The 110641-nt window shown below is 69.1% G+C and carries 117 protein-coding genes and 2 tRNA genes (2 of these 119 running past the window's edge); 64 read left to right on the top strand and 55 right to left on the bottom strand.

Annotated elements, in window-relative coordinates:
• From ACWZJV_RS10905 to ACWZJV_RS10895, 3 genes are all read left to right on the top strand, one after another.
• A protein-coding gene (locus ACWZJV_RS10905; RefSeq protein ID WP_457181432.1) for a PGAP1-like alpha/beta domain-containing protein crosses the window boundary here: on the top strand, positions 1-1044 show its 3' portion. The gene continues 750 nt to the left of window position 1, outside the view; only the last 1044 of its 1794 coding nucleotides appear in the window; its start codon lies off the left edge, out of view; the stop codon is at positions 1042-1044.
• Between the two features lie 76 nt (positions 1045-1120).
• Positions 1121-1194: transfer RNA gene (locus ACWZJV_RS10900), tRNA-Asp, on the top strand.
• 639 nt (positions 1195-1833) lie between these two features.
• Positions 1834-2502 (top strand): hypothetical protein, encoded by a 669-nt coding sequence (locus ACWZJV_RS10895; RefSeq protein ID WP_040755889.1) that lies wholly within the window; start codon positions 1834-1836, stop codon positions 2500-2502.
• A 186-nt stretch (positions 2503-2688) separates the two neighbouring features.
• Here ACWZJV_RS10895 and ACWZJV_RS10890 read toward each other — a convergent pair whose 3' ends face one another.
• Positions 2689-3735 (bottom strand): hypothetical protein, encoded by a 1047-nt coding sequence (locus ACWZJV_RS10890; protein ID WP_196872683.1) that lies wholly within the window; start codon positions 3733-3735, stop codon positions 2689-2691.
• Between the two features lie 297 nt (positions 3736-4032).
• Between ACWZJV_RS10890 and ACWZJV_RS10885 the strand changes: the two genes are divergently transcribed.
• Both ACWZJV_RS10885 and ACWZJV_RS10880 read left to right on the top strand, forming a co-directional pair.
• Positions 4033-4365, top strand: coding sequence for a WhiB family transcriptional regulator (locus tag ACWZJV_RS10885; protein WP_307785524.1), 333 nt, complete (start codon positions 4033-4035; stop codon positions 4363-4365).
• A 30-nt stretch (positions 4366-4395) separates the two neighbouring features.
• A complete protein-coding gene (locus tag ACWZJV_RS10880) occupies positions 4396-4752 on the top strand; it encodes a metallopeptidase family protein (RefSeq protein ID WP_457181431.1) in 357 nt (118 codons plus the stop codon).
• A 161-nt stretch (positions 4753-4913) separates the two neighbouring features.
• On the opposite strand, the gene crcB is transcribed toward ACWZJV_RS10880, so the two are convergent.
• The 3 genes from crcB to ACWZJV_RS10865 are packed head-to-tail and all read right to left on the bottom strand — an operon-like array spanning position 4914 to position 6703.
• Entirely contained in the window at positions 4914-5279 is a 366-nt protein-coding gene (gene crcB / locus ACWZJV_RS10875) for a fluoride efflux transporter CrcB (RefSeq protein ID WP_457181430.1), read from the bottom strand.
• Positions 5276-5740, bottom strand: coding sequence for a fluoride efflux transporter FluC (locus ACWZJV_RS10870; RefSeq protein WP_457181428.1), 465 nt, complete (start codon positions 5738-5740; stop codon positions 5276-5278). The genes crcB and ACWZJV_RS10870 overlap by 4 nt, the downstream gene beginning before the upstream one ends.
• A gap of 18 nt (positions 5741-5758) precedes the next feature.
• Entirely contained in the window at positions 5759-6703 is a 945-nt protein-coding gene (locus tag ACWZJV_RS10865; RefSeq protein ID WP_457181427.1) for an ATP-binding protein, read from the bottom strand.
• Between the two features lie 311 nt (positions 6704-7014).
• On the opposite strand from ACWZJV_RS10865, the gene ACWZJV_RS10860 reads away from it, so the two are divergent.
• The 6 genes from ACWZJV_RS10860 to ACWZJV_RS10835 all read left to right on the top strand — a co-directional run bounded on the left by ACWZJV_RS10860 (position 7015) and on the right by ACWZJV_RS10835 (position 12336).
• Positions 7015-8457: an NAD(P)/FAD-dependent oxidoreductase gene (locus tag ACWZJV_RS10860; RefSeq protein WP_008360588.1), complete on the top strand. Its 1443-nt coding sequence runs from the start codon at positions 7015-7017 to the stop codon at positions 8455-8457.
• 145 nt (positions 8458-8602) lie between these two features.
• A complete protein-coding gene (locus ACWZJV_RS10855; RefSeq protein ID WP_457181426.1) occupies positions 8603-9439 on the top strand; it encodes an alpha/beta fold hydrolase in 837 nt (278 codons plus the stop codon).
• A complete protein-coding gene (locus ACWZJV_RS10850) occupies positions 9436-10371 on the top strand; it encodes a metal-dependent hydrolase (RefSeq protein WP_196872687.1) in 936 nt (311 codons plus the stop codon). The genes ACWZJV_RS10855 and ACWZJV_RS10850 overlap by 4 nt, the downstream gene beginning before the upstream one ends.
• Positions 10368-11468 (top strand): PDR/VanB family oxidoreductase, encoded by a 1101-nt coding sequence (locus tag ACWZJV_RS10845; RefSeq protein WP_457181425.1) that lies wholly within the window; start codon positions 10368-10370, stop codon positions 11466-11468. Before ACWZJV_RS10850 ends, ACWZJV_RS10845 begins: the two co-directional genes overlap by 4 nt.
• Before the next feature lie 59 nt (positions 11469-11527).
• Positions 11528-12061 carry a GNAT family N-acetyltransferase gene (locus tag ACWZJV_RS10840; protein WP_457181424.1) on the top strand — a complete coding sequence of 178 codons (534 nt, stop codon included), beginning with the start codon at positions 11528-11530 and terminating at the stop codon, positions 12059-12061.
• Positions 12058-12336: a hypothetical protein gene (locus tag ACWZJV_RS10835; RefSeq protein WP_457181423.1), complete on the top strand. Its 279-nt coding sequence runs from the start codon at positions 12058-12060 to the stop codon at positions 12334-12336. Before ACWZJV_RS10840 ends, ACWZJV_RS10835 begins: the two co-directional genes overlap by 4 nt.
• 18 nt (positions 12337-12354) lie before the next feature.
• Here the strand turns inward: ACWZJV_RS10835 and ACWZJV_RS10830 are convergent, their stop codons facing one another.
• The gene (locus ACWZJV_RS10830; RefSeq protein ID WP_196872691.1) at positions 12355-13125 is read right to left on the bottom strand and encodes an IclR family transcriptional regulator; all 771 of its coding nucleotides are present in this window, start codon (positions 13123-13125) and stop codon (positions 12355-12357) included.
• 69 nt (positions 13126-13194) lie between these two features.
• Between ACWZJV_RS10830 and ACWZJV_RS10825 the strand changes: the two genes are divergently transcribed.
• From ACWZJV_RS10825 to dmpG, 3 genes are read left to right on the top strand one after another with little or no spacing between them, the layout of a single operon-like run.
• Complete coding sequence (locus ACWZJV_RS10825) at positions 13195-14022, top strand: 2-keto-4-pentenoate hydratase (protein ID WP_457181422.1); 828 nt, start codon at positions 13195-13197, stop codon at positions 14020-14022.
• Between the two features lie 4 nt (positions 14023-14026).
• Positions 14027-14986 (top strand): acetaldehyde dehydrogenase (acetylating), encoded by a 960-nt coding sequence (locus ACWZJV_RS10820; RefSeq protein WP_457181421.1) that lies wholly within the window; start codon positions 14027-14029, stop codon positions 14984-14986.
• Positions 14983-16008: a 4-hydroxy-2-oxovalerate aldolase gene (dmpG, locus tag ACWZJV_RS10815; protein ID WP_008360599.1), complete on the top strand. Its 1026-nt coding sequence runs from the start codon at positions 14983-14985 to the stop codon at positions 16006-16008. The genes ACWZJV_RS10820 and dmpG overlap by 4 nt, the downstream gene beginning before the upstream one ends.
• Positions 16009-16072: 64 nt before the next feature.
• On the opposite strand, the gene ACWZJV_RS10810 is transcribed toward dmpG, so the two are convergent.
• Positions 16073-16711: a hypothetical protein gene (locus ACWZJV_RS10810; RefSeq protein WP_457181420.1), complete on the bottom strand. Its 639-nt coding sequence runs from the start codon at positions 16709-16711 to the stop codon at positions 16073-16075.
• Positions 16712-16839: 128 nt separating this feature from the next.
• Between ACWZJV_RS10810 and ACWZJV_RS10805 the strand changes: the two genes are divergently transcribed.
• From ACWZJV_RS10805 to mgrA, 4 genes are read left to right on the top strand one after another with little or no spacing between them, the layout of a single operon-like run.
• Complete coding sequence (locus tag ACWZJV_RS10805) at positions 16840-17082, top strand: helix-turn-helix domain-containing protein (RefSeq protein ID WP_008360601.1); 243 nt, start codon at positions 16840-16842, stop codon at positions 17080-17082.
• Complete coding sequence (locus ACWZJV_RS10800) at positions 17066-18310, top strand: type II toxin-antitoxin system HipA family toxin (protein ID WP_457181419.1); 1245 nt, start codon at positions 17066-17068, stop codon at positions 18308-18310. Before ACWZJV_RS10805 ends, ACWZJV_RS10800 begins: the two co-directional genes overlap by 17 nt.
• A 42-nt stretch (positions 18311-18352) precedes the next feature.
• Positions 18353-18757: a DoxX family protein gene (locus ACWZJV_RS10795; RefSeq protein ID WP_196872695.1), complete on the top strand. Its 405-nt coding sequence runs from the start codon at positions 18353-18355 to the stop codon at positions 18755-18757.
• Positions 18754-19812 (top strand): L-glyceraldehyde 3-phosphate reductase, encoded by a 1059-nt coding sequence (gene mgrA / locus ACWZJV_RS10790; RefSeq protein ID WP_457181418.1) that lies wholly within the window; start codon positions 18754-18756, stop codon positions 19810-19812. Before ACWZJV_RS10795 ends, mgrA begins: the two co-directional genes overlap by 4 nt.
• A 6-nt stretch (positions 19813-19818) precedes the next feature.
• Here mgrA and ACWZJV_RS10785 read toward each other — a convergent pair whose 3' ends face one another.
• Positions 19819-20271 (bottom strand): DUF4440 domain-containing protein, encoded by a 453-nt coding sequence (locus tag ACWZJV_RS10785; RefSeq protein WP_457181416.1) that lies wholly within the window; start codon positions 20269-20271, stop codon positions 19819-19821.
• 80 nt (positions 20272-20351) lie between these two features.
• On the opposite strand from ACWZJV_RS10785, the gene ACWZJV_RS10780 reads away from it, so the two are divergent.
• The 4 genes from ACWZJV_RS10780 to ACWZJV_RS10765 all read left to right on the top strand — a co-directional run bounded on the left by ACWZJV_RS10780 (position 20352) and on the right by ACWZJV_RS10765 (position 27032).
• On the top strand, positions 20352-21827 hold the full coding sequence (locus ACWZJV_RS10780; protein ID WP_457181415.1) for an amidase: 1476 nt from the start codon (positions 20352-20354) through the stop codon (positions 21825-21827).
• Between the two features lie 150 nt (positions 21828-21977).
• Complete coding sequence (locus ACWZJV_RS10775) at positions 21978-23729, top strand: serine hydrolase (RefSeq protein WP_457181414.1); 1752 nt, start codon at positions 21978-21980, stop codon at positions 23727-23729.
• Positions 23730-23754: 25 nt separating this feature from the next.
• On the top strand, positions 23755-25074 hold the full coding sequence (locus ACWZJV_RS10770; protein WP_457181413.1) for a M20 family metallopeptidase: 1320 nt from the start codon (positions 23755-23757) through the stop codon (positions 25072-25074).
• Between the two features lie 107 nt (positions 25075-25181).
• Positions 25182-27032, top strand: a complete 1851-nt coding sequence (locus tag ACWZJV_RS10765) for a bifunctional metallophosphatase/5'-nucleotidase (protein WP_040755907.1) — start codon at positions 25182-25184, stop codon at positions 27030-27032.
• Positions 27033-27099: 67 nt separating this feature from the next.
• Here ACWZJV_RS10765 and ACWZJV_RS10760 read toward each other — a convergent pair whose 3' ends face one another.
• The gene (locus ACWZJV_RS10760) at positions 27100-27795 is read right to left on the bottom strand and encodes a TetR/AcrR family transcriptional regulator (RefSeq protein ID WP_457181412.1); all 696 of its coding nucleotides are present in this window, start codon (positions 27793-27795) and stop codon (positions 27100-27102) included.
• A 147-nt stretch (positions 27796-27942) separates the two neighbouring features.
• Here ACWZJV_RS10760 and ACWZJV_RS10755 point away from each other — a divergent pair, with 147 nt between their 5' ends.
• Positions 27943-28818, top strand: coding sequence for a helix-turn-helix domain-containing protein (locus ACWZJV_RS10755; protein WP_457181411.1), 876 nt, complete (start codon positions 27943-27945; stop codon positions 28816-28818).
• 31 nt (positions 28819-28849) lie between these two features.
• Positions 28850-28922, top strand: a tRNA-Lys gene (locus ACWZJV_RS10750).
• A gap of 58 nt (positions 28923-28980) precedes the next feature.
• Here the strand turns inward: ACWZJV_RS10750 and ACWZJV_RS10745 are convergent.
• The 3 genes from ACWZJV_RS10745 to ACWZJV_RS10735 all read right to left on the bottom strand — a co-directional run bounded on the left by ACWZJV_RS10745 (position 28981) and on the right by ACWZJV_RS10735 (position 31491).
• The gene (locus ACWZJV_RS10745; protein WP_457181410.1) at positions 28981-29448 is read right to left on the bottom strand and encodes a MarR family winged helix-turn-helix transcriptional regulator; all 468 of its coding nucleotides are present in this window, start codon (positions 29446-29448) and stop codon (positions 28981-28983) included.
• Between the two features lie 13 nt (positions 29449-29461).
• Entirely contained in the window at positions 29462-30523 is a 1062-nt protein-coding gene (locus ACWZJV_RS10740) for an alkene reductase (RefSeq protein ID WP_457181409.1), read from the bottom strand.
• Positions 30524-30585: 62 nt separating this feature from the next.
• Positions 30586-31491, bottom strand: a complete 906-nt coding sequence (locus tag ACWZJV_RS10735) for an NADP-dependent oxidoreductase (RefSeq protein WP_457181408.1) — start codon at positions 31489-31491, stop codon at positions 30586-30588.
• 450 nt (positions 31492-31941) lie between these two features.
• Between ACWZJV_RS10735 and ACWZJV_RS10730 the strand changes: the two genes are divergently transcribed.
• Positions 31942-32145 carry a cold-shock protein gene (locus ACWZJV_RS10730; RefSeq protein ID WP_008360626.1) on the top strand — a complete coding sequence of 68 codons (204 nt, stop codon included), beginning with the start codon at positions 31942-31944 and terminating at the stop codon, positions 32143-32145.
• 228 nt (positions 32146-32373) lie between these two features.
• Positions 32374-32520, top strand: coding sequence for a hypothetical protein (locus tag ACWZJV_RS10725; RefSeq protein WP_008360628.1), 147 nt, complete (start codon positions 32374-32376; stop codon positions 32518-32520).
• 14 nt (positions 32521-32534) lie between these two features.
• Here the strand turns inward: ACWZJV_RS10725 and ACWZJV_RS10720 are convergent, their stop codons facing one another.
• On the bottom strand, positions 32535-33668 hold the full coding sequence (locus tag ACWZJV_RS10720; RefSeq protein ID WP_457181407.1) for a hypothetical protein: 1134 nt from the start codon (positions 33666-33668) through the stop codon (positions 32535-32537).
• A gap of 50 nt (positions 33669-33718) precedes the next feature.
• On the opposite strand from ACWZJV_RS10720, the gene ACWZJV_RS10715 reads away from it, so the two are divergent.
• The 5 genes from ACWZJV_RS10715 to pstB all read left to right on the top strand — a co-directional run bounded on the left by ACWZJV_RS10715 (position 33719) and on the right by pstB (position 38788).
• Positions 33719-34585: an NUDIX hydrolase gene (locus ACWZJV_RS10715; protein WP_008360632.1), complete on the top strand. Its 867-nt coding sequence runs from the start codon at positions 33719-33721 to the stop codon at positions 34583-34585.
• A gap of 177 nt (positions 34586-34762) precedes the next feature.
• On the top strand, positions 34763-35860 hold the full coding sequence (locus ACWZJV_RS10710) for a phosphate ABC transporter substrate-binding protein PstS (RefSeq protein WP_457181406.1): 1098 nt from the start codon (positions 34763-34765) through the stop codon (positions 35858-35860).
• 100 nt (positions 35861-35960) lie between these two features.
• A complete protein-coding gene (gene pstC / locus ACWZJV_RS10705; protein ID WP_457181405.1) occupies positions 35961-36929 on the top strand; it encodes a phosphate ABC transporter permease subunit PstC in 969 nt (322 codons plus the stop codon).
• Entirely contained in the window at positions 36926-38005 is a 1080-nt protein-coding gene (pstA, locus tag ACWZJV_RS10700; protein ID WP_457181404.1) for a phosphate ABC transporter permease PstA, read from the top strand. The genes pstC and pstA overlap by 4 nt, the downstream gene beginning before the upstream one ends.
• Before the next feature lie 9 nt (positions 38006-38014).
• A complete protein-coding gene (pstB, locus tag ACWZJV_RS10695) occupies positions 38015-38788 on the top strand; it encodes a phosphate ABC transporter ATP-binding protein PstB (RefSeq protein ID WP_008360641.1) in 774 nt (257 codons plus the stop codon).
• A gap of 93 nt (positions 38789-38881) precedes the next feature.
• On the opposite strand, the gene ACWZJV_RS10690 is transcribed toward pstB, so the two are convergent.
• The 3 genes from ACWZJV_RS10690 to ACWZJV_RS10680 form a co-directional block, all read right to left on the bottom strand.
• On the bottom strand, positions 38882-39883 hold the full coding sequence (locus ACWZJV_RS10690) for an inorganic phosphate transporter (RefSeq protein WP_008360643.1): 1002 nt from the start codon (positions 39881-39883) through the stop codon (positions 38882-38884).
• Positions 39884-39893: 10 nt separating this feature from the next.
• On the bottom strand, positions 39894-40511 hold the full coding sequence (locus ACWZJV_RS10685) for a DUF47 domain-containing protein (protein WP_008360644.1): 618 nt from the start codon (positions 40509-40511) through the stop codon (positions 39894-39896).
• A gap of 82 nt (positions 40512-40593) precedes the next feature.
• Entirely contained in the window at positions 40594-42789 is a 2196-nt protein-coding gene (locus tag ACWZJV_RS10680; protein WP_008360645.1) for an RNA degradosome polyphosphate kinase, read from the bottom strand.
• Positions 42790-42906: 117 nt separating this feature from the next.
• Between ACWZJV_RS10680 and ACWZJV_RS10675 the strand changes: the two genes are divergently transcribed.
• The gene (locus ACWZJV_RS10675) at positions 42907-43965 is read left to right on the top strand and encodes an alpha/beta hydrolase (protein WP_457181403.1); all 1059 of its coding nucleotides are present in this window, start codon (positions 42907-42909) and stop codon (positions 43963-43965) included.
• Positions 43966-43983: 18 nt separating this feature from the next.
• Here the strand turns inward: ACWZJV_RS10675 and ACWZJV_RS10670 are convergent, their stop codons facing one another.
• Complete coding sequence (locus ACWZJV_RS10670; protein WP_457181402.1) at positions 43984-46614, bottom strand: hypothetical protein; 2631 nt, start codon at positions 46612-46614, stop codon at positions 43984-43986.
• A 105-nt stretch (positions 46615-46719) separates the two neighbouring features.
• On the bottom strand, positions 46720-47079 hold the full coding sequence (locus ACWZJV_RS10665) for a DsrE family protein (protein WP_008360650.1): 360 nt from the start codon (positions 47077-47079) through the stop codon (positions 46720-46722).
• A gap of 60 nt (positions 47080-47139) precedes the next feature.
• Between ACWZJV_RS10665 and ACWZJV_RS10660 the strand changes: the two genes are divergently transcribed.
• The 3 genes from ACWZJV_RS10660 to ygfZ are packed head-to-tail and all read left to right on the top strand — an operon-like array spanning position 47140 to position 49049.
• Positions 47140-47643 (top strand): FABP family protein, encoded by a 504-nt coding sequence (locus ACWZJV_RS10660; protein ID WP_008360651.1) that lies wholly within the window; start codon positions 47140-47142, stop codon positions 47641-47643.
• Between the two features lie 5 nt (positions 47644-47648).
• Positions 47649-48080 (top strand): Fur family transcriptional regulator, encoded by a 432-nt coding sequence (locus tag ACWZJV_RS10655; RefSeq protein WP_008360653.1) that lies wholly within the window; start codon positions 47649-47651, stop codon positions 48078-48080.
• A gap of 9 nt (positions 48081-48089) precedes the next feature.
• Positions 48090-49049, top strand: coding sequence for a CAF17-like 4Fe-4S cluster assembly/insertion protein YgfZ (gene ygfZ, locus ACWZJV_RS10650; protein ID WP_457181401.1), 960 nt, complete (start codon positions 48090-48092; stop codon positions 49047-49049).
• Between the two features lie 323 nt (positions 49050-49372).
• Here ygfZ and ACWZJV_RS10645 read toward each other — a convergent pair whose 3' ends face one another.
• Genes ACWZJV_RS10645 through ACWZJV_RS10635 form a run of 3 tightly spaced genes read right to left on the bottom strand, consistent with a single transcriptional unit; the run spans position 49373 to position 51927 of the window.
• A complete protein-coding gene (locus ACWZJV_RS10645; protein WP_457181400.1) occupies positions 49373-50341 on the bottom strand; it encodes an ADP-ribosylglycohydrolase family protein in 969 nt (322 codons plus the stop codon).
• Between the two features lie 11 nt (positions 50342-50352).
• Positions 50353-51171 (bottom strand): mycothiol synthase, encoded by an 819-nt coding sequence (gene mshD, locus ACWZJV_RS10640; RefSeq protein ID WP_457181398.1) that lies wholly within the window; start codon positions 51169-51171, stop codon positions 50353-50355.
• Positions 51172-51180: 9 nt separating this feature from the next.
• Complete coding sequence (locus ACWZJV_RS10635) at positions 51181-51927, bottom strand: response regulator transcription factor (RefSeq protein WP_008360662.1); 747 nt, start codon at positions 51925-51927, stop codon at positions 51181-51183.
• A gap of 125 nt (positions 51928-52052) precedes the next feature.
• Between ACWZJV_RS10635 and ACWZJV_RS10630 the strand changes: the two genes are divergently transcribed.
• Positions 52053-52319, top strand: coding sequence for a MoaD/ThiS family protein (locus tag ACWZJV_RS10630; protein ID WP_008360663.1), 267 nt, complete (start codon positions 52053-52055; stop codon positions 52317-52319).
• 67 nt (positions 52320-52386) lie between these two features.
• Here ACWZJV_RS10630 and ACWZJV_RS10625 read toward each other — a convergent pair whose 3' ends face one another.
• The gene (locus ACWZJV_RS10625; RefSeq protein WP_008360666.1) at positions 52387-52824 is read right to left on the bottom strand and encodes an Hsp20/alpha crystallin family protein; all 438 of its coding nucleotides are present in this window, start codon (positions 52822-52824) and stop codon (positions 52387-52389) included.
• Between the two features lie 94 nt (positions 52825-52918).
• Between ACWZJV_RS10625 and ACWZJV_RS10620 the strand changes: the two genes are divergently transcribed.
• The 6 genes from ACWZJV_RS10620 to ACWZJV_RS10595 all read left to right on the top strand — a co-directional run bounded on the left by ACWZJV_RS10620 (position 52919) and on the right by ACWZJV_RS10595 (position 56534).
• The gene (locus tag ACWZJV_RS10620) at positions 52919-53209 is read left to right on the top strand and encodes a MerR family transcriptional regulator (protein WP_040755911.1); all 291 of its coding nucleotides are present in this window, start codon (positions 52919-52921) and stop codon (positions 53207-53209) included.
• A gap of 29 nt (positions 53210-53238) precedes the next feature.
• Positions 53239-53700 (top strand): thioredoxin family protein, encoded by a 462-nt coding sequence (locus tag ACWZJV_RS10615; RefSeq protein ID WP_457181397.1) that lies wholly within the window; start codon positions 53239-53241, stop codon positions 53698-53700.
• A gap of 242 nt (positions 53701-53942) precedes the next feature.
• A complete protein-coding gene (locus ACWZJV_RS10610; protein ID WP_457181396.1) occupies positions 53943-54404 on the top strand; it encodes a DUF4395 domain-containing protein in 462 nt (153 codons plus the stop codon).
• Positions 54405-54441: 37 nt separating this feature from the next.
• The gene (locus ACWZJV_RS10605) at positions 54442-55290 is read left to right on the top strand and encodes a sulfurtransferase (protein ID WP_457181395.1); all 849 of its coding nucleotides are present in this window, start codon (positions 54442-54444) and stop codon (positions 55288-55290) included.
• Positions 55291-55292: 2 nt separating this feature from the next.
• Positions 55293-55592 carry a DUF1416 domain-containing protein gene (locus ACWZJV_RS10600; RefSeq protein WP_008360673.1) on the top strand — a complete coding sequence of 100 codons (300 nt, stop codon included), beginning with the start codon at positions 55293-55295 and terminating at the stop codon, positions 55590-55592.
• Positions 55593-55709: 117 nt separating this feature from the next.
• Positions 55710-56534, top strand: a complete 825-nt coding sequence (locus ACWZJV_RS10595; RefSeq protein WP_457181394.1) for a 3-keto-5-aminohexanoate cleavage protein — start codon at positions 55710-55712, stop codon at positions 56532-56534.
• A gap of 149 nt (positions 56535-56683) precedes the next feature.
• Here ACWZJV_RS10595 and ACWZJV_RS10590 read toward each other — a convergent pair whose 3' ends face one another.
• Entirely contained in the window at positions 56684-57256 is a 573-nt protein-coding gene (locus tag ACWZJV_RS10590; RefSeq protein WP_457181393.1) for a TetR/AcrR family transcriptional regulator, read from the bottom strand.
• A gap of 111 nt (positions 57257-57367) precedes the next feature.
• Between ACWZJV_RS10590 and ACWZJV_RS10585 the strand changes: the two genes are divergently transcribed.
• The gene (locus ACWZJV_RS10585; RefSeq protein ID WP_457181392.1) at positions 57368-58519 is read left to right on the top strand and encodes an FAD-dependent oxidoreductase; all 1152 of its coding nucleotides are present in this window, start codon (positions 57368-57370) and stop codon (positions 58517-58519) included.
• Between the two features lie 9 nt (positions 58520-58528).
• On the opposite strand, the gene cysC is transcribed toward ACWZJV_RS10585, so the two are convergent.
• From cysC to ACWZJV_RS10560, 5 genes are all read right to left on the bottom strand, one after another.
• Positions 58529-59722, bottom strand: a complete 1194-nt coding sequence (cysC, locus tag ACWZJV_RS10580) for an adenylyl-sulfate kinase (protein ID WP_457181391.1) — start codon at positions 59720-59722, stop codon at positions 58529-58531.
• 111 nt (positions 59723-59833) lie between these two features.
• On the bottom strand, positions 59834-61084 hold the full coding sequence (locus tag ACWZJV_RS10575; RefSeq protein ID WP_008360683.1) for a sulfate adenylyltransferase subunit 1: 1251 nt from the start codon (positions 61082-61084) through the stop codon (positions 59834-59836).
• The gene (gene cysD, locus ACWZJV_RS10570; RefSeq protein WP_008360685.1) at positions 61084-61998 is read right to left on the bottom strand and encodes a sulfate adenylyltransferase subunit CysD; all 915 of its coding nucleotides are present in this window, start codon (positions 61996-61998) and stop codon (positions 61084-61086) included. Before cysD ends, ACWZJV_RS10575 begins: the two co-directional genes overlap by 1 nt.
• Before the next feature lie 155 nt (positions 61999-62153).
• Positions 62154-63005 (bottom strand): HipA N-terminal domain-containing protein, encoded by an 852-nt coding sequence (locus tag ACWZJV_RS10565; protein ID WP_457181390.1) that lies wholly within the window; start codon positions 63003-63005, stop codon positions 62154-62156.
• Positions 63005-63292 carry a type II toxin-antitoxin system Y4mF family antitoxin gene (locus ACWZJV_RS10560; RefSeq protein ID WP_457181389.1) on the bottom strand — a complete coding sequence of 96 codons (288 nt, stop codon included), beginning with the start codon at positions 63290-63292 and terminating at the stop codon, positions 63005-63007. Before ACWZJV_RS10560 ends, ACWZJV_RS10565 begins: the two co-directional genes overlap by 1 nt.
• An 89-nt stretch (positions 63293-63381) precedes the next feature.
• On the opposite strand from ACWZJV_RS10560, the gene ACWZJV_RS10555 reads away from it, so the two are divergent.
• Entirely contained in the window at positions 63382-64548 is a 1167-nt protein-coding gene (locus ACWZJV_RS10555) for a nucleotide sugar dehydrogenase (RefSeq protein WP_457181388.1), read from the top strand.
• Positions 64549-64689: 141 nt separating this feature from the next.
• Complete coding sequence (locus ACWZJV_RS10550; protein WP_457181387.1) at positions 64690-65067, top strand: phosphomannose isomerase type II C-terminal cupin domain; 378 nt, start codon at positions 64690-64692, stop codon at positions 65065-65067.
• A gap of 84 nt (positions 65068-65151) precedes the next feature.
• Here ACWZJV_RS10550 and rfbA read toward each other — a convergent pair whose 3' ends face one another.
• Positions 65152-66024, bottom strand: coding sequence for a glucose-1-phosphate thymidylyltransferase RfbA (rfbA, locus tag ACWZJV_RS10545; RefSeq protein ID WP_008360697.1), 873 nt, complete (start codon positions 66022-66024; stop codon positions 65152-65154).
• 94 nt (positions 66025-66118) lie between these two features.
• Between rfbA and rfbB the strand changes: the two genes are divergently transcribed.
• Together rfbB and ACWZJV_RS10535 are read left to right on the top strand one after the other, a co-directional pair.
• Positions 66119-67117, top strand: coding sequence for a dTDP-glucose 4,6-dehydratase (gene rfbB, locus ACWZJV_RS10540; RefSeq protein WP_457181386.1), 999 nt, complete (start codon positions 66119-66121; stop codon positions 67115-67117).
• Positions 67118-68500 (top strand): sugar nucleotide-binding protein, encoded by a 1383-nt coding sequence (locus tag ACWZJV_RS10535; protein ID WP_457181385.1) that lies wholly within the window; start codon positions 67118-67120, stop codon positions 68498-68500.
• Between the two features lie 121 nt (positions 68501-68621).
• On the opposite strand, the gene ACWZJV_RS10530 is transcribed toward ACWZJV_RS10535, so the two are convergent.
• Positions 68622-69557 carry a sulfite exporter TauE/SafE family protein gene (locus ACWZJV_RS10530; RefSeq protein ID WP_457181384.1) on the bottom strand — a complete coding sequence of 312 codons (936 nt, stop codon included), beginning with the start codon at positions 69555-69557 and terminating at the stop codon, positions 68622-68624.
• A gap of 28 nt (positions 69558-69585) precedes the next feature.
• On the opposite strand from ACWZJV_RS10530, the gene ACWZJV_RS10525 reads away from it, so the two are divergent.
• From ACWZJV_RS10525 to ACWZJV_RS10515, 3 genes are all read left to right on the top strand, one after another.
• Positions 69586-70542 (top strand): asparaginase, encoded by a 957-nt coding sequence (locus ACWZJV_RS10525; protein WP_457181383.1) that lies wholly within the window; start codon positions 69586-69588, stop codon positions 70540-70542.
• Positions 70543-70683: 141 nt separating this feature from the next.
• Positions 70684-71127: a helix-turn-helix domain-containing protein gene (locus ACWZJV_RS10520; RefSeq protein ID WP_008360704.1), complete on the top strand. Its 444-nt coding sequence runs from the start codon at positions 70684-70686 to the stop codon at positions 71125-71127.
• A complete protein-coding gene (locus ACWZJV_RS10515) occupies positions 71105-71656 on the top strand; it encodes a hypothetical protein (RefSeq protein WP_008360705.1) in 552 nt (183 codons plus the stop codon). Before ACWZJV_RS10520 ends, ACWZJV_RS10515 begins: the two co-directional genes overlap by 23 nt.
• Positions 71657-71778: 122 nt before the next feature.
• Here ACWZJV_RS10515 and galE read toward each other — a convergent pair whose 3' ends face one another.
• Positions 71779-72756, bottom strand: a complete 978-nt coding sequence (galE, locus tag ACWZJV_RS10510; RefSeq protein WP_008360706.1) for a UDP-glucose 4-epimerase GalE — start codon at positions 72754-72756, stop codon at positions 71779-71781.
• A gap of 43 nt (positions 72757-72799) precedes the next feature.
• On the opposite strand from galE, the gene ACWZJV_RS10505 reads away from it, so the two are divergent.
• The 6 genes from ACWZJV_RS10505 to ACWZJV_RS10480 are packed head-to-tail and all read left to right on the top strand — an operon-like array spanning position 72800 to position 77915.
• Positions 72800-73468: a dihydrofolate reductase family protein gene (locus ACWZJV_RS10505; protein WP_457181382.1), complete on the top strand. Its 669-nt coding sequence runs from the start codon at positions 72800-72802 to the stop codon at positions 73466-73468.
• Positions 73469-73496: 28 nt separating this feature from the next.
• Entirely contained in the window at positions 73497-74255 is a 759-nt protein-coding gene (locus ACWZJV_RS10500; RefSeq protein WP_196872723.1) for an enoyl-CoA hydratase-related protein, read from the top strand.
• A 47-nt stretch (positions 74256-74302) separates the two neighbouring features.
• Positions 74303-75055 carry a DinB family protein gene (locus ACWZJV_RS10495; RefSeq protein ID WP_457181381.1) on the top strand — a complete coding sequence of 251 codons (753 nt, stop codon included), beginning with the start codon at positions 74303-74305 and terminating at the stop codon, positions 75053-75055.
• A gap of 55 nt (positions 75056-75110) precedes the next feature.
• Positions 75111-76493, top strand: coding sequence for a cytochrome ubiquinol oxidase subunit I (locus tag ACWZJV_RS10490; RefSeq protein WP_457181380.1), 1383 nt, complete (start codon positions 75111-75113; stop codon positions 76491-76493).
• Complete coding sequence (locus ACWZJV_RS10485; RefSeq protein ID WP_457181379.1) at positions 76490-77488, top strand: cytochrome d ubiquinol oxidase subunit II; 999 nt, start codon at positions 76490-76492, stop codon at positions 77486-77488. The genes ACWZJV_RS10490 and ACWZJV_RS10485 overlap by 4 nt, the downstream gene beginning before the upstream one ends.
• A 55-nt stretch (positions 77489-77543) precedes the next feature.
• Positions 77544-77915: a YrdB family protein gene (locus ACWZJV_RS10480; protein WP_457181378.1), complete on the top strand. Its 372-nt coding sequence runs from the start codon at positions 77544-77546 to the stop codon at positions 77913-77915.
• Here ACWZJV_RS10480 and ACWZJV_RS10475 read toward each other — a convergent pair.
• The 5 genes from ACWZJV_RS10475 to ACWZJV_RS10455 form a co-directional block, all read right to left on the bottom strand.
• Entirely contained in the window at positions 77863-78600 is a 738-nt protein-coding gene (locus ACWZJV_RS10475) for a helical backbone metal receptor (RefSeq protein ID WP_457181377.1), read from the bottom strand. The genes ACWZJV_RS10480 and ACWZJV_RS10475 overlap by 53 nt on opposite strands.
• Positions 78601-78691: 91 nt before the next feature.
• On the bottom strand, positions 78692-81808 hold the full coding sequence (icmF, locus tag ACWZJV_RS10470) for a fused isobutyryl-CoA mutase/GTPase IcmF (RefSeq protein ID WP_457181376.1): 3117 nt from the start codon (positions 81806-81808) through the stop codon (positions 78692-78694).
• A 100-nt stretch (positions 81809-81908) separates the two neighbouring features.
• Entirely contained in the window at positions 81909-82154 is a 246-nt protein-coding gene (locus ACWZJV_RS10465) for an STAS domain-containing protein (RefSeq protein ID WP_457181944.1), read from the bottom strand.
• Between the two features lie 30 nt (positions 82155-82184).
• Positions 82185-83585 carry a SulP family inorganic anion transporter gene (locus ACWZJV_RS10460; RefSeq protein ID WP_457181375.1) on the bottom strand — a complete coding sequence of 467 codons (1401 nt, stop codon included), beginning with the start codon at positions 83583-83585 and terminating at the stop codon, positions 82185-82187.
• A 9-nt stretch (positions 83586-83594) separates the two neighbouring features.
• Positions 83595-83834, bottom strand: a complete 240-nt coding sequence (locus ACWZJV_RS10455) for a hypothetical protein (RefSeq protein WP_457181374.1) — start codon at positions 83832-83834, stop codon at positions 83595-83597.
• Positions 83835-83950: 116 nt separating this feature from the next.
• Here ACWZJV_RS10455 and ACWZJV_RS10450 point away from each other — a divergent pair, with 116 nt between their 5' ends.
• The 3 genes from ACWZJV_RS10450 to ACWZJV_RS10440 are packed head-to-tail and all read left to right on the top strand — an operon-like array spanning position 83951 to position 84940.
• Positions 83951-84283, top strand: a complete 333-nt coding sequence (locus tag ACWZJV_RS10450) for an ArsR/SmtB family transcription factor (protein WP_008360734.1) — start codon at positions 83951-83953, stop codon at positions 84281-84283.
• A 16-nt stretch (positions 84284-84299) separates the two neighbouring features.
• On the top strand, positions 84300-84668 hold the full coding sequence (locus tag ACWZJV_RS10445) for a zinc ribbon domain-containing protein YjdM (protein WP_457181373.1): 369 nt from the start codon (positions 84300-84302) through the stop codon (positions 84666-84668).
• A 5-nt stretch (positions 84669-84673) separates the two neighbouring features.
• The gene (locus tag ACWZJV_RS10440; protein WP_457181371.1) at positions 84674-84940 is read left to right on the top strand and encodes a transcriptional regulator; all 267 of its coding nucleotides are present in this window, start codon (positions 84674-84676) and stop codon (positions 84938-84940) included.
• Between the two features lie 29 nt (positions 84941-84969).
• Here the strand turns inward: ACWZJV_RS10440 and ACWZJV_RS10435 are convergent, their stop codons facing one another.
• The 13 genes from ACWZJV_RS10435 to typA form a co-directional block, all read right to left on the bottom strand.
• Positions 84970-85464, bottom strand: coding sequence for a MarR family winged helix-turn-helix transcriptional regulator (locus ACWZJV_RS10435; protein WP_457181370.1), 495 nt, complete (start codon positions 85462-85464; stop codon positions 84970-84972).
• A 25-nt stretch (positions 85465-85489) separates the two neighbouring features.
• Positions 85490-86041, bottom strand: coding sequence for a hypothetical protein (locus ACWZJV_RS10430; protein WP_196872736.1), 552 nt, complete (start codon positions 86039-86041; stop codon positions 85490-85492).
• Positions 86042-86078: 37 nt separating this feature from the next.
• Complete coding sequence (locus tag ACWZJV_RS10425) at positions 86079-86405, bottom strand: DUF4333 domain-containing protein (RefSeq protein WP_196872737.1); 327 nt, start codon at positions 86403-86405, stop codon at positions 86079-86081.
• A 69-nt stretch (positions 86406-86474) separates the two neighbouring features.
• Positions 86475-87374: an ectoine hydroxylase gene (gene thpD / locus ACWZJV_RS10420; RefSeq protein ID WP_196872738.1), complete on the bottom strand. Its 900-nt coding sequence runs from the start codon at positions 87372-87374 to the stop codon at positions 86475-86477.
• On the bottom strand, positions 87371-87787 hold the full coding sequence (locus tag ACWZJV_RS10415; RefSeq protein WP_457181369.1) for an ectoine synthase: 417 nt from the start codon (positions 87785-87787) through the stop codon (positions 87371-87373). The genes thpD and ACWZJV_RS10415 overlap by 4 nt, the downstream gene beginning before the upstream one ends.
• A gap of 28 nt (positions 87788-87815) precedes the next feature.
• Entirely contained in the window at positions 87816-89711 is a 1896-nt protein-coding gene (ectB, locus tag ACWZJV_RS10410; protein WP_457181368.1) for a diaminobutyrate--2-oxoglutarate transaminase, read from the bottom strand.
• Positions 89712-89811: 100 nt separating this feature from the next.
• The gene (locus ACWZJV_RS10405) at positions 89812-90810 is read right to left on the bottom strand and encodes a LacI family DNA-binding transcriptional regulator (RefSeq protein ID WP_231380623.1); all 999 of its coding nucleotides are present in this window, start codon (positions 90808-90810) and stop codon (positions 89812-89814) included.
• A 2-nt stretch (positions 90811-90812) separates the two neighbouring features.
• Positions 90813-92270, bottom strand: a complete 1458-nt coding sequence (locus ACWZJV_RS10400; RefSeq protein ID WP_008360750.1) for a GH1 family beta-glucosidase — start codon at positions 92268-92270, stop codon at positions 90813-90815.
• Positions 92267-93097, bottom strand: coding sequence for a carbohydrate ABC transporter permease (locus ACWZJV_RS10395; RefSeq protein ID WP_040756108.1), 831 nt, complete (start codon positions 93095-93097; stop codon positions 92267-92269). The genes ACWZJV_RS10400 and ACWZJV_RS10395 overlap by 4 nt, the downstream gene beginning before the upstream one ends.
• Positions 93094-94086 carry a carbohydrate ABC transporter permease gene (locus ACWZJV_RS10390; RefSeq protein WP_008360752.1) on the bottom strand — a complete coding sequence of 331 codons (993 nt, stop codon included), beginning with the start codon at positions 94084-94086 and terminating at the stop codon, positions 93094-93096. Before ACWZJV_RS10390 ends, ACWZJV_RS10395 begins: the two co-directional genes overlap by 4 nt.
• A 3-nt stretch (positions 94087-94089) precedes the next feature.
• Entirely contained in the window at positions 94090-95391 is a 1302-nt protein-coding gene (locus ACWZJV_RS10385; protein WP_008360753.1) for an ABC transporter substrate-binding protein, read from the bottom strand.
• 136 nt (positions 95392-95527) lie between these two features.
• Positions 95528-96364, bottom strand: coding sequence for a class II fructose-bisphosphate aldolase (locus ACWZJV_RS10380; RefSeq protein ID WP_457181367.1), 837 nt, complete (start codon positions 96362-96364; stop codon positions 95528-95530).
• A gap of 95 nt (positions 96365-96459) precedes the next feature.
• Positions 96460-98349, bottom strand: a complete 1890-nt coding sequence (gene typA, locus ACWZJV_RS10375; protein ID WP_008360757.1) for a translational GTPase TypA — start codon at positions 98347-98349, stop codon at positions 96460-96462.
• 98 nt (positions 98350-98447) lie between these two features.
• On the opposite strand from typA, the gene ACWZJV_RS10370 reads away from it, so the two are divergent.
• Positions 98448-99740 carry a protealysin inhibitor emfourin gene (locus ACWZJV_RS10370; protein ID WP_457181366.1) on the top strand — a complete coding sequence of 431 codons (1293 nt, stop codon included), beginning with the start codon at positions 98448-98450 and terminating at the stop codon, positions 99738-99740.
• A gap of 10 nt (positions 99741-99750) precedes the next feature.
• Here the strand turns inward: ACWZJV_RS10370 and ACWZJV_RS10365 are convergent, their stop codons facing one another.
• Together ACWZJV_RS10365 and ACWZJV_RS10360 are read right to left on the bottom strand one after the other, a co-directional pair.
• Positions 99751-100443 (bottom strand): aspartate/glutamate racemase family protein, encoded by a 693-nt coding sequence (locus tag ACWZJV_RS10365; protein ID WP_008360761.1) that lies wholly within the window; start codon positions 100441-100443, stop codon positions 99751-99753.
• 120 nt (positions 100444-100563) lie between these two features.
• Positions 100564-101307, bottom strand: coding sequence for an SDR family NAD(P)-dependent oxidoreductase (locus tag ACWZJV_RS10360; protein WP_008360763.1), 744 nt, complete (start codon positions 101305-101307; stop codon positions 100564-100566).
• Between the two features lie 136 nt (positions 101308-101443).
• Between ACWZJV_RS10360 and mshA the strand changes: the two genes are divergently transcribed.
• Both mshA and ACWZJV_RS10350 read left to right on the top strand, forming a co-directional pair.
• Positions 101444-102700 (top strand): D-inositol-3-phosphate glycosyltransferase, encoded by a 1257-nt coding sequence (mshA, locus tag ACWZJV_RS10355; protein WP_008360765.1) that lies wholly within the window; start codon positions 101444-101446, stop codon positions 102698-102700.
• Entirely contained in the window at positions 102697-103245 is a 549-nt protein-coding gene (locus ACWZJV_RS10350; RefSeq protein WP_457181365.1) for a YbjN domain-containing protein, read from the top strand. The genes mshA and ACWZJV_RS10350 overlap by 4 nt, the downstream gene beginning before the upstream one ends.
• On the opposite strand, the gene ACWZJV_RS10345 is transcribed toward ACWZJV_RS10350, so the two are convergent.
• Together ACWZJV_RS10345 and ACWZJV_RS10340 are read right to left on the bottom strand one after the other, a co-directional pair.
• A complete protein-coding gene (locus tag ACWZJV_RS10345) occupies positions 103223-104125 on the bottom strand; it encodes a DMT family transporter (RefSeq protein WP_457181364.1) in 903 nt (300 codons plus the stop codon). The genes ACWZJV_RS10350 and ACWZJV_RS10345 overlap by 23 nt on opposite strands.
• A gap of 199 nt (positions 104126-104324) precedes the next feature.
• Complete coding sequence (locus ACWZJV_RS10340; RefSeq protein WP_457181363.1) at positions 104325-105308, bottom strand: GlxA family transcriptional regulator; 984 nt, start codon at positions 105306-105308, stop codon at positions 104325-104327.
• Positions 105309-105379: 71 nt separating this feature from the next.
• Here ACWZJV_RS10340 and ACWZJV_RS10335 point away from each other — a divergent pair, with 71 nt between their 5' ends.
• Complete coding sequence (locus ACWZJV_RS10335) at positions 105380-106669, top strand: MFS transporter (RefSeq protein ID WP_457181362.1); 1290 nt, start codon at positions 105380-105382, stop codon at positions 106667-106669.
• Between the two features lie 5 nt (positions 106670-106674).
• Here ACWZJV_RS10335 and ACWZJV_RS10330 read toward each other — a convergent pair whose 3' ends face one another.
• From ACWZJV_RS10330 to ACWZJV_RS10320, 3 genes are all read right to left on the bottom strand, one after another.
• A complete protein-coding gene (locus tag ACWZJV_RS10330; protein ID WP_457181361.1) occupies positions 106675-107964 on the bottom strand; it encodes a hypothetical protein in 1290 nt (429 codons plus the stop codon).
• A gap of 128 nt (positions 107965-108092) precedes the next feature.
• Positions 108093-108770 carry a response regulator transcription factor gene (locus ACWZJV_RS10325; RefSeq protein ID WP_008360778.1) on the bottom strand — a complete coding sequence of 226 codons (678 nt, stop codon included), beginning with the start codon at positions 108768-108770 and terminating at the stop codon, positions 108093-108095.
• Entirely contained in the window at positions 108767-109924 is a 1158-nt protein-coding gene (locus tag ACWZJV_RS10320) for a sensor histidine kinase (RefSeq protein ID WP_008360780.1), read from the bottom strand. The genes ACWZJV_RS10325 and ACWZJV_RS10320 overlap by 4 nt, the downstream gene beginning before the upstream one ends.
• Before the next feature lie 120 nt (positions 109925-110044).
• On the opposite strand from ACWZJV_RS10320, the gene phoU reads away from it, so the two are divergent.
• A protein-coding gene (gene phoU, locus ACWZJV_RS10315) for a phosphate signaling complex protein PhoU (RefSeq protein WP_457181360.1) crosses the window boundary here: on the top strand, positions 110045-110641 show its 5' portion. The gene runs 54 nt beyond the window's last position; 597 of the gene's 651 nt are visible here — the first part of the coding sequence; the start codon lies at positions 110045-110047; the stop codon falls past the right edge of the window.

The following is a 110641-nucleotide window of genomic DNA, read 5'->3' as shown; positions in this document are numbered from 1 at the left end:
GCGATCGGCCGCGGCCTGTTCGGCTCACTGGGCAAGGAGATCGCCGTCGTCGAGGGCACCCCCGACGTCGCCCTGAACTCCCTCGAGGTGCGCCTGGCGCTGTGGCTCGCCTACGCCCAGTTCGTCCGCGACCATCTCAAGGGCGCCACCCAGGAGCGCTTCGGCGCCGCCCTCCGCGTCGTCCAGCACGAGGTGCTCGAGCGCCTCATCGAGAACTACCAGACCGATGACGTACGCATCCCGCAGCAGCTCCTCGACCTGCGTGTCTCGCCGGACGCTCCCAGTGACCAGAGCCTGCCCCGTCCCAAGCCGCTGACCCAGCTCTCCAAGGAGGAGGCCGTCCTCGCCCTGGTGGCGCTGGCGACCGCCAACCCTGTGCGGCCCTACGAGATCGACGTCCCCGACGACGTACGTCGCCAGGCGTTCCACGACCTGACGGTCTGGATGGGGCTCGGCGGCGGGCTCGGCGAGAACCTGCACATCGCGATGCAGTCGGCGTCCAAGGCCGTCTACCCGGTCGACCAGTGGAAGCTGTGGGTCGGCATCGGGATCGGTGCGGCCGTGCTGGTCGCCGGACCGATCGGGCTCGCCCTGGCCGCACCCGCCGGGCTGGCTGGCGGAGCGGCGATCGTCGGCGCGCTCTCCGCCTTCGGACCCGGCGGGATGGTCGGCGGGCTCGTCACCGCCGGTGCCATCACCACCACCGGTGCCGGCACCATCGCCGCGACCCTCGTCTCCAGCTCGTCCACCGCCGAGGACGTCGAGGTCACCGTCATCCAGCTCCTCACCGCCGCCATCCTGCGCTCCCGCGAAGGCCTCGAGCAGGACCTCGGGGTGTGGCTCGCGATGTCGGAGATCCAGCGCCAGACCGGGCGCGAGGTCGCCCGGCTCGCGGCCTACAGCGACGAGAAGGCCCCAGGTGTCGAGGCCCTTCGACGCAAGGCCCGCGCGGCCGAACGGGCGATGGCGTACATGGTCAAGAACCGTCTCGTGGAGGGCCTCACCGACGAGGAACCGAAGGGCGAGGAGCCCTTCGAGGAGTAGGACGCGTCCCCGATTGTGAATCCCCCGCACCCATGGGCTATGTTTTTCCCGTTGCCGCAGAGAGCGGAAACAACAAGGCCCTGTAGCGCAGTTGGTTAGCGCGCCGCCCTGTCACGGCGGAGGTCGCGAGTTCAAGTCTCGTCAGGGTCGCTCGAAACGAAGACGACGTGTGGCTGCAAAGCAGCCCACGTCGTTTCTCGATTTACATGGCGGCCTCCGGCCGCGGCGGGGATATCCCCGCACCCCTTAGTTGCTCGGGGCGATGTATCGCATGGTGGGGGCTTTGGCTGTTCCCCTCGGTTGCTCGGGGTTGGTCGTTCGCTTGAGTCGCTCGTTGGATCGGTCGGGTGGTCGGTTGCCGTTGGCTCGATCGGCTGTGGGTGTTTTGTTCCTCTGGGTGTGGCTGGAGGGTCTTGTTTCGGTTGCTGTGACTTGTGGGTCGGGTGTTGTTCCGGGACGGTGGGACACGCCGGGCTGTGGCGAGCGCGACGGGCCTCGAGCGTGGGAGGGTGGTCGTCCTGCTTCGGTAGGAGTCTCGGGCCAGAGATCCCCCGATCTCACCCCCCGGCTCGGGCCGTTCGACCCTGTGGGATATAAGCCGATTTAGCGGTAACGTGCGGGCTGCTGTCCTCTCGTGAGAGGATTCTGCCGCTTGTGTCGACGTCGCAGCTCGGCATGGCACGGGGGAACGACTAAGACGTTCGGTATTCAGGAGGCAACACCACCATGTCGTCGTACTACCCGCATCGGCCGCCCCATGCGGCGAGTGCGGACGAGCTTGCGTCACGGATGCAGACGAACGGTGCCTACCGCACCCCCGCCGCGCCGCAGCAGCAGCCCTCCGCCCTCGGGTGGGACCAGCGTCCGCAGCAGTCTCAGGCCCAGCCCCAGTACCAGGAGCCGGCGATCCAGCAGCCGGCCGTGATGGCGCAGACCACCGGTACCCACTGGCCGCAGTTCGTCAACAACAACCGCCTCGTCGGTGCCCTCGTCGCCGGCTTCGGCGCCACCCAGCTGGCCACGATGTTCGGCTACTGGATCTACGGCCTCGGCATCATGGAGGGCCCGCTGGACTTCGCGTTCTTCAACGGCGTCATCCTGACCCCGAACGCGACCGCCAACGAGGCCGGCTTCGCCGTCTCGCAGTGGTTCGCCGGTATGGGCTTCCACTACTTCAACGGCATGGTCTTCGCGCTCGCCTACGCGCTGGTGATCTTCCCGTGGCTCGGCAAGACCCACACCACCTCGAGCAACCTCGCGCGTTCGCTCGGCATGGGCATGTTCCTCGCCACCGCGTCCTGCGGCTGGTGGATCCCCGCCCTGCACCCGGAGGACGTCATCGGCATCGACCCGGGCTTCTTCTCGATCAACCTCGGATGGGGCACCGTCCTGGGTGTCTACCTGTGGCACGTCGTCTGGGCCGTCGCCCTCGGCCTGTTCTTCAACCCGCAGGACTGATCCAACGACCAACAAGAGAGCCCCAGCCGAAAGGCTGGGGCTCTCGCCATGTGCGACCGCTACATCCAACCAGCGCTGGAGCGCCCCTCGTCTGGACGCAGCGCAGTGAGGAGCGAAGCGACGAACGGAGCGGAGGAAGACGAGGGTCAAGCGGAAGCGCTGCGCGAATTGCGAAGCAATCGCAGACTATTCAGGCCAGGCGTCGAAGACTTGGCCACCGTTGGTGGTGAGGTGGTTGTGCAACTGCTCCCCGGCGGCGGCGTCACGGAGCGTACGCAGCACGAGGCGGCGCCGGTCGGAGGGGTTGGCCGTCGGCGGTCCGGGGGTGAGCGCCATGGTCTCGGTGACCCGCTCGGCGAGCAGGCGCAGGTGGCTGCGCTCACCGCCGGCGTAGATGACGTGGGTGTGCTCGAGCGGGGAGGCCCAGAGGATGTTGCCTTCGACGACGATCAGGCGTGACTCGGTGGCCATCACCTTCATCTCGACGTCGGTCATGTTCTGGATCATGTCGGCCCCGGCGAGGATCGACTCGCCCTCGTGCAGGAAGGCGGGGAGCGCGTGGGCGAGGTTGGCCTCGACCAGCGCGGCCTCCTCGCGGGCACGCTGCTGGGCTCCCTGCTGGCCGCCGTAGGCGCTGCCGACGGCGCGTTGGGCGCCGGTGTTCGGTGCCTGGCCGTAGGCACCGGTGTTGGTGCCGTACGGGCCCTGGTTGGGGTAGTAGGAGCCGGTGTTCGGGTAGGCAGAGCCCGGGGGCGGGTAGGACCCCGGAGCCGGAGCCACGCCGTAGCTGTTGGGGGCGGGCTGGCCGTAGGCGTTGGGGGTGCCGTACTCGCCACCCCAGCTGGCGTCGACGTTCAGCTGCGCGCCGGCGGCCCGGGCGGCGTAGTCGAGGGTCGGGAAGAAGTCGTGGAAGGCGTCCTTGTCCCGGATCTTCATCGTCGTGGAGTAGGACGAGCCGGGCACGAGAGCCTCGATGATGAAGTCGCCCAGGCTGGGCGGCGGCGGGACACCGATGAAGGTGACCACGGCCAGGTTGACCGAGAAGACGCGCTCGTGGAACTCGAACATCACCCGGCGGTCGGTCAGGAACGCGTGACCCGAGGCATTTCCCTCGTGAGGGAACTTGACCGCGACCCGCACCCACTGGACCTCGCCCGGCTGGAGAAGGGACTTCACCAGCAGCCAGTCGCGGGTCTCCGAGGCGATGGCTCGGCTGTTGGGATCATGCGCCATCCGTCGGTGGAAGTCCTCCACGGGTCGGTGGCCCACGGTGATGGACGCCGAGGCCCTTCTCATTGAGCGCATGGTCGCAAACCCTAGCCCTTCCTCCCTCTAGTGTGGACAGTTTGTACCAGCAGGGTCGCGATGTTGTGGAATCCCCTGATGTAGATGACACCTCAACTCTGCGTGACCGACCCAAGCACCTACCTATTGACAGAAAACTGACAGGCCATCCGACCACCCTCTTTGGTGGGCATCCCTGACGACGGGGATCAGCGAGGGGATGGGACTGAGATGACTGTTTCGCCTGTGGCAACGGCAAGAGAGACGACCGGTGTGCACTGGAGCGAGCTGCCGTGTGCGATCGAGGACGGCGACCTGTGGTTCGCCGCGACCAGCGCCGACGCCGACCGGGCCAAGGAGCTGTGTCGTACGTGTCCGCTGCAGCGTTCCTGCCTGCAGGGTGCGATCGCCCGGCAGGAGCCGCACGGGGTGTGGGGCGGCGAGGTCTTCTACGAGGGGATCGTGGTCGCCCGCAAGCGCACCCGTGGCCGTCCGCGCAACGGAGAGCTCCACCAGCGGGACCTGGAGCGCCAGGCTCGTGCAAACCTTCGGAAAAATACTCCGGAAGCAGTTGCGTAGCCGTATCTGTCACCCGGCAGAATAGCTTCTGTGGGGATTGAGATAAGCCCAGAGCGCTTCGACGCACTCGTGGACCAGGCGCTCGACGCCATCCCGGACGAGCTGGCCGCCCAGGTGCACAACCTCGTCGTGCTCGTCGAGGAGTGGCCGCCCGAGAGCGAGCCGCAGGACACCCTCGGGCTCTACGACGGCGTGGCACTGACCGATCGCAACGACCTCTACGGTCTCACCCTGCCCGACCGCATCTTCATCTTCCGTCAGCCGCTCCAGCAGATGTGCGTCGATGAGGCCGACCTGGCCGCCGAGATCCGCATCACCGTGATCCACGAGATCGCCCACCACTTCGGCATCGACGACGAGAAGCTCCACGAGCTGGGCTGGGCCTGACCATTTGCGATTGCTTCGCAATTCGCGCAGCGCTTGCGCTTGACCCTCGTCTTCCTCCGCTCCGTTCGTCGCTGCGCTCCTCACTGCGCTGCGTCCAGACGAGGGGCGCTCCAGCGCTGGGTTTGTCGGCGAGTGCCGCGCGATTCGCGCAGCGCTGGAGCTCAGTGATGCATCAGGAGGTAGCCGAGGCTGACCGCAACGGTCCCGACCGCGAGGGAGCCGAGGACGTTCAGGGCGGCTGATCGCCACTGCCCGTTCTCGGCCAGGCGGACGGTCTCGTAGGAGAAGGTCGAGAACGTGGTCAGCGCCCCGCAGAACCCGGTGCCGGCCAGGGTGAGCACCCACGCCGGGAGTACGCCGCCCGCGGCTGCCCCGGCCAGCAGGCCGAGCACGAAGGAGCCGACGGCGTTGACCGCCATCGTCCCCCACGGGAAGTCCGACCCGGTCCACCGGCGGACGTAGAGGTCGGTCAGGTAGCGGGCCGGTGCCCCGATCGCGCCCCCGAGCAGGACGAGCAACGCGCTCATCGGCCGTCCCTGCGCGCAGGGTCGGGGTCGAGGTCGGGGTCGACGCCTCCGGCCACGACCTCGCGACCGCTGTCGAGCACGACGACCCGGCCGAGCGTCAGCCCGAGCCAGGCGGCGCCGATCCCGGCGACCACCGAGACGAGCAGGTAGAGCATCGCGAGCGCGGGCGCGTGCCCGCCCAGGACGTACGTCTCCAGCTCGTAGGTCGAGAACGTGGTGTAGCCGCCGAGGACGCCGACGCCGAGGAACGGGCGCAGGTAGCGGGTGTGAGACCACGGGCCCAGGACGAACGCCATCAGCACGCCCAGCAGCAGACAGCCGGACACGTTCGCGAGGAGGGTCGCCCACGGCCAGCCGTGGTCACCGTGGGGGAGGGCGGTCGCGAGCCCCCAGCGGGCCAGCGAGCCGAGCGCTCCGCCGGCGGCGATGGGGGCGAGCAGGTCGCCATGCTCACGCAGCACGCGGACAGCGTACGGGTTCTAGAACCGGGGACCGGCCATCTGAGCCGCGCTCCACCGGGTGGGGCGGCCGCCGGCGGCCTGGGTGAGGTATTCGCCGAGGAACCAGCGCTGGAAGGCGACCTGCTCGGGGGAGCGGGCCAGGACGAGCAGCCGCTCCTGGCGGCAGAACTCGTCGATGAGGTCGAGCATGTCGAGGAAGCGGCGCATCGTCTCGGCGGCGGACCGCGGCATGCGTACGTGCAGGTCGGCCGTCTCCCGGTGGCTGCCCGAGTCCTGACCGATCACCCCGGAGAGCTGGCCGTGGCCGAGGCCGTCGAGGAGCTGGCGCTCCAGCGAGCCGAACAGGGCCGAGAGGCTGGCGGCGAGCGGGTAGTCGTTGGCGTGGGTGAGCGAGAGGAGGCGTACCTCTCGGCGCAGCTCGCGGAAGTGGTGCTGGAAGCCCCGGTAGAGGGCGAGAGGTACGCCGAGGATGCTGACCTGGACGGTCTCGGAGCCGAGGCGCTCCGGCTTCGGCGGTGCGCCGGCGGGGCCGGTGATCACGCCTTCGACCCCGTCGCCCTCGCTGATCTCGGTCGCCGGGGTGAACCAGACGGTCTTGCCGGCCGCATCGATGTCGGCGCCCCAGGCGTCGGAGACGCTGGCCACGATCGAGAGGCCGCGGCCGACCGTCAGCAGCACCTCGTCCTCGTCGTCGAGCGCGAGCGGGACCGGGAGCAGCGGTGGCTCGGTGGAGGCGTCGCGGATCTCCACCCGGGGGTGGTCGACCGTGCCGCGCATCCGGATCGTGACCGGCGCGGTGCCGTGGAAGAGCGCGTTGGACACCAGCTCGGAGACACCGAACTCGGCGCAGTCGACGAGGTCGGTGCGCTCGATCTCCTCACAGGCCGCCCGGACCCAGGCGCGGGCGTCCTGAACGGCACGGGAACCGGGGCGGAGCAGGAGAGCTGGCCGGCTCAACGGCATGTTCTCCTCCTCCGATCTCGCGGGTCGGCATACCACGATGGCGTTGTGTGCGGTTCGTTGCAAGAATTTTCCGCACTTGAAGGTGTCTGATCCGGGCCATGGACGACTAGGGCACAAGGTCCCGGTCATCCTCACAGATTAAAGTCGGCGGGTTTCGAGTCGGTAACGGACACGCGGCGGGAATGCATGCTCATCGGCCGTCTGGCAACTGTGACGAAGTAGTCGTGCCCGGGAATGAACAGATCCGCCGCGATGGTTCAGAATATGGGTGGAACGTTCAAAAGGTCTCGTTTGAGGTAGGGGATTAGGCAATGTCAGCGGACCAGGCAAAGCACCGGGTCGTCATCATCGGTTCAGGCTTCGGGGGACTCTTCTCCGCGAAGGCGTTCAAGGGCCGCGACGACGTCGAGGTGACCTTGATCGCGAAGACGACCCATCACCTGTTCCAGCCGCTGCTCTACCAGGTGGCGACCGGGATCCTGTCGCAGGGCGAGATCGCTCCGCCGACCCGCGACATCCTGCACCGGCAGAAGAACGCCCGTGTGCTGCTGGGTGAGGTCAGCGAGATCGACACCGAGGGCAAGACGGTCAAGGCGAGCATCCTCAACCAGGAGATCGACGTTCCCTACGACTCGCTGATCGTCGCCGCCGGCGCCGGCCAGTCCTACTTCGGCAACGACCACTTCGCCGAGTTCGCGCCCGGCATGAAGTCGATCGACGACGCGCTCGAGCTGCGTGGCCGGATCTTCGGTGCCTTCGAGATCGCCGAGCTGACCGCCTCGCGCGGCGAGCCGATCGGCGACCTGCTCACCTTCGTCGTCGTGGGCGCCGGTCCGACCGGTGTGGAGATGGCCGGCCAGATCGCCGAGCTGTCCCGCCGGGTGCTGAAGAAGGACTTCACCCACATCCAGTCCGAGAAGGCCCGGGTGGTCCTGGTCGACGCCGCGCCGCAGGTGCTCCCGCCGTTCGGCGAGAAGCTGGGTGCCAAGGCCGAGAAGGCCCTGGAGAAGGCCGGTGTCGAGGTCGTCCTCGGCGCGATGGTCACCCACGTCGACGAGTTCGGCATCGAGATGAAGTTCAAGGACGGCCGCACCGAGCGGATCGGGTCGATCGCGAAGATCTGGGCCGCCGGGGTGCAGGCCTCCCCGCTGGGCAAGACGCTCTCCGAGCAGACCGGTGCCGAGCTCGACCGTGCCGGTCGGATCGCGGTCAACCCCGACCTGACCCTGCCGGGCCACCCCGAGATCTTCGTGGTCGGCGACATGATCAGCCTCGACCACCTTCCCGGTGTCGCGCAGGTCGCGATCCAGGGTGGCAAGCACTCCGCCAAGACCATCAAGGCTCGCCTGAAGAACAAGCCGGAGCCCGGCAACTTCAAGTACTTCGACAAGGGCTCGATGGCCACCATCTCCCGCTTCAACGCGGTCCTGATGATGGGCAGCTTCAAGCTCTCCGGCGTGCTGGCCTGGTTCGGCTGGCTGCTGGTCCACCTGGCCTACATGACCGGGTTCCGCAACCGGCTCACCGCGACCCTGCACTGGATGATGTCGTTCATCGGCAAGGACCGCTCCGAGCGCACCACCACCATGCAGCAGATCTTCGCCCGCGAGGCGCTCGAACGCGTCCCGGGCGGCATGGCCGCGCTCATCGACGACCCGGCCGAGGTCGCTCTGCAGGTCGAGCGTCGCCGCAAGGAGCTCGAGGACCACGCTGCCGAGGAGTCGCGTCTCGCCGACTCCCACAGCGCCTCGTAGGTCCACCTGCCTCCTGGCCGGCCCGCCGCAGACGATGTCTGCGGCGGGCCGGTGTCATTTCCGCGATCCAGGATCCCTGCTTGCTATTGTTTGCGGGCACGGTGTCTCATTAATCTGTTGATGACACCCAACGGAGGAGGACGACGTGGCCGAGACGACCAAACGGCTGGTGGAGACCACCGACGGGCTGACGCTCGCGGTCTACGAGCGCGGGCCGGCCGATGCCGAGACCGTGGTGCTCGTCCACGGCTACCCCGACAACCACTCCGTCTGGGACGGGGTCGCGGAGGTGCTCGCCGAGCGCTTCCACGTCGTCGCCTATGACGTACGCGGGACGGGGGAGTCGGGGGTTCCCGACTCGACCGCCGGCTACCGCCTGGCGCAGCTCTCCGCGGACTTCAAGGCGGTCATCGACGCCGTCTCGCCCGATCGGCCGGTGCACGTCGCCGCGCACGACTGGGGCTCGATCCAGACCTGGGAGTCGGTGACCGACCCGGCCCTGAGCAGCCGGATCGCGACGTACGTCTCGATCTCGGGGCCCGACCTCGGGATGGCGACGACGTGGCTGCGCGAGCGGACCCATCTGGGGAGCTCGGTGCGGCAGCTGGCCCACTCCTGGTACGTCTTCGTCTTCCAGCTGCCGCTGCTGCCCGAAGCGATGGTGCGCTCGGGGCTGCTCGCCCGGTTCGTCGGTGGCGGGTCGCGACCGACCAAGGACCAGGTCAACGGGGTCGAGCTCTACCGGGCCAACTTCGTGCGCAAGCTGCTTCGCCCGGAGCCGCGGCCGACCGGCGTGCCGGTGCTGGTGATCGCCCCGCGCGGCGACGACTACGTGACGGTGCCGCTGCAGACCGAGGCGCCTCGGGCGTACGTGTCGTCCCTGGTCACACAGGTCATCGAGGGCGGACACTGGGTGGTGGCGACAGAACCCGAGCTGGTCGCGGGCGAGATCGTGGCCTTCATCGAGAAGGAGGACCGATGAGCAAGCAGACGAAGGAAGCCAAGCGCGGGCACGAGCCTGCCAAGGTGGCCCTCCATCCGCGGAACGTGAAGTTCGACTGGAGCCGGCTGCCCCTGGTCTGGATCCCGGGCGAGGCCTTCGCCTCCCACTACATCAGCGTGCTGCACCTGCTCCTGCCCGAGGGCGAGCGGTGGTTCGTGAAGGTGTTCTCCGAGATCCTGCCGCTGATCGAGGACGACCAGCTGCGCGAGGACGTGATCGGCTTCATCGGCCAGGAGGGCGTGCACGCCGCCGCCCACCAGGAGGTGCAGGACTACTTCAACGACAACGGCCTCGACGTACGTCCGTTCGCGGCCGAGATCGAGGCGCTGTTCCGCAAGATCCTGGGCGACCGCGACCTGACCGGCCGGGCCAAGGAGGAGTGGTTGATCGAGCGCGCCGCGATCATCGCGGGCCTCGAGCACCTCACCGCCGTGCTCGGCAACTGGGTGCTCAACTCGCCCGCCCTCGACGAGGCCGGTGCCGACGAGACCATGCTCGACCTGCTGCGCTGGCACGGCGCCGAGGAGGTCGAGCACCGCAACGTGGCGTACGACGTCTTCCAGCATGTCGACGGGCGCTACCTGCGTCGCGTCCGCTCCTACCTGCTCGGCGGCACCGCGCTGCTCCTGCTGTGGTGGCGCGGCGCGGGCTACCTGATGAGGAACGACCCGACCGAGCCCGATCCGGCCGAGCGGCCGAAGGCGAGTCTGCTCAAGCTGATCGACGCCGAGCGTCGCGGGCTGGCGCCCGGGATCGTCCGTATCGGGTGGGCGACCTGGAAGTTCTTCCTGCCCGCCTACGACCCGTCCAAGGAGGGCTCGACCGCTCAGGCGGTGAGCTACCTGGCCAAGTCGCCGGCAGCCCTGCGCGCCGACGCCATCGCGGAGCAGCACAGCGCGGAGGGCAAGTGACCAACCCTGCTCACTACAGCGTCCCGGACATCCCCGACTCGAAGCTCTACCGGGGCTTCGAGGCGATCGTCGGCGGCTACTGGACCAAGGCCGCCTACCGCTCCTGGCGGCGCCGTCGGCCGCTCGGGCGGATCGACCGGGACCTGCGCGTACGCATCAGCCGGATCGACGAGGAGGGCCTCGACGTCAAGGCGATCTGGTTCGAGCGTGAGGACCCTTCGACAGGCTCAGGACAACGCGGCGGTGATCTGCCGGCCTGGGACCCGGGCGCCCACGTCGACGTGGTGCTGCCCAGCGGCCGGCTGCGGCAGTACTCGCTCAACTCCGACCCGGACGACCTCTCCGCCTACCGGATCAGCGTGCGCCGGATCGAGCCGACCGCGGGCGGTGGCGGTGGGTCGGTCGAGGCCCACTTCCTCTCCGTCGGCGACCGGCTCGTCCTGAAGGGGCCGCGCAACGCCTTCCCGTTCGTCGACTCGCCCGCTGGCTACCTCTTCGTCGCCGGCGGCATCGGGATCACCCCGATCCTGCCGATGCTGCGCGACGTGGTGCGGCGGGGCGTGCCGTACGAGTTCGTCTACACCGGGCGCTCGCGCGAGACCATGCCGTTCCTGGAGGAGATCCGGGAGATCGTCGGCGACCACGAGATCCAGCTGTGGCCCGACGACGAGATGGGCGTCCCCGACGCGGCCAAGATCATCTCGATGGCGCCCGAGGGCGCGGCGCTCTACTGCTGCGGGCCGATGCCGATGATCGACGCGATCCGCGCCCAGATCCCCGACCCGCTGATCGACACGCTCCACTACGAGCGGTTCTCGCCGCCGCCGGTGCTCGGCGGCCGCCCGTTCCGGGTACGCCTCGGCGACTCCGACGTCGAGGTGGAGGTGGGCGCCGAGGAGTCGGCGTTGACCGCCGTCCGCCGGGTGCGGCCGGCCCAGGCGTACTCGTGTCAGCAGGGCTTCTGCGGCACCTGCCGGGTCCGGGTCCTGGAGGGCGAGGTCGAGCACCGGGATCATGTGCTGACCGACTACGAGCGTGACGGCCACATGATGCTGTGCGTCTCGCGGGCCAAGGGGACCGTCGTGATCGACGGCTGATCTCCGGCTGCTCGATAACGGTTTGCCCGGCGGGCCGTGGCCCTGATGTCCTGTGCCTCATGACTGCCCTCGCCGTTCCGTCCATCGATCTCTACGACTCGTGGGCGGCGTGCGTCGCCGAGTTCGGCGGGGCTCACATCGACGGCGCCGGCATCCCCGACGAGGAGGCCGCCGACGTGAGCCGGGAGGCGTGCGAGCGGCTGGTCGCGAAGGCCGCGCGGGAGCGCGACCTCACGGTCCCGCCGCCCGCCGGGCGGGTGCACGCCTCGTCGTTCTGGATCACCGAGGGCGCCGAGGTGGTCGGGTTCGTCCAGCTGCGGCACGCGCTCAACGAGTTCCTCGAGAACGTCGGTGGCCACATCGGCTACTCGGTCCGCTCCTCGGCCCGCCGCCGGGGGCACGCCGCACGGGCCCTCGGGCTGGTCCTCGACGAGGCTCGCGCGCTCGGCCTGGAGCGGGTCCTGCTCACCTGCGACGACGACAACACGGCCTCCGCGCGGACCATCGAGTCACAGGGCGGGGAGCTCCAGGACGTCATCGACGCGGCTGCGTACGGCTACGGGCTCACCCGGCGTTACTGGATCAAGCTGTGAATGAGGAGGGCGTTGCCACCGAGGTCGAGCTCGAGTGGGCGCTGGCCGGTGACTCCGCTGCGCCCGTCGAACTGGTCGAGGAGGTGCTGAGGGCGCTTCGGACCACGGGGCGTACGCCCGAGGTGGAGGTCGCCGTGCTGCGCGCCGCCGCGTTCCGGCTCGTCTCCGAGGACCGGCTCGACGAGGTCGGCCGGGGCTGGCTGGAGCTTCTCGACGCGGTCCGGGCGCACCCGGACGCCCGGCTGGCGGACCTGCCTCCGGCGCGCACCGACTGACGTCTCGGCCGGAGTCCGTCAGCTCGACAGGGAGCGGCGGCGGCTGGCCAGGCTGGAGAGTCCCTGGGCGGCGGCGCGGACCAGGGTCACATGAGCCTCGGGCCGGAAGCGGCCCACGGGTCCGGTGATGCTGATCGCGGCCAGGGCCTTGTCGCCACCGTCGGTGAGCACCGGGGCGGCGACGCACTGCAGCCCGACGGCCGACTCCTCGCGCTCGAAGGCCACGCCGTTCTCGAGCGCGGCGGTGAGCTGCCGCTCGAGCAGGCCGGGGGCGACGATCGTGTGCGGCGTACGCCGCTCGAGGGGGCTGCTGAGGACCTCCTGCTGCACCTCCGGGTCCGAGAAGGCCAGCAGGATCTTGCCGATCGCGGTGCAGTGGACGGGCATCCGCCCACCCGGCCGGGAGGGGGTCTTGGCCTGGCGGTGGCCGCCGATCTTGGCGACGTAGACGACGTCGTGGCCCTCGCGTACGCCCAGGTGGACGGTCTCGTGGGTGCGCTCGTAGAGGTCCTGGAGGAAGGGCATCGCCAGTTCCAGGAGCGAGCGCTCGACCGAGGCACGCATGCCGAGCTCGAAGAGGCCGCCGGAGAGGCGGTAGCCGAGGTTGGTGCGGTCCAGGAGCCGGTTGGTGACCAGGTCGCCGGCGACGCGATGGACGGTCGCCTTCGGGAGTCCGGTGCGGCGGACGAGCTCGGCCAGGGAGAGCACCTGGTCGTCGACGGTGAAGGCGCGCAGGATGGTCACCGCCTTGCCGAGCACGGTGTCGAGATCGGCAGGCTCGTGTGGCATGGGATCACCGTACCGGTCAGCGGGACGCCGGGCCCTCTGGTTCGGCCCATCTGCTGAGACCGTGGTCGCATGAACGAAGTGACCTCCCCGGCCGATCTTTCCGGTGGCGTCGTCGGCGATGCTGCCGTCGCGGCCGCCGCCGACCGGCTGCTGACCGCGGCCGCCACCGGCACCCCTGTGCCGCCGATGCGGGACCTGCTCGAACCGACCGATCTGGCGGCTGCGTACGCGATCCAGGAGCGGCTCACCGCCGCCCGCGTCGCCGGCGGTGCCACCATCGTGGGCCGCAAGATCGGGCTCACCTCGAAGGCGGTGCAGGAGCAGATCGGCGTGGACACCCCGGACTTCGGCGTGCTCTTCGACGACATGGCGTACGCCGACGGGGACACGCTCCCCGCCGACGCGATCCTGCAGCCGCGGGCCGAGGCCGAGATCGCGTTCGTCCTCGCGGGCGACCTGGCCGACGGCGATCTCTCCTACGACCAGGTCCGGGAGGCCATCGACTACGCCGTCGCGGCCATCGAGATCTGCGGCAGCCGGATCGCGGACTGGAAGATCGCCTTCGGGGACACCGTCGCGGACAACGCCTCCGCCGGCGCCTACGTCCTCGGGAGCGAGCGCCGGCGGCTCGACGAGTTCGAGCCCCGCGAGGTCACCATGTCGATGTCGATCGACGACGAGGAGGTCTCGACCGGCACCGGTGCGGCCTGCCTGGGCGACCCCGTCAACGCGGTCCGGTGGCTGGCCCGCTACGCCCGCGACTTCGGCGAGCCGCTGCGTGCCGGCCAGCTGATCCTCTCCGGCGCGCTCGGCCCGATGCGGCCGATCGCCGCCGGCAACACCGTTCGTTCCACCGTGTCGGGCCTCGGCTCGGTGGCCTTCAGCGTAGGGAAGTGACTCCATGGGCAAGGTGAAAGTGGCGATCATCGGGTCGGGCAACATCGGCACCGACCTGATGATCAAGGTGATGCGTACGTCGCAGCACCTGGAGATGGGCGCGATGGTCGGGATCGACCCGGCCTCCGACGGTCTGGCTCGCGCGGCCAAGTTCGGCTTCGCGACGACGTCGGACGGCGTCGAGGGGCTGATCGGGCTGCCGGAGTTCGACGACATCAAGATCGTCTTCGACGCGACCTCGGCCAAGGCGCACGTCGCCAACGCGGCCGCTCTGGAGCCCTACGGCAAGCGGCTGATCGACCTCACGCCCGCGGCGATCGGGCCGTACGTCATCCCCGCCGTCAACATCGACGAGCACATCGACGCGCCCAACGTGAACATGGTGACCTGCGGTGGCCAGGCGACGATCCCGATCGTGGCCGCGGTCGCGCGAGTCGTGCCGGTGGCCTACGGCGAGATCGTCGCCTCGATCTCGTCGCGCTCCGCCGGTCCCGGCACCCGGGCCAACATCGATGAGTTCACCGAGACCACCTCGGGCGCGATCGTGCAGGTCGGCGGCGCCAAGCGGGGCAAGGCGATCATCATCCTCAACCCCGCCGAGCCGCCGCTGATCATGCGCGACACGGTCTATGCGCTGGTCGAGGGCGGGTCCCGGTCGCTGGAGGAGCTCACCGCGGAGATCACCGAGTCGGTCGAGAAGATGGTCGGCGACGTCGCTGCGTACGTCCCCGGCTACCGCCTCAAGCAGAAGGTGCAGGTCCATCCGATTCCTGAGGACCAGCCGGTGGAGACGCTGCTCGCCTCGCCCGACGAGGCCCGGCCCACGCATCAGGTCTCGGTGTTCCTCGAGGTCGAGGGCGCCGCGCACTACCTCCCGGCGTACGCGGGGAACCTCGACATCATGACCTCGGCCGCGCTGCAGATGGCCGACCGGATCGCTTCGTCCAAGGAGGCCGCGCGATGAGCACGCCCATCTATGTCCAAGAGGTCTCGCTGCGCGACGGCATGCACGCCGTACGCCACCGGATCACGCCCGAGGACGTCAAGCGGATCGTCATCGCCGCCGACGAGGCCGGCGTCGACGCCATCGAGGTCGCCCATGGCGACGGCCTGACCGGTGGGTCGGTCAACTACGGTCCCGGCTCCAACTCCGACTGGGAGTGGATCGAGGCGGCCGCCTCGGTCATCAAGAACGCCCGGCTGACCACCCTGCTGCTTCCCGGCGTCGGCACGATCCACGACCTGAAGCGGGCCTATGAGCTGGGCGTGCGGTCGGTGCGGGTCGCGACCCACTGCACCGAGGCCGACGTCTCGGCGCAGCACATCGCCGCCGCCCGCGAGATGGGGATGGACGTCTCCGGCTTCCTGATGCTCTCGCACATGGCCCCGCCCGAGCAGCTCGCCGAGCAGGCCAAGCTGATGGAGTCCTACGGCGCCCACTGCGTCTACATCACCGACTCCGGCGGCCGGCTGACGATGAACGACGTCCGTGACCGGGCCCGTGCCTACCGCGACGTGCTGAACGACGAGACCGAGATCGGCATCCACGCCCACGAGAACCTGTCGCTGTCGGTGGCCAACTCCGTCGTCGCGGTGGAGAACGGCGTCTACCGGGTGGATGCGTCCTTGGCCGGTCACGGCGCCGGCGCCGGCAACTGCCCGATCGAGGCGTTCATCGCCGTCGCCAACCTGTCCGACTTCAAGCACAACTGCGACCTGTTCAAGCTCCAGGACGCCGCCGACGACATCGTCCGCCCGCTCCAGGACCGCCCCGTCCGCGTCGACCGGGAGACCCTCACCATGGGCTACGCCGGCGTCTACTCGTCCTTCCTCCGCCACGCCGAGAACGCCTCCGCCCGCTACGGCGTCGACACCCGCGACATCCTCATGGAGTGCGGCCGTCGCGGTCTCGTGGGTGGCCAGGAGGACATGATCGTCGACATCTGCCTCACCAAGCTCGCCGAGCGCGAGGCCGCCGGCGCCTGACCTGGCTGTTCAACTCGAAGGTCGCAGTCACATGATGGCTGCGACCTTCGAGCTTGTCTTCGGGTCAGGCGGCGGGCACGGCGAGCGCGGAGGCAAGCGCTTCTGTCAGAGACTTGGCGTAATTGGGCGCATACCTTGCTGCCCAACCACCTGCGCGCTCGATGAATTCGGAGAGCCGAACGTCCGCCGCGTCGAGTGCGGCCTTGAGCTCGCGCTCGCTGGTCTGTATCTGAGCGGTGATGTCATCGCCTTCATCACCATCGTCCTGCACAACCGTCGCAACGCCGTGTTCGAGAGTAACCCCAATGCTTGGATCATGACCGAGCCATACCCCGCTATTGGCGGTGAGAGAGTCGCGCAGTTCGTGGCGCTCATCGATGCTCAAGCAACAACCGGGCACGATGGTCGTTGCGCCGTAGGTAAATCGCGGACCGCCCCATCCTAGGGGCCGCGTTGGGTCCTGGGGCGAAGGATCGAGCGCACGCTCAAGATAGTCCGTGATGGTCTGCGCAGGTTTGAGGTTCTCGTCGAGGTAGAACCAGTGGAGTACCGCGTGGACTGCCGAGCCGATCTCGCGATCGCTGCACTCGCGGCTGAGGGCGACATGCGTGAACTTGTTGCCTCCGAGGACTGGCCAGAGTGAAAAGTCGATCTCGTCGGCTGTTTCGATCACGATGTCGACTCGCAGGCGTTGTGGAGTCACGACAAGGAGGTTATGGCCGCATCGGGGCACGGTCATGCGGTTATCGGGAAATCGCGATACCGTTGCATTATCGGGTTTTCCCGATACGCTCCTCCTATCGGAAAATAGCGATAGGAGGAGCGAGCGAGATGAGTAGTGCGCGACTGCGGGCGCCCGCCGACTTCGGCCTGGCGATTCAGCAGGCAAGGCTGGCCGGCGGCATGACGCAGACGGATCTGGCGGCTGCGGTAGGCGTGCCACAGAGCACGGTCAGCGACGTCGAATCAGGCAAGTCGACGATCTACATGCGCCGTCTCCTCGACATGATGCGCGCAACCGGAGTCGAGCTCACTGCCACGTGGGAGGACGAGCGCGATGCGGCTCGCGGTTGAGCTCTACGGCACGATCGTCGGCGAGCTGATCGGCCCACCTGCGACGTACGACTTCGTCCCGAGCAATGACGGAGTCGAGCGCTTCGGGGCGAACAGCTCCGTGCTCTCGGTGGCCGTTCCCCTCGTCGCCGTGTCGCGCAAGCATCAGGCCTCGCGGCGCCGCAACTGGTTCGCCGAGCTGCTACCCGAGGGGGACCAGTACGACTACATGCTGCGGCAGGCGGGGCTGCGGCGTGGGGACCCCCTGGGGTTCCTCGCTCGCTACGGTCGTGATGTCGCAGGAGCGCTCCAGATCTGGGATCTCGATGACCCGACAGAGCCGAAGACGCCGTCGCTCCGACCTGTCGACGATGCCGGAGTCCGGCAACTGCTCGAGGATCCGGTCGGTGCGCCGCTGGCCAACGAGTCGTTGCTCGGGAAGTCGTCTCTCGCGGGTGTTCAGCCGAAGGTCGTTCTCGTTCGTCAGGACGGCGGGTGGGCGCGGGCACTGGGCGGTCATCCGACGAGCCACATTCTCAAGCCGCAGTTGGAACGACGTCCGAGTGTGATCTTCGACGAGGAGTACGGCACCCGGATCTCGCGAGCGCTCGGGCTGGCCAGTCACGACACCTGGATCGACGACTTCGATGGTCTGCCGACACTGGTCATCGAGCGCTTCGATCGCTCGGCCGCCGGACGGATTCACCAGGAGGATTTCAGTCAGGTGCTGGGAGCCTCGGGAGATCAGAAGTATCAGGAGTACGGCGGTCTGGTGAGCCTGCGTCGTATCGCCGATACGCTCCAGCGGACAACGCGCACGGCTGACATTGTGACCCTTGCGCGGATGGTCGTGCTCGCGGTCGCCGTCGGCAACCTCGACATGCACGCGAAGAACCTTGGCATCCTCCATCCGTTCGATGACGAACCCCGCCTCGCGCCCGCATACGACGTCGTACCTCAAGCCCACATCCCCGACATCGACGGGAAGATGGCTCTCGCCGTCAATGGGACATACCGCCACGCCGGTCTCACCACGGCTGATCTGGTCGCCGAGATCACGAAGTGGGGCGTACGTCGTGCCGACTCGATCGTGGCCGACTGCCTTGCGGACATCGCGGAGGTGGTGAGGAAAGAGGATCCGCTGGAGGGCGCCCACCCGAGGCTCCAGCAAGACATCTCGACCTTCGTACGGAATCTCCGCAACGACGACCCCGTTGGTCGACCCGGGAGTTCTGGGGTCGCTGGGTGACTCCACCGCTCCCGCGTTGGGCGAGCGTGACAGAGTCGTCCTGTGCGAACTAACTCTTCTCTCGACCTCCCGCTCGTCGGGCTGGCCGCGCTGTTCCTGGGGTCGGGGACCCTGCATCTGGTGAGACCCCAGGTCTTCGAGCCGATCGTGCCGCCGGCGCTGCCGGAGCCGCGCAAGGTGGTCGAGGTCTCCGGGGTTGCGGAGATCGCGTGCGGGCTGGGGCTGCTGCATCCGAAGACCCGCCGGATCGCGGGGCTGGCCAGCGCCGCGCTGCTGGTCGGGGTGTTCCCGGCCAACGTGCAGATGAGTGTCGACGCGGGGAAGCGGGCCAACCGGAAGCGGACCGCCAAGTCGGCCGGGTTCTTCGCCGGTACGCTGGCGCGGCTGCCGCTGCAGTGGCCGATGATCAAGGTGGCGCTGCGCGCCGGAAAGGGGACCGGCGCATGACGTACGTTCCTGCGGAGTCCCGCTACGACGCGATGGAGTACCGGCGGACCGGGCACAGCGGCCTGGACCTGCCCGCGGTCAGCCTCGGGCTGTGGCACAACTTCGGTGACGACCTGCCGTTCGAGCGGCAGCGGGCGATCCTGCGTACGGCCTTCGACGCGGGCATCACCCACTTCGACCTCGCCAACAACTACGGTCCGCCCTACGGCTCGGCCGAGGAGAACTTCGGCCGCCACCTGCGCGGCGACTTCGCCGGGCTGCGGGACGAGCTGGTGATCTCGACCAAGGCGGGCTGGGACATGTGGCCGGGGCCGTACGGGAAGATCGGCGGCTCGCGGAAGTACCTGATCTCCAGCCTCGACCAGTCGCTGAAGCGGATGGGGCTGGACTACGTCGACATCTTCTACCACCACCGCCCCGACCCCAGCACGCCGCTGGAGGAGACGATGGGCGCGCTCGACCAGATCGTCCGGTCCGGGAAGGCGCTCTACGTCGGGCTGAGCTCCTACTCCTCCGCGCTGACCCGCGAGGCGGCGGCGATCCTGCGCGACCTCGGCACCCCGCTGCTGATCCACCAGCCGTCCTACTCGATCCTCAATCGCTGGCTCGAGACCGACGGTCTGCTGGACACCCTCGACGAGGTCGGCGCCGGCGCCATCTCGTTCTCGCCGCTGGCGCAGGGACTGCTGACCGACAAGTATCTCGGTGGCAGCGTTCCCGAGGACTCGCGCGCGGCCAAGGCTCGGTTCCTGACCCCGGAGGCGCTCACCTCCGAGACGCTCGCCGGCATCGAGTCGCTCAACTCCCTCGCCACCGGCCGCGGCCAGACCCTGGCCCAGATGGCGCTCGCCTGGGCGCTGCGCGACCCGCGGATGACCTCGGTCGTCATCGGTGCCTCCCGACCCGAGCAGGTCACCGACTGCCTCGGCGCGCTCTCCGGTCCCGAGCTCACCAGCGAGGAGCTGGCCCGGATCGACGAGTACGCCGCCGCCACCGGCATCGACCTGTGGAAGCGCGACCGGGTCGAGGGCGACTACCGGGAGATCTTCAACTGAGGGCGGTCAACCGAGGCGTACGCCGTCGCGCTCGTCGTCCCAGGCGGCGGAGCTGATCCGCCAGCCGTCGCCGGTGCGTACGAACGACATCGTCTTCATGCCTCGGCCGGTGTGGAGCTCGCCTCCGGCGCGCCAGCGTTTGCCGTAGGCGCCCCACCAGTGGGCGATGTCGCCGAAGACGTCGATCCGGCCGGGCTCCGGCCACTCCTCGAAGTCGGCGATCTCGCCGCTGGTCAGCAGCGCGAGGCGCGGGGCGATGAAGGACTCGACGTCGTAGACCTCGGCCGGCAGCCCGCAGGTGCGCACCACGGTCGCGCCGGGAAGCATGATCCGGCGCAGATCGTCCAGGCGTGCGGCCGTGTCCGGTCCGGAGGTGAAGGCGGAGAAGAACGCATCCACCAGCGCCTCGATCGCGATCTCGTCCGACGTCGCTGCGGCCTCGCCGCGGGTGGTGACCATGCCCGGAACATAGCCACGCGCTCCGGATGTGGCACGTCATTTCGAGGCGGGGAGATCGACCCGGGCGCTAGCCTGCGCTCATGCGGGTCGATGAGTATCTGACGTACGACGCCACCGGGCTGGCGCAGCTGGTCGCTGCCAAGGAGGTGACCGCGGCCGAGGTGCTGGCCGCGGCGCGGGAGCGGGCCGAGGCGGTGAACCCGCGGATCAACGCGATCGTCGCCGACATCCCGGAGGCCGACGACCAGGTCGCAGGCGATGGCCCCAGCGGGCCGTTCGCCGGGGTGCCGTTCCTGGTGAAGGACCTGGCCCAGGAGTACCAGGGCCACCCGACGACCTACGGGTCCCGGGCGCTCGTCGACGACGTCGCCGAGGAGCACTCCTACTTCACCCGGAGCGCCCTGGACGCCGGTCTGGTGATCTTCGGCAAGACGAACACCCCGGAGTTCGGGTCGAAGGGGATCACCGAGCCGGAGCTGTTCGGACCCTCGCGCAACCCGTGGAACACCGACCACACGCCGGGCGGATCCTCCGGCGGGTCCGGGGCCGCGGTGGCGGCCGGGATCGTGCCGGCCGCCGGCGCCAACGACGGCGGCGGGTCGATCCGGATCCCGGCGGCCTGCAACGGCCTGGTCGGGCTGAAGACCACCCGCGGGCTGCTGCCGCTGGGCCCGCAGAGCCTCGACGCCTCCAACGGCTTCGTCGTCCAGGGCGTGGTGACGCGTACGGTGCGCGACGCCGCCGGTCTCTACGATGCGCTCCTCGGCGACCGGTCGCTGGCGATGCTCCACGCCCCGCACCCCGACGGGCCGTTCTCCGAGGCCATCGCGGCCGCCCCGCGCCCGCTCCGGATCGGGTTCACCTCGACCTCCTCGATCACCGAGCCCGACCCGGAGGCGATCGCGGCCGTCGAGGACGCGGCCAAGGCCCTCGAGGCGCTCGGTCACCAGGTCGAGGAGGTCGAGGCGCCCTACGACGCCGCCGAGCTCGGCCGGGACTTCCTCACCATCTGGTTCGCCTCGGCCGCTGCCGAGGTCGCCGAGGCCAAGCTCCGCGTCGGCGCCAAGAACGCCGACTTCGAGGCCGACACCCTCGCCGTGGCCGAGCTCGGCCGAGCCGGGGGAGTGGTCGCCGTCGAGCTCTCGCACATCAACCGCCGCAGCCACGTACGCCGGCTGAGCGAGTTCCACGAGACGTACGACCTGCTGCTCACCCCGACGCTGGCGAAGCCGCCGCTGAAGGTCGGACAGCTCACCACGCCCAAGGCGCTGCAGACCGCGGCGCGGGTGCTCCACAAGGTGCACGGCGGCCGGGTGATGCGGGCGACCGGGATGATCGACCAGCTGGTCGACGAGAACCTCGGCTGGGTGCCCTACACCCAGCTCGCCAACATCACCGGGCGTCCCGCGATCTCGGTGCCGACCTACCGGACAGCGGCCGGGCTGCCGCTGGGCATCCAGCTCTCCGGGCAGCTCGGTGACGACGGGCTGCTGCTGCAGGTCGCCGCCCAGCTGGAGGAGTCGAAGCCGTGGGCGGAGCACTGGCCGAAGCTCTGACGGTGTCATGAGGGCGTGCCCATGAAAGAAAATTTCCTTTCCCGCACGAAGCCGGTGCTGGAACGGCACTATCGAGGTATGACTCCGTCTCGGGACATGCTCATGACCTCTCGGCGCGCCCTTCTCGGTGGCACTCTCGGTGGAGTCGCGATGACTCTCCTCGGCGGTGCCGCGGTGGCCGCGACGCCGGAGGACCCGACCAGGGCGGCCCGGACGCTCGCGTCGCCGGCGGGCCAACCGCCGACGATCACTCCCGACGAGCTCACCTTCACCCCGCGCACCGTCCTGCGGCCCGGCCACCCTCGCCAGGTCGGCCTCGATCCGGCACAGATCGCGAGGATCCGCACCGAGCTGACCCGGTTCCTCGAGCCGACCACGGAGAACCCCGCCCACCCCCTGTACGCAGGAGCCACCGCGATCGCGGTCAAGGACGGCGTCGTCGTGGCGCACGAGAGCGTGGGCAAGGCGCTCAGGTACGGGCTCGACGGCACCACCGTCGTGGAGCTCCCGGCCGACCAGCAGGTCGCGGCGACCACGGAGACGATGTGGGACATCGCCTCGATGTCGAAGCTCTTCACCACGACCGCGATCCTCCAGCTGATGGAGCAGGGCCGCCTCGACCTCGAGGCACCGGTGGTCACCTACCTGCCCGAGTTCGCGCCGCACGGCAAGGACGCGATCCTCGTGCGCCACCTGCTCACCCACGTCTCCGGACTGCTCGCCGGCCCGTCACCGTCGCTGTGGGCGGGCTACGACACCTACGAGGAGCGGGTCGCGGCGATCATGGATACGACGCCGACGCACGCGCCCGAGCAGATCTACCGCTACTCCGACATCAACCTGATCACCCTCGGGCTGCTGGTCGAGCGGCTGTCGGGGAAGACGCTGGACACCTACGTACGCGACCACATCACCGAGCCGCTGGGCATGCGGGACACGATGTACAACCCGCCCGCCGACCGCCTCGACCGGGTCGCCGCCACCGAGTATCAGCCGTGGGCGGGGCGGCCGATGATCCGCGGCGAGGTGCACGACGAGAACGCCTGGGCGCTCGGCGGCGTCGCCGGCCACGCGGGCGTCTTCTCGACCGCCGCCGACATGGCGAGGTTCGGGCAGATGTTCCTCAACGGCGGTGTCTACGACGGCACCAGGATCCTGGAGGAGGACACCGTCAGGCTCTCGCTGCGTGACTACACCGGCGCCAGGTTCACCAGCTCGCGCGGCCTCGGCTGGGAGCTCGCCACGACCTGGTACCACGGCCCGATCTGGTCCCCGGTCTCCTTCGGTCACACCGGCTACACCGGCACCAGCATCGTGATGGACCCGATCGGCCACCAGCTCGTGGTGCTCATGACCAACCGCGTCCACCCGAGCCGCGACTGGGGCAGCAACAACCCCTCCCGCCGTGCCGTCTCCGACGCGCTGGGCATGGCCTCGGCGGTCCGGCCCGCGAGCGAGCGTACGTCGTGGTTCTCGGGGCGCGCGAACGCGAAGAAGGCGACGCTCGACGTGCCGCTCGCCGCCACCGAGGACGCGAAGCTCCGCTTCGACTACTTCTTCGACACCGAGCCGCGCTTCGACTTCGGCCGGCTGCAGTACTCCACCGACGGCACCACCTTCAGCGCCCTGCCGTGGACGCTCGAGGGTGGTGGCTGGAGCTGGGAGACCAGCGAGGCGGTCAACGGCTACGGCGGTCGCCGGTGGCTGCGCGGCCGGGCCGCCCTCCCCGCGGGCACCACGACGGTGAGGTGGACCTACGAGACCGACTCCTCCTCGCAGGGCCGCGGGATCTACGTCGACGGCATCGTGGTCAGCCAGGGGTGGCGTACGTTGTTCGACTCCTCGCGGCCCGCCGACGAGGCACGCATCGTCGCCGACGGCTGGGGTCTCAGCGACAGGTGACACGTCACCGATAGCCTCTGGCGGCATGACGCAGCCGCAGCAGCCGAATCCGTTCCTGGTCAACCAGCTTCGCGACGAGGCGGACGCCAGGGCGCTCCTCACGAAGGCCGTCGAGTCGAGCTCACCGGGTGCGCCGCGGGGGATCCTGGACGCGATCCGCGACCGGCTCGTGGACCTCGGGCCGGAGCTGGTCGCGGTCTCCCACGACCTCGCCGAGCACCCCGAGACCGGCTTCGAGGAGCACCGCAGCTCGGCCGGGCTGACGGAGTTCGTCGAGGCTCACGGCATCGAGGTCGCCCGGGGTGCCTACGGCCTCCCGACCGCTCTGTACGCCTCGGCGGGCGGCGCCAAGGACGGTCCGACGATCGCGGTGCTCTCCGAGTACGACGCACTTCCCGGCATCGGCCACGGCTGCGGCCACAACCTGATCGCGACCGTCGGCGTGGGTGCTTTCCTGGCCATCGCGAGCGTGATCGACAAGCTCGGCGGCCGGGCGATCTGGCTCGGCACGCCGGCCGAGGAGGGCGGTGGCGGCAAGGAGCTGATGGCGCAGAAGGGCGCCTTCGACGGCGTCGACGCGGCGATCATGATCCACCCGTTCACCTATGACACCTCCGAGCCGGTCTTCCTCGGCCGCAGGCAGCTGAAGGTGACGTACGTCGGGGTGCCGGCGCACGCCTCGATCCAGCCGTTCATGGGGCGCAACGCCCTGGACGCGGCCAACCTGCTCTACACCGGCGTCGCGCTCAACCGGCAGCAGATGCCGCCGACCGACCGGGTGCACGCGATCATCACCGACGGCGGCCTGCGCCCCAACGTGATCCCGGAGCACGCCTCGATCGAGTTCTACGTACGCTCCGCCTATCCCGAGACGCTCAAGGTCCTCTCCCAGCGGCTCGAGGAGATGGCGATGGGAGCGGCGCTGATGACCGGCTGCGGGGTCGAGTTCAGCTGGGACGAGTCGCCGGTCTACCTGCCGATCCGCAACAACAGCGGCCTCGCACAGGCCTGGAACCGCCGCTACCAGGAGCGCAACCACACCGTCCTCGCGCCCGGTGTAGTCCCGGACCTGCTGGCCGGCTCCACCGACTTCGGCAACGTCTCCTTCCGGATCCCCGGACTGCACGCGATGGTCAAGATCGCCGAGGCCGACGTCTCCCTGCACAGCCGCGAGTTCGCCGCTGCCGCGGTCACGCCGTACGCCGACGAGGTGCTCGTCGATGCCGCCTACGGTCTGGCCGCGGTGGCCGCCGACTACCTCTCCGACGCGAAGCTGCGAGAGACGGTCCGCGAGGAGTTCGAGGAGGCCGGTGGAGCGGTGGACGTTACCGAATTTTTCGGCTGATTAACGGTTGATGACGATTCGGCGGCGGTAATCCTGTTACCTCTTCACAATCGGAACCCGAAGGGGCATTGTTCCCTTCGTCGATCACTGAGATGGGGAGCCCCGCAATGCCTCGTAACACCCGAAAGCTTCGCCCCGCCGTGGCCGTTGCCGCCGTCGCTCTCGCGGCCGCCGCAGTCGCCACTCCGGTCGCGACCTCTGCCTCGGCGCAGACCAGCGCCGAGAGTGCTGGGAAGCACCTGGTCGATGTCCAGCTGCTCTCGTTCAACGACTTCCACGGCAACCTCGAGGCGCCGTCGGGTTCGAGCGGGCGGCTGATCACCGGCCACCACATCGACCCCGCCACCGGCAAGCCGGTCGATGACACCGTCAACGTGGGTGGCGTCGAATACCTCGCCTCCCACCTGGCCGAGGCCCGCAAGGGTCACGCCCGCTCCCTGACCGTGGCCGCGGGCGACCTGATCGGCGCCTCGCCGCTGCTCTCCGCCGCGTTCCACGACGAGCCGTCGATCGAGGCGCTCAACAAGCTCGGGCTGGACGTGACCGCGGTCGGCAACCACGAGTTCGACGAGGGCTACAAGGAGCTGCAGCGCATCGACGCCGGTGGCTGCATCGACGACGGCGACGGCAAGGACAACCAGAACTCCTGCGCCGCCCACGAGTACCAGGGCGCCGACTTCGACATCCTCGCCTCCAACGTGATCGAGGACGCCAGCGGCAAGACGATCCTGCCGGCCTACTCCATCAAGGAGGTCGACGGCGTCAAGATCGGCTTCATCGGCATGACCCTCGAGGCCACCCCCGACATCGTCACCGCCGAGGGCGTCAAGGGCCTCACCTTCAAGGACGAGGTCGAGACCGCCAACGCGCTCGTACCCGTGCTGAAGAAGAAGGGCGTCAAGGCGATCGTGACCCTCATCCACGAGGGTGCCAACCTGCCGAAGGAGAAGTGGACCGACCCGGCCACCGGCACGGTCTACGACGTCAACGCCCGCTACGACTACACCTGCGAGGGTGGCGGCGAGCTCGTCGCCGGCTCGCCGATCGTGCCGATCGCGCAGAACCTCGACCCCGAGATCGACATGCTGGTCACCGGCCACACCCACAACCCCTACGTCTGCGACGTACCCGACCCCGAGGGCAAGTCCCGCCTGGTCACCTCGGCCTCGTCCTTCGGCCGGCTCTACACCGAGACCAACCTGAAGTACAACCTCAAGTCGCGCGACATCGTCCGCTCCTCGGTCAAGGGCTCGAACCTGCTCGTCACCCGTGACGTCGCCAAGGCTCCCGAGCAGACCACGCTGATCAACACCTACAAGGAGCTGGTCAGGCCGATCGCCTCCCGGGTGCTCGGCTCGATCACGACCGACGTCAAGCGCGACCAGAGTCCTGCCGGTGAGTCGGCGCTCGGTGACCTGATCGCCGACGCCCAGCTCGCCGACCAGTCGACGGTGGTCAACGGGCAGGTGCCGGTGATCGCGTTCATGAACCCGGGTGGCATCCGTGCCGACCTGACCGCGGCCAGCTCGCCCTACGGCGAGGCCGTCGGCGACGTCACCTACGACGAGGCGTTCACGGTCCAGCCGTTCAACAACTACCTGGTCTCGCTGACCATGACCGGCCAGGACATCTACGACCTGCTCACCCAGCAGGTCACCGGCGCCAACGCGGCCTCGCACAAGATCCTGCAGGTCTCGAAGGGCTTCTCCTACCAGATCAGCCCCACGGGTCCGGTCGACGGCTCCGTGATGCTGAACGGTCAGCCGATCGACAAGGCCGCGTCCTACCGGGTCGTGACCAACAACTTCCTGCAGGGCGGCGGCGACGCCTTCGCCGCCTTCACGAAGGGCACCGACCCCTACTACGGCGGCCTCGACATCGACGCCTTCGCCGCCTACCTCGAGGCGAACTCGCCCTACACCCCGGCCGCGCTCGACCGCATCACCGGAACCCACTGAGAAAGGCACTTCCTTCGTACGCAGCGGGCCCGTCCAGCTCTGAGCTGGTCGGGCCCGCTGTGCGTAGTCAGCCATGGGGGCTCGCCGGCAGCCCGGCGACGAGAGCCGCCGCGGTCGAGGCCGCCGAGATGATGCGGCTCTCGGGGACCCCGCAGGCGCGAAGGCAGGTCGAGGCGATGGCGTCGGCCGTCTCCTCGTCGATCGTCACGCCGATGCTGCGGAGGCTGGTGGTGACCTCGACCAGGTGGATGAGCATCTCGCCGAGATGACGAGGCTCGGCGGTGTGCGCGGCGCCGGGCTCCGCGACCTGCGCCGCGATCCGCCCGTAGGCGCCGGCGAGCTCTGCGCGGGCGCTGCGGAAGGCGTCGAACGCCTCGCTGCTGGTCACGTCGGGATGGGTGGCCAGCACGCCGATGTTGTCCGGCGCCTCGGCGAGGGTGTGCAGGTCGACGAGCACCAGCGCGTAGAGCGCGGTCTCGGGACGCTCGGCCGCGGCCTGCTCGATCTGCTCGACCCGGTCGACGGTGGGCCGGACGGATCGCTCCAGGAGCTCGGCGAGGATCTCGTCCTTGCCGGTGAAGTGGTAGTAGAGCGAGGCCTGCCTGATCCCGACCTTCTCCGCGATCTCACGGGTGGAGGTGGCGGCGAAGCCCTGGGTCACGAACAGCTGCGCTGCGGCATGGAGGACCTGCTCACGTGGTGGGCTGGCCGTGGTGGCGGGAATGAGGCGTGGTCGGCCGGGTTGGGTTCGTCGGATGCTCATCGAGGCACTGCCTTCCTGTCGACGTCGACCCCGGGATCAGTAGAGCATAATATTTCGATCCCGCCAACCATGATGTGCATCTGGACGCCGACTATGCACATCAGGCAGGATGGGGTCCATCCGATCCGCCGAAGGAGGCTGCCGTCCGTGCCCCGCTCCAGCCGTCGAGCCCGCGAAGCGCTCACCGAGGCGCTCCGTGACACCCGCCGAGCCGCAGGCCTGACCGGAGCCGGCCTCGCGGACGCCCTGGGGGCGGGCTGGTCGCAGCCGAAGGTGTCGAAGATCGAGTCCGGTCGACAGGCGGTCTCCGAGGCCGAGGTCCGGGCCTGGGCGGCCGCGGTGGGTGCCGACAAGGAGATGCTGCTCGCGCTGCGTACCCGCGCGGACCAGGAGCACGCGGCCTTCCGCGACGCTCGTCCGGCGAGCGGAGGCGCGGAGCGGCGCCAGGACGCCTACGCCGCGACCGAGGTGGCCGCGACGGTCCTGACGAGCTTCCAGCCCCACAGCGTCCCCGAGCTGCTGCAGACGCCGGACTATGCGCGCGCCCTGCTGGCCCTGGCCGGTGGCTCCCGCGACGAGGCTGCGGATCGCGAGGACGTCTCCACCGTGATCGCGGCCCGGCTCAGGCGCTCGGCGATCCTCTACGAGGGCGGCCGGTCGATCACGATCCTGGTCGGCGAGGCGGCCCTCCACCATCTGGTCGGATCTCCTGACATCATGCGCGCCCAGATCGATCACATCGCCAAGCTGGCGACCACGACCCGGGCGACCATCGGGATCGTCCCCTTCGAGAGCTTCCCCGTGCTGGTCCAGCACGGCTGGGACCAGCGCGACCGGATCGTCACCCTCGAGACCAGCGCCGGCGACCTCGAGATCGCCGACCCGGTCGAGGTCGCTCGCTACGAGCACTGGACCCAGCTCCTGCTCGAGCATGCGCTGACGGGCGCGGCCGCTGCCGAGCGATGCGCCCGGATCATCAGCGAGCGGGGGAGGGCGTCGGCGCCGCGCGACGACCACGAATAGGAGACGGCGGCTGCTCCGGTAGACTCCCGGCGGGCCGTTAGCTCAGTTGGTAGAGCAGTGGACTTTTAATCCATGGGTCGTCGGTTCGAGACCGACACGGCCTACAGCGGGCTCGAGCCCCGAGCCGCATCTGCGACTCGGGGCTCGGCCGTGTGACGAGGGTCAGCTGGACTCTTCCTGCGGCAACGGATGGCTGTTGATCGAGTCGGTGATCGCGCCGGCGATCTCGACGAACGCCGCCGCCTGCTCCTCGGTCAGGGCGCCAGCCGAGGCTCCCTCCAGGCTCTTCCACAGGGCGGCGATGGGTTCCCGCATCGCCCGGCCCTTGTCGGTGAGATGGACGACCATCACCCGCCGGTCGTGCTCTGCCGGCTCACGGACCAGCAGTCCCGCTTCCTGCATGCGGCGCAGGGACTTGGAGACGGTGGAGTGGTCGAGGCCGACGCTCTCGAGAAGCTCGGACTGGGTCTGGCCCTCGCGGTCCAGCAGCTGCATCAGGAGCAGCTCCTGGCCCGGGTGCAGGTCCATCTTGCGCAGCAGGGCGCCGGCGTAGGCACGGTGGGCCCGGGCGAGCTGGAAGATCGCGTAGCTCATCGGCCCGCCTGCGGCAGTGGTGGGGATCTCGGGCATGGTCTCCGCTTCTTCAGCCTGTGTGGGTGGGGTAGTCGGTGTATCCGACCGCTCCGCCACCGTAGAAGGTCGCCGGGTCGGGAGTGTTCAACTCTGCCCCGACGCGCAGCCGCTCGACCAGGTCGGGGTTGGCGAGCGCCAGTGCACCGACGGAGATCAGGTCGGCCGTGCCGTTGTCGACGTCCTTGGCTCGAGTGGGGATGTCGGCGCCCGGCCGGTTGAGGATCAGGGTGCCGGGCCACTGCGCGCGGAGCGTGTCGAGCAGCTGCTCGTCGCCCATGTGCATCAGGTGCAGGTAGGCCAGACCCATCGGGCGCAGCGCCTCCACCAGCGCCGGATACAGCTCGTGGGTGTCGGACTCGACGATGTCGTTGTACGGGTTTCCCGGCGAGATCCGGATGCCGGTGCGCTCGGGGCCGATCTCCTCGGCCACCGCGGCGACGACCTCCACGGCGAAGCGGATACGGGCCTCGATCGAGCCGCCGTAGCGGTCCGTGCGCTGGTTGGCGTTGCCGGAGAGGAACTGGTGGATCAGGTAGCCGTTGGCGCCGTGGATCTCCACGCCGTCCGCGCCCGCCGCAACCGCCGCGGCAGCCGCGCGCCGGAAGTCGTCGACGGTCTCGGCGACCTCCTGCGTCGAGAGCGCACGGGGCTCCGGCATCTCCTGTGGGCCGGAGGCGGTGAACATCACGCCGGCCGGGCGGATCGCCGAGGGGGCGACGGGCTGGCGGTGGTGGGGAGTGTTGTCGGGGTGGGAGACCCGACCGACGTGCATCAGCTGGATGAACACCCGGCTGCCTGCCGCGTGCACCGCATCGGTGACCGTGCGCCACCCGGCGATCTGCGCCTCGTTGTAGATACCAGGAGTGAGCAGGTAGCCCTGGCCGTCGGCGGAGGGCTGGGTGCCCTCGGTGATGATCAGCGCCTTCGAGGCGCGCTGTGCGTAGTACTCGGCATTCAGCTCCGTCGGCACGCCCTCCGGGGTGGAGCGGTCACGAGTCATGGGGGCCATGACCAGACGGTGTGGCAGAGAGGTGCCGCCGAGGGTGATCGGGGCCCACAGGGATTCCAGCATGACAGTCTCTTTCGGTGAACGCGGTGGCCCGGTCGGCCACCGCAACAGGTGGGTTGGGGCGCTCAGTCGACGGTGAGGACGAGCTTGCCGCGTACGTGTCCCGCGTCGCTGGCCTGCTGGGCGTCGGCCGCCTTGGCCAGCGGGTACGCCGTGACGGTGGTGGTCAGCGTTCCGGCCGCGGCGTCCTGAGCCACGGCGGCCAGGCGCTCGACGGGGTGGTCCCCGCCGCCGGAGGAGAAGGCGACGCCCAGCTCGCCCGCACCGAAGTCGGCGATGGTGACGATGCGCTCGGTGCCGCCGCGCAGGGTGATGGAGTCGGGCAGGGCGCCCTTGCCGGCCAGGTCGAAGACCGCGTCGACGCCGTCGGGAGCCAGGGCGCGCACCCGCTCGACCAGACCCTCGCCGTAGGTGGTCGGGGTCGCGCCCAGCGAGGTGACGTAGTCCTGGTTCGAGGTGCCGGCCGTGGCGATCACGCGGGCTCCGCGGGCGATCGCGAGCTGGACGGCCACGGTGCCGACCGCTCCGGAGGCGCCGTGCATCAGCACGGTCTCCCCGGCGGTCACCCCCAGCTCGTCCAGGACCCGTTCGGCGGTCTCGCTGGCGACCGGCAGCGCGGCCGCGACCTCCCAGGAGAGGTCTGCGGGCTTGGGGGCCACGGCGGTGGCCAGGGCGTACTCGGCGTACGAGCCGGTGTCCGCCCAGCCGAGCACCTCGTCTCCGACCTGTACGTCGCTCACGCCCTCACCGAGGGCGTCGACCACACCTGCGACCTCGGCGCCGGGAATGGCGGGGAACGTCGTCGGGAACACGGCCTCGACCATGCCGGCGCGCTTCTTGCCGTCCAGCGCGTTCAGCCCGGCGGCCTTGACGCGTACTCGGACCTGGCCGGGGCCGGGGTGCGGAATCTCGACGTCCGCCTCGTGCAGGACATCCGGACCGCCGAACTCATCGAAAATGATCGCTTTCATGACACTCCACTTCGGGTCGCGTTGCTCTGGAGAATAAGGTGGCTAGCCACATATTCACCATAACAGCAATCATGTGGCTAGCCAAGTATTTCGGCGGTCGGAAGGGTCGGCGGGACTCCCGTGGCCCGGAAACTGCCTCGGAACCCGTGGTCGTACGTCCCGCTGAGCGGCCGTTTCACGGCTCTGTTGCGCAACCTTCACCGCTTCGCACGTAAAACGATCGGCGAAGGGGGGTTCGCAGCGGCCCACGAGTTGCTAGTGTCACTCCCGCAACAGGAGCAAGTTCCAGAAGGTCTGACGCCTGCGGAGTTTGTGATCCAACGGCGTTTCTGCTCTGTGCTCGCCCGGGCCCCGGTTCGGGAACACAGGTCGGAGCGACGTGTCACCCGCCCCTGATGCGGGGCTACCGAACCTGGTGGCCTCTCGCCCCGACTAAGGAGTAACGAGCAGATGGCTCAGGGCACCGTTAAGTGGTTCAACGCCGAGAAGGGTTTCGGTTTCATCGCGCAGGAGGACGGCGGCGACGACGTCTTCGTGCACTACTCGGCGATCCAGACGCAGGGCTACAAGACCCTCGACGAGAACCAGAAGGTCGAGTTCGACGTCACGCAGGGCCCGAAGGGTCCGCAGGCGGAGAACGTTCGCCCTCTCTGATGAGTAAGACGATCTCGGGTTCGGCGTGAGCCGACACTGATCATCTGCAACGAGGCCCCAGCCGTTCGGCTGGGGCCTCGTGGTCTGATTGGGGCCCTCTCAGGCCCATGTGTCACGCTTGATGTGACAACTTTTGATGGTTCTTGGTGGATCAGCGCGCAGATCCACCGAGACTGGGCGATGATGTGACGACGAGCTTTTCCAAGGTGACGTGAGGAGGCGGCGGGCGTGGCTGATCAGTTCGATGTGACGCTGGAAGATCCTGAGCTGCTCCTCGAGGTGGAGCTCACCACCAACCTCATCGTCGCCGCCAGCGAGTCCGAGGACCACCTCTCCCAGGACGAGATCGACCGCATCCTGGGGATCATCCCCTAGGGCCGCGCGGGCCCTCAGCAGGTCGCGAAGAGCAGCGGCCCGTTCGCCAGGTCGGACAGCACCGCCGTACCGTCCTTGGGCCGCAGCTGCATGGTGACGACCGCGTCGTCGGCCGCGACCTTCCCGAGCTCGAACCGCTCGTCGAACGTGCCGCCCTGGCCCGGTGCCGGTCCGACGGCGAGCTTGGCCCGGGTGTCGGCGTTCGTACGCGCCTGGTCGTCGTCCTCGAACGACATCGCCACACGTACGTCGCCGTTGCGTTCGGCCGCCATGGCGAAGCCCGCGATCGGGTTGAGGTCGCCGGCGGCGTCGATGAGGCCGTCCGCCTGGTCCTGGTCGGCGGCCGAGGCGCCGGCCAGCCCGATCTCGCTGCACGTGAAGTCGCCGTCGTAGATGAACGCGGAGAGCGGGTCGCCGAGCCGGTCGGCGGCATCCGTCATCGGCTCGTGCAGGTCGCCGTCGCCGAGGCTCTCGATCTGGTCGCTCAGGTAGCGACGGCCGTCCGAGGCCAGGATCAGATCGTGTTCGGGCAGGAAGGCGATGTAGGTGACCTGCGGGGTGATCGTCGAGTCGATGCCGGAGTCGGTGAAGGAGGAGAACGGGACCAGGGTGCCGTCCCAGACGCCGCCGTCGGCCGGATCGTCCTCCGGGGCGGCGAACCCCATCGAGGTGAGCTGGTCGACGAGGTGGTCGGCATCCATGTCCGCGAGGTGCCCGACCATCAGCGCCCCCTCGGTCGACTGCGTGTAGAGCTCCCAGTCGAGGGTCGCCGGGGACCATCCGAAGTGCTGCTGCAGCAGGCCCGAGGCGTCGGGCAGCACCGAGGTCGAGGTCAGGTCCTTCGTATAGGCCTCGTCGATCATCTCGTGGACCTCCTCCGGCGTGGAGTCGGCATCGAGGTCGGCGCCGACGCTCTCGCGGATGGCCGCCCAGTCGGTGAACGAGACCCGCGTCGCCTCGGCCGGGGCCAGCCGCAGCGCCTCGTCGAGATCGCCCCCACGGGTCGCCCACGCCCGGGCCAGGAAGATCACGAGCGCGACGACGACAACGCCCACCACGATGGTCAACAGGGGGTGGGCGCGTACGACTCGGGATGACCGACCGGCCCACATCCGGGGACGGTCGAGAAGCTGTGGGGTGCGGAGCATCCCGACGAACCTTAGACGAACCGGTCGCCCATCCGACATACCCTGTGTCCATGCCCGAGATCCCGGCCGCCGGCGTAGTGGTTTTTCGCGAGCACCAAGACCTGCCCGAGGTAGTGCTGGTCCACAGACCCAAGTACGACGACTGGTCCTTCCCCAAGGGCAAGGTCGATCCCGGCGAGACGGTGCCGGTGACCGCGATCCGTGAGGTGCGCGAGGAGACCGGCCTCCAGGTCGCCCTCGGCCGCCCGCTCCGGACGCAGCGCTATCCCGTCGAGGCGGGGCAGAAGGTGGTCCACTACTGGGTGGGTCGCACCGCTGCCGGAGCCGACGACGACGTCGACAGCTACCAGATCAACGACGAGATCGACGAGGTCGAGTGGATGCCGGTGGAGAAGGCCCGCAAGCGGCTCACCTACCCGCACGACCGGGAGACGCTGCAGCAGGCCGAGGACGTACGCCACCCCACCACGCCGCTCGTGATCCTCCGCCACGCCTCGTCCCTCGGTCGTTCGGCCTGGTCCGGTGAGGACTCGGAGCGGCCGCTCGACGACACCGGGCGGGCCCAGGCGGTCACGCTGGCCGGCCTGCTGATGGCCTACGACATCCGCCGGGTGATCACCTCGACGAGCGTCCGCTGCACGCAGTCCGTGGCGCCGTATGCCGGCCTCGCCGGCATCGCGTCCGAACAGATGAGACTGCTCAGTGAGGAGGGCGCCAAGGGAGGTAGCGTGTCGGCCTTGGCCGCGGACATCCTGCGTGACCTGGCCGTTCCGACGGTGATCTGCACGCACCGGCCGGTGCTGCCGTGGGTCTTCGAAGGGCTGGGCGTGCGCGACCCGAAGCTGGCGAAGGGCGAGCTGATGGTCCTGCACGTGCAAGAAGGTGAAGTGCGGGCTGTTGAGGCATTTCAGGCCTAACAGAGGCTTGAGGCCTGCCTGTTCATCTCCTGTGCCCGGAACTGACACTGATTTGCCACCGACTTTGTGTCCCTCGTTAAGCCTGCGTTCACCTTCACCGAGTTTCCCGTCCACCTCGGCTACCTACGGTCATCGCGACAACTCCGAATCGACTGCTTCATCAATCAGGAGACTTGCGTGAACACCACCTCGCTGCGCCGGGCACTCGTCCCGGGCATCACGGCTGCGGCCCTTGCTCTTGCGATCAGCGCCTGTGGCGCCGGCAACGAGCCCACGGGCGGCGGTAGCGAAGAAGGCTCCCTCTCGGGCACCATCAAGGGTGGCGGCGCTACCTCGCAGGAGAAGGGCCAGGCGGCTTGGACCGCCGGCATGCAGGACGCGAACCCGGACCTCAGCGTCGTCTACGAGCCGGTCGGTTCCGGCTCCGGCCGTGAGGGCTTCATCTCCGGCGGTTACCTCTTCGCGGGCACCGACTCCGCTCTCAACGACGAAGAGGGCGAGCTGACCAAGGCCAAGGAGAAGTGCGGCGGCGACCCGATCCAGGTCCCGGCGTACGTCTCCCCGATCGCCGTGGCGTTCAACCTCGAGGGTGTCGACGAGCTGAACCTCGACGGCGCGACCCTCACCGGCATCTTCTCGGGCAAGATCACCAAGTGGAACGACAAGGCGATCGCTGCGCTCAACCCGGACGCCGAGCTTCCCGACAGCGCCATCACCCCGGTTCACCGCTCCGACGACTCCGGTACGCAGGAGAACTTCACCAAGTACCTCGAGGCCGCCGGTGGCTGGACCGAGGAGCCGGACGGTGAGTGGCCCGCCAGCATCAAGGTCGGCGAGGGCGCCGACGGCACCTCCGGTGTCGTGACCGCGCTCTCCGGCGCCGGCTACATCGGCTTCCTGGACGAGTCCGCCGCGCGCGAGAACGACCTGGCCACGGTCAACATCAAGGTCGGCGAGGACTACGTCGCGCCGTCCGCCGACGCCGCTGCCAAGGTTCTGGCCGCGTCGAAGCCTGCCGGTCTGTCCGACAACGACATGGCCTACGACCTCGCCCGCGACACCACCGAGGCCGGCGTCTACCCGGTCGTGCTGGTCTCCTACCTGCTGGCCTGCCCGACCTACGAGAACGCCGAGGACGCGGCCAACGTGAAGGGCTACCTGGAGTACATCCTCTCCGAGGAGGGCCAGGAGGTCTCCGCCGAGGAGGCCGGCTCCGCGCCGCTCGACCGCACGATCGCAGACAAGGCCGTCGACCTCGTCGGCTCGATCAAGTAAGCGCTGACTAGTCTGACGTGATCGCCGTTCGGGCGGTGGCTGCGGCCGCCGCCCGTACGGCTGTCTTGAGAACCGAAACAAGAAAGTCGAGGAATGCCTTGTGACTGTCGCCGCTGACCCCGGCGCCGACCCTGGCGCCGGTGCTGACCCTGGCCAGAAGTCGGAGCTCTCCGGCCGTGGCTCGGTGGGTGATGTCGTCTTCCGAGGCCTCGCCGTTGCCGCTGCCTCCCTGATCCTGGTGGCGCTGGCAGCCGTCTTCATCTTCCTGGGGATCGAGGGCGTCCCGGGCTTCAACGTGGACGCGCAGCACTACAGCGGTCAGGGCTCGTTCATGGGCCTGGTCGTCCCCCTGCTGTTCGCGACCATGTACGCCGCCGTCCTGGCCCTGATCATCGCGGTGCCGTTCTCCGTGGCGATCGCCCTGTTCATCAGCCACTACGCGCCGCGCCGGATCGCGATCCCGGTGGCCTACGTCATCGACCTGCTCGCCGCCGTGCCGTCGGTCGTCTTCGGCCTGTGGGGTGCGGTCGCGCTGGGTCCCTACCTGGTGCCGGCCCACGCCTGGCTGGCCGACAACCTCGCCTGGCTGCCGTTCTTCGACGGCCAGCCCTCCGGCAACGGTCGCACGCTGTTCACCGCCTCGATCGTGCTCGCCGTGATGATCCTTCCGATCATCACCTCGATCTGCCGCGAGGTCTTCGCGCAGACGCCGCGACTGCACGAGGAGGCAGCCCTGGCGCTCGGCGCCACCCGCTGGGAGATGATCCGCTACGCGGTCTTCCCCTACGCCCGCTCGGGGATGGTGTCCGCGGTGATGCTCGGCCTCGGTCGTGCTCTCGGTGAGACCATGGCGATCGCGATGATCGCCTCGCCGAAGGTCGTGATCTCGCTGTTCATCGTCGGCACCCAGAACCCGCAGACCATCGCGGCGTACATCGCGCAGGGCTACAAGGAGAGCACGCCCGACCGGCTGTCCGTGCTGATCGCGACCGGCCTCGTGCTGTTCGCCTTCACGTTCCTGATCAATGCGCTCGCCCGCTGGATCGTCGCCCGAGGGAGGGCCAAGTGAGCAACATCGACCCTTCGACAAGCTCAGGACACCGCCTCTCCAACGAAGAGACGCAGCTGTCCCACGCCACGCTTCCGCGTGGTGCCCAGTGGCTGGTCGGCATCGCTGCGATCGCGCTCGGGGGCCTGGCTCTGGTGCTCGGCGTGAGCATCGTCGGGGCCGCCGTCATCGGTGTGCTGGCCTTCCTCATCGGCTACCCCCTGTGGGCCCTGCTGGTGGAGAACAAGCGCTCGGCGACCGACAAGCTCATCACCGGGCTGGTGTGGACCGCCTTCGGGGTCGCGGTCATCCCGCTGATCTGGCTGGTCTACATGGTCGTCGCCCGCGGCGCCGCCACCATCAACCCGGAGTTCCTCACCTACTCGATGCGCTCGGTCACCGGCGACGAGCAGGGCGGTCTCTACCACGCGCTGACGGGCACCCTGATCGTCACCGGCATCGCCGCGCTGATCTCGATCCCGATCGGCATCATGACCGCGATCTACCTGATCGAGTACGGCAAGGGCAACCGCCTCGCCAAGGCGATCACATTCCTGGTCGACGTCATGACCGGCATCCCGTCGATCGTGGCGGGTCTGTTCGCGTTCGCGCTCTTCACCCTGATCGTCGGGCCGGGCACGCGTTTCGGCTTCGGCGGCGGTGTCGCGCTCTCGCTGCTGATGATCCCGACGGTCGTCCGTTCCACCGAGGAGATGCTCAAGCTGGTCCCCGACGACCTGCGGGAGGCTGCGTACGCGCTCGGGGTGCCGAAGTGGCGCACCATCACCCGGATGGTGCTCCCGACCGCCATCGGCGGCATCGTCACCGGTGTCGTGCTCGCGATCTCGCGCGTGATCGGCGAGACCGCTCCACTGCTGGTCGCCTCGGGCTTCAACCCGAACATGAACACCAGCGCTTTCGACGACAGCCCGATGATGACCGTGCCAGTCTTCATCTACACCCAGCTGTCCGAGGCCACGCACAAGGGCGTCGAGTACGCCTGGGGTGGAGCACTGGTGCTCTTCATCCTCGTCATGGTCCTCAACCTCATCGCCCGTATCGTCGGCACGATCTTCGCCCCCAAGACCGGGCGCTAGGAGAAACACATGTCCATTCAAGTCAAGGACGCCAGCATCTTCTACGGCGACTTCAAGGCCGTCGAGGACGTCTCCATGTCCATCAAGCCGAAGTCGGTGACGGCCTTCATCGGGCCGTCCGGCTGCGGCAAGTCGACCTTCCTGCGCACCCTCAACCGGATGCACGAGGTCATCCCCGGTGCGTACGTCGAGGGCAAGATCCAGATCGCCGGCCAGGACATCTACGGTCCGAACGTCGACCCGGTGGCGGTTCGTCGCAAGGTCGGCATGGTCTTCCAGCGGCCGAACCCGTTCCCGACGATGTCGATCTACGACAACGTGCTCGCCGGCAACAAGCTGAACTCCAAGCGGATCAAGAAGGCCGAGGCCGACTCGATCGTGGAGAAGGCGCTGCGCGGCGCCAACCTGTGGAACGAGGTCAAGGACCGCCTCGGCAAGCCCGGCATGGGCCTCTCCGGTGGTCAGCAGCAGCGGCTCTGCATCGCCCGCGCGATCGCGGTCCAGCCCGAGGTGCTGCTCATGGACGAGCCGTGCTCGGCCCTCGACCCGATCTCGACCGCGGCGATCGAGGACCTCATCCACGAGCTGAAGTCCGACTACACGATCGTGATCGTGACCCACAACATGCAGCAGGCCGCCCGTGTCTCCGACGACACCGGCTTCTTCAACCTGAAGGCCGCCGGCCAGCCGGGTCACCTGGTGGAGTTCAACCCCACCAAGCAGATGTTCACGAACCCGGACAACCCGGACACCGAGGCGTACATCTCGGGTCGGTTCGGCTAAATCTGGTGAAGCCGAGTCGGCGCATCTGACCCCGTGCCTCGCGAAGCGAAGCGAGCGAGAGGGGTCGGATGCGCCGACTCGGCGTGTCGTCGTCTACGGCAGCTGAAACACGAAGTGGCAGATCAGGTAGGTCAGCGCCGCGACACCGCCGGCGGCCGGGAAGGTGAAGATCCAGGCAGCGACGATGGACTTCGCGATACCCCAGCGGACCGCGGAGAACCGCTTGGTCGCGCCGACACCCATGATCGCCGAGGTGATCGTGTGGGTGGTCGAGATCGGGGCCTCCCAGACGTACGCCGTCGTGTAGAGCACCGAGGCGGCGACCGACTCGGCGGCGAAGCCGCGGGAGGGGTCGAGGTGGATGATGCGACGGCCGAGGGTGCGCATGATGCGCCAGCCGCCGGACATCGTGCCGAGCGAGATGGCGGTGGCGGCCGCGGCGATCACCCAGAACGGGAGATCGTCGCCCTCGGAGAGGAAGCCGCCGGTGACCAGGGCGAGGAAGATGACGCCCATCGTCTTCTGGGCGTCCTGGAGACCGTGACCGAGCGCCATCGCGGCGGCCGAGATGGTCTGGGCGATCCGGAAGCCCTTCTGCGCCTTGTGCTGGTTGGCACGGCGGAAGATCCACATGATCGCGAGCATCACGCCGAAGCCGAGGCCGAAGGCGACGAACGGCGAGACGAACATCGGGATGACGACCTTCTCCAGGACCGTCCACCAGTTGACGAACGCGCCGGCGGCGATCGCCGAGCCGGCCAGACCGCCGATGAGCGCGTGCGACGAGGACGAGGGCAGCCCGAAGTACCAGGTGATCATGTTCCAGGCGATCGCGCCGAGCAGGCCGGCCATCACGACTGTCAGACCATGGGCACCCGATGGTGGCGTGATGGTGTCGGAGACGGTGTGGGCGACCTTCTGGCCCAGGAAGGCGCCGACGAAGTTCATCACCGCCGCAAGCAGGAGGGCGATGCGCGGTGTGAGCGCTCGCGTGGACACGGAGGTCGCGATGGCGTTGGCGGCGTCGTGGAAGCCGTTGGTGTAGTCGAAGACCAGGGCGACGACGACCACCGCGATGACAATGGCGAGTTCCATCTGAGCAGGCTCAGGATTCCTTGACGGCGATCTGCTCGACGGTGTTCGCGACCTTCTCGAAACCGTCGATCGCGTCCTCGAGGGACTCCACGATGTCCTTCAGCTTGAGGACCTCGAGTGCCTCGTACTCACCGGAGAAGAGCTTGGCGAGGATGCGGCGGTGGTTCTTGTCGCCCTGGTTCTCGAGACGGTTGATCTCGATCCAGTACTCCGAGAGCTCCTTCATGGAGCGGAGGTTGGGCATCGCCGACGCGGTCAGCTCCGCGCAGCGCTGGAGCACGGTCACCTGGTCGGAGAGCTCCGGGGGCAGGATGTTGACGCCGTAGACGAAGATCTGGTCGACGACCTCGTCCATCGAGTCCATCACGTCGTCGAGACCGGAGCCGAGGGCGTAGATGTCCTCGCGGTCGAACGGCGTGACGAAGGTGGAGTTGACCTTCTTGATCAGCTCGTGGGTGGTCTCGTCGGCGGCATGCTCCGCGTCGCGCATGCGACGCGCGACGTCCTCACGGTCGGCATTGTCGCTGAGCATCTCGGCGAGCAGCGAGACGCCGCCGACGAGGTGGTTGGCGGACTCGGTGAACAGGTCGTAGAACGACGTGTCGACCGGGCGGATTCGGAAACGCACGGGGGGCTCCTGGCTGGATGAGGCAGACCTGCGGGCTCATGTTAGGCGAGTCCGCTTGACACGACGAAAGCCAGGGGCGTGTTCAGCCCGCCGAGGCGCGCCTGCGCTGCCGCTGGCGTGCGATCAACATCGCCTGGAGATGGTCGGGAGCGTGGTTGCGGGTCCACGTTCCGTCCGAGCCGAGGATCCAGGCGTCGGTCGACGGTTCGAATGCCAGGTCGAACAGTGCGCCTACCTCCGCCACGAGCTCCGGGGTGGGGAGACGTACGAGGGCCTCGACCCGGCGGTCGAGGTTGCGGTGCATCATGTCGGCCGAGCCGATCCAGGCGCTCGGGCCGTCCCCGTCGTCGGCGGAGCCGTTCTCGAACCAGAAGATCCGGGAGTGCTCCAGGAACCTGCCCAGGATCGAGCGCACCTCGATGGTCTCGCTGAGCCCCTCCACGCCCGGGCGCAGCGCGCAGATGCCGCGCACCAGCAGCTGGACGGGCACGCCTGCCTGGGAGGCCAGGTAGAGCGCGTCGATGACGGCCTCGTCCACGACGGAGTTGGCCTTGAGGCGGATCCGTGCCGGCCGCCCCGCCAGATGGTGGGCGATCTCGGCGTGGATCTGCTCGATCAGGCCGCTGCGTACGTTTCCGGGCGCGACGAGAAGCTGCTCGTACGTCGCCTCCCGGCTCCAACCGGAGAGGTTGTTGAACAGGTGGGCGACGTCCTCGCCGATGTTCTCGTCGGTGGTGATCAGGCCCATGTCCTCGTAGAGCCGGGAGGTCTTGGGGTTGTAGTTGCCGGTGCCGATGTGGGTGTAGCGGCGGATGGTGCCGTCGGGCTCCTCGCGCACCACCATCGCCAGCTTGCAGTGGGTCTTCAGGCCGACCAGGCCGTAGACCACGTGGCAGCCGGCCTGCTCGAGCTTGCGCGCCCAGCGGATGTTGGCCACCTCGTCGAAGCGCGCCTTGATCTCGACGAGCACCAGGACCTGCTTGCCGGCCTCGGCGGCATCGATCAGGGCGTCGATGATGGGGGAGTCGCCGGAGGTGCGGTAGAGGGTCTGCTTGATCGCGAGCACCCGCGGGTCGGCCGCCGCCTGCTCGATGAAGCGCTGCACGCTGGTCGCGAACGAGTCGTAGGGGTGCTGGAGGAGGATGTCGCCGCGGCGGGCCGCCTTGAAGACGTCGACCGGCGCGGCGCTCTCGACCGGGGCCAGAGCCGGGTGGGTCGTCGGCACGAAGGCCGGATACTTCAGCTGCTCACGGTCGATGTCGGCGATGCCGTGCAGCCCGCGCAGGTCGAGCGGACCGGGCAGCCGGAAGACCTCCTTGTCGGAGATGCCGAGCTCGGAGACCAGCAGGTCGAGGGTCGAGTCGGTCATCGACTCCTGCACCTCGAGGCGTACGGGAGGGCCGAAGCGCCGCCTGAGCAGCTCCTTCTCCAGCGCGGTGAGGAGGTTCTCGGCGTCGTCCTCCTCGACCTCGAGGTCCTCGTTGCGGGTCACCCGGAAGGTGTGCACCTCGAGGATCTCCATGCCCGGGAAGAGCTTGTGGAGCCGCTCCCGCATGATCTCCTCGAGCGGCACGAACCGGTCGTCGCCCAGCGGCACGAAGCGGGTGAAGATCGGCGGCACCTTCACGCGGGCGAAGTGCTTCTTCTTCGTCTTCGGGTCTCGCAGTCGGACCGCGAGGTTGAGCGAGAGGCCGGAGATGTAGGGGAACGGGTGGGCCGGGTCGACCGCCAGCGGCGTCAGCACCGGGTAGACCCGCTCCTTGAACAGCTTCTTGCAGGCCTTGACCTCCTCGGGGGTGAGGTCCTCCCAGTGCAGCAGCTGGATGCCCTCCCCGAGCAGCGCCGGCTTCACCTTGTCGCGGAACACCTCGGCATGCCGCTCGGAGAGCTCCCGGGTCTTCCTCCAGATCAGCTCGAGGACCTCGCGCGGCATCAGCCCCGAGGCTGCCCGCACCGCCACCCCTGCCGCGATCCGCCGCTTCAGCCCGGCGACGCGGACCATGAAGAACTCGTCGAGGTTGGAGGTGAAGATCGCCAGGAAACGTACGCGCTCCAGCAGCGGCAGCGTGTCGTCCTCCGCCAGCTCCAGCACCCGCTCGTTGAACCGCAGCCAGGACAGCTCGCGGTCGAGGAACCGGTCCTCGTACTTCTCGACCTCGGCCAGCGCCTCATGGTCCGGGATGTATTCGGGCTCGACGTCGAACGGCTGGTCGGGAACCGCGGTCAGACTCACGGTGTCCTCGGCCGAGCGGGTGGGGGCCTGCGGGTCGAGACTCATGGGGTCAGTCTTTCATCCGAGGGTGGGTTTGAGACCGGCGATTCCACCGTACGTGCAGACGATCGTCTGGTGAACTACCTGCTACACGATGTCCCTGGTAACCGGTAGTTTGGGTGCATGTCGATTCTTGAGCGTGCGTCGTCCGTGATCGATCCGCTGGTGGCGCCTGTGGTGACCCCGATCAAGGGGCTCGCATTCGCGGCCGCGTTGAACCTGCCGGCCGCGGTGCAGCGGCGGATCGTCGGCAAGCCGGTGACGTACGACGGGCAGACGCTCGCCGTGGACACGCAGATCATGCTCGCGCTGATGAAGGTGTCGGGCGAGCCGGACCCGTCGACGCTGCCGATCCCGAAAGGGCGGGTGGCGCTGCTGCGGCAGTCGCAGCTCGGTGGCGGTCGCCAGGAGATCGGGTCGGTGCGCGAGCTGTGGGTCGCAGGCCTGAAGGCGCGGCTCTACGTCCCCGAGGGTGTTTCGGGCAACGCTCCGCTGCTGGTCTTCCTGCACGGCGGCGGCTTCATCTTCGGTGACCTCGACAGCCACGACGCTCCCTGCCGGCTGCTGGCCAGCGAGTCGGGGGTCAAGATCCTCTCGGTCGACTACCGGCTGGCGCCGGAGTCGCCGTTCCCGGCGGCGTACGACGACTCGGTCGCGGCGTTCCGCTGGGCCGTCGAGCATGCGGCCGAGCTCGGCGCGGACCCGGCCCGGATCGGCGTCGGCGGCGACTCCGCCGGCGGCAACCTGGCGGCCGGCGTCGCGCTCGCGGTCGGCGAGGCGTGCGCGTTCCAGCTGCTCATCTACCCGGTGACGCAGTCGGAGGCAGCCACCCGCAGCCGCGAGGATCTCCGCGAGGGCTTCTACCTGACCGCCGACTTCATCGCGGCCGCCACCGACAACTACCTGCCCCAGGGCATCGACCGCCGCGACCCGCGCCATGCTCCGCTGCACGCCGAGATCCCGACGAGCGGGGTCGCCCCGGCCTACGTCGCGACCGCGGGTTTCGACCCGCTGCGCGACGAGGGCGAGGCGTACGCCGTCAAGCTCGAGGAGGCCGGGGTCAAGGTCGCGCACAAGCGCTTCGCCGACCAGATCCACGGGTTCCTGAACGTGGTCGGCGCCGGACGTACGTCACGTGCTGCTGTGCTCGAGATCGCTCGGGTTCTGAAGGACAACTTGTAACGAACTGAGCGACGGCGCTCAGCCGGCCATGTCGGGGCGCCAGCGGAGCACCTCGCGCTGGAACGCCTCGGGGTCGACCATCGACTTGTCGACCTGGACCGCACCGGCCTCGTCGGTGTTGAACTCGACGACCCACTCGTCGGTGGCCGGCTCACCCTTGATGGTGATGTCGGTGTGGGTGTCGTAGAGGTCGTAGGTGTGGGTCTGCTCGTCCTTGCGTACGTCGAGCACACCCTCCTCGGTGACCGTGACGGTGCTCTCGGTCATGAGCGAGCCGTCCTCGGGCTTGAAGGTGCGGACGGTGAGCTTCTTGGTGCCGGACGGCTCGCCCTCCAGGTCGGCGTCAGACGCGTCGTCGGCGGCCTTGCTGGGCTCGGGCACGGTGTCGGCGCCGGGGATCTTGGCGCCGGGGAACCTGCCGGACTCGGCGAGCTTCACCGCTGCCAGCCAGCCGCTCGAGCGCTGGGGGAGCGAGTCGCTCGGGGTGTCGGGCAGGTCGGCCTGGCCTGCGGCCGCGTCGTTGGACGGCGCCGCCTTCTTGTTGCCCTGCTTCTTGCCGGTCGGGCGCTCGGGCAGGTTCACGGGCGCCGTCGGGGGACCGGCCGTGGGCGTGGCCGATGAGCCGACCGGCGCGGGGGCGGTGGTCGTGTCGGACTGGACCGGCTCGAGAGGCTCGACCACGAGCGGCTCGGCAGGAGCGTCCGGGATGGGCTGGCTCGCCTCGGGCGGGTTCGGGGTCGCGGCGAGGGTGAGCTCGAGGGCCTGCATCGCCCGCTTGTTGGTGCTGCCGCCCTTGACCGCGAGCATGACGGCCTCGCGCAGGTCGGCGAGCTGCTTGGCGAGCTGGGCGCTGCGGCGCTCGGCGATCTGCCGGTCCACGATGGCCTGCTCGACCAGCTGGGTGTTGTGCAGGATCGAAGCCTCGACGGCCTGACGGTCGATCGCCTTCTGACCGGCGACCTCCTCGGCCTCGGCGCGCAGGCGTACGGCCTCGGCTGCCTGCTCCTGGACCTCGGCGAGACGGTTCATCATCTCCGTCATCCGGCGCTCGGCCTCTTCGCGCTCACGGGCCTGTCCGGTGATGACCTCGGTCATCGACTCATGGGCGGTACGCAGCGCGGTCTCCGCCGCGCGACGACCCTCGTTGGCCTCGGTGGCAGCGCGCTCGGCGGCGCGCCGGCCCTCCAGCGCCTGGACGGCGAGATCGGCGTGCTCGGAGGCGCGCTGGTCGGCCGCCATCCGGGCGATGTTGGCGGCCTCGGCCGCCTGCTCGGCCTGCGAGGCGAGCTCGGTGAGCTGCCGGTAGCGCTCCTCGTTCTCGTTGGCCTCGTGCGCGGCGGCAGCAGCGAACTCGGCGTACTGCTTCGCGCTCTTCTCGGCCTCGAGGCGGGCGTCGTTGGCGGCGTCGGCGGCCTTGAAGGCGCGCAGCGCCGCCTCCTCCGCCTCGGTGCGGGCGGCGAGCGCCTCGGCAGCCACGGCGTACTGGTCGGCTGCGGCGGCCTCGGCCGCGGCCCGGGTCATCGCGTGGTCCTCGGCGTTGGCGTCGGCGGCCTTGCGCTCCTCGAAGGCCTCCTTCGCCGCTTCCTCGGCCTTGGCGCGGGCGGTCGCTGCCTCCTCGGCGGCGGCGTAGGCGGCCTCGGCGGCGGCTTCGGCCTCCTTGCGGGCCTGCTCGGCCCTCTCGGCCTGGGTCGCCATCGCGACCGCGGACTCCTCGGCCGTGATGCGAGCGGCTGCCGCCTTCTCGGCCTCGGTCGCACGGTCGTTCGCGGCCTGCTCGGCGGCCTGGCGCGCGGTGAACGCAGCCAGCGCCTCGTCGGCCCGGCCGGCCGCGGCCGCGTCGGCCTCCTCGCGCATCCGCGCGAGCTCCTCGGAGCGGGCGTCGGCCGCGGTGCGGGCGGTGTAGGCGGCCTCGGCCGCTGCCTCTGCCTCGCTGCGGGCCTCGTAGGCGGCGCGTGCCTCGTCGGCGGCCTTGCGGGCAGCCTTCTCGGCTGCCGCCAGCGCGTCGCGAAGCTCGTCCATCTCCTCGAGGCGGTCCTCGGCGGCCGCCTCGGCGACGCTGCGCGCGGCGTAGGCGGCCTTGGCCAGCTCGGCGTGCTCGGCGGCCTTCGTGTGGGCCTCGGCTGCGGCGGCGGCTGCGGCGGCGGCCTCCTCGGCCTTGGCGCGGGCGGCCTCCTCGGCCTCGCTGCGTGCGCGGGTCTGCTCCTCGGCCGTGCGGGCGGCCTCGAGGAGGCGACGCTCGGCGGCTTCCAGCTCCTTGCCCCTCGCGACCGCGGCCTCCTCGGCCTCGGCGCGCTCCTTGGCACGGGTGTCGGCGAGCTTCTCGGCCTCGACCCGGGCGCGGGCGTACTCCTCGGCAGCCTTCTCCGCGACCTCACGCGCCTGGTGGGCGTCGGCGGCCAGCTCGGCGTGGAGCTTGGCGGTCTCGTCGGCCTTGGCGCGGGCGGTCGCGTGCTGGGCGGCGGACTCCTCGGCCACCAGCCGCTCGGCCGCCTGCTCGGCTGCCGCCTGCTCGGCTGCGATGCGAAGTGACTCGGCCGCGGCGGCCGCGCGGGCCAGCTCCGCAGCGCGCGCCGTCAGGTCCTCGTCGTCACCCGGCTGGGCGGCCGAATCCCGGCTCCACCACTTGCCACTGGGGGTCTGCGTGCTCACGAGGGTGAATGCTAACGGCGAAGTAGGCAGCGTGTGGAGTCTCCGAGAGGATTAACACGCGTGCTACCTGGAACTACATGGGTGTAATTCCGGACGGTGTCGAATTCAGTAGACGAGAGCCTGCACGCCGTCGCGGAGGATCTCCTCGGCGAACACGACCGCACCCTTGATGGTGACGCCCTTGATCAGGTCGTCCTCGGTGAGGTCTCGACGGGAGGCGCACTGGCTGCACACGGTGACCTCGCCGGCCTCGATGACCAGTGCGATCAGCTCCTGCAGCGGCGCCGCGTTCTCCAGCGTGAATTCCTCGGCACGCCCGGGCACCGCGAACCACGTCGCCTCACCGGTGAGCCACAGCGACACCTTCGCACCGGCGGTCGCGGCCGCCGAGGCGACCGTGAAGGCCTGGTTCGTACGCTCGGGCGCCTCGGCGCCCACGGTCACCTTCACCACGAGTTCTTGCATGCCGAGCACATTAGCGCTTGCGTTTCGGGTCGTAGGCGACGTACGGCCTAAACTCGGGGTGTGGCTTTCGAACTTCCGGAGAACCTTCACCCCGACGCGGGTCCCTGCGCATGGATGCTCGGCACCTGGCAGGGCAACGGGCACGGTGACTATCCGACGATCGACAAGTTCGAGTTCGGTCAGGAGCTGATCTTCACCCACGACGGCCGGCCGTTCTTCCACTACTTCTCGCGCTCGTGGATCATCGACCCCGAGACCGGCGAGAAGGTGCGCGACGCCGCGCTCGAGACCGGCTTCCTGCGCTTCCGCCCCGAGGGCGAGGTCGAGTGGGTGATGACGCACAGCAGCGGCATCGTCGAGATCTGGTACGGCAAGGCCGAGGGCGGCAAGCTCGACATCGTCACCGACGCGGTCGCCCGCACGGAGACGGCCAAGGAGTACACCGCCGGCAAGCGGCTCTACGGCAACGTCGAGGGCGACCTGCTCTACGCGTACGACATGGCCGCGATGGGTCAGGCGCTGCAGCCGCACCTGTGGGCGCGGCTCAAGCGGGTCCCCAAGTAGTCGCGATGACCGAGGCGGCTGAGGACTGGCGCGAGGCCCTTCGGGCGAAGGGCTATCGACTCACGCCCCAGCGCGAGCTGGTCCTCGGAGCCGTCGAGCGACTGCGGCACGCCACCCCCGAGGAGGTGCTCGCGGTCGTGCGCGAGTCCTCCTCCGCGATCAACCTCTCCACCGTCTACCGCAACCTCGAGGTGCTCGAGGAGCTGGGTCTGGTGCGCCACGCCCACCTGGGCGAGCGCGCCTCGACCTACCACTCCGTCTCCGGGCGTCCGCATTTTCATGCCGTGTGCAGGAAGTGTCAGAAGGTCACGAGCGTTGACCCCTCTGTGGCCGACGGAATCTGCGAGCGGCTGCGCGAGGAGTACGCCTTCGAGGCAGATGTCGCTCATCTGACCGTCTTCGGGGCGTGCGTCGACTGTTCTTCAGAGCCCACGTAGGAGCACAGCATGATGACTGCCAGCCCGCTTCTGTCCCTGCCCGGCGCCGTCGCCGGCGATGGGGCCGACGCACCTGTCGCCGCGCACTACGGATCGTTCAACCTGGAGCAGCGGACGCTGGCCTCCGGTGAGGGCTTCGTCGACCTCTCCCACCGTGATGTGGTGCGGATCGCGGGGCCCGACCGGCTGACCTGGCTGCACTCGCTGACCTCGCAGGCGTTCGAGGGGCTGGCCCCAGGCGCCTGGACCTCGGCCCTGATCCTGTCGCCGCAGGGACATGTGGAGCACTTCTTCTCGGGCGTCGACGACGGCACCGCCTTCCTGGCGTGGACCGAGCCGGGCGCCGGTTCGGCGCTGGTCGACTACCTGGAGCGGATGAAGTTCTGGTCCGACGTGACCGTGACGGCGGAGCCGTCGCAGGCCTCCGTCTGGCGTCCCTCGCAGGGCTACTCGTTCGTCCCCCGCGAGTCCTTGGAGAAGTACGCCGCTGCCGCGGGCCCCGCCTGCGGGTTCTGGGCGTTCGAAGCTCTCCGGATCGAGCGTGGTGAGCCGCGGTTCGGCGTCGACACCGATGCGCGCACGATCCCCAACGAGGTCGGCTGGGTGCCGGGGGCCGCGGACGTGGCCGGCCCCGAGTACGCGGTCCACCTCGACAAGGGCTGCTACCGCGGCCAGGAGACCGTCGCTCGCGTGCACACGCTGGGCCGTCCGCCGCGGCGCCTGGTCCTGCTCCACCTCGACGGCTCCGAGAACCGGCTGCCTGTCGCCGGCTCCGAGCTCGTCTTCGGGGAGAAGACGGTGGGCTTCGTCGGTTCGTCCGCTCGGCACCACGAGCTCGGCCCGATCGCGTTGGGGCTGGTCAAGCGCAACGTACCTGTGGACGCGCAGCTCGTCGTGGACGGGATGCCCGTCGCTCAGGAGGTCCTCGTCGACCCCGAGATCGGCCTCCACATCCGCCCGCTCCGGTGATCGGCCGGGTGGAGCCTGTCGGCGGCGAATGAACGTTCGTTCGCCCGACTCAGTCGCTCCGCCGACACTTGTGAAGGGTTCGGGGAAACCCAGATAGGGCGTAGGCCGATCTGGGATGCTCCCGCCATGTCTGAGACTGAACTCGGCGCCCCCATGAATCCCGGCGCGGCGCCGAGTCGCTCGGGAGACTTGTTCACAGTCTGGGTCGCTCGTTCCGAGCAGCTGCTGGACTACCTGCCCGGGCTGGGTACGGCGCTGCTGATCACCGGAACTCTCAGCGTGATGGCGTTGTTACTGGTCCTCGGCGCGGCCGGGCTGAGCGCTCAGGAGCCAGTGCGCCCGGCGGCCACGGCGTCGAGGGCGAGGGTGGCGAGGAAGTCGCCGGGGATGCCGGGGTAGCCGTGGCTGAGCTTGCGCCACTCGGCCGGGACGGCGGAGGCGCCCCAGCGGGCGCCGAGGAGGCCGCCGGCGATGGCGGCAACCGTGTCGGTGTCGTTGCCGATCCGGATGGCGGTGTTGAGGGCCTCGACATAGTGCTCGGGTCCGGTGGCCGGGGTCTGGGCGATCGAGGACCAGGCAGCTTGCAGCGCGGTGACGACCCAGCCGTTGGGGTTGAAGGTCGCAGGCGGCGCAGTCTCCGCCTCGTCGAGCTTCTCGGTCCAGAAGGACGCCTCGGCGGGGGAGAGGAGGGAGAGGCCGGAGCGTACGTCGAACTCGCCGTGCATCACCGCGTGCTCGATCGCCAGGGACCAGAGGACGCAGCCGGACTGGGCATGCTCGTCCCAGTGCGTGAGCGCGCTCACTGCCGCGGCCGCCTCGGCGACAGCGGGGCGGTCACCGAGATAGGGAAGGGGGACCGGAGCCGTACGCATCAGGGAGCCGTTGCCGCCGGTGTGACCGGTCATCTCGTGCAACTTCTCCGAGACCTGCCGCAGGTCAGCCGCGGTCGGCGCGGGACCGGCCGTGTTGAGCACGCGTGCGGTCTGGTTGCCGATGTCCTTCGGGTCCGACTCGGCCCAGGTCCGGAAGTTGCGGGCGACCGCGGTCAGACCGTCCTCGCTGCGCAGGTCGAGCCCGCTGGCGGCAGCGTCGAGGATGCACCACGCCATCGTGGTGTCGTCGGTCCACTCCCCGGGCGCGAACGGGCCGAGCCCGCCGCCGAGCATCTGCGCCTTCTCGTCCGCCCCGAGCGGGGGCCGGTCGAACTCGTAGTGAGCCCCGAGCGCATCCGCCACCGCGGTCCCGACGATGGCCCCGACGGCCCGGTCACTCTGAGACTCGTTCAGTTCCACGCGACCAGACACTAGCTGCGCGTGTACTGGACGTGCGTGTCCGCCGCGGCCCGGGTGAAGCCGAGCCCTTCGTAGAGACGTACGGCCGGGGTGTTGTCGCCCTCGACGTAGAGATGGATCGCATCCACCCCGGCATCTGCCAGGTGACGCAGCCCGAGGAGGGTGACCAGCTTGCCGAGGCCGCGACCCTGGGCGGCGGGGTCGACGCCGACGACATAGACCTCGCCCTCGGTCTCGCTGTGGCGCTTGGTCCAGTGGAACGCGAGGAGCTTCTCGCCCTCCCACGCGGTGACCAGCCCCGATGCGTCGAACCACGGCTCCGACATCCGCTCCCGCAGCCCGGCCTCGTCGAGCGAGCCCTGCTCGGGATGGTGCGCGAAGGCGGCGGCGTTGACGCGGAGCAGCTCGGCCTCGTCACCGGGCTCGAAGCTGCGTACGACGATCCCCTCGGCGGGCTCGGGAGCGGCCGGCAGCCCGGCAGCGGGGCGCCGCATCACCCACAGCTCACGCGTACGCTCCCAGCCCTGCTTCGCGGCCAGCGCAGCTGCGGCCGGGTTGTCACCGTGCGACCACGCCGTCGTCCCGGCTGGAACCGAAGGCGCGCGGAGCAGCAGCTGACGCCCCAGCCCCACGCCGCGATGCTGGGTGAGCACCACCAGCGACAGCTCGGTGCCGATCAACAGCCCGAAGCCACGTACGTCCCCCCAGATCGTGGCGTCCTCCGGACGGTTGCGCAGCGTGAGCAGGGTCGCCTCGTCGAGCGGTGCCACCCCGTCGTACGCCTCGGTCGCCCTCGCGATGTCCAGGACCTGCTCGACGCTGAGTGCCATGGGAGCAGCCTAGGCGTCGGCCCCCAGGCGAGGAGACGGGGCCAGCCGGGCGCCGTCGGCGGCGGCCTCGTTGTTCTTCGAGGGCAGCACGAAGCGGTAGCCGACGTTGCGGACGGTGCCGATGAGGGTCTCGTTCTCGGGGCCGAGCTTGGCGCGGAGGCGACGTACGTGGACGTCGACGGTGCGGGTGCCACCGAAGTAGTCGTAGCCCCACACCTCCTGCAGCAGCTGCTGGCGGGAGAAGACGCGGCCGGGGTGCTGGGCGAGGAACTTCAGGAGCTCGAACTCCTTGAAGGTCAGGTCGAGCGGGCGGCCGCCGATCTTGGCGGTGTAGGTGGCGTCGTCGACCACGACCTCGCCGGAGCGGATGACGTGGGCCTCGGGGTCGGAGGCCTCACGGGCAGCCGAGTTGCGGCCGATCGCGAGCTTGATCCGGGCCTCGAGCTCGGCCGGGCCACAGGTGTGCAGCACGACGTCGTCCATGCCCCAGTCGTGCGAGACGACCGCGAGGCCACCCTCGGTGGCGATCAGCAGAACGGGGATGTCGGTGCCGGTCGTGCGGATCAGACGACACAGGTCGCGGGCCTGGGCGAGGTCCTGTCGGCCGTCCACCAGCAGCAGGTCGGAGTCCGGCGCCTCGAGGAGCGCGCTACCTTCAGCAGGAAGGATCTTCACTTGGTGGCCGAGGAGCGAGAGCCCCGGAAGGACGTCTGCCGAAGGCTGGAGCGAACTGGTCAGCAAAAGGAGCGAGCTCATTGGGGGTGCCTCTCGGTCAGAGAAAGAGGAGCACCGAAACGCAACATTGAGCCTCGGTGAGGTGATCGTTGGACCATATTAACGAAACCTCGCGGTGACATAGGAAGGTTGTCCACGAGAAAGTGATGAACGTTATAGAGGTCCGCTACTGGGCGGCAGCCAAGTCGGCGGCCGGAACCGCCTCCGACCAGATCGAGGTCGACGGTCCGTTGACCCTGGCCGAGGTCGTACGCCGTGCCGCGGAGCTGCACGCCGGCACCCGCCTGCCCGAGGTGCTGAAGGTCTGCTCCGCACTCATCGGCGACCGTCCCGCAGGAACGGCCGACCCCGGTGGGATCGAGGTCCCACCGGGGTCGACGGTCGAATTCCTCCCTCCGTTCGCGGGCGGCTAGGTCACAGGCTGGGGAGCCCGCTCCCGGCGACTCACCTGCGTAAGGGCCTGCCGGGGCGGGCAGGTCCTCAGCGCTCGATCGCGGCGGGCTCCGGCTTGCCGCTCGTGGCGATCTGGATCTTGCGGGGCTTGGCCTTCTCGGCGACCGGGACGACCAGGCGCAGCACGCCGGCGTCGTACGCAGCCTCGATGTGGTCGAGGTCGAGGTTGTCGCCGAGCACGAGCTGACGGCTGAAGGTGCCGCGCACGCGCTCGTTGGCCAGCATCTGCCAGTCGCCGTTCTTGGCGACCCGCTCGGCCTTCACGGTCAGTACGTTGCGCTCGACGTCGAGGTCGATGGTGTCCGGGCTGACGCCGGGAAGGTCGAACTCGATGACGAACCGGTCGCCCTCGCGCCAGGCGTCCATCGGCATCACGGCCGGGCGGTTGGTGGTGCCGCCGCCACCCAGGAGCTGCTGGGTGATGCGATCGAACTCGCGGAACGGATCGGTGCTTCGGATCAGCATGATTCCCCTCCTCACGGGATCTATATCAGCGGATACACCTTTTATATATTCCAACCGCTAGGGGATTTCAAGTCCACATGTCAGAATCGATCCTGTGAAGGAGCGAACCAGGGCCGTCTACGCCATCTCGGTGGCCGCCGAGATGGCCGACATGCAGATCCAGAACCTCCGCGTGTACGAGCGCCGGGGGCTGGTCGACCCCGCGCGCACCGCGGGCGGCACCCGGCTCTACTCCGTCGCCGACGTCGAGCGCCTCATCCGCATCCGCGACCTTCTCGCCGACGGGCTGAACCTCGCCGGGATCGCCCGCGTGCTGGCGCTGGAGGAGGACGTACGCCGCCTGGAAGTCGCCAACGAGAGGCTTCGGCGCGCCTCGGGGGAATGAGCGGCGCGCGTTACCGGTTCAATAGACACATGAGCACCGGATCCTGGATCGCCGTCATCGCGATAGCTGTCGCGCTCGCCTTCGGCGTGTTCCGGCTGCTCACCGACGGCCGCTTCCGAGGCATGAAGGAGCTCCACGTGGCCCACGAGGATCATGCGCCCGAGCCGCACGCCTGGGATGCGGTCACCGACGCGCTGGGTGAGACCGAGCTCGGTGGCCGGGCGACCCTCGTGCAGTTCTCCAGCGCCTTCTGCGCTCCTTGCCGGGCGACCCGGAGGATCCTGGGTGAGGTCGCCGAGATCGTTCCGGGCGTCGTCCACATCGAGATCGACGCCGAGCACCACCTCGACCTGGTCCGCCGCCTCGACATCATGCGGACTCCCACGACGCTGGTGCTGGACGGCGCCGGCAACGAGGTCGCCCGGGCGACCGGCGCGCCTCGCAAGGAGCAGGTGCTGAGCGCGATCCCGGCCTACGATCTCGAATCCTGACACGCTGGTCCGTATTCCGAGACATTCGTTTCGTGCCCGTCGAGCATCGCGCTACTGTCATCGCATGTTCTCGACCATGCTGACCAAGCGCCGCGCAGTGGATCACTGCCGCGTGCGCTCGGCGCTGTGTCGTTCCTGCCGCTGATTCCCTGAGATTTGTCGACGCAGTCGACCCCGGGGATCGCTCTCGCCTGTCAGGCTCGTCCTGACGACCTCCCCTTCACTCTCGCAGGAGCACACCCATGTCTGAGACTTCGAGCAAGACGGCGGCACAGGCCGGAATCGACCCTCGCGGCCCGCAGTTCACCGCGGCGCTGACCGTTGTCGTGATCCTCCTGGCTCTGCTGCTTCCGCAGCCGTGGGCTCTGGTGGTCACGGCCATCCAGACCGTGCTCTTCGCGATCGGGGCAGGTCTCGGCGTTCAGCGGACCCCTCATGCCTGGCTCTTCAAGAAGTTCGTACGTCCCCGCCTCGGTGCGCCGGACGAGCTCGAGGACCCGGCCCCGCCCCGGTTCGCCCAGGGGGTCGGCCTCGCCTTCCTCGTGGTCGCGCTCGTGGGCTACCTCCTCGGCGCCACCCTCGTGGCGCAGATCGCCCTCGGCCTCGCGCTGGTGGCGGCCGTGCTCAATGCCGTCTTCCGGTTCTGCCTCGGCTGCGAGCTCTACCTGCTGATCAGGCGACTGGGTCCTTCCCCGTCGGCCTGAGCCCTGAACGCAAGAAACACCAACGAAAGGTACCTAGATGACCCGCGAGAACTCCCTCGTCTCCGCCCAGTGGGTGGAGGAGCACCTCGATGACCCGAAGGTGGTGCTGATCGAGGTCGACGAAGACACCACCGCCTACGACAAGGGCCACATCAAGGGTGCCATCAAGCTCGACTGGACCACCGACCTGCAGGACCAGGTCCGTCGCGACTTCGTCAACAAGGACCAGTTCTCCGCTCTGCTCTCCGAGCGTGGCGTCTCCAACGACGACACCGTGGTGCTCTACGGCGGCAACAACAACTGGTTCGCCGCGTACGCCTTCTGGTACTTCAAGCTCTACGGCCACCAGGACGTCAAGCTGCTCGACGGCGGTCGCAAGAAGTGGGAGCTCGACTCCCGCGAGCTGACCGACGAGGCCGTCACCCGCGAGACGACCACCTACACCGCGCAGGAGCAGGACCACTCGATCCGCGCCTTCCGTGACGAGGTCGTCGAGGCCATCGGCACCCAGAACCTGGTCGACGTGCGGTCGCCCGACGAGTTCGCCGGCCGCCTCCTCGCCCCGGCCCACCTCCCGCAGGAGCAGGCCCAGCGCGCCGGTCACATCCCGACCGCGGCCAACGTCCCGTGGTCCAAGGCGGCCAACGACGACGGCACCTTCCGCTCCGACGAGGAGCTCAAGGAGATCTACACCGAGGCCGGCGTCGACTGGAGCAAGGACACCATCGCCTACTGCCGCATCGGCGAGCGCTCCTCGCACACCTGGTTCGTGCTCAAGGAGCTCCTCGGCCAGGAGAACGTGAAGAACTACGACGGTTCGTGGACCGAGTACGGCTCCCTCGTCGGCGTCCCGGTCGTCACCGGCGACGAGCCCGGGGAGGCCTGAGCATGTGCGGAGCAACTGAGGGTGGGCTCTCGCTCGCCGGCGTCGACGTCGCCAAGGAAGCAGTCATCCAGGGTCAGGTGACCCGTGACGGCGAGCCGGTCCACGGTGCGTACGTCCGGCTGCTCGACCGCACCGGCGAGTTCACCGCCGAGGTGCCCACCTCGGCCACCGGCCACTTCCGGTTCTTCGCCGGCGACGGCGAGTGGACCCTGCGTACGCTCGCGCCGAAGGCGGAGCCCGTGGACAAGAAGGTCCACGCCGCGGTCGGCAACGTCGCCGAGGTGACGATCCCGATCGGCTGACGATCCCTGACGTGGGAGCCCCGGTGTCACTGGCTGACACCGGGGCTCCCGCGTCGTTTTGCCATCATGCGGTGGAGATATTGCGGCGAATCGCATGAATGGCGCTAGATTGTCCGGGTGACTGGACTGCTTGTGACCGTGGCGCCGACCGGGGCGGAGACCACGAAGGAAGACTGCCCGCAGCTGCCGACGACGCTGGACGAGCTGGTGGCGACGGCCGTCGAGTGTGAAGAGGCGGGGGCGCGGATGATCCACGTCCACATCCGCGACGACGACCACGCGCCGACGCTCGACCTCGGACGGCTCACCGAGACGGTCGACGCGCTCCACGAGAAGACCGAGCTGATCGTGCAGCTCTCGACCGGCGGCTCGGTCCACGACCCGCTCGACAAGCGCCTGAAGGTGCTCGACGCCGGACCGGACTCCTGCTCGCTGACGATGGGCACCACCAACTTCGGCGACGACGTCTTCTCCAACCCGTGGCCGTTCATCACCGAGCTCTACCAGCTCACCCAGGAGCGCGGCGTGGTGCCGGAGTTCGAGCTCTTCGACCTCGGACACGTCGCCGCGCTGCAGCGGCTGCTGGGGAAGTACGGGCTGCCCGCCGGCGGCAAGGTCCACGTCGACTTCGTCATGGGCGTGCCCGGCGGTATGCCGGGCACCTCGGCGGCGCTGGTCGCGGCCGTCGCCGCCCTGCCGGCCGAGGTGACCTCGTGGTCGGCGACCGGCATCGGCCGCTCGACCCTCCCGGTCATGCTCACCTCGCTGGCCATGGGCGGTCATCTGCGGGTCGGGATGGAGGACGTCCTCACTCTCGCGAAGGGTGTCCCCGTCGACGCCAACCGCCAGCTCGTCGAGCGGGCCGTCGAGGCCGCCGCCGTCGCTCAGCGTGAGCCGATGAGCACCGACGAGGCCTGGGCGCTCCTCGGCCTCAAACGCTGACCACCCGCCGAGTCGGCGCGTCTGTCCCGTTTCAAGTCGCTGAGTCGGCGCATCTGTCCCGGTCTCCGCTGTGAACGGTCGCCGGACCGGGACATTTGCGCCGACTCGGCGGGCTTCTGCGGGACATTTGCGCCGACTCGGCATGGATTTCAGTCAGAAGGAGCCGACTCGGCGGTGAGGTAGCGGTCGATCGTCGGCGCGACCCACTCGACGATCTCGTCGGTGTCCATGTCGACGATGGGCGGAAGCACGAGTACGTAGCGGCCCAGTGCGATGCCCAGGAGCTGGGACGCAGCGAGGGCGGCGCGGCGCGGCACGTGGGACGGGTCGGGGCACACGGGGGCCACGGCACGGGCGACCTGGGCGGCGAAGATGCTCCGCATCTGCTCCGCGGCGGCGGGGTCCGAGGCGGCGCGGCGCAGGAGCGCCATCAGGGTGCCGTCGGAGTCCCACGTGCGTACGAAATGGGCGACCAGTGTCCGGCCGACCTCCTCGACGGGGATCTTGGTGAGGTCGGGCAGCGCCAGGTCGATCGCCGCGGCGGCGGTGAAGAGCTCCTCCTTGCTGCCGAAGTAGCGCATCACCATCGAGGGGTCGATCCGTGCCTCTGAGGCGATCGCGCGGATGGTGGTGCGGTCGTAACCCTGTCGCGCGAAGTGCTCGCGCGCGACGGCGAGGATGCGTTCTCGGCTCTCGGCCCCGGAGCGGCGCGTATCGGTCATGCCAACAATTGTAGGCCAACGCCTGTTGACGTCAATCACCGCGTCGCGCTACGTTGGTCAACATCAGTTGGCCAACACGCGTTGACCATCAATCAGACCAAGGAGAGCATCATGTCCACCATCACCACTGATGTCCTCGTCGCCGGCGCCGGCCCCACCGGGCTGGCGGTGGCGGCCACGCTGGCCGCGGCCGGCATCGACGTCACCGTCATCGACAACCAGGCCTCGGGCGACAACACCTCCCGGGCCGCGGTGGTCCACGCCCGCACGCTGGAGGTCCTCGCCGACCTCGGCGTCTCCGCACGCCTGGTCGAGGAGGGCATCGAGGCGCCGCGCTTCACCATCCGCGACCGCGACAAGGTCCTGGTCCCGATCCGCTTCGACGACCTGCCCAGCGAGTTCCCCTACGCCCTGATGGTCTCCCAGGCCGTCACCGAGCGCGTCCTGCTGGAGCGCCTCACCGAGCTCGGCGGTCACGTACGCCGGCCGCTCACCCTGGTCGACCTCGTCCAGGACGACACCGGCGTCACCGCCACCACCGAGGACGGCACGGAGATCCGTGCCCGCTACCTCTTCGGCGCCGACGGCATGCACTCGACCGTGCGCGACAGGGCCGGGATCGGCTTCCCGGGAGGGAAGTACGCCGAGTCGTTCAGCCTCGCCGACGTCCGCGTCGAGGGCGACCTGCCGCACGACGAGGTCATCCTCTACTTCTCGCCCGAGGGCACCCTGGTCTCCGCGCCCCTGCCCGACGGCTCGTTCCGGTTCGTCGCGCCGGTCCCCGAGGCCCCGGAGGAGCCCGACGTCGACTACGTCCAGGGCCTCCTCGACCGACGCGGCGGCGTCACGAGCCCGGCCACGGTCACCGAGGTGGTGTGGGGCTCCCGGTTCCGGGTCCACCACCGCGTCGCCGACACCTACCGTGCCGGACGGGTGCTGATCGCCGGCGACGCCGCCCACGTGCACAGCCCGGCCGGCGGCCAGGGCATGAACACCGGCCTCCAGGACGCGGTCGTGCTCGGCGAAGCCCTCGTCGCCGCGATCACCAAGGGAGACGAGGCCGCGCTCGACGACTACGCGTCCCGTCGCCGGCCGGTCGCCCAGGAGGTCATCGAGCTCTCCGACCGCCTGACCCGGTTCGGCATCGCGCAGGGGGTCCGGCGGAGCGTACGGAACCTGGTGCTGTCCACGCTCGCGCGGCTGCCGCGCTTCCGCACGATGCTCGCGTGGCGCCTGTCCGGGCTGGTCTACCGCGACCGTTGAGCGAAGGGCTCAGGCGAGGTCGAGGTAGCCGGCCTCACGCAGGCCGGCGATGACGTCCTCCAACGCCTCGTCGATCGAGCGGCCGGTGGTGTCGACCCGTACGTCGGCGTCGGCCGGCTCCTCGTAAGGAGATGAGATCCCGGTGAACTCCGGGATCTCGCCGCGTCGGGCCTTGGCGTAGAGGCCCTTGCGGTCGCGCCGCTCGCACTCCTCCAGCGGCGTGGCCACGTGCACCAGGAAGAAGGCGCCACCGGCGTCGGCGACGAAGCCGCGTACGTCTTGGCGGGTCGAGTCGAAGGGCGCGATGGGGGAGCAGACCGCGAGCCCGCCGTGGCGGGAGATCTCGGCGGCCACCCAGCCGATCCGGCGGATGTTGGTCTCCCGGTCCTCCTTGGAGAAGGTCAGCCCGGCGGAGAGGTTGCGGCGCACGACGTCGCCGTCGAGGGAGGTGACCGTGCGGGCGCCCTGCTCGAGGATCCGGTCCATCAGCGCGCGGGCGAGGGTGGACTTGCCGGAGCCGGACAGGCCGGTGAAGAAGATGACCAGGCCCTGGTCCTCGGGAGCGGGCTGGTCGGCGTCGATGACCGCGGCGATGGCGTCGGGGTAGTCGTCGGACGCCGGAGAAGCGAGCGCGTGCACCCCGTCCCCACCCGCGTACGCAGCCACGACCGCCACGCCGAGGGCATGGTCGGCCTCGGGGTCGTCGTGAGCGGCGAGCGGCACCGCGACGACGGCCGCGTCGGGCAGAGCGTCCGCCGCCAGCAGCGACGCGCGCAGCAGCGCGACGGGGGAGAGCGCGGGGGTGCCGTGCCCGACGAGGGCGAGCAGCAGCACCGGTCCGAGCTCCGCGAGCTCGGCGATCTCGGCGGTGGTCAGTGCGTCGGTGACCGGCACGACCGTCCGCCCGGCGTACGCCTTCCGGGTCTGCTCCGGGGTGAGGTAGAGCCGCCGGAACGGGCCGTAGGCGGGGGAGGAGAGGCCGGTGACCTCGCCGGCGGGCCAGGTGACGCGTGCCAGCGGGAGACCCTCGGGGTCGACGATCTCGACCGAGCCGTCCTCGGCCGCGGCCGACGCGACCGCCGACGGCAGGGCGAGGGTCAGCGGGGACCCGGGGGCGTTCAGCGGACCCGGGAGGGCGCCGGAGACGATCAGCTCGATGTCGTCGAGCTCGCGCGGGGACGGGGAGAACTGCGGCACTGGCACGGGGCAACCTTATGGGGCTCACCACGAGTCGGCGCGTTCGCACCTTGCTTTCTCGCTTCGCTCGAAAGACGGCGATGCGAACGCGCCGACTCGTGTCTCGCTGAACGCTCGCTAGTCGTTGATCATGCCCGCGCCGACGGTGACGCCAGTCGCCTCGTCGATGAGGATGAAGGAGCCGGTGGTGCGGTTCTTCGAGTAGGGGTCGCACAGCAGCGGCTTGGTGGTGCGCAGCTGGACGCGGCCGATCTCGTTGAGGCCGAGCTCCTTGGTCTCCAGGTCACGGTGCAGCGAGTTGACGTCGAGGCGGTACTGGATGTCCTTGACCAGCGCCCGCGCCGAGTTGGAGGTGTGCTTGATGGCCAGCTTCTGCCGCGGACGCAGCGGAGCGGTGGTCATCCAGCAGATCATCGCGTCGATGTCCTGGCTCGGCTCCGGGGCGTTCTTGACCCGCGAGATCATGTCGCCACGGCTCACGTCGACGTCGTCCTCGAGGCGGACCGTCACCGACATCGGTGGGAACGCCTCGGGGATCTCCTGGTCGAACAGGTCGATCCCGGCGATCTTCGACGTCATGCCCGAGGGAAGCACCATGACCTCGTCGCCCGGCTTGAGCACGCCACCGGCGACCTGGCCCGCGTAGCCGCGGTAGTCGTGGTGGTCGTCGGACTTCGGCCGGATGACGTACTGCACCGGGAGGCGTACGTCGACCAGGTCGCGGTCGGAGGCGACGTGGACGTGCTCGAGGTGGTGCATGAGCGTGGGCCCGGAGTACCACGACATGTTCTCGGAGCGCTGCACCACGTTGTCACCCTGGAGCGCCGAGATCGGGATGACCTCGAGGTCCGGGATGTTGAGCTTGGTCGCGAACGCGGTGAACTCGGCGGAGATCTTCTTGTAGACCTCCTCGGAGTAGTCCACGAGGTCCATCTTGTTGATGCACAGGACCAGGTGGGGCACGCGCAGCAGCGAGAGCAGCACCGCGTGGCGGCGCGACTGCTCGGTGAGGCCGTGACGAGCGTCGACCAGCACCAGGCCGAGGTCGGCGGTGGAGGCACCGGTGACCATGTTGCGCGTGTACTGCACGTGGCCCGGGGTGTCGGCGATGATGAACTTGCGGTTGGGCGTCGCGAAGTAGCGGTAGGCCACGTCGATGGTGATGCCCTGCTCGCGCTCGGAGCGGAGCCCGTCGGTCAGCAGCGAGAGGTCCACGTAGCCGTGGCCCTTGTCCTGCGAGGTCTTCTCGACCGATTCCAGCTGGTCGGTGAAGATCGACTTCGAGTCGAACAGCAGCCGCCCGATGAGGGTGGACTTGCCGTCGTCGACCGAGCCGGCGGTGGCGAACCGCAGGAGGTCCATGGCCATCAGAAGTAACCTTCCTTCTTGCGGTCCTCCATGGCGGCCTCGGAGAACCGGTCGTCACCGCGGGTCGCGCCACGCTCGGTGACCCGGGCGGCGGCGACCTCCTCGATGATCTCGGGGATGGTGGAGGCGGTCGACTCGACGCAGCCGGTCAGGGTCATGTCGCCGCAGGTGCGGTAGCGGACGGTGCGCTCGGTGACGACCTCGCCCTCCCGGAGCGGGTTGAGCGGGGTCTCGGTGAGCAGCATGCCGTCGCGCTCGAAGACCCGGCGCTGGTGGGCGAAGTAGACCGACGGGATCTCGATGCCCTCGCGGCCGATGTAGTCCCAGATGTCCAGCTCGGTCCAGTTGGAGATCGGGAAGACCCGCATGTGCTCGCCCTCGTGGAGGCGGCCGTTGTAGAGCGACCAGAGCTCGGGGCGCTGGTTCTTCGGGTCCCATTGGCCGAACTCGTCGCGGTGGGAGTAGACGCGCTCCTTGGCGCGGGCCTTCTCCTCGTCGCGGCGACCGCCACCGAAGGCGGCGGTGAAGCCGTTCTCCTCGATCGCGTTCAGCAGCGTGGGGGTCTGCAGGCGGTTGCGCGAGGTCTTGCCGTCGTCGACGACGATGCCGCGCGCGATGGCGTCATCGATGCTCGCGATCACCAGGCGTACGCCCAGGCGGCTGACCCAGCGGTCACGGGTCTCGGCGACCTCGGGGAAGTCGAGGCCGTTGTCGATCTGAAGGACCGGGAACGGGATCTTGGCAGGGAAGAAAGCCTTCTCCGCAAGTCGCAGCATCACGATGCTGTCCTTGCCGCCCGAGAACATCAGGACAGGCTTCTCGAACTCTGCCGCGGCCTCGCGGAAGATGTGGATCGACTCGGCTTCCAGCTGGTCGAGCTGGCTGAGCCGGTAGTCGGCGTGTGTTGCAGTCATTACGGAACCAGAGGACCTCTCCGTCAGGTTGAGGCGCCCATGCTAGTGGCGGCTTCCACGGCACGGCGAAATGTCCCATCCCCGCGTGGGCTGGAATCCGAGTGTACGCAGCAGCGGGTGTCCATCAGGGGACACCACCCGCACGGTGAGATGCGTCAGCGCCGCGGCGCCACCGCGACCCGGTCCCCGGCCAGCAGGAAGGCGACCCGGTCGATGTCGTCGACCGGCTCCTGGCTCAGCCCGAGACGGAGGAACAGCTCGCGTACGCCGCCGGGATCCGGGTCCTCGTCCGGTCGCAGCCCCAGCGCCTGCCGGAGCGTCTCGGCATGGATGCGCCGGCCGCCGAGGCGGTCCCAGCGCTCCGCGACGAGCGCGGGCTGTGCGCCGAAGCTGACCAGCTCGGTGCGGGTGGCGGGGATCCCGGCGGCCCGGGCCCGGGCCAGGTCCTCGATCAGCCCCGTGGCCTCCTCGGGCGTCGTCGGTCGCAGGATGTGCGTCGACGGATGCTCGTACGTCGGCCAGAACCACTTCCCCGAGGCCCGTCGCAGCGCGAACTTCCCCTGGTGACCACCGAGGGAGAACCGTGGCCGGGCCCGCTGGTCGAGCCACGAGGTGGGCTGGTTGCGCAGCGCCGCGAGCCGGGTCGCGATCTCGGGCAGCGGCGCCTCGACGGGATGCGGCGCCCGGCGCCAGGGCAGGTCGGGGTCCGCCGAGAGGGAGACCGCACCGGCGAGGTCGTCGCCGTAGGAGGCGAGCAGCGTCATCGGCTCGGTGTCCGGCAGCCCTCGCTCGCGCGCCCATCGGCGGCGTACGTCCTCGTGGGCTGGCAGCAGGTTGTCGAGCCAGGCGCGGGCGGCTCCCGGCGACAGGGCCGGGCCGGTGCGGGGGAGGGAGAGCGAGATGGGTGTGGGGCCGGCGGACTCGGCGTAGGTGAAGTCGATCTGCTCGCCGGTCTGGCGGAAGGTGCCGATCCGGCGGCGGCCGGCGAAGGCGTACAGCTCTCGCATCAGGGGTTCACGAGGCAGTGGGCGAGGACGACGTCGAGGTCGACGTCCTCCAGCGGCGGGGCGATCGGGGAGAGCTGCGTGGGGGCGAGGTAGACGTCGAGGACCTCCAGCAGCGCGAGGGCCTTGCCGAGCTCGGCGCGCGGGTGGCCGGACTCGACGTCGACCACGAACCGCCGGCCCACGCCGGCGCGGTGGGCCAGGTCTCCCTGGGTGAGGCCCGCGCGGCGCCGGGCCGCGCGCACGGCCGACCCGAAGGCGGCCGGTGAGGTCAGGTACGGCGACGGCACGGTGAACACTTTAGACGATGTTCCCGTACGGGAACATGGATGGCGAAACAAGCTGGGGCCCGCCTCGAACCGATGCTTACAGTCCGAACATGAAGATCACCGTTGTCGGCGTGGGCTACGTCGGGATGTCGCTCGCCGTTCTGCTCGCGCAGAAGCACGAGGTCGTCGTCCTGGACATCTCCCAGGAGCGGGTCGACCTGGTCAACGCCGCCAGGACGCCGATCGAGGACGCCGAGATCACCAGCTTCCTGGCCACCAAGGAGCTCAGCCTGCGCGCGACCCTCGACAAGGAGGACGCCTACGCGGACGCCGCCTACGTCATCGTCGCCACCCCGACGAACTACGACGAGGCCACGAACTACTTCGACACCTCCAGCGTCGACGGCGTGATCGCCGACGCGGTGACCTACGCGCCCGAGGCGGCGATCGTGGTGAAGTCGACCATCCAGGTCGGCTACATCGCGGCCAAGCGCGAGCAGCACCCCGAGGCGACCCTCTTCTTCAGCCCCGAGTTCCTGCGCGAGGGCAAGGCGCTCCACGACAACCTGCACCCCTCCCGCATCGTCGTCGGCGACGACTCCGCGGCCGCGAAGGGCTTCGCCGAGCTGCTGCTCGAGGGCTCCCTCGAGCCCGACGTACCGGTGCTGATGACCGGCGCCACCGAGGCCGAGGCGATCAAGCTGTTCGCCAACACCTACCTGGCGCTGCGGGTCGCCTACTTCAACGAGCTCGACACCTACGCCGCCACCCACGGCCTCAACACGACCCAGATCATCGAGGGCGTCGGCCTGGACCCGCGGATCGGCTCGCACTACAACAACCCGAGCTTCGGCTACGGCGGCTACTGCCTGCCGAAGGACACCAAGCAGCTGCAGGCCAACTACCGGGACGTCCCGCAGAACCTCATCTCGGCGATCGTCGAGGCCAACACCACCCGCAAGGACTTCGTCGCGACCGACATCCTGCGCCGTGAGCCCCAGGTCGTCGGCGTCTACCGGCTGATCATGAAGTCCGGCTCGGACAACTTCCGCGAGTCCTCGATCCAGGGTGTGATGAAGCGGATCAAGGCCAAGGGCGTCGAGGTGGTCATCTACGAGCCCGAGCTCGACGAGCCGGAGTTCTTCCACTCCGAGATCATCAAGGACCTCGACGAGTTCAAGCAGCGCGCCGACGTGATCATCGCCAACCGGCGCACCGACGTGCTCGCCGACGTCGCCGACAAGGTCTACACGCGCGACATCTACGGGCGCGACTGAGCCGCTGCGGCGGCGGAGAACTGCTCCCGTGGGCGACCTGCGGGTAACGGACCGGTGAACATCGGCTCGCAATGAACCGTGCGCGAATGCGTACAGTTATGGTCGCGTCTTCTGCTCAGTGTCTAGGAATGAGGCAACATCATGGCTGGTGACTCCGAGACCCGCCCCTGGGGTTCGTGGCATGTCATCGACATCGGTCCGGGTTACAAGGTGAAGCGGATCGAGGTGCTGCCCAACAGCCGCCTCTCCTATCAGACCCACACCCACCGCTCCGAGCACTGGGTGGTCATCTATGGCAAGGCGACCTGCATCATCGACGGCGTGACCACCATCGCCGGCCCCGGTGAGTCCGTCGACGTCGGCGTCGGCCAGGCCCACCGGATCTGCAACGAGACCGACGAGCCGCTCTCGATCATCGAGGTCCAGCGCGGCGGCTACACCGGCGAGGACGACATCGTCCGCCTCGAGGACGACTTCGGCCGGGCCGAGGCGGAAAAGAAGGTGGCCGCGGAGGCCTGAGTCAGCTGTAACACGCTGTTACAAGCACTATCCGGTCGTTCAGAACGACCGGATAGTGCTACGAACAGCGTGTTACACGCCTGCTCAGGCCAGCAGACCGAGCAGGTACTTCCCGTAGCCGCTCTTCAGCAGCGGCTGGGCGAGCTCGGAGAGCTCCTCGTCGGAGAGCCAGCCCTGGCGCCAGGCGACCTCTTCGGGAGCGCCGATCTTGGTGCCCTGGCGGTGCTCGATGGCGCGGATGAAGTTGGCGGCCTCGTTGAGGTCCTCGAGGGTGCCGGTGTCGAGCCAGGCGGTGCCGCGGGGCAGCACCTCGACCGAGAGGGTGCCGGCCTCCAGGTAGATCCGGTTGAGGTCGGTGATCTCGAGCTCGCCGCGCGCGGACGGCCGCAGGTTGCGGGCGTGCTCGACGACCGAATTGTCGTAGAAGTAGAGGCCGGGGACGGCGTACGGGCTCTTCGGCTTCTCGGGCTTCTCCTCGAGCGAGACCGCCTTGAAGGACTCGTCGAACTCGACGACGCCGTAGGCCCGCGGGTCGGCGACGCGGTAGCCGAAGACGGCGCCGCCGTGGATGGTCTTGAAGCGGGCCAGCTGGGTGCCGAGGCCGGGGCCGTAGAAGATGTTGTCGCCCAGGACGAGGCCGACGCCGTCCTCGGACTCGTCGAGGAAGCCGACGTCGGCGCCGATCGTGAACGCCTGGGCGAGGCCGTCGGGGGAGGGCTGCTCGGCGTAGCTGATGTTGACGCCGAGGTGGCTGCCGTCACCCAGGAGCCGGTGGAAGCCGGAGGCCTCGTGAGGCGTCGTGATCACCAGGATGTCCCGGATCCCGGCCAGCATCAGCGTGGTCAGCGGGTAGTAGATCATCGGCTTGTCGTAGATCGGCATCAGCTGCTTGCTGATCGCGAGAGTGATCGGGTGCAGACGTGAGCCGGTGCCTCCGGCGAGGATGATGCCCTTCATGGTCACTTGATCCTACGGATGTTCACCCCACGTTCTAGGGAACCCACCGGGGCGAGGCGACCACCGGGTGGTTAATTCTGCCTACGATGAACCGGTGAGACGGATTCTTGTGACAGGCGGTGCCGGGTTCATCGGCTCCAACTTCGTGCACCACCTCGTGGCCAACACCGATGCGTACGTGACGGTGCTCGACAAGCTGACCTATGCCTCCTCGGAGGCGTCGCTCGCCGGGCTCCCGGAGGACCGGGTGAAGCTGGTGGTCGGCGACATCGCCGACGCCGCGGTGGTCGAGCCGCTGGTCGCGGAGTCGGACGCGGTGGTGCACTACGCGGCCGAGTCGCACAACGACAACTCGCTCTCCGACCCGGCGCCGTTCGTCCAGACCAACATCGTCGGCACCTTCGTGCTGCTCGAGGCCGTCCGTCGTCACGAGGTGAGGTTCCACCACGTCTCCACCGACGAGGTCTACGGCGACCTCGACCTCGACGACCCCAAGCGGTTCACCGAGGACACCCCCTACCAGCCGTCCTCGCCCTACTCGGCCACCAAGGCCGGCTCCGACCACCTCGTCCGCGCCTGGGTGCGCTCCTTCGGCGTCCGCGCGACGATCTCCAACTGCTCCAACAACTACGGCCCCTGGCAGCACGTCGAGAAGTTCATCCCGCGTCAGATCACCGAGGTGATCGAGGGCCGCCGGCCGCGCGTCTACGGCGACGGGCTCAACGTCCGCGACTGGATCCACACCGACGACCACTCCTCGGCCGTCTGGACGATCCTGGAGAAGGGCCGGATCGGGCAGACCTACCTGATCGGCGCCGACGGCGAGAAGTCCAACGTCGACGTCGTCCGCGCCATCCTGCGCCACTTCGGCAAGCCCGAGGACGACATCGAGTGGGTCACCGACCGCGCCGGCCACGACCGTCGCTACGCCATCGAGTCCGGCAAGCTGCGCAGCGAGCTCGGCTGGGAGCCGAAGTACCAGGACTTCGACAAGGGCCTGGCCGCGACGATCGCCTGGTACCAGGAGAACGAGGCCTGGTGGTCGCCGCTCAAGCACGAGACCGAAGCCAAGTACGCCGCGAAGGGGCAGTGAATGTCCGACCTCGCCGTTGAGCAGACGCCGATCCCGGGTCTGCTGGTCGTCCATCTGCCCGTGCACGGAGACGCCCGCGGCTGGTTCAAGGAGAACTGGCAGCGCGAGAAGATGATCGCGCTCGGGCTCCCCGACTTCGGGCCGGTGCAGAACAACATGTCCTTCAACGCCTCGCGCGGTGCGACCCGAGGCATCCACACCGAGCCGTGGGACAAGTTCGTCTCGGTCGCGTGCGGGCGGGTGTTCGCGGCGTGGGTCGACATGCGCGAGGGTTCGTCGTTCGGGACGACCTTCTCGGTCGAGATCGGTCCGGAGACCGCGGTCTTCGTGCCGCGTGGGGTCGGCAACTCCTACCAGGCGCTGGAGGACCGCACCGTCTACTCCTACCTGGTCAACGACCACTGGCGTCCGGGGCACGCCTACCCGGCGCTCCATCTGGGGGACGAGACGGCGGCGATCCCGTGGCCGATCCCGCTGGACTCCGCAGAGATCTCCGAGAAGGACAGGGCCAACCCGCGCCTGGCCGAGATCACCCCGATGAAGCCGAAGAAGACGCTCGTCATCGGGGCCAACGGCCAGCTCGGTCGCGCGTTGACCGCCGTCTTCCCGGAGGCCGACGCGGTCGACCTCGACGAGCTGGACATCTCCGACGAGAAGGCGGTCGCGGCCTGGCCGTGGGCCGACTACCAGCTCATCCTCAACGCCGCCGCCTACACCGCGGTCGACGTCGCCGAGACCCCCGACGGCCGGCGCACCGCCTGGGCGGCCAACGCGACCGCGCCGGCGCTGCTCGCCCGGGTCGCGACCGAGCACCGGCTGACCCTGGTCCACTACTCGACCGAGTACGTCTTCGACGGCACCGCCACCGAGCACACCGAGGACGAGCCCGTCTCGCCGCTCGGTGTCTACGCCCAGTCCAAGGCGGCCGGCGACATCGCCGTCGCCGGCACCCCGCGCCACTACATCCTGCGCACCTCCTGGGTCGTCGGCGACGGCAAGAACTTCGTACGCACCATGGCGGCTCTCGCCGAGAAGGGCGTCTCGCCCACCGTGGTCGACGACCAGATCGGCCGGCTCACCTTCACCGACACGCTCGCTGCGGCCACGGCTCACCTGCTGCGGTCCGGGGCTGCGTACGGGGTCTACAACTGCACCAACGCCGGCGAGCCGTGCTCGTGGCGCGACATCGCCGCTGAGGTGTTCTCGCTGTCCGGGCGTGACGCGGCCGACGTGGGTGCGACCTCGACCGAGGCCTACTTCGCCGGCAAGGACGGCGTCGCCCCGCGGCCGCTCAACTCGGTGATGTCCCTCGACAAGCTCACCGCCACCGGCTTCGAGCCCGAGGACCACCTCGACGCCCTGCGCCGCTACCTGAAGGCCTGACCGCCGAGTCGGCGCATCTGCCCCGTCACAACACGCCGACTCGGCGCATCTGTCCCGACGTGTGGGGCAGACGCGCCGACTCGATGACGTGTGGTGAGACAGACGCGCCGACTCGGCGGGGCTACTTCTCGACGCGCTCCGGGAGCCGCCAGGCGGCGGCGTTGTTGTCGAAGGGCGCCAGGCCGCGCGACTGCCGGATGAAGCCCCACAGGAGCGGGCCGAGGAGCAGCATCGCGCCACCGAGGAGCAGCAGGAAGGTGGCGTCGGCGCCGAGCATCTTGGCGCCGGAGAGTGTCAGCATGATGACGATGCCGCGCCGGATGACCGACTGGGAGACCCAGCGCGCCATCCTGGAGCCGAGGAAGGTGCCGGGGGTGCCACCGAGGATGAGCGGGATCAGCACCGCCCACTCCACGCCGTGGTTGATCACCTGGCCGATCGCGGCGGCGAGCACGAGCGGCACCGCCTGGACCAGGTCGGTGCCGACGAGCTTGACCGCCGAGAGTGTCGGGTAGACCAGCAGCAGCGCGATCATGATGACCGAGCCGGAGCCGACCGAGGTGATGCCGACCAGGAGGCCGCCGAGCGCGCCGATGACGACGGTGAGCAGGGGCTTCAGGCGGGGATCTTCCTCGGGAGCCTCGTTGCCGCCGGTGACCAGACGCAGCTGCAGGTACATCCGGAACATGTAGGACGCCGCCGCGAACAGCAGGGCCCCGCCGAGGACGAGCTTGAGGAAGTGGTCGGTGTCGCCGGGCGCCAGCTTGTGGACGAATGTGCCCAGGAACGCGCACGGCACCGAGCCGATGATCAGGTAGGTCGCCAGCCGGATGTTGGGTGAGCCGTGGCGCCAGTGCACCGCGGCGCCGACCGACTTGTTGACCGAGGCGGCGACGAGGTCGTTGGCGACCGCGGTCGTCGGGGGCACCCCGAGGAAGATCAGCGCCGGCGTCATCAGGGCGCCACCGCCCATGCCGGTCAGCCCGACGACGATGCCGATGCCGAAGCTGACCACGAGCACGCTGAACGCGTCTTGGGTGAGGAGGTCGGCAAACACGGGGCAACTCTCACATAGTCTCGCCCCCATGCCAGCACCCGTGCCGTTCGCCGAGATCGTCCGCTCCGACTTCGTCGAGGGACACCACTACGGATCCGCCGTCTCCCTGGTGGCCGACGGCAGCGTGGGGTGGTCGATCGGCGACGTCGACTCCCCGATACTCCCGCGCTCCTCGAACAAACCGGTGCAAGCCCTCGCGATGGTGATCCTCGGCCTCGACCTGCCGCCCGACCTGCTCGCCCTCGCCTGCGCCTCCCACTCGGGGGAGGCGTTCCACCAGGAAGGCGTACGCCGCATCCTGGCCACCGTCGGCCTCGACGAGTCCGCGCTCGGCAACATCGAGGACTACCCGTTCGGCGTGGAGGCACGGGAGGAGGCGCTCCGTCGCGGCGAGGCGAAGAGCCGGCTGGCGATGAACTGCTCCGGCAAGCACGCCGCGATGCTCGCCACCTGCGTCGCCGCCGGCTGGCCGCTCGAGGACTACCTGGACCCCAAGCACCCCCTCCAGGAGGGGATCCAGGAGGTGCTCGAGGCGTGCCCCGGCGAGGCCGCGTACGTCACGGTCGACGGTTGCGGCGCACCGGCGCTGACGACGTCGCTGACCGGGCTCGCGCGGGCGTTCTCGACCATCGCCTCGGCGGTCGACGGGCCGGGTGCGCGGGTCGCCGAGGCGATGCGGTCCCACCCGGAGTACGTCTCGGGCACCACCCGCGACGAGGTGGCGCTGCACAGGGCCGTACCGGGGCTGATCGGCAAGCTGGGTGCCGAGGCGGTCTACGCGGTCGCGCTGCCCGACGGCCGTGCCTGGGCGCTGAAGGCCGACGACGGTGGCGACCGGGCGCGCGCGGTCGTGATGGCCGCCGCCCTGCTGCGCGACGGGGTCGGTGACCTGGACGGGGTCGACGCCGACGCCCTGCGCGCGACGGGGGTCGCGCCGATCCTCGGCGGCGGCCGCCCGGTGGGGGAGATCCGCGCGCTGCTGTGAGGTGCTAGCGGCCCGCTAGCGAGGCCGCGGCACATGTTTCGAGCGCGTTTCCGCCGGTTGACGCAGCAACTAGTGGGTGATGTGTGTCACTTCGGTTGCTCAGGCCTTGTGTTTGCTAGCAATTGTTAGCACACTGGAGTCATGGTCAAGAGCAAGGTCACGAGTGCGGTCGGCACGCTCGGCGAGTATCTGAAGGAACAGAGGATCTCTGCCGAGATGTCTCTGCGTCAGCTCGCCGACCAAGCAGGCGTGTCCAACCCCTACCTCAGCCAGATCGAGCGTGGTCTGCGCAAGCCATCGGCTGAGGTCCTCCAGCAGATCGCCAAGGCGCTGCGGATCTCGGCGGAGCAGGTCTACGTCCGTGCCGGGATCCTCAGCCCTGACTCCAACGTCGGAGGGTCCGTGGAGCTCGCGGTCCTCGCCGACCCGAGTCTGACCGAGCGGCAGAAGCACTCGCTGCTCGACGTCTACCACTCGTTCCTTGCTCTCAACAGTCGTGTCACCGACGATGCGCCGGCCGCCGATGAAACCGACGAAGCACCCCATCACGAGGAGAACCCAGATGCCCACGCTGCCCAAGATTGAGACCACCAAGCCGCTCAACGCCGTCGCCGGTGTTGCCGACCTCGCCTACGAGACCGTCAAGGACTTCGCCACCGACCTGCAGAAGAAGGTCGACGGCTACCGCTCCGAGGCGACCACCAAGCTGACCGACGCCCGCGCCAAGGCGACCGAGAAGGCCACCGCCTACCGCACCCAGGCGACCGAGAAGGCGACCGCCGCCAAGTCGACCGTGACCGGCTTCGACCCGAAGACCCTCCCGGCCCTGGCCAAGGAGCAGTACACCGTCCTTCCCGAGAAGCTGAAGACCACCGTCAAGGCCAAGCTCGACGAGACCACCGGCTCCGCCACCGGCACCTACGACAAGCTCGCCACCCGCGGTGAGACCTTCGTCGCGAAGTTCAAGAAGTCCGAGGCCGTCGAGGCCCCGGTGGAGGCCCCCAAGGCCGAGGCTCCCGAGGCCGAGGCCCCGAAGGCCGAGGCCGCTCCGGCCGAGAAGCCGGCTCCCGCCAAGAAGGCTCCGGCCAAGAAGACGGCTGCCAAGAAGGCCTGATCCTGGCTCTGAAAAGCCCGACGGCTCACCGAGGTGACTCGGTGAGCCGTCACTGATTTCGTGGAGTTCCGCGAGGGGAGTGGGTGCCGACCGAGGTATCTCGGTGAGCATCCGGCCCGAGGTCAGCTCGGGTAGTCGGCCCCAGCCGCCTGACGGGCCTCCCAGGCCGTGGCGACCATGGAGCGCAGGTCGTGGCGCATCTCCCACTCGAGGTCGCGCCGGGCGAGCTCGCCGGTGGCGACGATGCGAGCGGGGTCGCCGGCACGGCGCGGCTTGATCACCGGCTCGAAGTCGATGCCGGTCACCTCCCGGATGGCGTCCATGATCTGCCGCACCGAGGAGCCGTCGCCGGAGCCCAGGTTGTAGACGGCCTCCAGATCCGCGCCCGAGGCGAGCCGCTTGGCGGCCACGACGTGGGAGTGGGCGAGGTCGGCGACGTGCACGTAGTCGCGTACGCAGGTGCCGTCGGGGGTCGGGTAGTCGTCGCCGTTGATCTGCGGTGTCTTGCCCTTGGCCAGCGCGTCGAAGACGAGCGGGAAGAGGTTGTGGGGGCTGGTGTCGTAGAGGTCCTTGCTCCCGGAGCCGACCACGTTGAAGTAGCGCAGCGACGTGTGCGCGAGCCCCTCGGCACGCGCCACGTCGGCGATCAGCCACTCGCCGATCAGCTTCGACTCGCCGTAGGGGCTCTCCGGGTTGGTCGGCGTGGTCTCGGTGACCAGGTCGACGTCCGGGGTGCCGAAGGTCGCGGCGGAGGAGGAGAAGACGAGCTTGTCGACACCGGTGGCCACCATCGCCTCGAGGAGGTTGGCGGTGCCGGTCACGTTCTGTGCGTACGTGTGCAGCGGCCGCTGCACCGAGACCCCTGCGTACTTGTAGCCGGCGAGGTGGATGACGCCCTCGACCCCGTTGTCGGTGATCGCCTGCTCGATCGCCGCCTTGTCCAGCAGCGTCGCCTCGACGAACGTGACGTTGTCGGGCACGAACTTCGCGAACCCGGAGGACAGGTCGTCGAGGACAACCGGCTCCATGCCTGCGTCGAGCAGCGCCTGCACGACGTGCGATCCGATGTAGCCCGCGCCTCCGGTAACCAACCAACTCATGCGAAGAAGATAGCGGCAGGTCCCAGCGCCTAACGTTGGCAGGGTGATCCTGCTGCGCGGTGACGGTGACCCGACGACCCCCGAAGGCCTGCGGGCCATCTACACGCCTCCCCGCCTGCCGTGGCTGCGGGTCAACATGGTCAGCTCCCTGGACGGCGCGGCGACCGGCTCCGACGGCCGGTCCGGCACGGTCAACAACGCCGTCGACGTCGACGTCTTCCACGTCCTGCGCGAGCTCGCCGACGTGGTCCTGGTCGGGGCGGGGACAGCCGTCGCCGAGACCTACACGGCCAAGGGCACGCCGATCGTGGTCGTCTCCCGTCGTGGCCGGGTGCCCGAGGACCTTCGCGGCTGCGAGCCCGGTGCGGTCCGGCTCGCCACGGTCGCGGAGGCGCCCGGCCTGGACGCCGCGCGCGACGAGATCGGCGAGGAGAACGTCTACGTCGTCGGCACCTCCGAGGTCGACCTGTCCGCCCTTCTCACCCGCCTGCACGAGGAGGGCCTGCGGCACGTGCTCTGCGAGGGCGGGCCGAGCCTCCTCGGCTCGCTGCTCGAGGCGGGGCTGGTCGACGAGCTCTGCCACACGATCACCCCCAAGCTGCTCGCCGGCGACGGCCGACGGATCGTGACGGGGCCGCCCACGGACGTACCGGTGTCCCTCGCGTCCCTCATCGAGCAGGACGGCACACTGCTCGGACGCTGGCTGCTCTGACTGCTGAGGTGCCCTACGCTCGGTTCCCGTGAGCGAGGACTTGGTAGTGGAGCGACGCCCCGGCGTCGTGCAGGTGACCTTCAACCGGCCGCAGAAGCACAACGCCTTCACCGCGGAGATGTACGGCGCGCTGCACGAGCTGTGCGACGAGCTCGCGCGGGACGAGTCGGTGAAGGTGCTGGTGCTCACCGGCACGGGTGGGCGGGCGTTCGCCGCCGGCAACGAGATCTCCGACTTCCTCTCCCGCGACGCCGTGGACTACGAGGACTGGATCCGCTCGCTGCTCGAGAAGCTCTTCGCCCTCCCGCAGGTCACCATCGCCGCGGTCGACGGGGTCTGTGTCGGTGGCGGGCTCGCGGTCGCGACCCACTGCGACCTGCGGGTCGCGACGCCCCACTCGCGCTTCGGCTACCCGATCGCGAAGACGCTCGGCAACGCGCTCGCGGCCTCCATCGTCTACCGTGCGGCAGCGGTCTTCGGCGAGCCGATCGTGCGAGAGATGCTCCTCGCCGCTCGGCTGATCAACGCGGACCGTGCCTACGCCACCGGGGCGCTCACCGCCGTCACGGACTCGCTGGCCGAGGAGGTCGACGCGATGGTCGAGGGCATCCTGGCGCTCTCCGGCGTCACCGTCCGGGCCACCAAGAGCCAGCTCGCTGCGTACGCCGCCCGCACCGAGGCCTCGCCGGAAGGCGACGAGGACCTGCTGCGCGAGGTCTACACCGGCGCGGACTTCAAGGAGGGCGTGCGCGCGTTCCTGGCCAAGGAGAAGCCCGCTTTCCGCTAGGCCCCTAACTCCGTTGACGGGTGGGCCGGGGCGGCCGACGATGGCGTATGCCCTCCGAGCAGACGTACGCCGAGACCGACCAGTTCCGCCGAGCGCTGATCACGCAGAGCGATCTCAGCGGTCTGGAGATCCGGGACTGCTGGTTCGAGGAGCGGCTGAAGATCGTCGACTGCTGGGGTCGCGACGTCTATCTCGGCGGTGACTTCGGGCGGGTCGTGGTCAACGACGTCGACGTGACGGCGTACGTCCAGTCCGAGCTCGACCGCGTCCACCCGTCACGCCGGCTCGCGCGCGAGGCGGAGACTGCCGACGAGATCCGCTCGGTCTGGAATCTGCTCGAGGCGGAGTGGGCAGCGACGATCGAGCGGGTCCGGGCGATGCCCGAGGAGAAGCGGCGCGAGCGCGTCGACGACGAGTGGTCGTTCGTGGAGACGCTGCGACACCTGCTCTTCGCCAGTGACAAGTGGTTCGGCAACTGTGTGCTCGAGGAGGACTCGCCCTACCACCCGCTCGGCTACGGTCCGGCGGGGACTGACGAAGGCACCGGGATCGACACCAGCGTCGAGGCGGCCTTCGACGAGGTGCTGGCTGCCCGGGCCGCGCGGATGGCGACGATCCGTGGCTACGTCGCGGGTGTCACCGACGAGGATCTCGACCGGCTCTGCCGACGGCGCCCGGTCGGCGGCTACACCGACGCGGAGTTCTCCGTACGTCGCTGCCTCAAGGTCGTCCTGAACGAGGAGGCCGAGCACCACCGCTATGCCGTACGTGACCTGGCGGTTCTCGCCTCGCGCGACTGAGGCCGTCGCCCCCGCCGTTGGTGACCGTTTGGTTCGGTGTGCTTAGGCTCGAACCGTGATCGCCGAAGCGCTTGCGCTTGCTGCCGAGGAGCCCGCCGGGCTCCTACCGGCGCGACAGCAGATGGCCTTCTCGCTCGGGTGGCACATCATCCTGGCCTGTTTCGGCGTCGCCTTCCCGAGCATGATCTTCGTCGTCCACCTCCTCGGTCTCCGTGGCAACGAGGTGGCGCTCACCCTGGCGAAACGGTGGGCGAAGGTCTCCGCGGTGCTCTTCGCGATCGGCGCGGTCTCCGGCACCGTGCTCAGCTTCGAGATGGGGCTGCTCTGGCCGGGGCTGATGGAGAAGTTCGGCGACGTCCTCGGGCTGCCGTTCGCGTTCGAGGGGCTCTCGTTCTTCACCGAGGCGATCTTCCTCGGCCTCTACCTCTACGGCTGGGGACGGATGTCGCCGCGCCTGCACCTGCTCTGCCTGCTTCCGATGGCCGCCGCCGGGATCTTCGGCACCTTCTGCGTCATCTCGGTCAACGCCTGGATGAACATGCCCACCGGCTTCCGGATCAACGCCGCGGGCGACGTTGTCGACGTCGAACCGTGGAAGGCGATGTTCAACCAGGGCGCGCTGCTGCAGTTCCTGCACATGTGGCTGGCCGCGTTCATGGTGGCGGGCTTCGTGGTCTCGGCGGTCTACGCCGCCGGTGCCCTGCGCGGGCGGCGCGACCGCCATCACCGGCTCGGCTTCACGGTGCCGTTCGTCTTCGCCTCGGTGGCGGCCGTGCTCCAGCCCGTCGTCGGCCACGTCCTCGGCATCCGCCTCGGCGAGACGCAGCCGGCGAAGCTGGCCGCCTTCGAGCTCGCCGAGACCACCGAGCAGCCGGCGCCGCTGCGCCTGGGCGGGCTGATGATCGACGGCGAACCGCGCTACTTCATCGAGATCCCCAACTGGGGCTCCTTCATCGCCCGCGGCAGCTTCGACCTGCCCGTGCGCGGGCTCGACACCTTCCCGGCCTCCGACGTCCCGCCGGTCAACATCACCCATCTCGCGTTCCAGACGATGATCGGCATCGGATCGCTGCTGATGCTGGCCGTCATCGGCTACTGGCTGCTGCGCTGGCGTGGTCGCGACCTGCTCGAGACCCGATGGTTCTGCTGGTTCGCGGTCGCCGCCGGGCCGCTGGCCGTGGTCGCGCTCGAGTCCGGCTGGGTCGCCACCGAGGTCGGGCGCCAGCCGTGGGTCGTCTACGACATCATGCGCACCATCGACGCCGCCGGTGACAACCCGGGTCTGTGGTGGGTCTTCGGCACGATGCTGGTGGTCTACACGCTGTTGACGATCGGTGCCGTCCTGGTGCTGCGCTCGATGGCGCGGCGGTGGCGCGAGGACGGCGAGGACCTGCCCAGCCCCTACGGTCCGGCGATCTCGGAGGACGGCCGCCGATGAGTCTGGAGGTGGCCGTCGCGGCGGCGCTGTTCGTCGGGGTCCTGGCGTACGCGCTGTTCGGCGGAGCCGACTTCGGGTCCGGCTTCTTCGACCTCACGGCCGGTGGGGCACGGCGGGGTGCGGAGCTCCGCACGCTGATCGACCACAGCATCGGGCCGGTGTGGGAGGTCAACCACGTGTGGCTGATCTACTGCCTGGTGGTGTGGTGGACCGGGTTCCCGGAGTCGTTCGCCGCGGTCATGACGACCCTGATAGTCCCGTTGCTGCTGGCGCTGCTCGGCATCGTGCTCCGTGGTGCGTCGTTCGCGTTCCGGAAGTACTCCGCGACGCTGTCCCAGGCCCGCACCTTCGGCGTCGTCTTCGCGACCTCCTCGATCATCACGCCGTTCTTCCTGGGGACCGTCGCCGGGGCGATCGCCTCCGGCCGGGTGCCTGCCGAGGGCTACGGCGACCGCTGGTCGTCCTGGCTGAACCCGACCTCGGTCTTCGGCGGGATCATCGCGGTCGGCACCTGCGCCTTCCTGGCCGGCGTGTTCCTCTGCGCCGACGCCGTACGTGGCGGAAAGCCCGCCCTCGCTTCGGCTCTCCGGGTCCGGACCCTGGGGGTCGGGCTGGCCACCGGACTGGTCGTCTTCATCGCGCTGATCCCGATCGAGATCGATGCGCCCACGCTGGCCGACGGGCTGGAGCGACAGGCCGCGCCGCTGATCATCTGCTCGTTCCTGGCCGGGGTGGCCACCTTGTGGCTGCTCTGGAAGAGACGTTACGCCCTCGCCCGGCTTCCGGCCCTGATCGCGGTGGCCACCGTGATCTCCGGCTGGGGAGTCGGGCAGTATCCGTGGCTCCTGGTCGACGAGGTCCGTCTCGCCGATGCGGGCGGGGCCGAGGCGACCCTGCAGGCGCTGCTGGTCGCCGTCGCGATCGCGGGGGTCGTGGTGGTTCCTCCGCTGGTCCTGCTGTTCCGGCTCACTCAGACCGAGCGGTGGAGCAGGTGATCCCCGACGACAGTATTCAGGCGCCGTACGCCTGGGCCGACCCTACGATGTCGCCGTGGCGGTCTTCGGCTGGTTCGTTCTGACTCTGGTGTTCATCGACGAGCTGCTGGCGATGGCCGCCTTCGGGGTCTGGGGCTGGCAGCACGAACCGAGGTGGCTGCTGGTCTGGCTGCTGCCGGTGGTGGCCATGGTCGCCTGGGGCCTGTTCGCCTCGCCCAAGGCGACGCGGAGCGGGCCGGTGATCCGGCCGGTGGTGAAGGTGATCGTCTTCGGGCTCGCCTCGCTGGCGCTCCTCGACGCCGGTCATCCGGGATGGGCGCTCGCCCTGCTGGTCTTCTCGGTCTTCGTCAACGGCCTGGCCCAGGTGCCGGCGATCAGCCGACTGCCCACCGATGGGCCTCGACGAGACTCGGTCCGTACCAGGTGATCAGCCGGCCGCTGACCAGCTCGGTCGGCGTCCGCGTGAAGGCCTCCGGGCCGTCCTCGGCGGTGAAGACGTACGGCTCGTCGGGGAGCAGCACCGCATCGGCTCCGGCGGCGTCGATCTCGGCCAGGTCGAGATGGGGGTAGCGGTCATCGTGCTGACCGAAGACGTTCTCCCAGCCCAGCCGCCGCAGCAGGTCGCCGGTGAACGTCCGTGACCCGACGACCATCCACGGGTCGCGCCAGATCGGCACCGCGATCCGGCGGCTGACCCGGGGGAGCGGCCCGCACCACAGCCGGCGGGCCTCCGTGAGCCAGTCCGGGCGCTCCCAGCCGATCCCGTCGAGAAGACGCTCCATCGATGCGACGGCCTGCGGCACGGTCTCGATGTCCGTCACCCAGACCCGGACGCCACGCTCCCGCAGTCGGCGTACGTCCAGCTCCCGGTTCTCCTCCTTGTTGGCCACCACGACGTCCGGCGCGAGCGCGGCGATCGCGGCCAGGTCCGGATTCTTGGTGCCGCGCACGCGGGGAACGTCCAGGTCGGCCGGATGCGTGCACCAGTCCGTCGCCCCGACCAGCCGGTCCGCCGCGACCGAGGCGAGCGCCTCGGTCAGCGACGGGACCAGCGAGACCACCCGGGTCGCGGGGCGTCGGCCGTCGTACGGGGTGCCTAGGTCGTCGCGCATGTTCACCAAGGTATGCAGGTCGGTCGTCACTTCCCGTGCGGAACTCCGCCAGGGGAGTGACAGTTCGGCTGCATACCTTGACGAACATCCATCAGACGTTCCGCCGGTACTGGCCCCCGACCTCGAAGAACGCCTCGGTGACCTGCCCGAGCGAGCAGACCCGGGCGGCGTCCATGAGGGCGGCGAAGATGTTCTCGTCGGAGGTCGCGGCCTGCTTGAGCCGGGCGATGGCGGCCTGGGCTTCGGTCGCGTGGGCGGCCTGGAAGGCGTGGACGCGGTCGAGCTGGGACTTCTTCTCGGTCTCGGTGGCGCGGGCGAGCTCGACGGGCCCGGCGGGGGTGCCGTTGGTGTCACGGACGAAGGTGTTGACGCCGACGATGGGCAGGGTGCCGTCGTGCTTGCGGTGCTCGTAGAGCATCGACTCGTCTTGGATCTTGCCGCGCTGGTAGCCGGTCTCCATGGCGCCGAGGACGCCGCCGCGTTCGGAGATCCGGTCGAACTCCTTCAGGACGGCTTCTTCGACGAGGTCGGTGAGCTCGTCGATGATGAAGGAGCCCTGCAGCGGGTTCTCGTTGAACGCGAGTCCCCATTCGCGGTTGATGATCAGCTGGATCGCCAGCGCCCGGCGCACGGATTCTTCCGAGGGGGTGGTGACGGCTTCGTCGAAGGCGTTGGTGTGCAGTGACTGGGCGTTGTCGTAGATCGCGATGAGCGCTTGGAGGGTGGTGCGGATGTCGTTGAAGTCCATCTCCTGGGCGTGCAGGGACCGGCCGGAGGTCTGGATGTGGTACTTCAGCTTCTGGCTGCGCTCCGAGGCGCCGTAGCGCTCCCGCATGGCGATGGCCCAGATCCGGCGGGCGACGCGGCCGATGACGGAGTATTCGGGGTCCATGCCGTTGGAGAAGAAGAAGGACAGGTTGGGGGCGAAGTCGTCGATCGACATGCCGCGGGCGAGGTAGGACTCCACGTAGGTGAACCCGTTGGCCAGGGTGAAGGCGAGCTGGGAGATGGGGTTCGCCCCGGCCTCGGCGATGTGGTAGCCCGAGATGCTCACCGAGTAGAAGTTGCGGACGCTGTTCTGGATGAACCATTCCTGGATGTCGGCCATGCAGCGCAGGGAGAACTCGGTGGAGAACAGGCAGGTGTTCTGGCCCTGGTCCTCCTTGAGAATGTCGGCCTGCACCGTGCCACGCACCGTCTGCAGCGCCTTCGCCGGGTCGACGCCGCGCTCGCGGGCCTGATCGATCACGGTGTTGAGGAAGAACGCCAGGATCGTCGGCGCCGGCCCGTTGATCGTCATCGACACCGAGGTCGTCGGGGCGAGCAGGTCGAAGCCGTCGTAGAGCGCCTTCATGTCGTCGAGCGTCGCGACCGAGACGCCCGAGGTGCCGACCTTGCCGTAGATGTCGGGGCGGAGGTCGGGGTCACGGCCGTAGAGCGTGACCGAGTCGAACGCGGTCGAGAGCCGGGTGGCGGGCTGGCCCTCGGAGAGCAGCTTGAAGCGGCGGTTGGTGCGGAACGGGTCGCCCTCACCGGCGAACATCCGGGCCGGGTCCTCGTTGGCGCGCTTGTAGGGGAAGACGCCCGCGGTGAACGGGAAGAACCCGGGCAGGTTCTCGTTGCGCAGGAACCGGGTCAGCTCACCGCGGTCGGTGTAGCCCGGGGTGGCCACACGCGGGATGTAGTTGCCGGCCAGCGAGGTCCGGCCGCTGTCATCGGCGGCGTACGTCTCCTTGGTCTCCTGCCACGAGTCCAGCTGCGTGCGGAGGTCCTCGGGGAGCTCGGAGGCCGGGACCTCGAGCTCGGGGTGGTCCGCGGAGACGATCTCGTAGGCCTGCTCCTTGCGCGCCGCGGCGATGAGCTCGACGGTGCGCGCGTGGTAGTCGCGTACGTCGCCGGCGATCTCGGCCAGGTAGCGCACCCGCTTCTCGGGGATGATCGGGTGCAGGCCCGTCGAGTGGCGGGTCGAGACACGGGGCAGCGTGCCCTCGCTCAGCGCGAGGCCGGCCTCGCCGAGAAGACCCTTGATGTGCTGGTAGAGCGCGGTGACGCCGTCGTCGTCGAAGGCGGCGGCGGAGGTGCCGAAGACCGGCATGTCCTCGGGCGAGGAGGTGAACGCCTCCCGGTTGCGGACGAGCTGGCGCGACACGTCGCGCAGCGCGTCCTCGGCCCCACGCCGCTCGAACTTGTTGATCGCGACGACGTCGGCGAAGTCGAGCATGTCGATCTTCTCGAGCTGCGAGGCGGCGCCGAACTCGGGCGTCATCACGTAGAGCGAGACGTCGACGAAGTCGCTGATCCCGGTGTCGCCCTGGCCGATGCCGGGCGTCTCGACGATGACCAGGTCGACGGCGGACTTCATCACCGCGAGCACCTCGGCGAAGCGTTCGGGCACCTCGTGACCGCCGCGCGTGGCGAGGGAGCGGTAGAACGTGGTCGAGCCGCCGTCGTGCATCGCGGCCAGCGAGTTCATCCGGATCCGGTCGCCGAGCAGCGCGCCGCCACCGCGCCGCCGGGTCGGGTCGATGGCGAGGACGCCGATGCGGATCTTGTCCTCCTGGTCGTTGCGCAGCCGCCGGACCAGCTCGTCGGTGAGGGAGGACTTGCCGGACCCGCCGGTGCCGGTGATGCCGAGGACGACCGCCTGGTCGGCCTCCTGCAGCCGGGCGAGGAAGTCCTCGGGCAGCCGGCCCTGCTCGGCACCGGTGATCGCGCGTCCGATGGCGAGCCCGTAGCCGGCGACCACGCCGTCGGGGGTGATCGGGAAGGTGGGCCACAGGTCGCGGTCGATGTCGCGTACGACCGAGTTGATCATCCCGGGGAGGCCCAGTCGCTGGCCGTCCTCGGGGGAGAAGATCTTGACGCCGGAGTTTGCCAGCCGCTCGATCTCGTAGGGGACGATGACGCCGCCGCCCCCGCCCACGACCTTGACGTGGCCGGCGCCGCGCTCCTTGAGCGCGCTGACCAGATACTCGAAGAACTCCACGTGGCCGCCCTGGTAGGAGGAGACCGCGACGCAGTGGGCGTCCTCCTGGACGGCGGCGTCGGCGATCTCGGTCACGGAGCGGTTGTGACCGAGGTGGATCACCTCGCATCCCTGGGCCTGGAAGATCCGGCGCATGATGTTGATCGCCGCGTCGTGGCCGTCGAAGAGGCTGCTCGCGGTCACGATCCGCACGTGGTTCTGGGGGATGTGGAGGTCGGACATGGGCGGTGCTCCCAGGGGAATAGTTGGACGTCCAAGTATTTCCAGGATAGGTCGTGGATCACATACTCGCCAGTACGCGCGTACGCCTGGGCCCACGGCCTCACGTCGCGGCGTGCTCGGCCACCAGTTCCAGCGCGCGGGAGATGGCCTCCGGAGTCGTGCTGTGGATGCGGTTGTCGCGGCGCAGGTGGTCGGCGACCCCGAGGCGGGCCAGGATCTCGGCGTGCTCGGGAGAGATGCCCGAGATCATGACGACCTTGCCCCGTCGCTCGAGACGGGAGATGACCTCGTCCAAGACCTTTGCGCCGGTCGCGTCGATCGTGGTCACACGGGACATCCTCAGCACCACGACTCGCACATCGGCGACCTCGGAGAGCTAGAGCAGGAAGCGGTGGGCGGCGGCGAAGAAGAGCGGTCCGTCGAAGCGGTAGACGACGATGTGCTTCTTCAGCAGCTCGTGCTCCTCCTCCGAGTGCATCCCACGGGCCGGCCCGAACGGCTCGACCCGCTCGATGACCGCACTCCGGGCGACCTGCCGCAGGGCGTACAGGATGGAGACCAGCAGCCCCGCGATCACCGCGTCGACGAGATCGAAGGCGACCGTGACGACGAAGGTGAGCACCAGGACGACCGCGTCGCCGCGGGTCGAGCGCAGCAGGGCGAGGACCGAGGCGACCTCGATCATGCGTACGCAGGTGGCCAGCAGCACGCCGGCGAGCGCCGCGAGCGGGATGTGCGAGACCAGACCGGCCAGCGCGCTCACGATCACCAACAGGACCACCGCATGAGTGACAGCGGCCAGCTTGGAGCGCGCCCCGGCACGCACGTTGACGGCGGTGCGCGCGATCGCCGCCGTCGCGGGTACGCCGCCGAAGAACGGCACCGCGAGGTTGGCCAGCCCCTGGCCGATGAGCTCGCGGTCGGGGTCGTGGGACTCGTCCACGGTCATCGAGTCGGCCACGGTCGCGCACAGCAGGCTCTCCAGGGCAGACAGCGCGGCAACCGCCGCGGCCGCGGGGACCAGGGCGGTCAGCCCGGAGAGCGACACGAATCCAGCGCTCGGCGCGGGCAGGCCCGGCGGCAGCTCTCCGATCCCTTCGACGGGTGACCACAGCCCGGCCACGGTGGCCAGCACGATCGCGACCAGAGACCACGGCACCGCCGGACGCCACCGCTGCGCGGCGAGGATGAACGCCGCCACCAGCACCGCCATCACCACGGGTGCCCACTGTGGCTGTCCGAGCCAGCGACGGACCACGTCGAGAGCGACCTGCCAGGTGTGCTCGAACTCGCCGCCGTCGATCCCGAACATCGCCGGCACCTGCTGCAGCCCGATCACCACGGCGATCCCCACCGTGAATCCCTCGATCACCGGTATCGGCAGGTAGCGCACCAGCTTCCCGAGACCGAGCCCGGCGGCGATCAGCAGCATGATCCCCGCCAGCAGTCCGACCATCAGCACCCCGTCACGGCCGAAGTCGTGGATGATCGGCACCAGCACGACCGTCATCGCCCCGGTCGGCCCGGAGACCTGCAGGTTCGAGCCGCCGAACACGGCGGCGACGATGCCTGCGACCACGGCTGTCACGATCCCGGCCGACGCTCCCATCCCGGAGGACACCCCGAACGCGAGCGCCAGCGGCAGTGCCACCACGGCGACCGTGACCCCGGCGACCAGGTCTCTCCTCGGATCCCGTCTGACCGCCTGCCAGTCCTCCCGGCCCGGCAGCAGGGCGACGCCGCGATCTCTCAGCCCCGCGAGGGACACCGACGACACGGCGACCACCTAGCCGTCCTCCGGGATCTGATCGGGATCGAACGGTGTGGTGTGGTGGCGCAGGATGCTCTGGTCCAGCGGGAGCGCGACGTGACGACGGATCCGCTTCCCGGTCGAGTCGGTCAGATAGAGCCACACGACGCCCGGAACGGCGGACCGGATCAGGCGCACCCGGCACCGACGCATCGGTGTTCCCGGGATGGTGATGACGTCGCCGATCTCGATCCGACCGGCGCTCACGTTGGCCACTAGGTGCTCCTGAAGGTCGAGTGGCGAAATGAATCCAAGACATGAAGATATCTTCAAGTCATGTATCGTAGTCCCATGCCGGACTTCCCGCTCCATCCCGTTCGACGGAGGACTCGATGAGCGTCCCGCTCTACCAGGCCAAGGCCCAGTTCTTCCGCACCCTCGGCCACCCCGCGCGGATCCGCATCCTGGAGCTCCTCGCCGAGCGCGACCACGCCGTCCACGAGCTCCTGGAACGGATCGCGATCGAGCCCAGCAACCTGTCGCAGCAGCTCTCGGTGCTGCGGCGCACCTCGCTCGTGGCCTCCTACCGGCAAGGAAGCGAGGTCGTGTACTCCATCAGCATCCCCGAGGTCCGCGACCTCCTGTTCTCCGCACGCACCATCCTGTTCAACCTCGCCGAGACCCGCAGTGAGTTCGAGGACGAGCTGACGGTCGCCGACGACTGACGCCGACCCACCCGCCATGAGCAACATCGAAGAGAGTCTGATGACCGACGCACTGCCCCCATGCCCGGAATGTTCCGAGGCCTACTCCTACGAGCAGGGCGCCCTGCTCGTCTGCCCGATGTGCGGACACGAGTGGAATCCCGAGGACACCGAGATCGCCGATGCCGGGCAGATCACCGACGCCCACGGGACCCCGCTCGCCGATGGTGACTCGGTCACGGTGATCAAGGACCTGAAGGTCAAAGGGTCCTCCCTCGTCGTCAAGGTCGGCACCAAGGTCAAGAACATCCGCCTCGGCGACGGCTTCGGCGGCCACGACATCGACTGCAGGATCGACGGCATCGGGCCGATGCAGCTCAAGTCGGAATACGTCAAGAAGAGCTGATCCTCGTGCACATCGAGCAGGTCAAGAAGTACGTCGCGTCCTCGTTGCTCTGCGCCGTCGTGCTCCTGCACTCCCTGGCGATGGCCGCGCTCGGCGCGACCGGTGCCGACAAGGGCGGCGCGCGCGAGGGTCTCTTCGTGATCTCGGTGCTTCTCGGCGTGATGGCCGTGGCCGGCGTACGCGTGATCAACAGGCTCTCGCTGGTCACGCCCTGGTTTCTGCTGACGCCCGTGATCCCGCTGCTCGTCTACTACTTCGTGCTCTGGAGATAGCAGCCCCGACTCGGCGGTTACGCCACGTCCTAGTCGACCGTGTCCCCGGAGGCCGCGCGGAGCTGGCTGAGCAGCGCGGTCACGCCGGGTACGTCCTCGATCCCGGGCTTCTCGAAGACCTCGGTGTTGAGCGAGACCGTGGCCGCCTCGACCACCTCGCGTCCCGCGTCGGTGATGGCGGCGAGGACCACACGGCCGTCAGCGTCGGAGCGGCTGCGGCGTACGAAGCCCTGCTTCTCCAGCCGGGCGACCGCGCTGGTCACCGAGGCCGGGTGGACCTGGAGCCGGGAGCCCAGCTTGGCCATCGGGAGCTGGCCGTCCTGGGTGAAGGAGAGGAGGCGGAGCACCTCGTAGCGGGCGAAGGAGAGGTCGTGGGGGCGCAGCGCGGCATCGACGCGCTCCATGACGAGCTGGTGCACGCGCACGAGCGAGGTCACCAGCGCCATCCCGTCGGCAGCGTCGGCCCAGCCGTGCGCGATCCACTGCCGTTTCGCCTCGCGGATCGGATCCATGCGGGTCAGCATCACACAGATTGTCCCGACGACATGGTCAAGACGGCGAGCCGAAGGTGCCCATCAGGTTGAGGATCACGGCCACGCCGATGACCGTCGCGATCACCGAGAGGGTGACGACGAGGCCCACGGCGACGGAGAAGCCCGCCCCCTCGTGCCGCGCGCCGCGCTGCTGCAGCGCGTAGAGGCGGGCGACGCTGGTGATCAGCGTGCGGCCCTCCTCGGCGTCGAAGCGGAACTGGTCCAGGTCGGGGACCGCCGCGGGGTCGTGCACGGTCCACACGCCCTGGTCGGTCTGGTCGTCGTCGGCCTCGATGCGGCGTACGCCGGTCTTCTGGGTGTGCGGCACGTCGCCGAACCAGACGAGGCTGCGGGTGTCCTCGATGATCGCGTAGGAGCTCCGGGTCGGCATCGACACGTGGTAGGTGAAGACCCAGTTCAGCTTGGCGGCCAGCAACGTGGGATGCCAGCGCTCGTCGGCCAGGTCGAGCTCGACGTCGAACCCGCGCGCCGTCTCGGTCGCCTTGTAGGGCGTGCCGTCGCACACGCGCGCGACATGGTCGAAGAAAGGCCTCGCATGAGGGGACACGACTCAACAGGTTATCGGTTCCGGGGACTCTGTGGGCTCACTCCGTGGCGTTGGGCGGCACGTCGATCTTGAAGTGGACCCGGCCACCGTCGACGTCGTCGACGGTGATGATCGCGTCGTACTTCTCGCCCTCGGAGGTGAGGACGCAGGTCATCTCGGTGCCGACCTTGCCCTCGAGGTCGCCGGGGCAGTCGAGGCCCTCGGGGGTCACGCCGATGGCGTTGGTGAGCTGCTCGGTCGCGATCCGCTCGACCGTCTTCTCCTGCACGTAGTCCTTGCCCGAACCGCAGGCCGTCAGGGCGAGCGACAGCGCCAGCAGAGCCGCGCCGGTCATGGCGCCCGAGAAGGCGCGGGTGCGTGTCATGGGCTCAGCCTAGGGGTAGGCAAAGACCGGACAGACGTACGCCGCACCACCTCGGGCGCCGCGGGGCGGTCAGCCCACCGGCGTGAAGTCGCGCGCCCCGATGAACGAGGGCCGCGGCCTCGGGGCCGAGAACGGCTCGACCGCCGTGTTCTCCACGCTGTTGAACACCAGGAAGACGTTCGAGCGCGGGTACGGCGTGATGTTGCCGTTGGAGCCGTGCATGCAGTTGCAGTCGAACATGACCGCGCTGCCGGCAGCACCGGCCAGCACGTCGATCCCGTAGACGTTCGCCATCTTCGTGATCGTCTCCTGGTCCGGGGTGCCCGCGCCCTGCATCACCAGCGAGGACTTGTAGTTGTCCTCGGGAGTGGCGCCGCCGCACGAGACGTACGTCCGGTGCGTCCCGGGCATGATCATCAGCGGCCCGTTGAAGGAGTGGTTGTCGGTCAGCGAGATGGAGATGCTGACCGTCCGCATCCGGGGCAGGCCGTCCTCGGCGTGCCAGGTCTCGAAGTCGGAGTGCCAGTAGAAGTCGCCGCCGCCGAAGCCGGGCTTGAGGTTGATCCGGCTCTGGTGGATGTAGACGTCCGAGCCGAGGATCTGCCGGGCGCGGCCGACCACGCGTGGGTCGGCCGCGAGCCGGGCGACGACGTCGCTGGTCCGGTGCACCTCGAAGATCGAGCGCACCTCCTGGGAGGAGGACTCGATGATCGTACGTTCGTCGGCACGGGTCTCCGGGTCGTTGCTGAGCCGACGCAGCTCGGCGCGGAGCTCCTCGACCTCCTCGGGGGTGATGAGGTCGGGCACGGTCAGGTAGCCGCGCTCGTCGTAGGAGTCGAGCGTCTGCTGGTCGATCGGCCCGTCGGCGGCCGTACCCCAGACGACCTGGTCCTGCCGGGGGAGCACGGAGAAGCCGTCCTCGAGGCGGGTGGGGTACACGTCCTCGGCGTGTTCGGTGGTAGCGGTCATGCAGTTACCTCCTTGGTCTCGGTGAGGAGCGGGTAGACGCCGTCGGCGTCGTGCACCTCACGACCGGTGACAGGCGGGTTGAAGGTGCAGATCAGACGCAGGTCCGTCGTGGCGGTGACGGTGTGCTTGTCGTGCTTGTCGAGCAGGTAGCACATCCCGTCGCGGATCTCGTACGTCTCTCCCGTCTCGCGGTCGAGGAGCTCGCCCTCACCGCCGACGCAGTAGACGCACTCGATGTGGTTGGCGTACCAGAACTCGTTCGTCGTCCCGGCCGGGATGTTGGTCTCGTGGAAGGAGAAGCCGACGCCCTCGCGGGCCAGCACGATCCGGCGGCTGCGCCAGGTCCCGTGCGCGGACTCGACGCGTACGTCTCGGTCGGTGTCGTCGAGGTCTTCCAGATAGGTGACGCGCATGTTCTCTCCGTTTCGGGTCTCGGGGCGGTCAGGCCGGGGTGCCGTCGCCGAGGACGGACGCGGTGGCCTCGTCGAGGACGTCCAGACCGCGCGCGAGCTCCTCGGAGGTGATGGTCAGCGGCGGCATCGTCTTGAGGACCTCGTCCTCGGGCCCGGAGGTCTCGACCAGCAGGCCGTGCTCGTACGCCGCGGCCGCGATCTTCCCCGCCGAGCTGGCGTCCGGGAAGGCGATGCCGGTCAGGAGACCGCGACCGCGGACGGCCGCACCCTCGTACCGATCAGCGATCTTCGTCAGCCCCGTGCGCAGCTCGGCGGCCTTCGCCTGGACGTCCTTCTGGAAGGACTGGTCGGCCCAGTAGGTCTCCAGCGCCACCCGGGCGGTGACGAAGGCGAGGTTGTGGCCGCGGAAGGTGCCGTTGTGCTCGCCGGGCTCGAACTGGTCCAGATCGGGCCGGATCAGGGTCAGCGCCATCGGCAGGCCGAAGCCGGAGATCGACTTCGACAGGCAGACGATGTCGGGGGTGAACCCGGCCTCCTCGAAGCTGAAGAAGGTGCCGGTCCGGCCGCAGCCGGCCTGCACGTCGTCGAGGATCAGGATGATGTCGTGCTCGCGGCACAGGTCCGAGAGCGCCTTGAGCCACTCCAGCCGGGCGGCGCTGAGGCCGCCCTCGCCCTGGACGGACTCCACGATGATCGCGGCCGGCTTGTCGACGCCGGAGCCGCTGTCCTGGAGCACCCGCTCCAGCCACATGAAGTCGTCGACGGCACCGTTGAAGTAGTCGTCGTACGGGATCTTCGAGCTGTTGGTCAGCGGGATGCCCGCGCCCCTGCGCTTCATCGAGTTGCCGGTCACCGACAGCGAGCCGAGCGTCATCCCGTGGAACGCGTTGGTGAAGGACAGCACGTGCTGGCGTCCCGTCGCCTTGCGGGCCAGCTTGAGAGCGGCCTCGACGGAGTTGGTCCCGGTCGGACCCGGGAACATCACCTTGTAGTCGAGGTTGCGCGGCTCGAGGATCAGGTCCGAGAAGGCCTGCAGGAAGTCTCGCTTGGCGCTGGTGTGCATGTCCAGCGAGTGCACGATGCGGCCCTCGCGCAGGTAGTCGAGCAGGGGATCGAGCAGCGCGGGGTTGTTGTGCCCGTAGTTGAGCGCGCCCGCTCCGGCGAAGAAGTCCAGGAACTCCCTCCCGTCCTCGCTGGTGACGGTGGAGCCCTGGGAGTGGGTCATCACCGCCGGCCAGCTGCGGCAGTAGCTGCGGACCTGCGACTCGAGGGAGTCGAAGATCGCGGTGGCGGGTTCGGCGGTCGTCGTCATGGACATGACACCTCCGTGTGTCGTCGATCCCGAGCCGGTGTTCCGGCCGGGTCGTGCGGTCGAGAACGGGCCGATGCGGAACAGCAGCTCCGGGTCGTGCCCGTCGGGGAACATCGCGGCCTCGAAGAGCGGCGTGCGCTCGATCGGGGCGCTGCGTGCGTTCGCGAACGAGGTGAACAGCGCGATGGAGGCGCTGTTGTCCGCGGTGATGGTCGTCTCCAGGCGGCGTACTGCCGGGTCGCCGGAGAGGCGACGTTCTGCGGGGCCGGAGAGGCTGTCGACGAGCGTGTCGAGCATGCGGCGGGCCAGACCCTGGCCGCGGTGCCGCTCGTCGACGGCGACCTGCCAGATCATCAGGGTCTCCGGCTCGTCCGGCCGCCGGTAGCCGATGACGAATCCCCCTGGATCGTCATCGACGGTCGCGACGATCGAGGTCGCCGCGAAGTCGCGCGCCCACAGCAGGTAGGCGTACGAGGTGTTGACGTCGAGTACCCGAGAGTCCCGTGCCATCCGCCACAGATGCTGACCGTCCTGGAGGTCCGGTGAGCGGAAGTCGACTCGGGTAGCCGACTTCGGGCGGGGCACGCTGCCAGTCGAATTGCGATGTGGCATCGCCAAGCGACGCTAACAGGATGCCGGGAAGGAGGCCCGGGGCGAGTCCGCACTGCGATATGCGGGCGGACGCGTGGTGCCTCGCGCCGGCGAGGTCGGATCAGGCAGACGTACGCCGCACCAGCTCGGGCGCGAAGACGACCCGGCGAGGGATCGTGGTGCCGCCGTCGAGCTGGGCGAGGAGGAGCCGGACGGCCTCCCTCGCCATGTCTCCTATCGGGTTCTTGACCGTGGTGAGCGGGGGAGTGGTGCGCTCGGCGATGCCGAGGTCGTCGTAGCCGACGACTGCGATGTCGTCGGGTACGCGGCGGCCGGCCCGGCCGAGCACGCGGAGCGCGCCTGCGGCCATCAGGTCGGAGGCGACCATCAGGCCGTCGATGTCCGGATGGTCGCGGAGCAGGATCTCGCAGGCGGCCTCGCCGCCGTCCTCGGTGAAGTCGCCCTCGACGACCGCGTCGGTGGCGAGCCCGGCGGCCTCGAGGGCGGCCCGCCATCCGGCGGCCCGGTCGGTGCCGGCGCTCATGTCGATGGGACCGGTGATGGTGCCGATGCGACGACAGCCGCGCTCGATCAGGATGTTGGTGACCTGGCGGGCGCCGGCGATGTTGTCGGGGTCGGTGTAGAAGACCTTCTCCGCGCCGGTCAACGGCCGGCCGATGAACGCGGCCGGCAGCCCGATGGCCGCGAGGTGGTCGGCGAGGGCGTCGTTGCGGTGGTGGGAGACGACGATCGCACCGTCGACGTGCCCGCCGCGCAGATAGCGCAGCGTCCGCTGCATCTCGTCGCCCGGCTGCGCGATCAGCAGCACGACCTGCAGGTCACGCTGGGCGAGAACCTGGGTCACCACGTGCAGGGTGCGGGCGAAGAACGGGTCGGCGAAGACGCGCTCGTCCGACTCCGGCACGACCATCGCGACGGTGTCGGTCCGGCGCGTCACCAGGGAGCGAGCAGCCGGGTTGGGGACGTAGCCCAGCGTCCGTACGGCCTCGGCGACGGCCTCTGCCGCCTTCGCCGAGACCCGCGAGCCGCCGTTGATGGCGCGCGACGCGGTCGCCCGGCTGACACCAGCCAGCCGGGCGACCTCGTCGAGCGTGGGCATGTTCACGGGCGGGCCGGCACCCGGTTGTTGGCGGCGACGTCGGCGAACCAGAGGCCGCTGTCCTTCAGGGTGCGCACCTGGGTCTCGAAGTCCACGTGCACGATCCCGAAGCGGTGCGCGTAGCCGTAGCTCCACTCGAAGTTGTCGAGCAGGGACCAGGCGAAGTAGCCGCGTACGTCCGCACCCTGCTCCATCGCGTCGAGGGTCGCGCGCAGGTGCTGGTCGATGTAGTCGAGACGGGCGGTGTCGTGCACTGCCCCGTCCTCGACCACGTCGTCATAGTAGGCGCCGTTCTCGGTGATGTAGATCGGCGGGGCACCGTATTCGTCGTTGAGCCGGGTCAGCAGCCGGGTCAGCCAGACCGGGTCGATCTCCCAGTCGCGGGCGGTCGTGGCACGACCTGTGCGCGGGGTGACGAACTCGGCACCGGGGTACGGGTTCCCCCGCGGCAAGTCGGAGTGGACGAGCCGGCTGCCCAGCACCTCGTCGGGGTCGATCTCGAACGGCTTCGCCGCGATGGCGTTGCCGAAGTAGAAGTTGATCCCGAGCACGTCGAGAGGCGCGGAGATGACCTCGAGGTCGCCCTCGAGCACCCAGTCCTGCCACGGCCGGCCCTGGAAGGTCAGCCCCTCGGTGTCGGCGGCGAGGTCGTCGGCGTACTTGCCCCGGAACAGCGGCTCGAAGAACACCCGGTTGTGCAGGCCGTCGATCCGCCGGGTCATGTCGACGTCCTCGGGACGGTCGGCGTCGTAGGGGTCGACGACCGTCGGGTTGAGGGTGATGCCGAGGGACTTCCCGTTCTCCGGCGTCGCGCCGCGACTGCGCAGCTCGTTGACCACCAGGCCGTGGCCGAGCATGAGGTGGTGGGCCGCGACGATGCCGGCCACGCCCTCCTGGCGGCCCGGAGCGTGCTGGCCGCCCGAGTAGCCGAGGAACGCCGAGCACCACGGCTCGTTCAGCGTCGTCCAGTTGTCGACGCGGTCGGAGAGCTCGTCGTAGACGGTGGTCGCGTACTCCACGAACCGGTAGGCGGTGTCCCGGCTGGTCCAGCCGCCCTGGTCCTCCAGCGCCTGCGGCAGGTCCCAGTGGTAGAGCGTGATCCACGGGGCGATGTCGGCCTCGAGCAGCTCGTCGACGAGCCGGTTGTAGAAGTCGAGCCCTGCCTGGTTGACCTTGCCGCCGTCGGGCCGGATCCGCGGCCACGCCGTCGAGAACCGGTACGAGGCCAGGTTGAGGCGCTTCATCAGCGCGACGTCCTCGGGCATCCGGTGGTAGTGGTCGCACGCCACATCCCCGGTGTCGCCGTTGAGGATCGCCCCGGGGACCCGGGAGAAGGTGTCCCAGTTGCTCGGCGTACGTCCGTCCTCGTCGACCGCTCCCTCGATCTGGTAGGACGCCGTGGCAGCGCCCCAGAGGAAGTTCTCGGGGAAGGTGCGACCCTGGTGAGTCGAGGTGGTCATCCTTTGACGGCTCCTTGCATGATGCCGGACACCAGGTGGCGTCCGGTGGCGATGAACAACAGAAGTAGGGGTACGGTCGCGAGGATCGTTCCGGCCTGGACCAGGGCCATGTCGGCATGTCCCTGACCGGGCGCGACCTTGAGCGCGTCGAGCGCGGTCTGCAGGGTCTGCACGTCGGACCCCTGCAGCACGATCAGCGGCCACATGAAGTCGGTCCACACCTGCATGAAGGTGAACAGACCGAGGATCGCCATCGCGGGACGCGCCGCCGGGATGGCGACGGTCCAGAACGTACGGATCATGGACGCGCCGTCGACGCGGGCCGCGTCGATGAGCTCGTCGGGGATCGCGTCGACGAGGTACTGCCTCATGAAGAAGACGCCGAACGCGGTCACCACCCACGGCAGGATCACGGCGGCGTGCGTGCCCGTCAGGCCGAGGTTGGAGAACTGCTTGAGCATCGGCACCAGGGCCAGCTGGGTCGGCACCGCCAGGGTGGCGACGACGAAGACCATCCCCGCGTTGGAGCCGCGGAAGCGGAGCTTGGCGAAGGAGTAGCCGGCCAGCGTCGAGAACAGCACGACCGAGGCCGCCGAGATCCCCGAGACGATGATCGAGTTGAGCAGCGCCGACCAGAAGTCGATCCGGTCGAAGACCCGGCCGGCGTTCTCGAGGAAGTGTCCTCCCGGGACCAGCGGCGGGGGCGACTGGATCGCCCGTTGCCGGGTGACCGAACCGATCACGAAGGACCAGTAGAGGGGGAAGGCCGAGCCCAGCAGGAATGCCGTGAGCAGGCCGTAGACGAGGAATCCAGGTCGTCTGCTCATCGCAAACTCCTTCGCTGGACGGCCCGGGTGACCAGGAAGTTGACCAGTGCGATCCCCACGATGATGAGGAAGAGCACCCAGGCGGCGGCGGCCGCACGTGGATACGGGTTGGTCGTGGTCTGGGCGGTGTTGAAGACGTACATCGTCAGGGTCGTGTACTGGAAGTCGGAGCCGCCCTGGAAGCGGAGGTTGGTGTCGAAGATCCGGGGCTCGGTGAAGATCTGCAGGCCGCCGATGGTCGAGGTGACGATGACGAAGATCATCGTCGGCCGGATCGAGGGCAGCGTGACGTTGAAGAACTGCTTCACCTTGGAGGCTCCGTCGATCTCCGCCGCCTCGTAGAGGTCCCGCGGGATCGCCTGCATGGCGGCGAGGATGATCAGCGCGTTGTAGCCCGTCCAGCGCCAGTTGACCATGGTCGCGATCGCGGTCCAGCTCGCGAACCGGTCGGCGTGCCACGGCACCTTCGGGAGGCCGAAGCCGTCGAGCGTCTGGTTGATCAGGCCCGTGCCGTCGGCGAAGATCGCGCCGAAGATCATCGCGGACGCCGCGGGAGCGACCACGAAGGGCAGCAGGATGCTCATCCGCCACAGGGTGCGGCCCCGGAGCCGGGTGTCGAGCAGCGCGGCGAGGATCGTCGCCACGATGATCTGTGGAACCGAGGAGAGCAGGAACATCCCGATGGTGTTCCAGAAGGCCTTGCGGAAGACCGAGTCACCGAGGACGTGGGCGTAGTTGTCCCAGCCGACCCACGAACCGATCTCGGAACCGTAGGCGGGCCAGGAGAAGAAGGACAGGTAGCCGGTGTAGAGCATCGGGTAGAGCCCGATGAGGATGAACACCAGGAAGAACGGCGCGACGTACAGGTAGGGCGAGAGCTTGAAGTCCCACCGGGAGAGCCGGTTACGCCACGCCTGGCGGCGGGGTGCTGCCCCGGTCGAGGGCGCCGGAGTGGCGTTCTCGACCGGGGCAGAGGTGGTGGTCGGCATGGATCAGGACATTCCTTCGACGCCCTCGACGAAGGTCGCCCACGACTTGTCGGGGTCGGTGCCCTCGTCCACACGTCGGATCGCCTGCTGGAAGAGGCCCAGGATGTCGGAGTACTTGTCACCCTTGAACGGCACACCCGCCGGCACGGCCTTCGCCCGGTTGGCGAGGATCTGCGAGGTGGGGGCGTCGTTGAAGTAGGGGTCCGTGGCGTTCTCGGCGGCCAGGGTCTCCTGCGCCTCCAGGTTCGCCGGGAAGTTACCGGCCACCTTGGAAGCGGCCACCTCGGACTCGGCGTTGGTCAGGTAGTTGGCGAACTCCTTGGCCTCCTCCTGGTGCTGCGACTGCGCCGGGACGGCGAGGTAGGAGCCGCCCCAGTTACCGCCGCCGCCCGGGAAGGCGTCGACGATGTCCCAGCCCTTCACGTCAGGCGCGGAGTCCTTGATGTTGGCGAACATCCAGCCCGGGCACGGGATGGTGGCGAAACCGTCGTTGGTGAAGTTGGCCATCCAGTCCTCGCCCCACTGCTCGACCTTCGTCGAGAGGGTGGGGGCGTACTGCGAGACCGTGTCGTAGACGTTCCGGAGCTCCGGGTTGTCGACGTCGATCTTCTGGTCCTTGGTCTGGAAGGGGTACTCCACCTGGTTGAGCATCGCCTGGGCGATCGCGCCGCTGGAGTCGTACCAAGCCGTGTTCGGCACCTTCTTCTTGAACTGCTCGCCGGTGGCGAAGTAGGTGTCCCAGTCCTTGAAGAGGGCCTTCACGGACTCGCGGTCGGACGGGAGGCCGGCCTTCTCGAAGAGGTCGGCGCGGTAGCAGAACGCCTCGGGGCCGGCGTCGGTCGGGTAACCGATCTGCTTGCCGTCGGCGGTCTGGCCCTCGAGGTACTTCGACTCCATCCAGCGGCTGTCGAGCTCCTTGTCGGTGAGGTCGACGAACTGCTCGGAGGCGCCCTCGGCGACGAGCGCGGGCATCATGTCGCCCTCGACGGCGACGATGTCGGTGAGACCTTCACCCGACTGCAGGCCGGTGGTGAGGCTCTGCTTCCAGGTGTCCCACTCGGCGACCACGGTCTGCTTGACCTTGAAGGGACGGTCAGGGTCGGCGTTCCACTGCTCGATGAGGTCGCCGTAGCCGAACTCGCTGAACGTCGTGATGGTCAGGGTGTCGTCCTTGCCGAGCGCAGCCTGCTCGTCGTCGCCACCGTCACCGCCGCAGGCGGCCAGGCCGGCGACGAGGGAGGCGACCGCGCACGCGGCGAGGGCGGTCCGTGGCGCACGGCGCCATGACTTGGAGATCTTGGACACGGGGGTGCTCCTGCACGTCTGTGTGGGGAGTGAGAGCGCTTCCACTCTCGGGACTAGGGAGAGTGTGAGTGTGCTCACAACTCCCTGTCAAGAGGCGCGTGAGTAACGATTTTGTTGTGGTGGGAGCGCTTCCACTTTATTGATGAGAAATCACCCTCAGCAGGCGAGCGGTCTCGGCGGCCATCGCGTCCCGGCCCGCGCCGAGGTAGCGCCGCTGGTCGACCAGGCCGGGGTCGGCTCCGAGGGTCTCCCGCACCGCGGCCGTGAAGGCCTTGTTGAGCTGGGTCGCGACGTTGATCTTCGTCATCCCGGCCGCGATCGCGCCCCGGAGCCCGTCGTCGCTGACCCCGGAGGAGCCGTGCAGCACCAGCGGTACGTCGACCGCCCGCCGGATCGCCGAGATCAGCGCCTCGTCCAGGGCCGCGTCGCGGGTGGTCATCTTGTGGCTCGAGCCGACCGCGACGGCGAGGGCGTCCACGCCCGTGCCGGCGACGAAGGCTGCGGCCTGCGCCGGGTCGGTGCGTACGCCCGGCGCGTGGACGCCGTTCTTGCCGCCGACCTCGCCCAGCTCGGCCTCGACGTGGGCGCCGCGGTCGTGGCAGCGGCGGACGACGGCGGCGGTGCGGGTCAGGTTCTCCTCGTAGGCGAGCTGGGAGGCGTCGTACATCACCGACGAGAAGCCGAGGTCGACCGCGATCCCGACCAGGCGCTCGTCGGTTGCGTGGTCCAGGTGGAGCGAGATCGGCATCGCGGCGTTCGACGCGACCGCGATCGCGGCGTGGGCCAGCGGTGCCAGGCCGCCGTGGTAGCGGACCGCGTTCTCGCTGATCTGCACGATGACCGGGTGGTTCGCCGACTCGGCTCCCGCCGCGATCGCCTCGACGGTCTCCAGGTTGATCGCGTTGAAGGCGGCGACGCCGCGACCTGTCTCGTAGGCCGCGCTGACGAGCGCGGCCGTGGTCGTGAGGGTCACTCGGCTCTCCTCATGGTGGAAGTGTCGCAGGGTGAGGACAACGAAACGGCCGCCGACTCGAGGAGTCGGCGGCCGTCGTAGGGCGGAGGTCAGACCTACTTGTTGGCCTTACGAGCCCGGCTCGCGATCTTGGCCCGCTCGTTCTGGTCGAGGATGACCTTGCGGATGCGGATCTGGTCCGGGGTGATCTCGACGCACTCGTCCTCGCGGCAGAACTCCAGGCACTGCTCGAGGGAGAGCTTCTTCGGCGGGATCAGCTTCTCGAAGTTGTCGGAGGTGGCGGACCGGATGTTGGTCTGCTGCTTCTCCTTGGTGATGTTGACGTCCATGTCGTCCTGGCGGGAGTTCTCGCCGACGATCATGCCCTCGTAGACCTCGGTGGTCGGCTCGACGAAGAGGACGCCACGCTCCTGGAGCGAGGTCATCGCGTAGGCCGAGGCAGCACCGGCGCGGTCGGCGACCAGCGAGCCGTTGTTGCGCGAGCGGATCTCGCCGGCCCACGGGAAGTAGCCCTCGGAGATGTGGTGGGCGATGCCGGTGCCGCGGGTCTCGGTGAGGAAGTCGGTGCGGAAGCCGATCAGGCCGCGGGAGGGGACGATGAACTCCATCCGGACCCAGCCGGTGCCGTGGTTGGTCATGCCCTCCATGCGGCCCTTGCGGTTGGCGAGCAGCTCGGTGATGGTGCCGAGGAACTCCTCCGGGGCGTCGATGGTGAGGCGCTCGAACGGCTCGTGGAGCTTGCCGTCGATCTCGCGGGTGACCACCTGCGGCTTGCCGACGGTCAGCTCGTAGCCCTCGCGACGCATCTGCTCGACCAGGATCGCCAGCGCCAGCTCGCCGCGGCCCTGGACCTCCCAGGCGTCGGGACGGTCGGTGGGCAGCACCCGCAGCGACACGTTGCCGATCAGCTCCTGGTCGAGGCGGTCCTTGACCATGCGAGCGGTCACCTTGGCGCCCTTGACCTTGCCGACCAGCGGCGAGGTGTTGGTGCCGATGGTCATCGAGATGGCCGGGTCGTCGACGTGGATCAGCGGCAGCGCGACCGGGTTCTCCGGGTCGGCCAGCGTCTCACCGATCATGATCTCGGGGATGCCCGCGACGGCGACGATGTCACCGGGGCCGGCCTCCTCGCCGGGCTTGCGCTCGAGACCGTCGGTGATGAGCAGCTCGGTGATGCGTACGTTCTTGGTCTCGCCGTCACGCTTCATCCAGGCGACGTTCTGGCCCTTCTTCAGGGTGCCCTGGTGGATGCGGACCAGCGCGAGGCGGCCGAGGAACGGGGAGGCGTCGAGGTTGGTGACGTGGGCCTGCAGCGGCGCGCCGGCCTCGTAGGTCGGGGCCGGGATGGTCTCCAGGATCGTGGAGAAGAGCGGCTCGAGGTCCTTGGAGTCGGGCAGGGTGCCGTTCTCCGGCTGCTCGAGGCTCGCCACGCCGGCCTTGCCGGAGGCGTAGATCACCGGGAAGTCGAGCGCGTCCTGGCTGTGGGAGTCGTCGAGCAGGTCCATGAAGAGCTCGTACGTCTCGTCGACGACCTCCTCGATGCGGGCGTCGGGGCGGTCGACCTTGTTGACCACCAGCACGACCGGCATGTCGGCGTTGAGCGCCTTGCGCAGCACGAACCGGGTCTGCGGCAGCGGGCCTTCGGAGGCGTCCACGAGCAGCACGATGCCGTCGACCATCGACAGACCGCGCTCGACCTCGCCACCGAAGTCGGCGTGGCCGGGGGTGTCGATGATGTTGATCGTCATCCCCTCGGGCGCGGACGGCCCGGTGTAGTGGATGGCGGTGTTCTTCGCGAGGATGGTGATGCCCTTCTCGCGCTCCAGGTCACCGGAGTCCATGACGCGGTCCTCGACCGACTCCATGGCGTGCTCGGAGAAAGCACCGGCCTGCTTCAGCATGGCGTCGACCAGCGTGGTCTTGCCGTGGTCGACGTGCGCAACGATGGCGACGTTGCGAAGATTGGCCTTGAGGATCTCGGACATGTGCGAAGCGGCTCGATTTCTGGCGCGGGACGGGACGTCTGATCTTATCCGCCGCGACGTCCTTGACCCGCATCCGGAGATGACGGTTGGCTGAACCCATGACCTCTCGGAATCACGTCTGCCACATCGTGCCTCCCTACCTGATGCAGCGGCTCGATCCCGGTCGTCTCGACCAGGACAACGGTTTCCGAGCCGCTCGGGCCGAGCACCTGACCAGGGTCCTCGCCGAGCTCCCTGCCCCGGAGGCGGGCAGCACGGCCGCCGAGGCCGGCGACTGGACCGTCTACTCCGCCGGCAACGGCACCGACCTTCCCGGCGAGAAGGTGCGGGCCGCGGGCGAGCAGGAGTCGGGCGACGAGAGCGTCGACGAGGCCGCGGCCGGCATCACCGGCTCGCTGGCGCTCTTCGAGGAGGTCTACGGCCGCGATTCCTACGACGGGCGGGGCATCGAGGTCGTGATGACCGTCCACTACGACCGCGACTACGCCAACGCCTTCTGGGACGGCACCCAGCTGGTCTTCGGCGACGGCGACGGCAAGGTCTTCCAGCGCTTCACCAAGGCCGTCGACGTGATCGGCCACGAGCTCTCCCACGCTGTCACCGAGCACACCGCGGGTCTCGTCTACCAGGGCCAGCCCGGTGCGCTCAACGAGTCGATGTCGGACGTGTTCGGCTCCTGCCTGAAGCAGCGTCTGCTCGGTCAGAGCGCCGACGAGGCCGACTGGATCATCGGCGAGGGCCTCTTCACCGAGTCGGTCCAGGGCGTCGGGCTGCGGAACATGCTCGAGCCGGGGACGGCCTATGACGACCCCGAGCTGGGCAAGGACCCGCAGCCGGCCCACATGGACGACATCTACGACGGCACCGACGACAACGGCGGCGTCCACATCAACTCCGGCATCCCCAACCGCGCCTTCGCCCTCGCCGCCAAGGCGATCGGCGGCAACTCGTGGGACGGGGCCGGCAAGATCTGGTACGCCGCGCTCGCCAACGGCGCCGTCACCACCGACACGGACTTCGCCGGGTTCGCCGCGGCCACTGTCGCCGAGGCCGGGGAACACGCCGAGGCGGTCACGACGGCATGGTCCGAGGTCGGGGTCACCCCGGCGTCCGGCACGTCCCGGCCCGACGGTGAGGCACCGACCGTGGTGAGGCTACGTCGCAGCGGCGGTTTCATCGGACGTACGCAGGAGGGGGTCGCCGAGCTCGCGCCCGACGACGCCCAGGCGGCTACGGTGCGTGACCTGCTGGCCAACGCGACCCCGTCCAAGCCGAAGGGCGCCGACCGCTACATCTACGAGTTCGAGGTGGACGGCCGGAGAACCGTCGTGCACGAGGGAGACATGACTCCCGAGCTGCGCGAGCTCGCCAACCGGATGCTCGAGCAGTAGGCCGGAGGAGCTACTCGCCGAGGGCCTGGTTGAGGGCCGCCTCGACGTGCACGGTGATGGCGTCGAGGATGGGTACGTCGACGTCGCTGGGCCGCACCAGGAGGCTGAGCTCGGAGGCACCGAGGATGACGCCGTCGGACCCGGCGTCCCACAGCTCGTGGACGACCTCGAGGACCCGCTTGCGCGACCCGGACACCACGTTCCGGTGGACGAGCTCCTCGTAGATGATCGAGTCGAGCAGCTCCACGTGGAGGGTGTCGGGCAGGTTCACGTCGACGCCGTGGTCGGAGATCCGCTGCGCGAAGAAGTCGTTCTCCACGGTGTAGCGGGTGGCGAGGAAGCCGGCCTTCGTGATGCCCAGCTCCTTGGCCTTGGCGGCGAGCACGTCGGCCAGGTGCAGCACGGGTACGTCGACGGCTGCCGCGACCTCGTCGTAGACCTTGTGGAAGGTGGTGGTGCACAGCAGGATGAAGTCGGCGCCACCGGCCACGACGCTGCGGGCGGAGGCGACGAGGATCTCGGCGACCTGGTCCCAGGCCTCCTTCTCCTGCAGCGCCGTCAGCTCAGCCAGGTCGACGGAGGCCAGCACGATCTTGGCGGAGTGAAGACCGCCGAGCCGCTCCTGGACACCCTTGTTGAGTCCCTCGTAGTAAGCGGCTGTGCTTTCCCAGCTCATGCCGCCGATGAGTCCGATCGTCTGCACGCATCGAGTGTGACACCGTCGGCTGCCGCGTACTGAATCCTCGGCGCCCCTCTGACCTGGTCCAGACCAGGTCAGAGGCCGGATCCGTGGCTGGATCCGTGGCTGGATCGGGGGTCGGGTTCAGCCCTCGCGGTGCACCTTGTGCGGGGCGGCCTGGGCACGCGGCTTGATGACCAGCTCGTCGATGTTGACGTGAGCCGGGCGGGTGGCCATCCAGACGATCGCGTCGGCGATGTCCTCGGCCACCAGCGGGTCCGCGACGCCCCGGTAGACGGCGTCGGCGGCGGCCTGATCGCCCCCGAGGCGTACGAGCGAGAACTCCTCGGTCTGCACCATGCCCGGCGCGATCTCCATGATCCGGACCGGCTTGTCGACGATCTCCAGGCGCAGCGCCTCGGTGACCGCACGGGTGCCGAACTTGGCCGCGTTGTAGCCGGCCCCGCCCTCGTAGGCACGCCGGCCCGCGATCGAGCCGACGTTGATGACCGCGCCCGCTCCGGAGGCGATCAGCGCCGGGAGCAGCGCCTTGGTCACCCGGGTCAGGCCGATCACGTTGACCTCGAACATCGCCTGCCACTTGGTCAGGTCGGCCTCGGCCACCTGGTCCACGCCGAAGGCGCCGCCGGCGTTGTTGACCAGCAGGTCGAGACGGTCACCGACCGCTTCGGCCAGCGCGGCGACGGACTCGTCGGAGGTGACGTCGGTCGCCACCGCGGTGCCGCCGATCTCCGCGGCCAGGGCCTCGATCCGGTCGGTCCGGCGAGCGGCGAGGAAGACGTGGTAGCCCTCCTTGGCGAGCTGGCGGGCGGTGGCGGCGCCGATCCCGCTCGAGGCACCGGTGACGACAGCGTTCTTGGAGGACATGCAGCCATTCTCTCGTGGATCGCTCGACATTGGGTACCGGGTCCCACGATCGAAGATGATTCCCGCCGCGGGGAATGATGTCCCATATTCGCGTGTTGGAAGATGCGACCGAGGGCGTTCACAAGAAGGGGCAGGCATGATCCACCGCGTGGCGATGGTCAGTCTGCACACCTCTCCGCTGGATCAGCCCGGCACCGGCGACGCCGGCGGCATGAACGTCTACGTCCTCGAGCTCTCCCGGCGGCTGGCCACGCAGGGCATCGCGGTCGACATCTTCACGCGCGCGACCTCCTCGCGCCTGCCGCAGGTCGTGGAGGCGTACGACGGGGTGGCGGTCCACCACGTGCACGCCGGTCCCTTCGAGGGGCTCGCCAAGGGCGATCTTCCCGGTCAGCTGTGCACGTTCGCGCGCGAGGTGCTCCGCGCCGAGGCGTCCAACCCGCCGGGCTACTTCGACGCCGTGCACTCCCACTACTGGCTCTCCGGCCAGGTCGGTGCTCTCTCCCGTGACCGCTGGGGCGTGCCGCTGGTCCATTCCATGCACACGATGGCCAAGGTCAAGAACGAGGCGCTCGCCGAGGGCGACAGCCCCGAGCCGGAGGCCCGGGTGATCGGCGAGGAGCAGGTCGTCGAGGCCGCCGACATGCTGATCGCCAACACCGATCTCGAGGCCAAGCAGCTGATCAACATGTACGACGCCGAGCCCGGTCGCGTCGCCGTCGTGCACCCCGGGGTCGACCTGCGGGTCTTCCGCCCGCGCGGGCGGGCCGCCGCGCGTGCCGCGCTCGGGCTCCCTGCCCGGGCCCACGTGCTCCTCTTCGCCGGTCGCATCCAGCCGCTCAAGGCCCCCGACGTACTCCTGCGGGCGGCCGCGGTCATGCTCGCCCGCGACCCGTCGCTGCGTCGCAACCTCGTCGTCCCGATCGTCGGCGGCCCTTCCGGCTCCGGTCTGGAGCACCCGACCGGGCTGGCCGATCTCGCCGCTGAGCTGGGGATATCCGACGTGGTCCGGTTCGTCCCGCCGGTACGCCAGGACGAGCTCGCGCTGTGGTACTCCGCCGCCTCCGTCGTCGCCGTCCCCTCCTACAACGAGTCCTTCGGCCTGGTCGCCGTCGAGGCCCAGGCCTGCGGCACCCCCGTCGTCGCGGCCGCAGTCGGCGGTCTGACCACCGCGGTGCACCACGGCCGCAGCGGTCTCCTGGTCGACGGGCACGACCCGGCCCAGTGGGCCGACGCCCTCACCAACGCCGTCATCTCCCACTCGCGCTGGTCCGCGCTCGCCGACGGCGCCCGCGAACACGCCCAGGACTTCTCCTGGGATCTCACCGCACGCAATACGCTCGAGGTCTACGAAGAGGCCAAGATGCTGATGCGTGAGGAGCTGACTGCATGACTGCGGATACGCGGACGGACCTGGAAGAGGTCGTACGCGGCTGGCTGAAGTCCAACGACCTGACCTGGGACGAGACGGCCCTGCCGAGCGGGGACCTGGTCTTCTCGTTCTCGCTCCCGGGCGAGCGCAAGCTGCAGACGCCGGTCCGTCTCGACCTGGGGCAGCATGCCTTGGGCGTGCATGCCTTCGTCTGTCGCCGTCCCGACGAGAACTTCGAGACCGTCTACCGCTGGCTGCTCGAGCGCAACCTGCGGCTCTACGGGGTCGCCTTCGGGCTGGACCGGCTCGGCGACATCTACCTCGACGGCCGGCTGCCGCTGGCGGTGGTCACCGTGGATGAGCTCGATCGCCTGCTCGGCTCGGTCCTGACCTACGCGGACGAGTCCTTCAACACCATCCTCGAGCTCGGCTTCGCCTCCTCGATCCGCAAGGAGTGGGAGTGGCGCAAGCTGCGCGGTGAGTCCACCGCCAACCTCGAGGCCTTCCGGGGCTGGCTCGAGGCCGGCGAGGACGAGGCGAAGACTAGCGCGGCTGGCGGCGGGTGATCAGCACACCCGCGATGCACATCGCGCCACCGACGAAGGCGAGCGCCGGCGGCACCTCGCCGAGCACCAGCCACGCCATCAGCGCGGTGATGAACGGCACCAGGAACGTCGACTGCGCGAACTTGCCGGCGTCGGAGTGCGAGAGCGCATAGGCCCAGGTCACGAATGCCAGCGCGCTCGGGAACAGACCCAGGTAGACGATCCAGCCGATGTTGCCGACGCTGATGTCGGGGATCGTGGTGGCCAGCTCGAGCGACCACGGCAGGCAGATGACGAGGCCGGCCACGGCGTACCAGAACGTCAGGAGCAGCGCGCTCATCGTCGGCAGCAGCTTCTTCTGCGTCAGCACCCCGACCGCGAAGGTCAGTGCCGCGACCAGGGAGAGGATGACGCCGATCCAGTCGCCGGTGTCGCCGTTGGCCGAGGCGCGCCCGATCAGGACGACGCCTGCGAACCCGACGCCGGTCCCGATCAGGATCCAGCGATGGATGCGCTCCTTGAGGACGAGCCCGGCCAGGAGCGCGACCACGATCGGTCCGACCTGGATGATCAGGGCGGCGGTGGCGGCGTCGATGCGCCGCTCCGACTCGTTGAGCGCGAGGTTGTAGATGCCCAGCCACGACGCGCCGCCGAGCGCGATCAGCGGCCACTCCTTCTTGGTCGGCAGCCGGAACCCACCTTTCAGGGCGAGGTAGGCACCGAGCGCCGCGACCATCACGATCAGCCGGCCCAGCGACAGGCTCCCCGGAGGGACGGTGTCACCCAGGTGCCGGATCCCGACGAACGCCGACGCCCACAGCACCAGCGTGACCCCGCAGGCCACCAGCGGCTTCCAGAGCGGTGTCGTCGTGGCGGGGGCCGGTTCGATCGTCGTCGTCACGGTAAAAGGCTAGAGACACCGACGCATTCGAGCGAGCGGATATCAGCCAACGATGTCCGACATCCCGCCATCTCGTCCCCGCCGAAGCGTCGACCGCGTCGGCCGAGACGTCGCTGGCGTTGGCTGAGACGTCAATTGCCGCCTACTCGGCCGACCGGGGTGACGCTTCGGCCGACGGGGGTGACGCCTCGGATGGATGTCAGCCGCGGAAGGTTCGTCTGTACGCCGTGGGGGTGATGCCGAGGGCCGCGTGGAAGTGGAGGCGGAGGGACTGGGCGGTGTTGAGGCCGCAGCGGGCGGCCACCTGCTCCATGCTCAGGTCGGTGGTCTCGAGGAGGGTGCGGGCGAGCTCGATGCGCTGGCGCTGGAGCCAGCGGCCGGGGGAGTCGCCGGTCTCGTCGCGGAACCGTCTGGTGAAGGTACGCACCGACATCGACACCTGGGACGCCATCGCCTCCAGGGTGAGCGGCTGGTCGAGATGAGCGAGTGCCCAGGCGGTCGCCGCCGAGATGCCGGCGTCGCCCGGGGCCGGCGCGGGGTGGCGGATGAACTGGGCCTGGCCGCCGTCGCGGTGGGGAGGTACGACCGTCACCCGGGCGACGCGGTTGGCGACCGCGGCGCCGTGGTCGCTGCGTACGACATGCAGGCAGAGGTCCACGCCGGAGGCCACGCCGGCGGAGGTGAGGATGTCGCCGTCGTCGACGAAGAGTACGTCAGGGTCCAGCTTGACCTGCGGAAACAGAGCTCGGAAGTCGTCGGTGTGTGCCCAGTGGGTGGTCGCGGGACGGCCGTCGAGGAGACCTGCGGCGGCGAGCGCGAAGGCGCCGGTGCAGATCGACATGATCCGGGTGCCGGGCCGGATCATGTCGAGCGCCTCCTTCAGCGGCGCCGTCAGCACGCCGTCCGACACCGTGGGGTAGTCGCGGCCGAACTTCGGGATCACCACGGTGTCGGCCTCGGCGAGGGCCTCGGGTCCGTGCGGAGCGAGGACGACCATGTCGGAGTCAGACTGCACGGGTCCGGGGCCGTCGGTGGTGCAGGTGACGACCTCGTAGAGCAGCCGGTCCTGGCTGTCGCGAGCCTTGCCGAAGATCCGGTGCGGGATGCCGACCTCGAACGGGATGAACCCGTCCTGGATCAGCACCGCGACCCGGTGCGGAGAAGGAACCCATTCGTCGCCCATGGCTGGATCTTATCGATAGATGTCAATCAGGCCACTGTCAGTCCCGGCGCGCACACGGGAAAATCATCTTCATGACCCAGACGACGACCCCGCCGCCTGCCGGCCGCATCACCGCGCGCCGTCCGCGCATCCACCCCGCCTGGTGGGTGGCCGGCATCGCCTTCGTGACCATCGTCGGCGCCGCCGCCTTCACCGCGGCACCTGGCCTCCTGGTCGGTCCGCTGCACGAGGAGTTCGGCTGGTCGCGAGGCACGATCGGGGCCGGGATCACGCTGCAGCTCGCGCTCTACGGCCTGACCGCCCCGTTCGCCGCCGCGCTGATGGACCGTTTCGGCATCCGCCCGGTGGTGGCCGTCGCGCTCACCATGATCACCCTCGGCTCGCTCGGCACCGTCTGGATGAGCGAGTCGTGGCAGTTCGTCCTCGGCTGGGGCATCCTCGTCGGTGGTGGCAGCGGCTGCATGGCGCTCGCCTTCGGTGCCACGATCACCACCCGCTGGTTCGACAAGCGGCAGGGCCTGGTCAGCGGCCTGCTGACCGCCGGCGGCGCCTCGGGACAGCTGATCTTCCTGCCGGTGCTGGCGGTGCTGATCGGGGAGTTCGGCTGGCGGGCCGCCTCGGTCACGATCGCTCTGGTCGCCGCCGCCGTCATCCCGTTCGTGCTCCTGCTGCTCCGCGACTACCCGGCCGACGTCGGCCTGGCGCCCTACGGAGCCTCGCAGATCGTGCCGCGGCCCGCGCCCGCGACCGGCGCCGCGCTACGGACCGTGCGCGTGCTCGGGATGGCGATGCGTACGAAGGCCTTCTGGCTCCTCGCCGGTGCCTTCGCGATCTGCGGAATCACCACGAACGGGCTGATCAGGACCCACTTCGTGCCCGCCGCGCACGACCACGGGATGGCCACGGTCGCGGCCGCCTCGCTGCTCGCCGTGATCGGGATCTTCGACGTCGCCGGGACGATCTTCTCCGGCTGGCTCACCGACCGCTTCAACCCGGTGGTGCTGCTCGGCGTCTACTACTCGCTGCGCGGCATCTCGCTGATCTTCCTGCCGATGCTGCTGGCCCCCGAGGTGCACATCCCGATGGTGTTCTTCATCGTCTTCTACGGCCTCGACTGGGTCGCCACCGTGCCGCCCACGCTCGCACTGTGCCGCGAGGTCTGGCCCGAGGACGCCCCGATCGTCTTCGGCTGGGTCCTCGCCTCCCACCAGGTCGGCGCCGGCCTGGTCGCGTGGGTCGGCGGCGTCGTCCGCGATGTCACGGGCTCCTACGACCTGGTCTGGTACGCCGCCGGCGCGCTGTGCGCCGCCGCCGCGCTGATGTCGCTGGTGGTGCCGCGCGAGCCGATGGGCCAGGCGTAGCGGACTCACCCGCCAGCGCACTCGTCGCTGTCGCCGCCGGAGTAGCAGACATGCGCGCCGGGGGACGGCTCAGGATCGACCCGCTCGGAGATGGGCCGCTCGGGGGAGGGCCGCTGCCAGTCGATCGCGGGCACGGCGAACAGAACTGCGCTCACCGCGACGATCAATGCGACGACCAGGTGTGAGATCACTCCGGCCACCGAGCGTCGAAGGACTGCCATCCCGAGCGCTCCCAGCGACGCCAGCGCCATCAGGACGAGGACGACCCGGTAGGCAACCACGTTCTCGGCCGAAGGTGGCCCGCAGTATCCGTCGCCCGCGAAGCAGAAGTAGGACATGAAGACGTTCGCCAGGGCAATGAGGACGAGGACCACCGAGAATCCGACGAGCAGGATCTCGACCCAGGGGAGTGGGCTGCTGGGCACCGGCTCGTCCTCCGCCTGCACATCCGGCTTCTCGACCTCGTCCACCGAAGCCGCGCTCGAGCCTGCCCGGCGGTCGAAGGCGAGGCGTACGACGACGACCACGAGTGCGATCACGACCGACCACGCGAGGAGAGGGACCTGGTGGACACCGGGTGTCGTGAAGATCTGGGACGCGTACGCGAGGAACTCCCCGACCAACACGTCCGGATGCTCCTCGATGCCGTATCCAGGCCGGATCATCGGCCCGATCGCGGTGAGGGCGATGATGACCGTCTGGACCATCCACACCCCGGCCAGCACGAATGGCCAGGTCAGGAGGGCGAGCAGTCCGCGTGGTCCGCGTCCGACGCTCAGCACGAGCACGCCGGCCAGGACTGGAACCGTCAGCCAGGCCCACCAGTACGTCGACGACGTGGGCGGCACGACCTGGCCGAACCAGCTGTACGCGGCGCCGCCCAGCGGAGCGAGAGCGAGACCGCGCAGCCACGACGGGCCGAGCGCGGCAACGAGTCCGAGAGCGACTGCCACGACCGTGACGAGCACGGTGATCAGTTGCAGCGCCCAGAGCACGAGCTCGAGGTAGACGCCTCGCTCGCCCAGCACACGGATGGTCGCGAGAGCGATCAGAGCGACCCCACCGATCGCGGCAGCGATCGCCGCCGCCGGCCGGTCGCGCCGGACCGCGGCCGCAGCGCCGCCGAGCGTACCGGCGACGATGGCGACAGCGACCAGCTCACCCATGGCCGCGGCATCGAACGGTGATGCGTCTGGAAGGACGCCGGGCAGGAAGCCGACGAGCCAGGCGAGCGCTGCGAGCAGGACGATCGCGATCACCGGGATCGTGGGCGTTCGGGGGTCGGAGGGGGTCACACGCGAATCCTGCAGGTAAAACCGCGCGCGGCACATGAGTTCGGACACTCAACCGGGTACGCGTAAATAGATCGTGGGAGTCGTGAGGTCAGCCTGTGACCTCACGACTCCCACGTCGGAACGACTTCCTACAGGTCGAGCTTGTAGCCCAACCCACGCACGGTGACCAGGAACTTCGGCTCGGACGGGTCCGGCTCGAGCTTGGCGCGCAGGCGCTTGACGTGTACGTCCAGGGTCTTGGTGTCGCCGACGTAGTCGGAGCCCCAGACGCGGTCGATGAGCTGGCCGCGGGTCAGCACTCGGCCGGGGTTGCGCAGGAACATCTCGAGGAGCTCGAACTCCTTGAGCGGCAGGCGCTGCTCGTTGCCGTCGACGGTCACGACGTGGCGCTCCACGTCCATCCGGACCGGTCCGGCCTCGAGCGTGGCGGGGGCGGCGTCGGGCTCGGTGCCGCGACGCAGGACGGCGCGGATGCGGGCGACGAGCTCGCGCGGGGAGTAGGGCTTGGTGACGTAGTCGTCGGCGCCGAGCTCGAGCCCGACGACCTTGTCGACCTCGTCGTCCTTGGCGGTCACCATGATGACCGGGACGGACGAGGTGGCCCGGATCTGCCGGCACACCTCGGTGCCGGAGAGGCCGGGAAGCATCAGGTCGAGCAGCACGATGTCTGCCCCGTTGCGGTCGAACTCCTTCAGAGCGTCGGTGCCGTCCTCGGCGACGGCGACCTCGAAGCCCTCCTTGCGGAGCATGTAGGACAGCGCCTCGCTGTAGCTGGCTTCATCTTCGACGACGAGTACCCGGGTCACGGGCGTTCCTCCTTGCTTGTGCCGGACTGCCCGGCAGTTGGTAGGTGCTGGGGCAGGGTGAGGGTGAAGGTGGAACCCTGACCCTCCTGCGACCACACCTTGACCTCGCCACCATGCGTGGCGGCGACGTGTTTGACGATCGAGAGGCCGAGACCGGTGCCGCCGGTGGAGCGGTGGCGGGCCGGGTCGACGCGGTAGAACCGCTCGAAGATCCGGTCGATCTCCGTGGACGGGATGCCGATGCCCTGGTCGACCACGGAGATCTCGACCGAGCCGTCGGTGGCGCGGGTCGAGACGGTCACGGTCGAGCCGGGGTCGGAGTAGGCGACGGCGTTGGAGACCAGGTTGGTGACCGCGGTCGAGACCTGCTCCTCGTTGCCGAAGACGTGCAGCCCGGCGGTGCCGGCACCGACCACGTTGATGTTCTTGGCGTCGGCATCGACGGTCGAGCTGTCGATCGCGGACACGATGACCTTGTCGACGTCGACCGCGACCGGGGCCTCCAGCGGCTCGTCGCCCTGGAGCCGGGACAGCTCGATGATCTGCTGGACCAGCTCGGTCAGGCGCTCGGACTCGTGGATCATCCGGTTGGAGAAGCGGCGTACGGCCTCGGGGTCGTCGGATGCCTCGGTGACCGCGTCGGCGAGCACCCTGATCGCCCCGACCGGGGTCTTGAGCTCGTGGCTGACGTTGGCGACGAAGTCGCGGCGCACGGCCTCCACCCGGCGCTCCCGGGTGCGGTCCTCGACGAGGGCGAGGGCCAGGCGCGTGCCGAGCGGGGCGACCCGGGCGGTGACGTGCCGCGACGCCCCGTTGGAGCGGGAGATCACCAGCTCGGTCTCACGGATCTGGCCGTCACGGCGCACCCCGTGGACGAGCTCGGAGAGCTCGGGCGAGACCAGCGAGGTGCCGCGCACCAGGCCCAGGGCGTACGCCGGGGCGCTGGCCTTCAAGACGGTGTCGTCCTCGTCCACGACGACGGCACTGCTACGCAGCACCGAGAGGACGGCGGCCACCTCAGAGGGAACCTTGGGCGGCTCCACCTCCGGGATCCGTTGCCGGGAACGTTCGCTCATCGCCCACGCAAGCACCGCCGCTCCGGCGACGACAGCGCCGAGGAGCGCAGCAAGAAAGGCCTGCGTCGTCGAGTCCACACGATCAGGGTAATCCCATCAAACACCCATTCTTCACCTCCGGACGCTTCCGCGCCGAACGTTCACCATCGGTTCACTCGCGATGAAGATCAGTACATGTCGAGTGTCTAGGATCGGTCCATGCGTGCTGCTTTCCATGACGACCTCGATGCCATCTTCACCGATCTGACCAGTGTCTGTGAGCTGGTGTCGGTGGCCGTGCGCGACGCCACCATCGCTCTTCTCGAGGCTCGCAACGACCTCGCCGAGCAGGTGATCGACAACGATGTCGAGATCGACGACGCCCGCGAGCGCATCGAGGAGAACGCCCTCGAGCTGCTCGGCCTGCAGTCCCCGGTCGCCGGCGATCTCCGCGTCGTCGTCGCCGCGCTGCGGATGATCTCCGACCTCGAGCGGATGGGCGACCTCTCCGTCCACGTCGCCAAGATCGCCAGGCTGCGTACGCCGAACAAGGCCGTCCCCGAGCTGGCCCAGCCGACCATCGCCAAGATGGCCGAGATCGCCCAGCATATGGTCGAGCGCACCTGCGAGATCCTCCGCACCCGCGATGTCTCCGCAGCTCAGGACCTGGTCGCCGACGACGACGAGATGGACCAGCTGCGACGCAAGTCCTTCGCCGAGCTGCTGGGCCAGGATTGGACCCACGGCGTCGAGCCCGCCGTCGACGTGGCTCTCCTGGGCCGCTACTACGAGCGCATCGCCGACCACGCCGTCACG

Source organism: Nocardioides sp. WG-D5, from assembly GCF_054031175.1.
This window is presented reverse-complemented; position numbering and strand designations above follow the sequence as displayed.

Coding starts and splice junctions, on each gene's coding strand:
- ACWZJV_RS10895 (WP_040755889.1), top strand. CDS start 1,834: ATGCAGACGAACGGTGCCTACCGCACCCCCGCCGCGCCGCAGCAGCAG.
- ACWZJV_RS10890 (WP_196872683.1), bottom strand. CDS start 3,735: ATGGCGCATGATCCCAACAGCCGAGCCATCGCCTCGGAGACCCGCGAC.
- crcB (WP_457181430.1), bottom strand. CDS start 5,279: ATGAGCGCGTTGCTCGTCCTGCTCGGGGGCGCGATCGGGGCACCGGCC.
- ACWZJV_RS10865 (WP_457181427.1), bottom strand. CDS start 6,703: ATGCCGTTGAGCCGGCCAGCTCTCCTGCTCCGCCCCGGTTCCCGTGCC.
- ACWZJV_RS10860 (WP_008360588.1), top strand. CDS start 7,015: ATGTCAGCGGACCAGGCAAAGCACCGGGTCGTCATCATCGGTTCAGGC.
- ACWZJV_RS10850 (WP_196872687.1), top strand. CDS start 9,436: ATGAGCAAGCAGACGAAGGAAGCCAAGCGCGGGCACGAGCCTGCCAAG.
- ACWZJV_RS10840 (WP_457181424.1), top strand. CDS start 11,528: ATGACTGCCCTCGCCGTTCCGTCCATCGATCTCTACGACTCGTGGGCG.
- ACWZJV_RS10830 (WP_196872691.1), bottom strand. CDS start 13,125: ATGCCACACGAGCCTGCCGATCTCGACACCGTGCTCGGCAAGGCGGTG.
- ACWZJV_RS10825 (WP_457181422.1), top strand. CDS start 13,195: ATGAACGAAGTGACCTCCCCGGCCGATCTTTCCGGTGGCGTCGTCGGC.
- ACWZJV_RS10820 (WP_457181421.1), top strand. CDS start 14,027: ATGGGCAAGGTGAAAGTGGCGATCATCGGGTCGGGCAACATCGGCACC.
- dmpG (WP_008360599.1), top strand. CDS start 14,983: ATGAGCACGCCCATCTATGTCCAAGAGGTCTCGCTGCGCGACGGCATG.
- ACWZJV_RS10805 (WP_008360601.1), top strand. CDS start 16,840: ATGAGTAGTGCGCGACTGCGGGCGCCCGCCGACTTCGGCCTGGCGATT.
- ACWZJV_RS10800 (WP_457181419.1), top strand. CDS start 17,066: ATGCGGCTCGCGGTTGAGCTCTACGGCACGATCGTCGGCGAGCTGATC.
- mgrA (WP_457181418.1), top strand. CDS start 18,754: ATGACGTACGTTCCTGCGGAGTCCCGCTACGACGCGATGGAGTACCGG.
- ACWZJV_RS10785 (WP_457181416.1), bottom strand. CDS start 20,271: ATGGTCACCACCCGCGGCGAGGCCGCAGCGACGTCGGACGAGATCGCG.
- ACWZJV_RS10780 (WP_457181415.1), top strand. CDS start 20,352: ATGCGGGTCGATGAGTATCTGACGTACGACGCCACCGGGCTGGCGCAG.
- ACWZJV_RS10775 (WP_457181414.1), top strand. CDS start 21,978: ATGACTCTCCTCGGCGGTGCCGCGGTGGCCGCGACGCCGGAGGACCCG.
- ACWZJV_RS10770 (WP_457181413.1), top strand. CDS start 23,755: ATGACGCAGCCGCAGCAGCCGAATCCGTTCCTGGTCAACCAGCTTCGC.
- ACWZJV_RS10765 (WP_040755907.1), top strand. CDS start 25,182: ATGCCTCGTAACACCCGAAAGCTTCGCCCCGCCGTGGCCGTTGCCGCC.
- ACWZJV_RS10760 (WP_457181412.1), bottom strand. CDS start 27,795: ATGAGCATCCGACGAACCCAACCCGGCCGACCACGCCTCATTCCCGCC.
- ACWZJV_RS10745 (WP_457181410.1), bottom strand. CDS start 29,448: ATGCCCGAGATCCCCACCACTGCCGCAGGCGGGCCGATGAGCTACGCG.
- ACWZJV_RS10740 (WP_457181409.1), bottom strand. CDS start 30,523: ATGCTGGAATCCCTGTGGGCCCCGATCACCCTCGGCGGCACCTCTCTG.
- ACWZJV_RS10735 (WP_457181408.1), bottom strand. CDS start 31,491: ATGAAAGCGATCATTTTCGATGAGTTCGGCGGTCCGGATGTCCTGCAC.
- ACWZJV_RS10730 (WP_008360626.1), top strand. CDS start 31,942: ATGGCTCAGGGCACCGTTAAGTGGTTCAACGCCGAGAAGGGTTTCGGT.
- ACWZJV_RS10720 (WP_457181407.1), bottom strand. CDS start 33,668: ATGCTCCGCACCCCACAGCTTCTCGACCGTCCCCGGATGTGGGCCGGT.
- ACWZJV_RS10715 (WP_008360632.1), top strand. CDS start 33,719: ATGCCCGAGATCCCGGCCGCCGGCGTAGTGGTTTTTCGCGAGCACCAA.
- pstB (WP_008360641.1), top strand. CDS start 38,015: ATGTCCATTCAAGTCAAGGACGCCAGCATCTTCTACGGCGACTTCAAG.
- ACWZJV_RS10690 (WP_008360643.1), bottom strand. CDS start 39,883: ATGGAACTCGCCATTGTCATCGCGGTGGTCGTCGTCGCCCTGGTCTTC.
- ACWZJV_RS10680 (WP_008360645.1), bottom strand. CDS start 42,789: ATGAGTCTCGACCCGCAGGCCCCCACCCGCTCGGCCGAGGACACCGTG.
- ACWZJV_RS10675 (WP_457181403.1), top strand. CDS start 42,907: ATGTCGATTCTTGAGCGTGCGTCGTCCGTGATCGATCCGCTGGTGGCG.
- ACWZJV_RS10665 (WP_008360650.1), bottom strand. CDS start 47,079: ATGCAAGAACTCGTGGTGAAGGTGACCGTGGGCGCCGAGGCGCCCGAG.
- ACWZJV_RS10655 (WP_008360653.1), top strand. CDS start 47,649: ATGACCGAGGCGGCTGAGGACTGGCGCGAGGCCCTTCGGGCGAAGGGC.
- ygfZ (WP_457181401.1), top strand. CDS start 48,090: ATGATGACTGCCAGCCCGCTTCTGTCCCTGCCCGGCGCCGTCGCCGGC.
- mshD (WP_457181398.1), bottom strand. CDS start 51,171: ATGGCACTCAGCGTCGAGCAGGTCCTGGACATCGCGAGGGCGACCGAG.
- ACWZJV_RS10635 (WP_008360662.1), bottom strand. CDS start 51,927: ATGAGCTCGCTCCTTTTGCTGACCAGTTCGCTCCAGCCTTCGGCAGAC.
- ACWZJV_RS10630 (WP_008360663.1), top strand. CDS start 52,053: ATGAACGTTATAGAGGTCCGCTACTGGGCGGCAGCCAAGTCGGCGGCC.
- ACWZJV_RS10625 (WP_008360666.1), bottom strand. CDS start 52,824: ATGCTGATCCGAAGCACCGATCCGTTCCGCGAGTTCGATCGCATCACC.
- ACWZJV_RS10615 (WP_457181397.1), top strand. CDS start 53,239: ATGAGCACCGGATCCTGGATCGCCGTCATCGCGATAGCTGTCGCGCTC.
- ACWZJV_RS10610 (WP_457181396.1), top strand. CDS start 53,943: ATGTCTGAGACTTCGAGCAAGACGGCGGCACAGGCCGGAATCGACCCT.
- ACWZJV_RS10605 (WP_457181395.1), top strand. CDS start 54,442: ATGACCCGCGAGAACTCCCTCGTCTCCGCCCAGTGGGTGGAGGAGCAC.
- ACWZJV_RS10600 (WP_008360673.1), top strand. CDS start 55,293: ATGTGCGGAGCAACTGAGGGTGGGCTCTCGCTCGCCGGCGTCGACGTC.
- ACWZJV_RS10590 (WP_457181393.1), bottom strand. CDS start 57,256: ATGACCGATACGCGCCGCTCCGGGGCCGAGAGCCGAGAACGCATCCTC.
- ACWZJV_RS10585 (WP_457181392.1), top strand. CDS start 57,368: ATGTCCACCATCACCACTGATGTCCTCGTCGCCGGCGCCGGCCCCACC.
- ACWZJV_RS10575 (WP_008360683.1), bottom strand. CDS start 61,084: ATGGCCATGGACCTCCTGCGGTTCGCCACCGCCGGCTCGGTCGACGAC.
- cysD (WP_008360685.1), bottom strand. CDS start 61,998: ATGACTGCAACACACGCCGACTACCGGCTCAGCCAGCTCGACCAGCTG.
- ACWZJV_RS10565 (WP_457181390.1), bottom strand. CDS start 63,005: ATGCGAGAGCTGTACGCCTTCGCCGGCCGCCGCCGGATCGGCACCTTC.
- ACWZJV_RS10555 (WP_457181388.1), top strand. CDS start 63,382: ATGAAGATCACCGTTGTCGGCGTGGGCTACGTCGGGATGTCGCTCGCC.
- ACWZJV_RS10550 (WP_457181387.1), top strand. CDS start 64,690: ATGGCTGGTGACTCCGAGACCCGCCCCTGGGGTTCGTGGCATGTCATC.
- rfbA (WP_008360697.1), bottom strand. CDS start 66,024: ATGAAGGGCATCATCCTCGCCGGAGGCACCGGCTCACGTCTGCACCCG.
- ACWZJV_RS10535 (WP_457181385.1), top strand. CDS start 67,118: ATGTCCGACCTCGCCGTTGAGCAGACGCCGATCCCGGGTCTGCTGGTC.
- ACWZJV_RS10525 (WP_457181383.1), top strand. CDS start 69,586: ATGCCAGCACCCGTGCCGTTCGCCGAGATCGTCCGCTCCGACTTCGTC.
- ACWZJV_RS10520 (WP_008360704.1), top strand. CDS start 70,684: ATGGTCAAGAGCAAGGTCACGAGTGCGGTCGGCACGCTCGGCGAGTAT.
- ACWZJV_RS10515 (WP_008360705.1), top strand. CDS start 71,105: ATGCCCACGCTGCCCAAGATTGAGACCACCAAGCCGCTCAACGCCGTC.
- galE (WP_008360706.1), bottom strand. CDS start 72,756: ATGAGTTGGTTGGTTACCGGAGGCGCGGGCTACATCGGATCGCACGTC.
- ACWZJV_RS10495 (WP_457181381.1), top strand. CDS start 74,303: ATGCCCTCCGAGCAGACGTACGCCGAGACCGACCAGTTCCGCCGAGCG.
- ACWZJV_RS10485 (WP_457181379.1), top strand. CDS start 76,490: ATGAGTCTGGAGGTGGCCGTCGCGGCGGCGCTGTTCGTCGGGGTCCTG.
- ACWZJV_RS10475 (WP_457181377.1), bottom strand. CDS start 78,600: ATGCGCGACGACCTAGGCACCCCGTACGACGGCCGACGCCCCGCGACC.
- icmF (WP_457181376.1), bottom strand. CDS start 81,808: ATGTCCGACCTCCACATCCCCCAGAACCACGTGCGGATCGTGACCGCG.
- ACWZJV_RS10450 (WP_008360734.1), top strand. CDS start 83,951: ATGAGCGTCCCGCTCTACCAGGCCAAGGCCCAGTTCTTCCGCACCCTC.
- ACWZJV_RS10445 (WP_457181373.1), top strand. CDS start 84,300: ATGAGCAACATCGAAGAGAGTCTGATGACCGACGCACTGCCCCCATGC.
- ACWZJV_RS10435 (WP_457181370.1), bottom strand. CDS start 85,464: ATGCTGACCCGCATGGATCCGATCCGCGAGGCGAAACGGCAGTGGATC.
- ACWZJV_RS10425 (WP_196872737.1), bottom strand. CDS start 86,405: ATGACACGCACCCGCGCCTTCTCGGGCGCCATGACCGGCGCGGCTCTG.
- thpD (WP_196872738.1), bottom strand. CDS start 87,374: ATGACCGCTACCACCGAACACGCCGAGGACGTGTACCCCACCCGCCTC.
- ACWZJV_RS10415 (WP_457181369.1), bottom strand. CDS start 87,787: ATGCGCGTCACCTATCTGGAAGACCTCGACGACACCGACCGAGACGTA.
- ectB (WP_457181368.1), bottom strand. CDS start 89,711: ATGCCACATCGCAATTCGACTGGCAGCGTGCCCCGCCCGAAGTCGGCT.
- ACWZJV_RS10405 (WP_231380623.1), bottom strand. CDS start 90,810: ATGCCCACGCTCGACGAGGTCGCCCGGCTGGCTGGTGTCAGCCGGGCG.
- ACWZJV_RS10400 (WP_008360750.1), bottom strand. CDS start 92,270: ATGACCACCTCGACTCACCAGGGTCGCACCTTCCCCGAGAACTTCCTC.
- ACWZJV_RS10395 (WP_040756108.1), bottom strand. CDS start 93,097: ATGAGCAGACGACCTGGATTCCTCGTCTACGGCCTGCTCACGGCATTC.
- ACWZJV_RS10390 (WP_008360752.1), bottom strand. CDS start 94,086: ATGCCGACCACCACCTCTGCCCCGGTCGAGAACGCCACTCCGGCGCCC.
- typA (WP_008360757.1), bottom strand. CDS start 98,349: ATGTCCGAGATCCTCAAGGCCAATCTTCGCAACGTCGCCATCGTTGCG.
- ACWZJV_RS10370 (WP_457181366.1), top strand. CDS start 98,448: ATGACCTCTCGGAATCACGTCTGCCACATCGTGCCTCCCTACCTGATG.
- ACWZJV_RS10360 (WP_008360763.1), bottom strand. CDS start 101,307: ATGTCCTCCAAGAACGCTGTCGTCACCGGTGCCTCGAGCGGGATCGGC.
- mshA (WP_008360765.1), top strand. CDS start 101,444: ATGATCCACCGCGTGGCGATGGTCAGTCTGCACACCTCTCCGCTGGAT.
- ACWZJV_RS10350 (WP_457181365.1), top strand. CDS start 102,697: ATGACTGCGGATACGCGGACGGACCTGGAAGAGGTCGTACGCGGCTGG.
- ACWZJV_RS10340 (WP_457181363.1), bottom strand. CDS start 105,308: ATGGGCGACGAATGGGTTCCTTCTCCGCACCGGGTCGCGGTGCTGATC.
- ACWZJV_RS10335 (WP_457181362.1), top strand. CDS start 105,380: ATGACCCAGACGACGACCCCGCCGCCTGCCGGCCGCATCACCGCGCGC.